This window comes from Streptomyces sp. BK022, assembly GCF_004217355.1.
GTDB classification, from domain to species: domain Bacteria; phylum Actinomycetota; class Actinomycetes; order Streptomycetales; family Streptomycetaceae; genus Streptomyces; species Streptomyces griseoluteus.
Map to the genome: position 1 here is coordinate 789,377 of NZ_SHKU01000001.1, position 111,726 is coordinate 901,102.

At 70.9% G+C, this 111,726-nt stretch carries 110 protein-coding genes and 15 pseudogenes (2 of these 125 only partly in view); 57 read left to right on the forward strand and 68 right to left on the reverse strand.

Annotated elements, in window-relative coordinates:
* From EV284_RS03550 to EV284_RS03565, 4 genes and pseudogenes are all read left to right on the forward strand, one after another.
* Positions 1-567: the 3' portion of a cyanophycinase gene (locus tag EV284_RS03550; RefSeq protein ID WP_130330129.1), read on the forward strand. It extends 759 nt beyond the left edge of the window; 567 of the gene's 1,326 nt are visible here — the last part of the coding sequence; its start codon lies beyond the left edge, outside the window; it ends in the stop codon at positions 565-567.
* A 59-nt stretch (positions 568-626) separates the two neighbouring features.
* Positions 627-1,496, forward strand: a complete 870-nt coding sequence (locus EV284_RS03555) for a MurR/RpiR family transcriptional regulator (protein WP_130330131.1) — start codon at positions 627-629, stop codon at positions 1,494-1,496.
* A gap of 275 nt (positions 1,497-1,771) precedes the next feature.
* Complete coding sequence (locus tag EV284_RS03560) at positions 1,772-2,635, forward strand: SDR family oxidoreductase (protein ID WP_130330133.1); 864 nt, start codon at positions 1,772-1,774, stop codon at positions 2,633-2,635.
* A 49-nt stretch (positions 2,636-2,684) separates the two neighbouring features.
* Positions 2,685-2,843, forward strand: a pseudogene (locus tag EV284_RS03565) (diaminopimelate decarboxylase); the annotation flags it as partial.
* A gap of 23 nt (positions 2,844-2,866) precedes the next feature.
* On the opposite strand, the gene EV284_RS03570 reads toward EV284_RS03565, so the two are convergent.
* Positions 2,867-3,259: a hypothetical protein gene (locus EV284_RS03570; RefSeq protein WP_207228897.1), complete on the reverse strand. Its 393-nt coding sequence runs from the start codon at positions 3,257-3,259 to the stop codon at positions 2,867-2,869.
* 70 nt (positions 3,260-3,329) lie between these two features.
* On the opposite strand from EV284_RS03570, the gene EV284_RS03575 reads away from it, so the two are divergent.
* Entirely contained in the window at positions 3,330-3,953 is a 624-nt protein-coding gene (locus tag EV284_RS03575) for a TetR/AcrR family transcriptional regulator (RefSeq protein WP_130331043.1), read from the forward strand.
* A gap of 232 nt (positions 3,954-4,185) precedes the next feature.
* Here EV284_RS03575 and EV284_RS03580 read toward each other — a convergent pair whose 3' ends face one another.
* Positions 4,186-4,776, reverse strand: a complete 591-nt coding sequence (locus tag EV284_RS03580; RefSeq protein WP_130330135.1) for a TetR/AcrR family transcriptional regulator — start codon at positions 4,774-4,776, stop codon at positions 4,186-4,188.
* Positions 4,777-4,839: 63 nt separating this feature from the next.
* Here EV284_RS03580 and EV284_RS03585 point away from each other — a divergent pair, with 63 nt between their 5' ends.
* Positions 4,840-5,697, forward strand: a complete 858-nt coding sequence (locus tag EV284_RS03585) for an alpha/beta hydrolase (RefSeq protein WP_130331045.1) — start codon at positions 4,840-4,842, stop codon at positions 5,695-5,697.
* Between the two features lie 260 nt (positions 5,698-5,957).
* On the opposite strand, the gene EV284_RS03590 is transcribed toward EV284_RS03585, so the two are convergent.
* Positions 5,958-6,116, reverse strand: coding sequence for a hypothetical protein (locus tag EV284_RS03590; RefSeq protein WP_242625546.1), 159 nt, complete (start codon positions 6,114-6,116; stop codon positions 5,958-5,960).
* Between EV284_RS03590 and EV284_RS03595 the strand changes: the two genes are divergently transcribed.
* The 3 genes from EV284_RS03595 to EV284_RS03605 all read left to right on the forward strand — a co-directional run bounded on the left by EV284_RS03595 (position 6,106) and on the right by EV284_RS03605 (position 9,188).
* Entirely contained in the window at positions 6,106-6,312 is a 207-nt protein-coding gene (locus EV284_RS03595) for a hypothetical protein (RefSeq protein ID WP_130330137.1), read from the forward strand. The two genes, EV284_RS03590 and EV284_RS03595, sit on opposite strands and share 11 nt — an antisense overlap.
* Positions 6,313-6,511: 199 nt before the next feature.
* Positions 6,512-7,480 (forward strand): SGNH/GDSL hydrolase family protein, encoded by a 969-nt coding sequence (locus EV284_RS03600; RefSeq protein WP_130330139.1) that lies wholly within the window; start codon positions 6,512-6,514, stop codon positions 7,478-7,480.
* Between the two features lie 454 nt (positions 7,481-7,934).
* Entirely contained in the window at positions 7,935-9,188 is a 1,254-nt protein-coding gene (locus EV284_RS03605; protein ID WP_242625547.1) for a sporulation protein, read from the forward strand.
* On the opposite strand, the gene EV284_RS03610 is transcribed toward EV284_RS03605, so the two are convergent.
* From EV284_RS03610 to EV284_RS03625, 3 genes and pseudogenes are all read right to left on the reverse strand, one after another.
* Positions 9,169-9,546 (reverse strand): DUF6228 family protein, encoded by a 378-nt coding sequence (locus EV284_RS03610; protein WP_347402176.1) that lies wholly within the window; start codon positions 9,544-9,546, stop codon positions 9,169-9,171. The two genes, EV284_RS03605 and EV284_RS03610, sit on opposite strands and share 20 nt — an antisense overlap.
* Before the next feature lie 583 nt (positions 9,547-10,129).
* Positions 10,130-10,356, reverse strand: a pseudogene (locus tag EV284_RS03620) (transposase); the annotation flags it as partial.
* Positions 10,357-10,418: 62 nt separating this feature from the next.
* Positions 10,419-11,078, reverse strand: a complete 660-nt coding sequence (locus EV284_RS03625; RefSeq protein WP_130330147.1) for an NAD(P)-binding domain-containing protein — start codon at positions 11,076-11,078, stop codon at positions 10,419-10,421.
* A 967-nt stretch (positions 11,079-12,045) separates the two neighbouring features.
* Between EV284_RS03625 and EV284_RS33650 the strand changes: the two are divergent.
* Positions 12,046-12,515: pseudogene (locus EV284_RS33650) on the forward strand (hypothetical protein); the annotation flags it as partial.
* A gap of 34 nt (positions 12,516-12,549) precedes the next feature.
* On the opposite strand, the gene EV284_RS03645 reads toward EV284_RS33650, so the two are convergent.
* Entirely contained in the window at positions 12,550-12,903 is a 354-nt protein-coding gene (locus EV284_RS03645; RefSeq protein WP_207228898.1) for a hypothetical protein, read from the reverse strand.
* 337 nt (positions 12,904-13,240) lie between these two features.
* Between EV284_RS03645 and EV284_RS33080 the strand changes: the two are divergent.
* Positions 13,241-13,431, forward strand: a pseudogene (locus tag EV284_RS33080) (IS5/IS1182 family transposase); the annotation flags it as partial.
* Between the two features lie 20 nt (positions 13,432-13,451).
* On the opposite strand, the gene EV284_RS03655 reads toward EV284_RS33080, so the two are convergent.
* Both EV284_RS03655 and EV284_RS03660 read right to left on the reverse strand, forming a co-directional pair.
* The gene (locus tag EV284_RS03655; RefSeq protein ID WP_347402170.1) at positions 13,452-14,042 is read right to left on the reverse strand and encodes a GNAT family N-acetyltransferase; all 591 of its coding nucleotides are present in this window, start codon (positions 14,040-14,042) and stop codon (positions 13,452-13,454) included.
* 402 nt (positions 14,043-14,444) lie between these two features.
* Positions 14,445-14,729 (reverse strand): annotated as a pseudogene (locus tag EV284_RS03660) (transposase family protein); the annotation flags it as partial.
* Between the two features lie 152 nt (positions 14,730-14,881).
* On the opposite strand from EV284_RS03660, the gene EV284_RS03665 reads away from it, so the two are divergent.
* A complete protein-coding gene (locus tag EV284_RS03665; protein ID WP_130331051.1) occupies positions 14,882-15,757 on the forward strand; it encodes an IS5 family transposase in 876 nt (291 codons plus the stop codon).
* Here EV284_RS03665 and EV284_RS03670 read toward each other — a convergent pair.
* On the reverse strand, positions 15,741-16,439 hold the full coding sequence (locus EV284_RS03670) for an alpha/beta hydrolase (RefSeq protein WP_130330157.1): 699 nt from the start codon (positions 16,437-16,439) through the stop codon (positions 15,741-15,743). The two genes, EV284_RS03665 and EV284_RS03670, sit on opposite strands and share 17 nt — an antisense overlap.
* Before the next feature lie 214 nt (positions 16,440-16,653).
* Here EV284_RS03670 and EV284_RS03675 point away from each other — a divergent pair, with 214 nt between their 5' ends.
* On the forward strand, positions 16,654-17,064 hold the full coding sequence (locus EV284_RS03675; RefSeq protein WP_130330159.1) for a VOC family protein: 411 nt from the start codon (positions 16,654-16,656) through the stop codon (positions 17,062-17,064).
* Between the two features lie 18 nt (positions 17,065-17,082).
* Here the strand turns inward: EV284_RS03675 and EV284_RS03680 are convergent.
* Positions 17,083-17,423 (reverse strand): annotated as a pseudogene (locus EV284_RS03680) (transposase); the annotation flags it as partial.
* Between the two features lie 200 nt (positions 17,424-17,623).
* Here EV284_RS03680 and EV284_RS03685 point away from each other — a divergent pair.
* Positions 17,624-18,109 (forward strand): VOC family protein, encoded by a 486-nt coding sequence (locus EV284_RS03685; RefSeq protein ID WP_130330161.1) that lies wholly within the window; start codon positions 17,624-17,626, stop codon positions 18,107-18,109.
* A 280-nt stretch (positions 18,110-18,389) separates the two neighbouring features.
* Entirely contained in the window at positions 18,390-19,070 is a 681-nt protein-coding gene (locus EV284_RS03690) for an SMI1/KNR4 family protein (RefSeq protein WP_130330163.1), read from the forward strand.
* Between the two features lie 137 nt (positions 19,071-19,207).
* On the opposite strand, the pseudogene EV284_RS03695 reads toward EV284_RS03690, so the two are convergent.
* Positions 19,208-19,372: pseudogene (locus EV284_RS03695) on the reverse strand (pirin family protein); the annotation flags it as partial.
* Positions 19,373-19,467: 95 nt separating this feature from the next.
* Here EV284_RS03695 and EV284_RS33085 point away from each other — a divergent pair.
* Both EV284_RS33085 and EV284_RS33090 read left to right on the forward strand, forming a co-directional pair.
* Positions 19,468-19,740 carry a hypothetical protein gene (locus EV284_RS33085; RefSeq protein ID WP_242625548.1) on the forward strand — a complete coding sequence of 91 codons (273 nt, stop codon included), beginning with the start codon at positions 19,468-19,470 and terminating at the stop codon, positions 19,738-19,740.
* 102 nt (positions 19,741-19,842) lie between these two features.
* Positions 19,843-20,559: a site-specific integrase gene (locus EV284_RS33090; RefSeq protein ID WP_242625549.1), complete on the forward strand. Its 717-nt coding sequence runs from the start codon at positions 19,843-19,845 to the stop codon at positions 20,557-20,559.
* A 114-nt stretch (positions 20,560-20,673) separates the two neighbouring features.
* Here EV284_RS33090 and EV284_RS03705 read toward each other — a convergent pair whose 3' ends face one another.
* Positions 20,674-20,859 carry a helix-turn-helix domain-containing protein gene (locus tag EV284_RS03705; RefSeq protein WP_130330165.1) on the reverse strand — a complete coding sequence of 62 codons (186 nt, stop codon included), beginning with the start codon at positions 20,857-20,859 and terminating at the stop codon, positions 20,674-20,676.
* A gap of 449 nt (positions 20,860-21,308) precedes the next feature.
* Between EV284_RS03705 and EV284_RS03710 the strand changes: the two genes are divergently transcribed.
* Positions 21,309-21,752, forward strand: coding sequence for a hypothetical protein (locus EV284_RS03710; protein WP_130330167.1), 444 nt, complete (start codon positions 21,309-21,311; stop codon positions 21,750-21,752).
* 18 nt (positions 21,753-21,770) lie between these two features.
* On the opposite strand, the gene EV284_RS03715 is transcribed toward EV284_RS03710, so the two are convergent.
* The 5 genes from EV284_RS03715 to EV284_RS33495 form a co-directional block, all read right to left on the reverse strand.
* Positions 21,771-22,283: a suppressor of fused domain protein gene (locus tag EV284_RS03715; RefSeq protein WP_242625550.1), complete on the reverse strand. Its 513-nt coding sequence runs from the start codon at positions 22,281-22,283 to the stop codon at positions 21,771-21,773.
* Positions 22,284-22,502: 219 nt separating this feature from the next.
* Positions 22,503-22,961 (reverse strand): hypothetical protein, encoded by a 459-nt coding sequence (locus EV284_RS03720; RefSeq protein WP_130330169.1) that lies wholly within the window; start codon positions 22,959-22,961, stop codon positions 22,503-22,505.
* 430 nt (positions 22,962-23,391) lie between these two features.
* Positions 23,392-23,787: a hypothetical protein gene (locus EV284_RS03725; RefSeq protein WP_130330171.1), complete on the reverse strand. Its 396-nt coding sequence runs from the start codon at positions 23,785-23,787 to the stop codon at positions 23,392-23,394.
* A 56-nt stretch (positions 23,788-23,843) separates the two neighbouring features.
* Positions 23,844-24,353: a hypothetical protein gene (locus tag EV284_RS03730; RefSeq protein ID WP_130330173.1), complete on the reverse strand. Its 510-nt coding sequence runs from the start codon at positions 24,351-24,353 to the stop codon at positions 23,844-23,846.
* Between the two features lie 409 nt (positions 24,354-24,762).
* Positions 24,763-24,891, reverse strand: coding sequence for a hypothetical protein (locus EV284_RS33495; protein WP_278045805.1), 129 nt, complete (start codon positions 24,889-24,891; stop codon positions 24,763-24,765).
* A gap of 152 nt (positions 24,892-25,043) precedes the next feature.
* Here EV284_RS33495 and EV284_RS33500 point away from each other — a divergent pair, with 152 nt between their 5' ends.
* The 4 genes and pseudogenes from EV284_RS33500 to EV284_RS03745 all read left to right on the forward strand — a co-directional run bounded on the left by EV284_RS33500 (position 25,044) and on the right by EV284_RS03745 (position 27,318).
* Positions 25,044-25,172, forward strand: a complete 129-nt coding sequence (locus tag EV284_RS33500; RefSeq protein WP_278045806.1) for a hypothetical protein — start codon at positions 25,044-25,046, stop codon at positions 25,170-25,172.
* Positions 25,173-25,438: 266 nt separating this feature from the next.
* Positions 25,439-25,747, forward strand: a pseudogene (locus EV284_RS03735) (IS630 family transposase); the annotation flags it as partial.
* Positions 25,748-25,836: 89 nt separating this feature from the next.
* Positions 25,837-26,799 carry a WGR domain-containing protein gene (locus tag EV284_RS03740; protein WP_130330175.1) on the forward strand — a complete coding sequence of 321 codons (963 nt, stop codon included), beginning with the start codon at positions 25,837-25,839 and terminating at the stop codon, positions 26,797-26,799.
* Positions 26,800-26,976: 177 nt separating this feature from the next.
* Positions 26,977-27,318 carry a DUF5713 family protein gene (locus tag EV284_RS03745; protein WP_130330177.1) on the forward strand — a complete coding sequence of 114 codons (342 nt, stop codon included), beginning with the start codon at positions 26,977-26,979 and terminating at the stop codon, positions 27,316-27,318.
* A 26-nt stretch (positions 27,319-27,344) separates the two neighbouring features.
* On the opposite strand, the pseudogene EV284_RS03750 reads toward EV284_RS03745, so the two are convergent.
* A pseudogene (locus EV284_RS03750) lies at positions 27,345-28,217 on the reverse strand (IS5 family transposase).
* Between the two features lie 427 nt (positions 28,218-28,644).
* On the opposite strand from EV284_RS03750, the gene EV284_RS03755 reads away from it, so the two are divergent.
* From EV284_RS03755 to EV284_RS03765, 3 genes are all read left to right on the forward strand, one after another.
* Positions 28,645-28,869, forward strand: a complete 225-nt coding sequence (locus tag EV284_RS03755; protein ID WP_130330179.1) for a hypothetical protein — start codon at positions 28,645-28,647, stop codon at positions 28,867-28,869.
* Positions 28,870-28,993: 124 nt separating this feature from the next.
* The gene (locus tag EV284_RS03760) at positions 28,994-29,407 is read left to right on the forward strand and encodes an SRPBCC family protein (RefSeq protein WP_130330181.1); all 414 of its coding nucleotides are present in this window, start codon (positions 28,994-28,996) and stop codon (positions 29,405-29,407) included.
* Positions 29,408-30,527: 1,120 nt separating this feature from the next.
* Complete coding sequence (locus EV284_RS03765) at positions 30,528-31,367, forward strand: IS5 family transposase (protein ID WP_130330183.1); 840 nt, start codon at positions 30,528-30,530, stop codon at positions 31,365-31,367.
* 647 nt (positions 31,368-32,014) lie between these two features.
* Here EV284_RS03765 and EV284_RS03775 read toward each other — a convergent pair.
* Positions 32,015-32,422, reverse strand: coding sequence for a MerR family transcriptional regulator (locus EV284_RS03775; protein ID WP_130330187.1), 408 nt, complete (start codon positions 32,420-32,422; stop codon positions 32,015-32,017).
* Positions 32,423-32,485: 63 nt separating this feature from the next.
* On the opposite strand from EV284_RS03775, the gene EV284_RS03780 reads away from it, so the two are divergent.
* Entirely contained in the window at positions 32,486-33,295 is an 810-nt protein-coding gene (locus tag EV284_RS03780; protein ID WP_130330189.1) for an alpha/beta hydrolase, read from the forward strand.
* Positions 33,292-34,506, forward strand: coding sequence for an MFS transporter (locus EV284_RS03785; RefSeq protein ID WP_130330191.1), 1,215 nt, complete (start codon positions 33,292-33,294; stop codon positions 34,504-34,506). The genes EV284_RS03780 and EV284_RS03785 overlap by 4 nt, the downstream gene beginning before the upstream one ends.
* A 75-nt stretch (positions 34,507-34,581) precedes the next feature.
* Here the strand turns inward: EV284_RS03785 and EV284_RS03790 are convergent.
* A pseudogene (locus tag EV284_RS03790) lies at positions 34,582-34,791 on the reverse strand (IS5/IS1182 family transposase); the annotation flags it as partial.
* Here EV284_RS03790 and EV284_RS03795 point away from each other — a divergent pair.
* Positions 34,764-35,054, forward strand: a pseudogene (locus EV284_RS03795) (transposase); the annotation flags it as partial. The pseudogenes EV284_RS03790 and EV284_RS03795 sit on opposite strands and share 28 nt — an antisense overlap.
* A gap of 418 nt (positions 35,055-35,472) precedes the next feature.
* Here EV284_RS03795 and EV284_RS03800 read toward each other — a convergent pair.
* A complete protein-coding gene (locus EV284_RS03800) occupies positions 35,473-35,991 on the reverse strand; it encodes a hypothetical protein (protein ID WP_130330193.1) in 519 nt (172 codons plus the stop codon).
* Between the two features lie 49 nt (positions 35,992-36,040).
* Positions 36,041-38,161, reverse strand: a complete 2,121-nt coding sequence (locus EV284_RS03805; protein WP_130330195.1) for a hypothetical protein — start codon at positions 38,159-38,161, stop codon at positions 36,041-36,043.
* 518 nt (positions 38,162-38,679) lie between these two features.
* Here EV284_RS03805 and EV284_RS03810 point away from each other — a divergent pair.
* Together EV284_RS03810 and EV284_RS03815 are read left to right on the forward strand one after the other, a co-directional pair.
* Positions 38,680-38,952, forward strand: a complete 273-nt coding sequence (locus EV284_RS03810) for a hypothetical protein (protein ID WP_130330197.1) — start codon at positions 38,680-38,682, stop codon at positions 38,950-38,952.
* Positions 38,953-39,084: 132 nt separating this feature from the next.
* Entirely contained in the window at positions 39,085-39,852 is a 768-nt protein-coding gene (locus tag EV284_RS03815) for a phage Gp37/Gp68 family protein (protein WP_130330199.1), read from the forward strand.
* Between the two features lie 14 nt (positions 39,853-39,866).
* On the opposite strand, the gene EV284_RS03820 is transcribed toward EV284_RS03815, so the two are convergent.
* Complete coding sequence (locus EV284_RS03820; RefSeq protein ID WP_130330201.1) at positions 39,867-40,982, reverse strand: three-Cys-motif partner protein TcmP; 1,116 nt, start codon at positions 40,980-40,982, stop codon at positions 39,867-39,869.
* Positions 40,983-41,283: 301 nt separating this feature from the next.
* On the opposite strand from EV284_RS03820, the gene EV284_RS03825 reads away from it, so the two are divergent.
* Positions 41,284-42,369, forward strand: coding sequence for a hypothetical protein (locus EV284_RS03825; protein WP_130330203.1), 1,086 nt, complete (start codon positions 41,284-41,286; stop codon positions 42,367-42,369).
* A gap of 114 nt (positions 42,370-42,483) precedes the next feature.
* Here the strand turns inward: EV284_RS03825 and EV284_RS33100 are convergent.
* Positions 42,484-42,582: pseudogene (locus EV284_RS33100) on the reverse strand (response regulator); the annotation flags it as partial.
* Positions 42,583-42,622: 40 nt separating this feature from the next.
* Positions 42,623-45,511 carry a helix-turn-helix domain-containing protein gene (locus EV284_RS03835; protein ID WP_130330205.1) on the reverse strand — a complete coding sequence of 963 codons (2,889 nt, stop codon included), beginning with the start codon at positions 45,509-45,511 and terminating at the stop codon, positions 42,623-42,625.
* A 121-nt stretch (positions 45,512-45,632) separates the two neighbouring features.
* Between EV284_RS03835 and EV284_RS03840 the strand changes: the two genes are divergently transcribed.
* Together EV284_RS03840 and EV284_RS03845 are read left to right on the forward strand one after the other, a co-directional pair.
* Entirely contained in the window at positions 45,633-45,824 is a 192-nt protein-coding gene (locus EV284_RS03840; RefSeq protein WP_130330207.1) for a hypothetical protein, read from the forward strand.
* A gap of 372 nt (positions 45,825-46,196) precedes the next feature.
* On the forward strand, positions 46,197-46,634 hold the full coding sequence (locus tag EV284_RS03845; RefSeq protein ID WP_242625551.1) for a nucleotidyltransferase domain-containing protein: 438 nt from the start codon (positions 46,197-46,199) through the stop codon (positions 46,632-46,634).
* A gap of 882 nt (positions 46,635-47,516) precedes the next feature.
* On the opposite strand, the gene EV284_RS33505 is transcribed toward EV284_RS03845, so the two are convergent.
* The gene (locus EV284_RS33505; protein ID WP_278045811.1) at positions 47,517-47,666 is read right to left on the reverse strand and encodes a DUF6192 family protein; all 150 of its coding nucleotides are present in this window, start codon (positions 47,664-47,666) and stop codon (positions 47,517-47,519) included.
* A 172-nt stretch (positions 47,667-47,838) separates the two neighbouring features.
* On the opposite strand from EV284_RS33505, the pseudogene EV284_RS33655 reads away from it, so the two are divergent.
* A pseudogene (locus EV284_RS33655) lies at positions 47,839-48,009 on the forward strand (transposase); the annotation flags it as partial.
* Here the strand turns inward: EV284_RS33655 and EV284_RS03860 are convergent.
* From EV284_RS03860 to EV284_RS33115, 11 genes are all read right to left on the reverse strand, one after another.
* Entirely contained in the window at positions 47,974-48,765 is a 792-nt protein-coding gene (locus EV284_RS03860; RefSeq protein ID WP_130330211.1) for a class I SAM-dependent methyltransferase, read from the reverse strand. The pseudogene EV284_RS33655 and the gene EV284_RS03860 sit on opposite strands and share 36 nt — an antisense overlap.
* Positions 48,766-49,046: 281 nt before the next feature.
* Positions 49,047-49,322 carry an aldehyde-activating protein gene (locus tag EV284_RS33110; RefSeq protein WP_242625598.1) on the reverse strand — a complete coding sequence of 92 codons (276 nt, stop codon included), beginning with the start codon at positions 49,320-49,322 and terminating at the stop codon, positions 49,047-49,049.
* A 306-nt stretch (positions 49,323-49,628) separates the two neighbouring features.
* A complete protein-coding gene (locus EV284_RS03870) occupies positions 49,629-50,942 on the reverse strand; it encodes a UDP-glucose/GDP-mannose dehydrogenase family protein (protein ID WP_130330215.1) in 1,314 nt (437 codons plus the stop codon).
* A gap of 72 nt (positions 50,943-51,014) precedes the next feature.
* Positions 51,015-51,452: an NUDIX domain-containing protein gene (locus EV284_RS03875; protein WP_130330217.1), complete on the reverse strand. Its 438-nt coding sequence runs from the start codon at positions 51,450-51,452 to the stop codon at positions 51,015-51,017.
* A gap of 338 nt (positions 51,453-51,790) precedes the next feature.
* Positions 51,791-52,894, reverse strand: coding sequence for an NUDIX hydrolase (locus tag EV284_RS03880; RefSeq protein ID WP_130330219.1), 1,104 nt, complete (start codon positions 52,892-52,894; stop codon positions 51,791-51,793).
* Between the two features lie 50 nt (positions 52,895-52,944).
* Entirely contained in the window at positions 52,945-53,721 is a 777-nt protein-coding gene (locus EV284_RS03885; RefSeq protein WP_130330221.1) for a PIG-L family deacetylase, read from the reverse strand.
* Between the two features lie 41 nt (positions 53,722-53,762).
* Positions 53,763-54,647: a glycosyltransferase family 2 protein gene (locus EV284_RS03890; RefSeq protein WP_130330223.1), complete on the reverse strand. Its 885-nt coding sequence runs from the start codon at positions 54,645-54,647 to the stop codon at positions 53,763-53,765.
* 26 nt (positions 54,648-54,673) lie between these two features.
* A complete protein-coding gene (locus tag EV284_RS03895; protein WP_130330225.1) occupies positions 54,674-55,540 on the reverse strand; it encodes a hypothetical protein in 867 nt (288 codons plus the stop codon).
* Positions 55,537-56,076 carry a class I SAM-dependent methyltransferase gene (locus EV284_RS03900; protein ID WP_242625552.1) on the reverse strand — a complete coding sequence of 180 codons (540 nt, stop codon included), beginning with the start codon at positions 56,074-56,076 and terminating at the stop codon, positions 55,537-55,539. The genes EV284_RS03895 and EV284_RS03900 overlap by 4 nt, the downstream gene beginning before the upstream one ends.
* Positions 56,073-57,392, reverse strand: coding sequence for a methyltransferase domain-containing protein (locus EV284_RS03905; RefSeq protein ID WP_242625553.1), 1,320 nt, complete (start codon positions 57,390-57,392; stop codon positions 56,073-56,075). Before EV284_RS03905 ends, EV284_RS03900 begins: the two co-directional genes overlap by 4 nt.
* Positions 57,389-58,222, reverse strand: a complete 834-nt coding sequence (locus EV284_RS33115) for a hypothetical protein (RefSeq protein ID WP_242625554.1) — start codon at positions 58,220-58,222, stop codon at positions 57,389-57,391. The genes EV284_RS03905 and EV284_RS33115 overlap by 4 nt, the downstream gene beginning before the upstream one ends.
* Positions 58,223-58,547: 325 nt before the next feature.
* Between EV284_RS33115 and EV284_RS03920 the strand changes: the two genes are divergently transcribed.
* On the forward strand, positions 58,548-58,877 hold the full coding sequence (locus EV284_RS03920) for a hypothetical protein (protein ID WP_129858186.1): 330 nt from the start codon (positions 58,548-58,550) through the stop codon (positions 58,875-58,877).
* 21 nt (positions 58,878-58,898) lie between these two features.
* Positions 58,899-59,788, forward strand: a pseudogene (locus tag EV284_RS03925) (IS5 family transposase).
* A gap of 49 nt (positions 59,789-59,837) precedes the next feature.
* On the opposite strand, the gene EV284_RS03930 reads toward EV284_RS03925, so the two are convergent.
* On the reverse strand, positions 59,838-60,179 hold the full coding sequence (locus EV284_RS03930; RefSeq protein ID WP_130330227.1) for a SpoIIE family protein phosphatase: 342 nt from the start codon (positions 60,177-60,179) through the stop codon (positions 59,838-59,840).
* Positions 60,180-60,401: 222 nt separating this feature from the next.
* Here EV284_RS03930 and EV284_RS33120 point away from each other — a divergent pair.
* A pseudogene (locus EV284_RS33120) lies at positions 60,402-60,512 on the forward strand (site-specific integrase); the annotation flags it as partial.
* Positions 60,513-61,337: 825 nt separating this feature from the next.
* Here the strand turns inward: EV284_RS33120 and EV284_RS03935 are convergent.
* Positions 61,338-62,303: a pirin family protein gene (locus tag EV284_RS03935; RefSeq protein WP_130330229.1), complete on the reverse strand. Its 966-nt coding sequence runs from the start codon at positions 62,301-62,303 to the stop codon at positions 61,338-61,340.
* A 212-nt stretch (positions 62,304-62,515) separates the two neighbouring features.
* Entirely contained in the window at positions 62,516-63,301 is a 786-nt protein-coding gene (locus EV284_RS03940) for a pyrroline-5-carboxylate reductase (protein ID WP_130330231.1), read from the reverse strand.
* Positions 63,302-63,415: 114 nt separating this feature from the next.
* Between EV284_RS03940 and EV284_RS03945 the strand changes: the two genes are divergently transcribed.
* Genes EV284_RS03945 through EV284_RS03955 form a run of 3 tightly spaced genes read left to right on the forward strand, consistent with a single transcriptional unit; the run spans position 63,416 to position 65,702 of the window.
* Complete coding sequence (locus tag EV284_RS03945) at positions 63,416-64,096, forward strand: ABC transporter permease (RefSeq protein WP_130330233.1); 681 nt, start codon at positions 63,416-63,418, stop codon at positions 64,094-64,096.
* Positions 64,093-64,764 (forward strand): ABC transporter permease, encoded by a 672-nt coding sequence (locus EV284_RS03950; RefSeq protein WP_130330235.1) that lies wholly within the window; start codon positions 64,093-64,095, stop codon positions 64,762-64,764. Before EV284_RS03945 ends, EV284_RS03950 begins: the two co-directional genes overlap by 4 nt.
* A complete protein-coding gene (locus EV284_RS03955; protein WP_130330237.1) occupies positions 64,761-65,702 on the forward strand; it encodes an ABC transporter substrate-binding protein in 942 nt (313 codons plus the stop codon). The genes EV284_RS03950 and EV284_RS03955 overlap by 4 nt, the downstream gene beginning before the upstream one ends.
* 1 nt (position 65,703) lies before the next feature.
* On the opposite strand, the gene EV284_RS03960 is transcribed toward EV284_RS03955, so the two are convergent.
* The 4 genes from EV284_RS03960 to EV284_RS03975 are packed head-to-tail and all read right to left on the reverse strand — an operon-like array spanning position 65,704 to position 69,783.
* The gene (locus EV284_RS03960; RefSeq protein WP_130330239.1) at positions 65,704-66,858 is read right to left on the reverse strand and encodes a betaine/proline/choline family ABC transporter ATP-binding protein; all 1,155 of its coding nucleotides are present in this window, start codon (positions 66,856-66,858) and stop codon (positions 65,704-65,706) included.
* Positions 66,855-67,556 carry an LUD domain-containing protein gene (locus EV284_RS03965; protein WP_130330241.1) on the reverse strand — a complete coding sequence of 234 codons (702 nt, stop codon included), beginning with the start codon at positions 67,554-67,556 and terminating at the stop codon, positions 66,855-66,857. The genes EV284_RS03960 and EV284_RS03965 overlap by 4 nt, the downstream gene beginning before the upstream one ends.
* A complete protein-coding gene (locus tag EV284_RS03970; protein ID WP_130330243.1) occupies positions 67,553-69,031 on the reverse strand; it encodes a LutB/LldF family L-lactate oxidation iron-sulfur protein in 1,479 nt (492 codons plus the stop codon). The genes EV284_RS03965 and EV284_RS03970 overlap by 4 nt, the downstream gene beginning before the upstream one ends.
* Entirely contained in the window at positions 69,028-69,783 is a 756-nt protein-coding gene (locus EV284_RS03975) for a (Fe-S)-binding protein (protein WP_130330245.1), read from the reverse strand. Before EV284_RS03975 ends, EV284_RS03970 begins: the two co-directional genes overlap by 4 nt.
* 65 nt (positions 69,784-69,848) lie before the next feature.
* Between EV284_RS03975 and EV284_RS03980 the strand changes: the two genes are divergently transcribed.
* Positions 69,849-70,667: a pentapeptide repeat-containing protein gene (locus tag EV284_RS03980; RefSeq protein ID WP_130330247.1), complete on the forward strand. Its 819-nt coding sequence runs from the start codon at positions 69,849-69,851 to the stop codon at positions 70,665-70,667.
* Here the strand turns inward: EV284_RS03980 and EV284_RS03985 are convergent.
* Positions 70,629-72,143 carry a cytochrome P450 gene (locus tag EV284_RS03985; protein WP_130330249.1) on the reverse strand — a complete coding sequence of 505 codons (1,515 nt, stop codon included), beginning with the start codon at positions 72,141-72,143 and terminating at the stop codon, positions 70,629-70,631. The two genes, EV284_RS03980 and EV284_RS03985, sit on opposite strands and share 39 nt — an antisense overlap.
* Before the next feature lie 132 nt (positions 72,144-72,275).
* Here EV284_RS03985 and EV284_RS03990 point away from each other — a divergent pair, with 132 nt between their 5' ends.
* Both EV284_RS03990 and EV284_RS03995 read left to right on the forward strand, forming a co-directional pair.
* Positions 72,276-72,881 (forward strand): TetR/AcrR family transcriptional regulator, encoded by a 606-nt coding sequence (locus tag EV284_RS03990; RefSeq protein WP_130330251.1) that lies wholly within the window; start codon positions 72,276-72,278, stop codon positions 72,879-72,881.
* A gap of 106 nt (positions 72,882-72,987) precedes the next feature.
* On the forward strand, positions 72,988-73,710 hold the full coding sequence (locus EV284_RS03995) for a DUF2470 domain-containing protein (RefSeq protein ID WP_130330253.1): 723 nt from the start codon (positions 72,988-72,990) through the stop codon (positions 73,708-73,710).
* Here the strand turns inward: EV284_RS03995 and EV284_RS04000 are convergent.
* The 5 genes from EV284_RS04000 to EV284_RS04020 form a co-directional block, all read right to left on the reverse strand.
* On the reverse strand, positions 73,678-74,877 hold the full coding sequence (locus tag EV284_RS04000; RefSeq protein ID WP_207228899.1) for a lactonase family protein: 1,200 nt from the start codon (positions 74,875-74,877) through the stop codon (positions 73,678-73,680). The two genes, EV284_RS03995 and EV284_RS04000, sit on opposite strands and share 33 nt — an antisense overlap.
* A gap of 84 nt (positions 74,878-74,961) precedes the next feature.
* Complete coding sequence (locus EV284_RS04005; RefSeq protein ID WP_130330255.1) at positions 74,962-75,990, reverse strand: hypothetical protein; 1,029 nt, start codon at positions 75,988-75,990, stop codon at positions 74,962-74,964.
* 47 nt (positions 75,991-76,037) lie between these two features.
* On the reverse strand, positions 76,038-77,297 hold the full coding sequence (locus EV284_RS04010) for an aromatic acid exporter family protein (protein ID WP_207228940.1): 1,260 nt from the start codon (positions 77,295-77,297) through the stop codon (positions 76,038-76,040).
* 96 nt (positions 77,298-77,393) lie between these two features.
* The gene (locus tag EV284_RS04015; protein ID WP_130330256.1) at positions 77,394-77,888 is read right to left on the reverse strand and encodes an FBP domain-containing protein; all 495 of its coding nucleotides are present in this window, start codon (positions 77,886-77,888) and stop codon (positions 77,394-77,396) included.
* Between the two features lie 101 nt (positions 77,889-77,989).
* On the reverse strand, positions 77,990-78,634 hold the full coding sequence (locus EV284_RS04020; protein WP_130330258.1) for a PAS domain S-box protein: 645 nt from the start codon (positions 78,632-78,634) through the stop codon (positions 77,990-77,992).
* Between the two features lie 230 nt (positions 78,635-78,864).
* On the opposite strand from EV284_RS04020, the gene EV284_RS04025 reads away from it, so the two are divergent.
* The gene (locus tag EV284_RS04025; protein WP_130330260.1) at positions 78,865-82,038 is read left to right on the forward strand and encodes a cytochrome P450; all 3,174 of its coding nucleotides are present in this window, start codon (positions 78,865-78,867) and stop codon (positions 82,036-82,038) included.
* 125 nt (positions 82,039-82,163) lie between these two features.
* Positions 82,164-83,453 carry an ROK family transcriptional regulator gene (locus EV284_RS04030; RefSeq protein WP_130330262.1) on the forward strand — a complete coding sequence of 430 codons (1,290 nt, stop codon included), beginning with the start codon at positions 82,164-82,166 and terminating at the stop codon, positions 83,451-83,453.
* Between the two features lie 172 nt (positions 83,454-83,625).
* On the opposite strand, the gene EV284_RS04035 is transcribed toward EV284_RS04030, so the two are convergent.
* Complete coding sequence (locus EV284_RS04035) at positions 83,626-84,654, reverse strand: PHP domain-containing protein (RefSeq protein WP_130330264.1); 1,029 nt, start codon at positions 84,652-84,654, stop codon at positions 83,626-83,628.
* Positions 84,655-84,777: 123 nt separating this feature from the next.
* Between EV284_RS04035 and EV284_RS04040 the strand changes: the two genes are divergently transcribed.
* The gene (locus EV284_RS04040) at positions 84,778-85,047 is read left to right on the forward strand and encodes a hypothetical protein (protein WP_130330266.1); all 270 of its coding nucleotides are present in this window, start codon (positions 84,778-84,780) and stop codon (positions 85,045-85,047) included.
* Here EV284_RS04040 and EV284_RS04045 read toward each other — a convergent pair whose 3' ends face one another.
* From EV284_RS04045 to EV284_RS04055, 3 genes are all read right to left on the reverse strand, one after another.
* Positions 85,048-86,283, reverse strand: a complete 1,236-nt coding sequence (locus EV284_RS04045) for a family 16 glycosylhydrolase (RefSeq protein ID WP_130330268.1) — start codon at positions 86,281-86,283, stop codon at positions 85,048-85,050.
* 117 nt (positions 86,284-86,400) lie between these two features.
* The gene (locus EV284_RS04050; protein ID WP_130330270.1) at positions 86,401-86,994 is read right to left on the reverse strand and encodes a VanZ family protein; all 594 of its coding nucleotides are present in this window, start codon (positions 86,992-86,994) and stop codon (positions 86,401-86,403) included.
* 84 nt (positions 86,995-87,078) lie between these two features.
* Positions 87,079-87,765, reverse strand: a complete 687-nt coding sequence (locus tag EV284_RS04055; RefSeq protein ID WP_242625555.1) for a DUF4230 domain-containing protein — start codon at positions 87,763-87,765, stop codon at positions 87,079-87,081.
* Between the two features lie 191 nt (positions 87,766-87,956).
* Here EV284_RS04055 and EV284_RS04060 point away from each other — a divergent pair, with 191 nt between their 5' ends.
* Positions 87,957-88,910, forward strand: a complete 954-nt coding sequence (locus tag EV284_RS04060; RefSeq protein WP_130330272.1) for a ribose-phosphate pyrophosphokinase — start codon at positions 87,957-87,959, stop codon at positions 88,908-88,910.
* Here the strand turns inward: EV284_RS04060 and EV284_RS04065 are convergent.
* Together EV284_RS04065 and EV284_RS04070 are read right to left on the reverse strand one after the other, a co-directional pair.
* Complete coding sequence (locus EV284_RS04065; RefSeq protein WP_130330274.1) at positions 88,907-89,275, reverse strand: anti-sigma factor antagonist; 369 nt, start codon at positions 89,273-89,275, stop codon at positions 88,907-88,909. The two genes, EV284_RS04060 and EV284_RS04065, sit on opposite strands and share 4 nt — an antisense overlap.
* Positions 89,276-89,458: 183 nt before the next feature.
* A complete protein-coding gene (locus tag EV284_RS04070; RefSeq protein ID WP_207228900.1) occupies positions 89,459-89,776 on the reverse strand; it encodes a DUF4235 domain-containing protein in 318 nt (105 codons plus the stop codon).
* Between the two features lie 201 nt (positions 89,777-89,977).
* Here EV284_RS04070 and EV284_RS04075 point away from each other — a divergent pair, with 201 nt between their 5' ends.
* Positions 89,978-90,913 (forward strand): cation diffusion facilitator family transporter, encoded by a 936-nt coding sequence (locus EV284_RS04075; protein WP_242625599.1) that lies wholly within the window; start codon positions 89,978-89,980, stop codon positions 90,911-90,913.
* Positions 90,914-90,987: 74 nt separating this feature from the next.
* Here EV284_RS04075 and EV284_RS04080 read toward each other — a convergent pair whose 3' ends face one another.
* Positions 90,988-91,437 carry a nitroreductase family deazaflavin-dependent oxidoreductase gene (locus EV284_RS04080; protein WP_130330276.1) on the reverse strand — a complete coding sequence of 150 codons (450 nt, stop codon included), beginning with the start codon at positions 91,435-91,437 and terminating at the stop codon, positions 90,988-90,990.
* A 360-nt stretch (positions 91,438-91,797) separates the two neighbouring features.
* Here EV284_RS04080 and EV284_RS04085 point away from each other — a divergent pair, with 360 nt between their 5' ends.
* From EV284_RS04085 to EV284_RS04095, 3 genes are read left to right on the forward strand one after another with little or no spacing between them, the layout of a single operon-like run.
* Positions 91,798-93,027 (forward strand): cytochrome P450, encoded by a 1,230-nt coding sequence (locus EV284_RS04085; protein WP_130330278.1) that lies wholly within the window; start codon positions 91,798-91,800, stop codon positions 93,025-93,027.
* A 13-nt stretch (positions 93,028-93,040) separates the two neighbouring features.
* Positions 93,041-93,241, forward strand: coding sequence for a ferredoxin (locus EV284_RS04090; protein WP_130330280.1), 201 nt, complete (start codon positions 93,041-93,043; stop codon positions 93,239-93,241).
* A 32-nt stretch (positions 93,242-93,273) separates the two neighbouring features.
* Complete coding sequence (locus tag EV284_RS04095; RefSeq protein WP_130330282.1) at positions 93,274-93,783, forward strand: flavoprotein; 510 nt, start codon at positions 93,274-93,276, stop codon at positions 93,781-93,783.
* Between the two features lie 5 nt (positions 93,784-93,788).
* Here the strand turns inward: EV284_RS04095 and EV284_RS04100 are convergent, their stop codons facing one another.
* Together EV284_RS04100 and EV284_RS04105 are read right to left on the reverse strand one after the other, a co-directional pair.
* Positions 93,789-94,544 (reverse strand): endo alpha-1,4 polygalactosaminidase, encoded by a 756-nt coding sequence (locus tag EV284_RS04100; protein WP_242625600.1) that lies wholly within the window; start codon positions 94,542-94,544, stop codon positions 93,789-93,791.
* A gap of 129 nt (positions 94,545-94,673) precedes the next feature.
* The gene (locus tag EV284_RS04105; RefSeq protein WP_242625556.1) at positions 94,674-96,668 is read right to left on the reverse strand and encodes a glycosyltransferase family 2 protein; all 1,995 of its coding nucleotides are present in this window, start codon (positions 96,666-96,668) and stop codon (positions 94,674-94,676) included.
* Between the two features lie 446 nt (positions 96,669-97,114).
* Between EV284_RS04105 and EV284_RS04110 the strand changes: the two genes are divergently transcribed.
* Entirely contained in the window at positions 97,115-98,926 is a 1,812-nt protein-coding gene (locus tag EV284_RS04110) for a ricin-type beta-trefoil lectin domain protein (RefSeq protein ID WP_242625557.1), read from the forward strand.
* 9 nt (positions 98,927-98,935) lie between these two features.
* On the opposite strand, the gene EV284_RS04115 is transcribed toward EV284_RS04110, so the two are convergent.
* The 4 genes from EV284_RS04115 to EV284_RS04130 form a co-directional block, all read right to left on the reverse strand.
* Positions 98,936-99,427, reverse strand: a complete 492-nt coding sequence (locus EV284_RS04115; protein WP_130330288.1) for a universal stress protein — start codon at positions 99,425-99,427, stop codon at positions 98,936-98,938.
* 30 nt (positions 99,428-99,457) lie between these two features.
* The gene (locus EV284_RS04120) at positions 99,458-100,711 is read right to left on the reverse strand and encodes an arsenic transporter (RefSeq protein ID WP_130330290.1); all 1,254 of its coding nucleotides are present in this window, start codon (positions 100,709-100,711) and stop codon (positions 99,458-99,460) included.
* Between the two features lie 90 nt (positions 100,712-100,801).
* On the reverse strand, positions 100,802-101,506 hold the full coding sequence (locus tag EV284_RS04125; RefSeq protein ID WP_130330292.1) for a DUF4232 domain-containing protein: 705 nt from the start codon (positions 101,504-101,506) through the stop codon (positions 100,802-100,804).
* 188 nt (positions 101,507-101,694) lie between these two features.
* Positions 101,695-103,071, reverse strand: coding sequence for a serine/threonine-protein kinase (locus EV284_RS04130; protein WP_130330294.1), 1,377 nt, complete (start codon positions 103,069-103,071; stop codon positions 101,695-101,697).
* A gap of 47 nt (positions 103,072-103,118) precedes the next feature.
* Here EV284_RS04130 and EV284_RS04135 point away from each other — a divergent pair, with 47 nt between their 5' ends.
* Positions 103,119-103,667 carry an RNA polymerase sigma factor gene (locus EV284_RS04135; RefSeq protein ID WP_130330296.1) on the forward strand — a complete coding sequence of 183 codons (549 nt, stop codon included), beginning with the start codon at positions 103,119-103,121 and terminating at the stop codon, positions 103,665-103,667.
* 28 nt (positions 103,668-103,695) lie between these two features.
* On the opposite strand, the gene EV284_RS04140 is transcribed toward EV284_RS04135, so the two are convergent.
* Complete coding sequence (locus EV284_RS04140; RefSeq protein ID WP_130330298.1) at positions 103,696-105,312, reverse strand: multicopper oxidase family protein; 1,617 nt, start codon at positions 105,310-105,312, stop codon at positions 103,696-103,698.
* 161 nt (positions 105,313-105,473) lie between these two features.
* Between EV284_RS04140 and EV284_RS04145 the strand changes: the two genes are divergently transcribed.
* The 4 genes from EV284_RS04145 (at position 105,474) to EV284_RS04160 (ending at position 108,412) form a co-directional block, all read left to right on the forward strand.
* Positions 105,474-105,716: a hypothetical protein gene (locus EV284_RS04145; RefSeq protein WP_130330300.1), complete on the forward strand. Its 243-nt coding sequence runs from the start codon at positions 105,474-105,476 to the stop codon at positions 105,714-105,716.
* A gap of 7 nt (positions 105,717-105,723) precedes the next feature.
* A complete protein-coding gene (locus tag EV284_RS04150; RefSeq protein WP_130330302.1) occupies positions 105,724-106,101 on the forward strand; it encodes a toxin Doc in 378 nt (125 codons plus the stop codon).
* A 375-nt stretch (positions 106,102-106,476) separates the two neighbouring features.
* Positions 106,477-108,027, forward strand: coding sequence for an RICIN domain-containing protein (locus tag EV284_RS04155; RefSeq protein ID WP_130330304.1), 1,551 nt, complete (start codon positions 106,477-106,479; stop codon positions 108,025-108,027).
* Between the two features lie 28 nt (positions 108,028-108,055).
* Positions 108,056-108,412 (forward strand): NIPSNAP family protein, encoded by a 357-nt coding sequence (locus EV284_RS04160; protein WP_130330306.1) that lies wholly within the window; start codon positions 108,056-108,058, stop codon positions 108,410-108,412.
* Here the strand turns inward: EV284_RS04160 and EV284_RS04165 are convergent.
* The 3 genes from EV284_RS04165 to EV284_RS04175 all read right to left on the reverse strand — a co-directional run.
* Complete coding sequence (locus tag EV284_RS04165; protein WP_130330308.1) at positions 108,409-109,575, reverse strand: lactate 2-monooxygenase; 1,167 nt, start codon at positions 109,573-109,575, stop codon at positions 108,409-108,411. The genes EV284_RS04160 and EV284_RS04165 overlap by 4 nt on opposite strands.
* A gap of 85 nt (positions 109,576-109,660) precedes the next feature.
* Entirely contained in the window at positions 109,661-110,821 is a 1,161-nt protein-coding gene (locus EV284_RS04170) for a tetratricopeptide repeat protein (RefSeq protein ID WP_165425453.1), read from the reverse strand.
* A gap of 34 nt (positions 110,822-110,855) precedes the next feature.
* A protein-coding gene (locus EV284_RS04175; RefSeq protein WP_242625558.1) for a CHAT domain-containing protein crosses the window boundary here: on the reverse strand, positions 110,856-111,726 show its final stretch. 2,435 nt of this gene lie beyond the right edge of the window; 871 of the gene's 3,306 nt are visible here — the last part of the coding sequence; the start codon falls outside the window, past its right edge — the gene reads right to left on this strand; its stop codon occupies positions 110,856-110,858.

The following is a 111,726-nucleotide window of genomic DNA, read 5'->3' on the forward strand; positions in this document are numbered from 1 at the left end:
ACCACGGGCCGCGAGGGACGTGCGCTGCGCCTGGCCGCCGACACGGGCCACGACCTCGTCTACGCCCTCGACGAGGACACGGCCCTCGTCGTCGACCGTCCGGGCAGCGGACACGAGCGGGTGGGTGTCATCGGCAGCCAGGGCGTCAGCGTCCTGAACCTCTCCGCCGCCCGAGCGGGAGAAGGGCCGGCGGGCTGGCACCTGCACAACGCCCGCTACAGCTATCTGACATCAGGAGACAGCTACGACCCCGCTACAGGCACCGTGGCCAGTCCGGGCAAGGACCGGCTGGTCCCGGACTCGCACGGAGCGGTGCCGCTCAACACGGACGTCTTCCACTCCGCCGCCAACGCCGCGGGCAGGCCGTACAGCCTGCGCACCACGGCCCGCGCACTGGCTGCCTCCACGCGTCGCACCGCCACCGCGACCACCTTCGAGAGCGGCCCCCGGTTCACCGTCACCCTGACCGAACCCCGTGGTTTCCGCCCGCTCAGCGCGGACGGCACCACGCCGCAGACGCTGCTGGACCTGCGCCTGGACATCGACTCCGACGCCGGCACCGGCTGACCCGGCGAGGCGCACGACGCTAGTCTCGACGCACCGCTCACCCCGCAAAGGAACGTTCCATGGCCAAGGGCACCCTCGCCGACCAGATCCGCCACCAGCTGGGGGAACTCAGCCCCGCGGAGCGCCGGGTCGGCAGGGTGCTCCTCGCCGACTACCCCGCCGCCGGTTTCGAGACGGTGGCCGTCGTGGCCGAACGGGCCCGCGTCAGCGCCCCGACGGTGCTGCGGTTCGTGGGCCGCTTCGGATTCCGGGGCTTTCCCGACTTCCAGTCCGGCCTGCGCGCGGAGCTCGAGGAGCGCAGCGCCTCTCCGCTGTCCCTGTACGAGTCGTCGGGCCGGGCCGCGAGCGAGCAGGAACGTGAGGAGAGCCTGCTGGATCAGGGCCGTCGGGTCTTCACGGCGGCACTCGCGCAGACCTACGACGAACTGCCGCCGCACGACCTGGAGCGCGCCGTCGAACTGCTCGGCGACCCGAAACGACGGATCACGCTCACCGGCGGCCGCTTCACCGCCCACCTCGCCCAGTACCTGGCACTTCACCTGATGCAGCTGCGCGACGGTGTCTCGGTGCTGTCCGAGCGCGCCGTCGAGCGGACCGCGGCCATGACGAGCTGGGGACGCCGTGACGTCCTGGTCGTCTTCGACTACCGGCGCTACGAGCCGGACAAGGCGGCGCTCGCCCAGCTGCTCCACGAACGGGGCGGCCGGGTCGTCCTCTTCACCGACCCCTGGCTGTCGCCCGTCGCCGCCCACTCCGAGGTGGTGCTGGCCGCCCAGGTGTCCGCCCCCTCCCCGTACGACAGCCTGGTGCCGACCATGGCTGTGATCGAGACGGTAGTGGCGGGCCTGGTGCAGACCCTCGGCGAGGAGGCCCACGCCCGCCTGAAGGAAGGCGAACGGCTGGCGCGGGCCACGGGTCTGCTCGCCTAGGCCGGGTCTTGTGATCGGAAGACGCTGAGCTGCTCGCGGCAGCCTCGGCCGGAGGGGGGCCCACCCTCAGCGCGCGTCGAGTGCCCGGACGCGCCCCCTGGTTCACGCCTCGTGCGCTCCTGCGGACGGATACGCGAGCTGCCACCATCAACGCGGGCGGACGGCAACCGCCTTCGGCCGCGTGCACGGAGTGAGCCCTGCGCGAGTGGGTGGGGGAGCGACCGGCACGTGGGCTGATGCGAGGGCCTCCGTGGGGGCTGTCACAAGGGGGACGTATGACGCGAAGATGGCTGGTCACGGGGTGCTCCACGGGACTGGGACGGGCTGTGGTGGAGGCCGCCGCGCGTGCGGGGGACCTGGTGGTCGCGACGGCCCGCCGGCCCGCCGTGCTGGAGGAACTGGCGTCCCGGTTCCCGGACCGGGTGACGACCCTCGCCCTCGACGTGTGCGATCCCGCGCGGTGCGAGGCTGCCGTGGAGCACGCGGTCGACCGCTTCGGCGGGGTGGACGTGCTGGTGAACAACGCGGGAGCGGGCCTGTTCGGGGCCGTGGAGGAGGTGACGGACGACGAGCTGCGGGCACAGCTGGAGATCCTCACGGTGGCTCCGTGGCGACTCGCCCGGCTGGTGCTCCCGCTGATGCGCGCGCAGGGCTCGGGCCACATCGTCAACGTCTCCTCGCTCGCCGGACGCACGGGGTTCCCGGGGCTGTCCGCGTACGTGGCGGGCAAGTACGCCCTGGAGGGCATGAGCCAGGTGCTCGCGGCGGAGGCCGCACCGTTCGGCATCCGGGTGAGCGCGGTCGAGCCCGGCGGCTTCGCCACCCGTTACGGTGCCGCCCTGACCGAGGCCGTGACGCGTATCCCGGCGTACGAGGGCATCACGCGGGACATGCGCTCGGGCCTGCGGGACATGGAGGACAACCCCGCGCTGGGCCGGCCCGAGGATTTCGCCGCTCTGCTGCTGCGCCTGGTGGCAGCGGACTCCGCACCCGTGCGGGTGCCGGTCGGGGCCGACGCGTTCGCTTTCCTGGAACTGGTCGAGGAGGCCGCCCGCAAGGAACTGGAGACCGCCCGGACCCTCGTGACGGGCGCCCCCGAGCCGCCGGTGACGGCCGCCGTGCCGGGGCCGGTGAGGTAAGGGCCTCCGCGGTGTAGGTCCCGGCCTGGGCTCACCATGGTGTGCGCCGTACCGCCCCCGCCTGGTCGGCCGGCTCGGCACCGCCCGCACGGCACGGGCCACCGTGGTCGGCCGGCACTGCGAAGCGGGCGACGTCCTGGCGGCGGACGCGGCACTCCCCGCCGACATCCGCCCCGGCGACCTGCTCGCCGTGCCGGTCGCCGGCGCCTAGCACCTCTCCATGGCATCCGACTACAACATGGTGGGCCGCCCGGCGACCAGCAGCCCGGCGAACACGAGGGGGGCGGCTGTCTGGTACCCCATCCAGACCTCACCCCCAGCACCGCTGCCCTGCCACGCCATCAGGAGGCCGACCACGGCTGCCAGTACCCAGCCGATGTCGTAGGCCACCATGAGCTGCGTGTAAGTGCGCATCGACCGGCGGCGCGAGTATCCGAGTTCGACGCCGCCGCCGATCAGCAGGGCCAGCCCCGAGACGACCATCAGCCAGGGTGCCGTGCCGAGCAACCGACCCAGCGGGGCAGCGCCGGCGATGCAGACCACGGCGAGCAACACCTTGAAGGCGCCATCGGCGAGGGCACCTATCGTCCGGCGGTTCACCCGCGACGCCGCAACCTGGGCCATGAGCATCCTCCTTGAAGACTCGTCATGACTTTTCTCGTAACGAGATTACGGCAATAATCAAGCTATGAGAATGACGAGAGCGGAGAGCAAGGAACGCAACCGGCGGGCCTTGCTGGACGCCGCGTTCCAGGTCGTTTCCCGGGACGGGCACCGTGCCAGGCTCGACGAGATCGCCGATCGCGCCGGTCTGACCACGGGCGCCGTCTACTCACTGTTCGGGAGCAAGAACGGCCTGGTGGTCGCCCTCGTGGCCGACTACCTGCGGCCGCACTACGAGGAGGTCGAGCGCGCGGTCCCCGCTGGACTGGATCTGCTTGAAGCGGTGGACGCCTTTGCGCGGTACTACCGGCGTAGCTGTGACGGTCCCGACGCGCTGTCTCGCCTGTCGCTCCAGATCACCCTGCTGGACATGGCCCTCCACGACCCAGAGCTGGGGTCCCGGCTCGCCACGTCCATCCGGTCGCAGGAGAACCATCTGATCGCGCTGTTCACAGGAAGGGTCCACGACGGAGGGCTTGTGACGTCGCGTCAGGCAGAGCGTCTGACCACCGCTCTCAGGGCGCTGCTCGTCGGCCTCGGCCAGGGCGTCCCCCTCGGCCTGGCCCCTGGTGCCGACGAGGAGTACTTCGCCGCCACCGCTCGCGCCCTGGTGTCCGGCCTGTCCCTCATCGATCACGACGCGCACCCTTCGTGACGGCGCCGCGGAAGAACTGGTGGCCACGACGAGTGCGATCCGACGTGCCGCGGCTTCAGGGGCCTGTGATCGTGCTGGGCGGGCGTCCGGCTGAGGGACCGTCCGGGCCCGGCGCAGGTGCCCTCGGTCTGGAGTGAGGACAAGCGTCTCGGCGCACGGCTCCGGCCTGACACCGGGACCCGCCAATGTCCGAACGAGGTCGCACGCCCCTCCATGCCCTCCATGCTCGGACTCAGTCGTCGCCGGCCCGGTCGATGGCTGTGCGCAACAACTCGGCCATCGATCTTCCCGCCACCCGCAGCGGTGCCGGGTCGCGGGCGGCCCGGCTGAGCATGAAAGCCCCCTCCAGCATCATGACCGTCGAGTACGCGAGGGACCGTGCCGTCTCCGGTTCAGTCACCCAGTGCCCGAACCACCCCGTCGCCGCGCCGACCCACTCCTCGAAGACCTCCGCCGTCGCGATCCGCAACACCTCATTGCTGCTCGCGACCTCCAGGGCCACCGTCCCGATCGGGCACGCGTCGGCGTAGTCGGCCGCCGCAAGGTCGTCCGCGGCCGCTTCGAATGCGTGCACGAGGGACTCCGCCGGGTCCGGCACGCTGCCCAGCAGATCCAGGACCAGTCGTCCGTACGCTGGTCCGGACGTTCGGATCATGTGCTCGGCCAGTTGCTGCTTCCCGCCGGGGAAGAAGTGGTAGATCGACCCGAACGGTGCGTCCGCCTCCGCCGCGATGCGCTTCAGGCCGGTGGCCGCGTAACCGTGCCGACGGAACAGTGTCGCGGCGGCGCCCTGGATCCTGGCTCGCGTGTCCGGCTTTCCCATTGCCTTCCACCCCCTTCCTCCGACAAGATTACAGTAGAACGATCTATCAAGTCGGGGGTGGAAGTGTCGAGGATCGTGCTGTCGTCCGGACCGATCGACTACCAGGACACCGGCGGTGAGGGGCCGGTGCTGGTGTTCGGCCACGGTCTGCCGATGAACGAGACCCAGTGGCGCAAGGTGGTCCCGTTGCTGGACGGATACCGCTGCGTCCTGCCCACGCTGCCTCTGGGCGGTCACCGTCAGCCGATGAACCCGGATGCCGACCTGTCTCAGCGCGGTGTCGCCCGGCTCCTGGGCGAGTTCATCGAGAGACTCGGTCTGGACCAGGTGACGCTCGTCCTCAACGACTGGGGCGGGGGCCAGTTCCTGGTGTCGGAAGGGCGGGACCAGCGGATCGCGCGCCTGGTGCTGGTGGCATGCGAGGCCTTCGACAACTTTCCTCCGGGGCCGGCCAAGGCATTGGCACAGGTGAGCAGGGTTCCCGGCGGCGTCTGGCTCCTGACGCGGCTCATGCGCGTTCCCGCTTTCCGCCACCACCGGGGCGGATACGGCGGGATGAGCCTGCGGGGGGTTCCCGACGAGATCCTGGACGACTGGTTCGCTCCCGCCACCCGCAGCGGAGCCATCCGCAGGGACTTCGCCAAATTCGCCACCGGGGCACCTGGGCGCAAGACCTTGCTCGCCTGGAGCGAGCGACTGCGGGCCTTCGACCGCCCGGTACTGGTCGTCTGGGCGACCGAGGACCGGCTGATGCCGCGTGAGCACGGCCCCCGGCTGGCCGAGCTGTACCCGCAGGGCCGGCTGGTCGAGATCGCCGACTCCTCCACCCTCATCCCCGAGGACCAGCCGGAACGGCTCGCCGGCGTGCTCACCGACTTCCTGATCCAGACCGGAGCGGATCCGGTCCGGCACGTCCGGTGAGTGCGGGGGCGGCGGGCGGAACCGACTCTGCCCACGTGGAGCAGGGAGGCAAGTCCCCGGACCTCGTTCGCGGGCGCCCCCCACGACATGGCCGGCGCTCAGGAGGAGTACTTCGGCCCGGTGGCCACGGTGATCCCGTTCGGCATGGACGAGCGCACGGGAGCACGTGGAGAGCCACCCGCACCCGAAGGCCGTGTCCACGAACCTGCCGCAGGTCGTGGTTGCCGTCCCGGACCTCCTGGCGCGACACGGGTACAGGGTCAGTTCTGCGCGGCGGCCAGGTGCCGGGTGAAGAAGGGGACGGCTTCGGCGACGGCCTGGTCGACGTATTTGAGGACGTCGTAGAAGTCCATGTGGGTGCCGCCCTCGACGACGCGGAGGGTCCTCTTCGGCGGCCCCGTGCTCCACTTGGCCACCACGGCCTGGTTCTACCGCGCCAGCGCCCAGGGAGCCTGGACCCCACGCCTCTTCGCCTCCGGCGCCCTGATCGTCGTAGGGTTCGCGGCCGTCTGGTTGCCCCCGCTGGCATATCTCGGCCTGGTCGACGCCATTCTCGTCGTGACGGCGGCCGTACTGGCCCGCGCACAGCAGGAGTTGGGGGGTGCCGGGAACTGAGCCGAGACCGCTCCGGGAACTCCAGTCGATGAGTTTCCGGGGTGCTGGCCGAAGTAGTTGTGGGCGTAGAACCGCTGGTGGGAGCAGGTGAGCATCGGCAGCAGCGCCCCAAAAGAATACTTAGCGTGCCGAAACCGGTCTAATCAGTCACTCTGCGTATACGGTCAAGGCGGACTCGTCCCCCCACCTTGGAGATGTCGTGGCACGCTTCCGTAACCGTCTCGCTCTGCTCGGCTCTGCCGCGGCCCTCACCGCCGGAGCCGTTCTGCCCTCGCAGCTCGTCGGCGCCCCGCACGCCTCCGCTGCGGATGAGCGCCAGTGGGTCGCCTTGGGTGACTCCTACACCGCCGGAGTCATCCGGGCCGCCGGCCATACCTTCGAAATCCCGCGCGACGGCTGCGAGCGCACCGACCGGTCCTACCCCCAGGTCATCGACCGCGACCTCGGCGGCCTCTTCGAGCTGACCAACGTCAGCTGCGGCGCCGCCACCATCGACAACGTCACCTCCACGCCCCAGGCGCCGATCGGCCGTCACCTGCCGCCCTTCTCCGAGGACCCCGACTACCCCTTCCCCGCCGTACCCCCGCAGTCCGTAGCCGTGGGCCCCGACACCGACGTCATCACCGTCGGCGCGGGCGGAAACACCCTCGGCTTCGCCGACCTCCTCACCAAGTGCCAACAGCTGGGCGGTGAAAGCGGCGACGAGGGCACACCGTGCAAGGACGCCCTTGCCGCCGGCATCCCGGCCCGGCTGAAGAAGGTGCGCCAGGACTACGATCAGATGCTCACCGTGCTCCACGAGCGCGCCTCCAAGGCGAAGATCCTGGCCGTCGGCTACCCCACGATCGTCCCCAGTGACGTCTCCAAGTGCGGCTACGGCGACCTGACGAAGTTCGGCACGATCACCCCGGGCGACCTGACCTGGCTGCGCGAAGACGTCCTGGAGCCCCTCAACAAGGCCATCGGCGACTCGACCGGCACCCAGGATGTCGCCGACTTCGTCGACCTCTACGCCTCGTCCCGGAACCACAGCGTCTGCGATGACGCCAAGTGGGTCGAAGGCATCGTCACCCTCCCCGACCAGCTGTCCTTCGTGCACCCCAACGCTCTCGGCCACCGCAACGCCGCCGACCACGTGGAAGAAGCGATGCTGAACGCCATCAGCTGAGCCGGTGCCGACCGCTCCCCTCGGGGTGATCCCGCAGGACTGGCGACCGGCTGTCATCGCTGCCGCCGGGCCGGACCGGGCAGGGGGGCGGTGCTCGGGGCTTCCGGCGGCGTCGGCCCATGCGTGACGAGGTGCCGACGCCGCCGGCCTCGGGGCACCCGTGTACGAGCTGCTGCGTGACCTCGATGGGCTCGTCATCCATTACGCAGCGAGCTGGTCCCCGGCGAGGTAGTAGGCCGGCGTCAGCTCGTCGACGAGGGTCTCGGGTGCGGGCGTGAGCAGAGTGGGGCTCATGGAGTCTCCTGTGCCGGCTGGCCGGTGGGACGGCACTGGGAGACGCCCGCAGTCCTGGGACTGTGCAGGCTCACAAGGGGGCTCACAACTCGCAAACCGCTGCCTGTGTACGTGCGTTGGGCCTACTCTGCTGCTCCCGGCGTCGGGCAGTCTGAACCCGGTGCCCTCCCTCATCGCCCGTGCGCTGGCCGAACGTCTCGGTCGGCCGCTCGATGCCGCCGAGATCGGCATGAGCACCGTGCGAGAGAACGCCGAGGATCTGCGGTTGGATTTCGCGCGAGACACCGCCGGAGCCGTGCGTAATGCCGTCACTTTCTGGAGCACTGTGGAACACCTGGGCCGTCGCCGCTTCCTCAGCCGCGCCTTCGCCGTCGGCGCCTACGGTGCCCCAGTCACCCGTTGGCTCGGGGTGCCCGTCGACTCCGGCGCAGCGCACCACGGCACCCAGCGCGTCGGACGGGAGGATCTGGCCGAGCTATGGCAGGCCGCACAGGAGGCGCAGCGCCGGGACTCCAAATACGGCGGCGGCAACTGGCGATCCTGCTCGGTCACCCGATGCCTCGCACGCCGGGCCACCCCTCTCCTGCACGGCTCCTACAGCGACGAGATCGGACGTGGCCTGTTCTCCGTGACCGCTGAACTCGCCCGAGTCGCGGGCTGGAGCGCCGTCGACACCGGCCACCACGACATCGCCCAGCGGCACTTCATACAAGCGCTGCGCATGGCCAAGGCAGGCGGCGCCGTGGACATCGGCTGCCATGTCATGGCCAACATGGCTCTGCAAACCCTGCTGCGTGGCTACCCGGACGAGGCCGTCGACATGGTTCAGGGTGCCTACGACCGGTCGCGTGGACGCGCGGGGCACCGGGTCCTGGGATTCGCCAAGCTGGTCGAGGCCCGCGCGCAGGCCAAGGCAGGCGAGGCCAGGGCTGCGGCCGCCGCGCTCGGCGCCTCTGAACGCTGCCTTGAGCAGGCGGAGACAGACACCGAGGAGCCGGCCTGGATTCGGTACTTCACGCACGCCCGGCTCTCCGCCGACGCCGTCGAAGTCCACCGGGATCTTCGGAATCCCGGTGCGGCCTGGCGCTGGAACACCCAGGCGGCCGCCATGTCTCCCGCCGACTTCGCACGCTCCGTCGGCCTGCGCCTGACCGTCCTCGCCACCACCCACCTCCAGGAGGGCAACCTCGACCAGGGCCTCGTCCTCGGGAACCGGGCCATCGACACCCTCGGCCGCGTGGCCTCCGCGCGTGCTCTGGACTACGTCGCCGATGTCACGGCCGCCCTCGCTCCCTGGAACCGGGAGCGTGCCGTCGCCGACCTCCTCCATCGCGCACGCACTGAACTCACGCTAGCGAGTCAGGACTTAGAGGTTGTCTCACGTGGTGGTGCAGCTACTCGACCGCACTCGTGAGAAATGTGTGGAACTCAGCGGCGAGGGTTCGCATGTCCTCGCCGGCCGCATGAACGGTGGTGGTCTCGAAGTGCCACTCCTCGGACGGAGGCCGGTCGTGGATGCCCCACGTCAGGTGGACATAACCGCCCGAGCGGTGTTCCGCCGACATCGTCAGGTCGCGTTCCAGGGAGCGCCAGGTGCGCGCTCCTTCCCAGCCGCGGAAGTCCTCGGCCAGTGAGGAGAGGAAGGCGTCGAGGCCATCACCCTCCCACGTCCGCACCAGGGTCTCGACGCTCACCCATTGCCCGCGAGCTCTCACGAGGAAGTCGAGTGTGGGGTCGTCCCCGAAGGGTCTTGCCGGCTCGGAGAAGAGCAGGTGGACCGGTCGTGGGCCGGAGTCTCCTACACGTACCGCGGGGCTACCTTCGATCATTCGAGCAGATTAGAAGTCGCGGGACTCGACGACCAGTTCTTATCGCCACGCAGCCCCGGGCACGGGCCCAGGCGCCGTCTGGGGCATGATCGTCCGCTGGGCTGTGGCTGTGGTTCTTGCGCGAGAACTGGTCCCCGATGGGCTGTGGCAGACAGTCGCCCCGCTGATACCGCCCTTCAGGCCCAGACAGCAGGGCGGCGGGACGATGCCGGTGGCGGACCGGAATGTGGTCACGGCGGTGGTGTACGTGTTGACCAGTGGTTGCGCACGGCGGTACCTGCCGCCGACGTTCGACACCTCGCCAGCCACCGCGCACCGCCGGCTCGCCGCGTGAACCAAGGCCGGCCTGCGGCGTCGGCTGCACCGAGCGGCCCAGGGCGGCCACTTCCTCGCCTTCCGGGGACTAGCCGCAGCTCTCACCTGCTACAAGAAACGCGCAAAACTCACCACGTGGGACACCCTCTAAAGCCCCGATTTCGTCGAGGACCACCCGGCGCAGCCTGGCCCACACCTGGCCGCCGCTCTAACGGGGGAGCGGCGATTGGCGTTGGGCCAGGCTGGTCCGAACACCGGAGGCAACTGCCGCCAGATGCAACCCGAGGTGGCTGCGAAGATGATCGCCGCCAGACATGCACGTTCTCCAACTCGTCGGCGGCCGCCGCCCTGCGGGCGTAAGACCTCCGTCGGCGGGACCACCCGCCGGAACGGCGACCACCACTCGTCTGGCACCAGCCGCTCGACCAGCTGCGTCATGTGCGGTTCAACGAGAGATCGCACCATCAGAAGCGACGTCTCAGGCGGGTGGAGGCGCTCCCTCAGGCCCGGAAGTCCGCCGGGCGTTCCGGGGACGCCTCGGCCAGGGCCTTGCGGACCGCCTCCACACCTGCCTGCAGGCCGTAGACCGGGGTGCCCGGCTGCTGGCGCCAGGAGTCGGTGATGCCGCCGGCGTCGACCGTGTCGAAGCCCAGTTCCTCGATCAGGGCCCGGACGGTCCGCTTGGCCGCCTCGTCGTCGCCGGCGACCGGGAGGGCGAGGCGGTCAGGGTCGCCCGCCGGGCGGGGGCGGTCCAGGATGTCCTGGGCGTAGGTGCCGTTGAACGCCTTGATCACCGGGTGGCCGAGGTGCCGCTCGGTCCAGCGGCTCTCGGTGAGACCCTCGTCCTCGATGGCCGCGATCCGGCCGTCCCGCTGCGGGTAGTAGTTGCCGGTGTCGATCACCGCGGCGCCCTCGGCCGCGCCGTCCAGCAGGCCGTCGGGCAGTAGCGGGACCGCCTTCAGCGGGACGGTGACGACCACGACCTGGGCGCCCTTGGCCGCGTCCTCGGCCTGGACCGGGGTCGCGCCGGTCTCCTCGGCCAGTTCGCGGAGCGTCTCGGGGCCGCGGGAGTTGGCGACGGCGACGTCGTGCCCGAGGGCGGTGAGCCGCCGGGTGAGGTTGCCGCCGATGTTCCCCGCGCCGATGATGCCGATCTTCATGGCTGACCCTCCGGATGTTCATGCGTGTGCATGCGTCTGTCACCGAGGTAAACCTCACCGGGCCGGGCCCTATTCCAGCTGCTGCGCCGAGCGGGTGACGGCGCACAGTCCGGGCCCGTACTGTGCGCCGGCCGGGAGGGGGGAGCAACGGCCGGGTGCCGACGCGGCCCTCACCCCCGTTCGCGCGGCAGCTCCGGCACCGATCGGGTCCCGCACCATGTCTCGCACATTCGCCGGGGGCCCTATCTTGATCGGGTTCCTATAGCGGCGGATCTTGCCGGTGCATGGTCAACGGGGCGCTCGGCGGATTCAGCCAGCCGGCGTCACGACCACGGGACAGTAGACCCTCGCCCGCGTTCTGCCCTCAGCGAGCAAGCCTGACGGTCACCGGCACGTTCGGGCACTCCTCCAGTACGTCGCCTAGCGCCGCCCGCTCAGCGCCGTCCAGCCACGTGCTTGGGTCCTGGTCCGCCTTGGAGCGCTTGCCCGTAGCTGACACCGCGATGAGGGCGCGGCCGTCTTCGAGATCGTTCGCGTACGCCGGTATCGCCGAGGGTGTGTTCGGCGGCCGAGGCGGTGTGGATGACGCGCTGCCTTCACGGCAACGACGGATGCGAGCATGACCGGCCTGGCCCGCACCGTCATTGGTGATGTCGAAGCAGCCGCCCGGTATAGCTCTGGTCTAGTCCGTGTGTTCCTCGCGACGCCACCGGTTCCAGAGCGGTCGCCGCGCCGGCTCCCTCCAGAAGGTCGGGATCACTGACGTGATCAACCTCGACTTCGAGCGTTAGCAGCCGCACCCGCACAGCTCGCGATCCCCCGACAGTCAGCAGGCCGGGGCTCGCTCGCGTATCCGCGGGGCGGGCGGACGCTCGTGCGCGAGAGCCGTGCCCAACGACGGCTGCCTCCACCGGTCACCATGCGAAGCGAATCTCTGTGGTCCGTTGCCCAGTTGAGGCATGTCGGGGTGGGTGATGATGTGCCGACGGGTCTGGATCTGAGCAACTACGAGCTCCGCTGGCCCGCGACGCTGTTCGCGTCCGAGGGAGAGCGTGTCCTGCGGTCCTGGAACCGGTGGTGGGAGGAGCAGGCGGTCCGGCTGTTGACGGAGGCATTGGTCGGCACCATGGCCGCCGCCGACTTCGAGGACCTGTCCAACCATCCCGCCACCTCAGACGACCCGTGAGCCAGCACGACCTCCGGCTGGGGAAACGCGGCGGGACAGACAAGCGTGACTGGCTGACAGAACTCGTCAGCCGCGCTGCCGAACTGCGCCGCGCAGCCGAGCCGCGACCCTACTGGCCACAGCGGCAAGGGCGCGGCCTCTCGCGCGACGGCAGCACCGTGCGGGACACCCGACGCGACTTCGAGCGGGTCATCAGCGACTCCACCGACAACGGCCACCTGGTGGAGGTCTTCGACGAGCTGTGCGTCGACGCGTGCCGGTGTCCGAGCACGGACTGCCGTGGTCTCAGGAGAAGATGACGGAGCGCACAAGCAGGCGGTCGGAGGCGCCGGTGCCGGACGGCAGGACGTAGTAGGTATCGCCTTCGCAGTCGGCGTCGAGGAAGACGGTGGCCGTCGCGTTCGTGTGGTTCTTCGGGGCCCGGGAGGCGGAGTCGGGGTCGGCCGCCGGGGGTGTGAGGTTGATGCACTGGCCGCTGGCGGGGTTGTTCAGGAAGCCGACGGCCTCGTACCCGTCCACGGTGGTGTAGGAGTAGCGGAACTGGCCTCCAGCGGCGTTGGCCGAGCCGGGCACGGCTACGAGCAGAACCGCTGCGCTGACGGCAGCGCCGGCAGCCAGGGTGAGAGAGCGAAGGGACATGGGGAGGGTCCTTTCCCGGTCGTTCGTCTGGTCGCCGCCAAAGATGCCCCGGCCCTCCGGGAACTGAACACGACCTCCCTCGATCGAGGGCTGTCGAATCGATTCCTCTCGGGCAGACGGCCCATCCGCCCCATACGGTGCCGTCACCTCACCGGCCGTCAGGCGTGCCCATTCCCAGCCCGATTTACCCCGATGGAGGGAACGGCTTCGCTGGCACAACATGGTGACGGCGGCCCGCTCGTGATCATCTCCGCGTCGACGGAGCAAGCCGCTCGCCCACGACTCCATCGTCCTCCGGGCCGGTGGGCGGGACCAACGCGTGTGGGGGCGGTTCAGTCGGGGACAGGATCGGCATCCGGACTGGAAGGAGCAGCACAACGCCTCACCGTCCGGGCCCAGGTTGGGCACGCCTTGGCCCGGATGAAGAATCGGAAGATCCTGCGGGACTGCCGCCTGAAGGGTGACGGTGTCTATTGGGCCACCAACTGCGTCGCCCACATGCACAACCTCACCCTCAGCCGAGCCTGATCGACTTCACGAGACAAGCTTTAGAGGCGGTAGGTGACAAAGTCGGTTACAGGGCGAAAACCCAGGCGCTGGTAGATCGCGTTGCTGGTGGCGTTGGCGAGGTCCGTGAAGAGGAGAACATCGGCCGCGCCGCCGACGAGGGCGGCCTGTGCCGCCGCGGCAGTGACCGCGCTCCCGTATCCGCGCCCACGAAGGTGGATCGGCGTGTAGACGGGTGCTATCCGGACTTGGCCGGCGACGAGGCGCGAGGAACCAACCATGGCGACGGGCTCGCCTCCGTCGTTCTCCCATAGGGTGACCCCGCCGTAGGCGAGGCGTCCGTCCGCCCAGACGCCGAAATCGCGCCGGTCGGGCTCGCCGATCGCAGTGGCGTACTCCTGGGCCCAGCGCACGAGGAGATCTCGGTCCCCCCGATCAGCGACCCGCGCCCGGCCTGCGGGCATCGGAGCGGGGGCAGTAAGAGTGCCTAGGTTGTAGAGACGTTCGCGGCGGTGCTCCACGACGGTGTCTCCGGTGCGCTGTCGCCAGGCGGTCACGAGCGCCTCGACGCTCTTACGATCACCGGAAAAGCCGTGCGGGTTCTCTCCTTCGTCCGCCAGGCGGGCAGCCAAAGCCGCGGCTCCGGACTCGGACAACGGTGAGACGACCAACCCGTGTTGCTGCGTGTGTACAAACGCAGCCAGCGTCTGACCGTCTTGAGCGAGCGTGCCGAAGAGCGGTGCTCCGGGCCCAGGCGGCACCGGTCCTGCTTGACGAAGCGCTTCAGTCACTGTCAGTAGCACCGTGTGCACTGTCGGACGTGAACGGAGGAATGTCTCTACGCGGCCGAGGAAAGCGTCCAGATCTCGGCTGAAGTGCCAGGGTTCGAAAGTTGCCACAACCCATCATGGCGCGTTGGGTAAACCACCACCACAGCCCGATCGTTGAGGCGCCCCCAAGTTCTCACACGACCGGCCGGATCACATTGGTCATGCCCGAGCATGACACATCGACAAGATCCTGTTACGAGCTGTAAGGACCTGGAGGCTCGCGGAGTAGCGGTAGTTCTTCGACGAGGCGGACACGCTCCGGTCGCGCGTAGGCGTCACCGTGCCGTCCGCGATGAGGACTTGCTGCCGTCCGGGCTTGCGCTTACCCGGCGCGAGGGCCAGCAGCGGGCCGTGTCGGCTGATGACCCGGCCGACAGCCGCCGGCGAGATCCCGAACAGCAGGGCAAGCTGGCGCATAGTGAGGTCGGTGCGGCAGTACACCGCCACCAGCAGTACCCGGTCCGCCAGCGTCAGCGCCCACGGACGGCCCGGCCGGTCCGGGGCCAGGGCCTTACCACCCTCACGGTGGCGAACACCTCTAGGCCGTGTATCGAAGAGGCTGGTCAGGACCATTGAGTCCTCGGCAACCAGGACTAGGCCGTGTATCGAAAATGGATCTTGCGCGCTGAATGATCCTGGTCATGGGGCGGGGAGATCTCACGGACGAGCAGTGGGCGTTGTTGGAGCCGTTGTTGCCGAAGCTGGCCAAGGCAGGGCGACCGCCCGCCTGGCCTCGGCGGCAGCTGATCGACGGCATACGGTTCCGGATTCGGACCGGTGTTCCGTGGCGTGACGTGCCGGTCGAGTACGGGCCGTGGGGCCGGGTCTACGACCTGTTCCGTCGGTGGCAGCGGGCGGGCACCTGGCACCACATCCTGACTCGGCTCCAGTCACTGGCCGATTCGAGGGGTGCGATCACGGGGGACCTCAGTATCGACTCCACGGTTTGCCGCGCCCACCAGCATGCGGCCGGGGCTCGCAAGCAGGGCGACCTGCAGAAGGAACCGCCGGGTGGCGTGTTCACCGAGCCTCGTGATCACGGGCTGGGACGCTCGCGCGGTGGGTTCACCACCAAGCTGCACCTGGCCGTCGAGCAGGGCCAGAAGCCCATGTCCATCGTCGTGACGGCAGGGCAGCGTGGGGACTCGCCGCAGTTCGAACTCGTACTGGCAAAGGTCCGCCTGCCTCGGCTGGGTCCGGGCCGGCCCCGGGTCCGGCCTGAACGTGTGCGGGCGGACAAGGCGTACGCCTCCCGCAAGAACCGCGCCTACCTGCGCCGGCGCGGGATCCGCTGCACCATCCCCGACAAGGCCGATCAGGCACGCAACCGTCAGAAGCTCGGCTCCCGGGGTGGCCGGCCACCGCGCTTCGCCCCGGTCGACTACCGCGAGCGTCACGCGGTCGAGTGCGGAATCAACCGCCTCAAGAGGCACCGTGCCGTCGCCACCAGGTACGACAAGCTCGCGGTCCGATACGAGGCGACGGTCCTGGTCGCAGTGATCAACGAGTGGTTGTGACGTCCTGGTTTCGCCGGGGCGCGCTGCGGGTGGGGAGGTCTTCTAGCAGGAGTTCCACGATGAGGTCAGGCCGCCCCACGAACGGGGAGTGGCCTGTCTGCCATTCGCGTACGTCGGTGCAGCGCGCGGCCATGGTCCGTTGGAGGCTGGGGTCGATGGCCCGGTCCTGTGCGCAGATGACGTAGGTGGAGGGAGTCGTCTTCCAGCTGTGGCGCTGGGGGACTCCTCGTCCGCAGCCCGGGGCTTGAGTACGCAGCAGGTCAACCGCCCGCGCGGCGAGGGGGTCAGGGCAGTCGCCGTAGAGGGTGTCGATGGCCAGGCCGGGGTGCAGGGTGGTCGAGCCGTCCAGCTCAGCGACGATGGCGTCCTTGAGCTGTTGGGACGCGCCGCCCAGACTGGCCGCGCTCTCGCCGGCATCGAGCACGAACGCTGCCAGGTAGACCAGGTGTGCCGCTCCGCGGACCCCTGTGATCACCGACCCTCCGTAGGAGTGGCCGAGGACGACCGGGGGCTCGGGTAACGCGTCGATGACGGCTTGGACGGCGGCGGTGTCAGCAGCCAAAGAGCCGCGGTGGAGCTCGGGCACAGCAACCTCGATTCCGTTTGTCCGCAATCCTTCCGCCACCACCGCAAAGTGCTCGGGACGGTGGTACAGGCCGTGAACAAGCACCGCAGCAGCCAACTCGTCCGTCTCCTCAGATCGACCCAGACCGGCCAGACCGGTGAGCCTAGCCCCGAACCACGGCCGCACCCTCACCTTGATCCACTTTCGATACACGGCCTAGGACCAGCGCCCGATGGCACGCAGTCACTCAATCTCTAAGCTCACTGCTGTCCAAGCCCACGGACACAGCCACTGGTTCATGCCGGGCCTGCCCCTGTCGCGAGGTAGAACGATGTCGGCCGACGCCGCTGCTCACATCCGCATAGCCCGACCCTCACACGACCTCCGAGCGGCTGAACGCTTCTGGGTTTCAGGTCTCGGCCTCGACGTCCTGTATCGGCATGCGGCGGACGGCACCCCGGGCCGGAGCTCGCTCCTGATGGTCGGCTGGCCCGGGGCCGGCTGGCATCTGGAACTCGTTCACGATCCTGCTGCTCCTTTCGAACCGCGGCCAACCGTGGAAGACCTGCTGGTCATCTACCTCGGCGAACCGGTGCCCGACTCTCTCGTGGAGCAGCTCGAGCGGCACGGCGGGAAGCGAGTGCCCGCCCATAATCCGTACTGGGACACCTGGGGCATGACTTTTCAAGACCCCGACGGCTATCTGCTGGTGCTCTCCACTCGCGACTGGTCCAACTCGTAGACCTCACAAACATGCATGTCAAAGCCACTCCTTGATGGCAGCGACCAGCACGATCGCCTCGAAGCGGACCGCGCGCTTGTCGTATCGCGTGGCGACGGCTCGGTGCCTCTTGAGCCGGCTGATCCCGCACTCGACCGCATGGCGCTCGCGGTAGTCGGCCGGTCGAAGCGCAGCGGCCGCCCGCCGGGGGAGCCGAGCTTTCGGCGGTTGCGTGCCTGGTCAGCCTTCTCCGGGATGGTGCAGCGGATCCCGCGGCGGCGCAGATGGGCGCGGTTCCTGCGGGCGGCGTACGCCTTGTCGGCCCGTACGCGGTCGGGACGGACCCGCGGCCGGCCCGCCCCGATGCGGGGCACACGGATGTGGCTCAACGCTTCTGTTGGCGGATGAGCACTTGAGTTGGCGAGCTGTGTCTTCCGATTGGCAGGGCGGGGCCGGCAGGTGCTGTGCAGGTACGACTCGCAGGGCCACGTCGACGCTTGACCCCAACCAAACTCGAGCTTCTAGGTTCCTTCCAGGACCGCAGGAACCGACCAGCGGTGCCTTTGCAAGGAGGTTCCCCGTGACCGAGCGCACAGACCACGTCGAGATCCCCGACCGCTACCGCTATGCCGTGATCCCGCACATCATGGTCGACGACGCCGCTGCGGCGATCGATTTCTACCAGCGGGCGTTCGGCGCCCGTGAGGACTTCAGGATCGACGCTCCGGGCGGCGGGATTCTGCACGCCGAGATCACCATCGGACGGTCGGCCCTGATGCTGGGCGACGCCAGCCTGGACGAGGCGGAGGCCGCCTCCTTCGCCGCGCCTGCCTCACTCGGCGGAGGCACGTCCGTCACGCTGCATGTCTTCGTGCCGGACGTCGACAGCCTGGCGAAGCGCGCGGAAGCCGCCGGCGCTGAGATCCTCCAGCCACCGAAAGACATGTTCTACGGCGACCGCACCGTCATCCTCAAGGACCCTTCAGGCCACATGTGGGTGTTTCTGACCCACGTGGAAGACATCTCGCAGGAAGAGCTTCAGCGCCGCCTGGCCACCGCCGGGTGACCGGACCCCGTGCGCCTGGTGAGCCTTACCGGACACCGCGCGCCGTACCCCACGGAACCAGCCGACTGAACCGCTCGGCCATGCCCGGGCTGCTCGCCACCGGCAATGGCCGGCCCGCGTCCGTACCCGGACCGCCCGCATCAGCGAGAGCGTGATCTTGCTGGTGGGCGTGACCGAGTGCGCTGGTTGGCCACCGAGGGCCTCAGCTGGCCGATGCGCGTGCGACCGCAGCAGTGGGCCCCGTGACCCAGGTGTCAGTGGCTGCACGTACCGTCTGCGCATGACTGATCAATGGTGGGTGGGCGTGCGTCAGCGGGTCGAGGCGGCCGGTGCAGGGCCGTCCAGCAGCACGGTGTTCGGGGCGTTGGGGCACAGGTGGATCGTGGAGGACCCGCTGACCCAGGGCGAGCTTGACGAACTCGAGGCTCAGACGGGCGTGCGGCTGCCAGAGGAGTACCGGGCCTTCCTGCTACACGTCGGCGCGGGTGGCGCCGGCCCCGCGTACGGCCTGTTCCCGGTTCGGCGCGTGCAAGGCCGCTGGCGTTGGGAAGGCGACGGCGCGGACCTGGCCGACCTGTCGAGGCTTGCCGAGCCGTTTCCCGACCAGGGCCCGGACCCGAAGCTGCTCGACGACCTCCTTGCCCAACGCCCCGAGGAAGAGGACTTCGACGACATCGAGGACTTCGACGACGCCATCGAGGCGTGGGACGAGCGGTGGGAGGTCATCATGTTCGCCCCGGAGCGCACTGCCGGCGCCGTCGTGCTCTCCCACCTGGGCTGCGCGCAGAGAGAGTGGCTGATCATCAGCGGCAGCCACCGTGGCACGATCTGGTCCGACTGCCGGGTGGACGACGTCGACCTCGCCCCGCTACTCGACGACGACGGCACGCCGGTGACGTTCGCCCGCTGGTACACCGACTGGCTGGAGAAAGCCGAGCGCACAGCAATGTCGGCACCGTAGGTCCGTCGGCCTGTGCTGTGGAGCGTTGCGGTTGGTCAAACGGGCCAAGTAGAGCCCTCAGTACGACTGGGCCGTCGTCGACCTCACCGAGGCAGCCCCGGGCCGCCACCAGTGGTGGAGCTTAGAGAAGTGCCGGTTCAGCGCACCCGCCCTCGTGGTTTCAGTGGCACGGGCGGGAGTTGGGGAGCGGGCAGCGGCTGCCCGTCATACCCCTTCACCTCCCCGAATCGCGAACCCGTCATCCAGTCCTCCCGGGCCCGACGGATGTCGTCCTGCGTACGCCCCACGAAGTTCCACCACATACCACGCGATCTGCGCTTTATCCCAGGTCAGAGGTATCGCGGACCCTCAGGCGTCAGCAAAAGGTCAGCATCGGACGCCGAGGAGTCAGCACCACATGGCAGCACGGAAACTCGCCCGCGGCATAGGCACCTTCTTCAAGGACTGCGAGCATCCTGAGGTTCGTTGGTCGAGGTGCCCGCACGAGTACAAGATCAGGTACCGGAGCGCAGCGGGCATGCAGACCGAGGAGGCTGGGTTCGCAACCCAGGACAGGGCGATCACTCGTTTGACGGAGATCTACAACGAGAAGAAGGCGACCCTTCGGTCCCAGTCGAAAGCCGAGCGCATCCAGAAGTACGGGACGATGCGCTTCGAGGAGTGCGCCTAGGAGTGGAAGGCCGGCCAGCGGCACCTGGCGGTCGCCTCGGTGCGACAAAACCTCGATTCGCTCCTGGAGCACCACCTCAACCCGCCGCTCGGAAGCCGACGGATGAACTCCTTCGACCACAAGGTGGTGGATCACTTCATCCGCACCATGGAGCGCTTGAAGACGGGGCTCGCGACACAGGCCAACGCCTTCGACAAACTCCGCGCGACCCTCCTGGACGCCCATCGGTTGGGGATCTACGCCGACAACCCCCTGCTGGGGGTGAAGCCACCGCAATACGACCCTGCTCGGGCCGTCATCCCGTCCCTTGAGCAACTCCGTGGGATCCGCGCGGCGGGGGACGACGCGTTCAGGCTGATGGTTGACCTGATGAGTGGCTGCGGGTTGCGTAACGGGGAGGCGGCGGCGGTGAACCTCAACAACCTTGTGGCTGACGATGTCTATCGGGTCAGTGAGCAGGTGATCTTGTCGACCAAGAGCTATGGGCCGCTGAAGCATCGGAAGGCGGGGGAGTACCGCGACGTGCCCCTACCCGCTCGGATCAGGGAGACGATCCAGTGGTACGCCGAGAAGCACGGCACCTTCGACGGCTACCTACTGCGTCAACCCACTGACCCCACCAAGCCGTATCCGCACTGGGCTATGGACAACCAGTGGAAGCGAATACGTGCGTCGGGTCAAGTGGACATCCCCGAAAGGATGGTGCTGTACGGTAACCGTCATTTTTTCGCGTCGAACTGCCTGAGCAACGGCATCCCGATCACCGACGTCGCCGAATGGATGGGCCACAAGAGTTTCGACATCACGTTCAAGGTTTAGCGGCACCTCATGCCGGGATCGATCGGAAAGGCGGCCCAAATTCTCGACATGGCGCTTGCGGCTTAGTGCTCCGGTGGGCCTGGCTGGACATAGCCAGGCCCACAAGAGCTGAATTCAAGAACGTTTCTGCTGCTCAGTCCAAGCCTGAACCTCCTTGATCCTGAACTGCAGTTTGGCGCTGTTACCTGTACCGAACTTGTAAGGCGTGAGCCCGAGTTTCGGCGCATCCCGGTAGACCCACGTGATTGACATGTTCAGGTACTCGGCGGTCTGTTGGGCTGTCATGAACTGTGCGGACATGCGGAGGCCTTCCAGATGTGGCTAAGACGAAGTCTCTAGTCTTGGGAAGGCGTGGGCTTTGGAGAGACGGCGATCAAGTGGTAAGGACACCTTTTGTTCCCGGGTGCGTGGAAGAGGACAAGCGTCGGTACTAGCGCAAGATGGCCGTGGACGCCCGCACCGGAGACACGTAGGACGACGGCTTCGATCTGTCGGACCAGCTACTCGCCCTGGCGCCGACATTGACGCCTGGCACACCGAGAGGCCGGCCACCCGCCGTCCGTCGCAGTCATTCCTCCGGTGGTGCATGAGGACCGGCCGGATGCCCCGCCTCACGCTGCCGCCCGCCGTCATGACCCAGGACACGGAACCGCTGCACCAGCACCGCCGGCTCGCGATACTCCGCCGCGTCCTCAATGAAGACTCCTTACCCCTCCGGGCCAGGGTCGCTGCAGCGCTCGTTCTCCTCTATGCGCAACCCGTCAGCCGCATCGGCCGCCTCACAATCAACGACGTCCCTCACAATCAACGACGTCACTGACGACCAGACCACCGTCACCGTCCAGTTAGTAGACCCACCGTCCCCGCTGCCGGGGCCCGTCGCCGAGCTGATGCGGGCATACATCCTGTCCCGCCAGCATCTGCCCTACGCCAGCAGCAGAAGCTCCCACTGGCTCTTCCCCGGCCGCCAACCCGGACAGCCGATGAACCCGGTCAGCCTCCAAACCCATCTGCGTGAGATCGGCGTCCCGCCACAGCGCGGCAGAGCCTCCGCGATCCGTCAGCTCGTCCTGCAGGCCCCGGCCCCCGTCATCGCGAAGGCACTCGGCTATCACGACAAGACCGCCACCCGGCTGATCACCGAAGCTGGCGGAACCTGGAGCCGATACGCACCTGGCGGCCGCAATCGGTGACCGCCGGCGGATGGAAACTCAGGCAACAGACGCCCTGAAAGGATCGGTGGGGATGATCTCTGCCTCGTCGAAGAGCTGCTCCAACGCCTCGTGCCCGTGACGCCTGCGGAACTCGATCTCGGCTGTCGTTACGGGCAGGGTCCACAGGATGCGGGCGTGGCCCCCGGGAACGGGGCAGTGTTCAAGGTCTGGTCCGTGGAGATAGGGCAGGCTGATCAGCAGGTGATCGCAGGTTGACCCCGGTACCCACGGTTCCCCGATCGGCATGCTGTGGTCCAGGTCGAGCTGATGTCCTCCGCAGTGGTAGTAGGCGATCATCGCCATGAGTTCGATGAACCGCTGGTCGCGGACGTGGGCGGTCATGACGAACTCAAGGCCGTTGCCGTGACCGTCCTTCTCCATCGCGGCCCAGCACCCGGCGGTCACATAGGCCCAGCTGTCGCTGCGGGGACCGGGCCCCACAACGAGAACTCGCAGCTCGGGCACCACCTCTCGCCGTTCCGGCCCGAGGTCGTAGTCGACGACCTCCACGGAGTGCCCTTCGAAGAACGCCCGGACATGTGACTCAACGGCCTCCGCGGCCAGCACCCTCGCATCACTCACCACGCGATCATCCCACCGCGATCGGCAGCCCCTGGCGGCTCACTCAGCGTCATGGGGCTGACAACGTCAGCTACTGTCGGTGTACTCCAGAAAGTGCTCAGGCAGGTACGGAGGAACGTGCCCAGTGAACAGCACGAACAGGGTTGCTCAGGCAGCATCGAAGCCGTTGCTCGCGAGGGCCTGTAGGTAGGGGTTCTGTCGTGTCACAGGTTGCCTCGAGAAGATCAGGGCGAGAGCGTCCCGCAGGGACTGCTCCACCAGGCTGTCGAACTCACGTGCCAGGCAGTGCCCTTCTGCGGGGCGGAAGTGCCAGCCCTCCCGGGTGGCGTATCGAGTGCGCAATCCAATCAGTTCTTTGTCCCGCGTGAAGTGCCATTCGTCCTGTCGGTCGGAGAGTTCGAACACTGCGCGCCTGTCTTCACGGAGCGTGACCCTTGCGGCTTGAAGCATCAGGACAAAGTCCAGAACACAGACAGAGGTCGCGGCGTCCGAGAAGTCGCCATTGCCGATCCTCAGGCTGACGTCGACCTTGAAGTTGTCCCAAATGAAGGCAGCCTGGGTGAGCTCCTCAACCACCGTGGGCTCGCGGAAGGCGTCGAGTGGCACCCACCCAGGGCCCCATGACCCGTCCCTGGGGGCGGGAACGAAACTGAGTGAAGGCGTTGTAGGTGTGCTCACCGCTCCAGGATGCCGGACGGGGTGGCGACCGCTGGAGGTCAGGCCACGATGGTGTCGCGTTCGATGGCGAGCGGTCGGGTTCGCCGGACACTACGAAGCGCGACGGCGATGTGGGTCTTGCCTACCCCAGGCGGGCCCTCCACCGCGCGGCGGGCGTACCGGCGGCCGGTGACCTTGACCGAGCAGCAGTCGCACCTTGAGCGCGAGACCATGGACCGTTGGGCAGATGACGGCGGTCGTTGCCCTGCGGCCGAGCACGTCGAACCCCCCTTGGTGCAGCCCGCATTGTCGTGACGTCGGGGCGCGGTTGGTCATCCCACGGCGGTGCTGCCGTTCACCGTGGGCACCTCGGCGGGCGTCATGTCGGCGCGAAGCCGGACGACACCACGGTATGCCGCCACACCCCGCCGGCCTGAGCGGTGTCCACCGACATCTCGGCCACCTGCTCTGGCTCAACGAGCCGGACATCCAGTGGGGCGCGTGAGCGCCAAGAGGTCGTGAACGTCACGCCCTCCCAAGCATGGCCGGGCCGGGCCGGGGCGAGCTGGGCACCGCTACGGCGGACCTGGTCAGGGTGCAGAGGTGTGCTGCGCGCCACCGCGCGCAGCACACCCTCCTCGTCATAGCGGCCCAGGACCAGAGTCTGCGGGCGCTCCACCATGCCGGTGACCGCGCCGACGACGGTCTCGGTGGTATCCCTGCGGCACTGGTGAAGGGTCGGTATATGTGCAGCGTGCGCAATTCCCCGCGACATCGGCGCGTGAACATGCCCCAACTGAAGGAAGGGGGGACGCCGCGGTCCTGGTTCGACTACGGCTGGCCGGTGGACCGTTTAACAAGAGCGAGACGGGTCCAACGTTGAAGCTCCTGTTCGTGGCTGCCAGTGCCCGTCTGCTGGGTGACCGCCGCAGTGTCCTCGGGTGCCGGATCGCCATTGCGGGAGAGGAGCTTCAGTGGCCACGCCGGAATGGTGGTCTGCTGGCCGTCGAAGGGATGCCAGTCCCAGGGGCCGTCGAACCGCCAGGCGCGCCCGTCATGGTCAACGACTTCGTCGCCTGCCTCCAGGAAGGCGTAGGGGCGGAACAGCAACTCGATGCGGATGGGTTCAGCGCCGACCGGGTCGAGGGCATATCCCTGGTCCTCGAGCTCGGGATCATGGGCTTCGCCCTGCCGCAGGATTTCGAGGTAGCAGGCGGGGCGGGGCAGCATGCCAGTCACCAGGGGTGGATCGAAGTGGTAGACGGCCGCGACGTGCACCACGGTCGGCGCGATTCCCACCAGACAGGTGTTGCCGGCGTTCAGGTCTGTTTCCGCCGGCACGGTACGGAAGTACGTGCGGTCCCAGTCGAAGGCCTCCGGTGTGGGTAGCGCGGTCTCGCCGTTCCAGCGGAAGCTGTGCGCCTCCGGGTCGACGTCGTTCTACGGCCACCGTACGGACACGTAGGAGCGAGAGACCGAAGCGACCGTGGTCTCGGTGAGTGGGCATTCCAGCGACAGCACATCGCCGGCCCGGAACCGGACACCACCCCCGTCCGGGCGATACCGCCCCGCCGGCTCTTCTTCCCAGTCACCCATCACGTCCTCCTCGTCAAGGAGCGATCATCACAGACAGGGACGTTCCGCCTCCCCCCCGGGGGGGGGGCATTCGCTGACGGCTGCACGGGCGGAGTTCCCGCCCCTGAACAAGGGGTGGGCACCAACGCCCTGCTCGGTCCGGTGAAGGCGTGATCTAAGGACTGGTGAGGTAGTGGGACCAGCTTTCGCTGACCATCTGTGCCCAGCGGTTGGCGGTGTGGGGCTGGATACCGAGCGGGTCAGCCATCACGATCGGTGGGATGTCGGCGATGGCTTCGATCATGGGGGTGTTGCGGGCTGCTCGGGCCGGAAGACCGTGGCGCCGGAGTGTGTCGGCAAGGGCCAGAGCGTTGCGGGGAAGGCCGAGGCTCTGTCCCGGAAGGAGGTAGGAGACTTCGTCGGGCAGTGGCGTCGGTGCGCCGAGGTGCCGCTGAGGTGGTCGGTCTGTTCCTCGACGAGGCGGCCCAAGGTGGGCGGAAGGAACACTGGATGGCGGTTGATGGTGAGTTAGGCGGCCTCAGCGTTGCGGCCGTAGCGGTCGGCAGTGAGTTCGACGATGCGTGAGCGGGAAAGCGCGTAGAGGCGGATCAGGGCGCCGATGATTCGGATGTTCAGGGGGAGGGTTGCATCGGTCAGGCACCGTCGTAGTTATTCATGGTGGGTGTCCTCCGATTGGAAGGTGGCCGGGTACTGGCTGGGTGGGTAGTGGATGTCCAGCCCGGTGACCAGGCGGCGTGATCGTGCCCAGCGGATGAACGAGACGATGGTCCTCGCCTTGCTGGGGTGAGCGGCCGTCCACAGGTCGAGGTCTGTCTGGCTGCTTGAGGCTGCTGAGCTCCAGCGAGACGATCCGGCGCTGGGCGAGGAAGAACCGGGTCGAGCTGTGCTTCACCCCGACCTACGCGTCTTGGGCCAACCCGATCGAGGCCCATTGCGGGCCGCTGCGGCAGTTCACGATCGCCAACTCGAACCACCCCAACCATGCCGTCCAGACCCGAGCGCTTCACGCGTACTTGCGCTGGCGCAACCAAAATACGCGCCATCCCGACGTCCTCGCCGCCCAGCGGCGCGAGCGCGCCCGCATCCGCAGTGAGAAAGGCATCCGCTGGGGCGGACGGATACGCATCCCGGCGTCCTGACCACCGGAGAAGCAAGGTCTCAGGCGAGCGATAGGGTCCCCCGCGTGCGGTCCCGGCGCGGGCCCACCGCAGGCGACATGGGAGTTCCGATGACCACATGGCGGCGGTTCGAACGCCAAGACGTCACGCTCGAATTCTGGGAGATCCGCCAGGAGGGGATCCGCTGCTTCCTTCGCTGGGGCTCCGACCGCACCTCGGGCAAGGGGAGCACGACAATCCTCGACGACGAGGAACAGGCGCGACGCCACGCAGCACGCAAGATCAACGAGCGTCTCCGCAAGGGCTTCACCGAGGTGGCACCACCCTCTGATCCGGCGGAAGCCGAGGCCGGGACACCGGTGCTGGACGTCATCACCAGGGCGGTCGGCCCCTACGCGCCGGTCCCCGAGTTCAGGCCGGTCGAGGGCTTCGACCAGGTCTACTGCTGCGCGCGCACGCCCGATCACCCGATGGGCTTCTTCGAGTACTACGTGCTGCGCGAGCAGGGACACACCGCGGTCCGTTTCGCAGTGCGAGCCGGCAGCCACCAGAACGCTGCGGTTGCCGAGTTCCTGGACTTTCTCTGCTCCCGGCGTGACCTCGCCTTCGACGGCCGGTCCCACCACAAGGTGCCGTTGCCGCGTGCGGTCGGGTCCTTCGATTACGCGCTGTTCTGTTCGCCGGCACTGGGCCGGGCCTGTGCTGCGTATCCGGCGGCGGCAGCGCGGGTGGCGACAGCCGTCCCCGTGTTCAACTGCGAGATCGGGGACGAGGACCCTGAGGTGCTGGTCGACGCCCGCATCCACGGTCATGCCTCGCTGCCCTACAGTGACTGGCGACGAGCGCCATTTCCCGCCGTTGACCTGCGCTTCGACATCCAGCCGTCGTTCTACCGACCGTCACCGAAGTTCAAGGTCTTCCGTCCGGACGACGTCCAGAAGCTCATGGACGCACTACCGACGGCATCGCCGCAGAGCTGGCTGGAGGTGCGGTCCTTCCGGGGCGAGACCCTGCGCCTGCAGCCCGACACGACCATGTCCTTCGCTGACGTGCTTTCCGTTCTGACCAACTGAATCGACCTGGCTGTTTTTTCCGCGGAGGGCCAGAGCCGGTGAACCTTCTCGGTCACAGCATTAGGGCCTGTTGTGAAAGTGCTGGCCACGAGCGGTCTGGCGTACATGGGCAGCGTCGTTGTCAGTGGTGCCGTGCATGATTGGCGCGTCAGTTCTTCTACCGGGTGGGGAAGCGCCATGCCAATCACGAACCAGCAGGTAGCAGGGCACGTGTTCCTGCGGCAGATGTATGCGGACTCGTACTTCCCCGATCACCTCGTCGACCGCGGCAGGGCGATCCTGTTGCGGCTGTGCGAGCGGATTGAGGCTGAGCAGCCGTCGAATCTGGGGGCTCTGTATGCGCTCACCCAGGCCGCAATCGAGGAGTTCAACAGTCTGGAAGCGGAGTTCGAGGCAGCCGGGAGTGAGATCGAGACGGTTGCGCGCGAGGTGATCGCTGAGAACTTCTGGTCTGTCGCGTCGGCATACGGGTTCACGGACGCGGATGTAGAGGAGCTGATCGCCACCCGGGACTGGTGAGCGACGACCGGGAGGTCGCCTGCCGGTCAGAGCCATTCGTTGAAGGCTGCGATCAGCACGGTCGCCTCATAGCGGACGGAGAGCTTGTCGTATCTCGTGGCGACCGCGCGGTGGCGCTTGAGGCGGTTGATGCCGCATTCCACCGCGTGGCGCTCCTTGTAATCGACTTTGTCGAACTTCGGCGGACGGCCTCCGCGAGAGCCGAGCTTCTTACGGTTGCGGACCTGGTCAGCCTTCTCCGGGATGGTAGAGCCTATGCCGCGTCTGCGCAGGTAGGCGCGGTTTCCGCGGGAGCCGTAGGCATTATCGGCGCGGACCTTGTCCGGCCGTGTTCGCGGCCGGCCTCGACCGACGCGGGGCACCCGGATGCCCTCCAGGACCGGCTGGAACTGCGGACTGTCGTGCCGCTGGCCAGCGGTGACAAGCAGCGAAAGAGGCTTTTTCCCCTGCTCACCCGTCAGGTGCAGCTTGGTAGTCAGCCCGCCGCGCGAGCGTCCCAGGCCGTGATCGTCGGGTTCGGCGTCGACGCCGCCGGGAGGCTCCTTCTGCAGTGCCCCTTTCTACGCGCCCCGGCGGCGTGCTGATGGGCCCGTGATCGTGGAGTCCACGCTGACGTCCCACGTGATCAGGCCCTCCGCGTCGGCCTCGGCCTGCAGCCCTTCGAAGATCCGCTTCCAGGTGCCGTCGCGCTGCCAGCGCCGGAATAGGTCGTAGGCCCGGTCTCACGGCCCATACCGCTCCGGCACGTCGCGCCACGGGGCACCGGTCCTGGTCCGCCACCGTATGCGGTCTATCAACTGCCGCCGGGTCCACAGCGGTGTACGGCCCGGCTTTTTACCCCGCGGCAGCAACGGCTCAAGCCGAGCCCACTGGTCGTTCGTCAGATCTCCACGCCCCACGGCAGGTGATCATTCACAACCAAGATCCACTTTCGCAACAGGCCCTAGCGCAAGATGGCCGTGGACGCCCGCACCGGAGACACGTATGACGACGGCTTCGATCTGTCGGACCAGCTACTCGCCCTGGCGCACGGCTACGCCGCCTTGGACCATGTGATCCCGTTCTATAAGAGCTTCCGGCAGTGGGGTTGCACAGCCCTTGGGCGCAGCGCCGACAGTCATTCGGGCCCGGCCACGGCAGCGATCTGGCCAGGAGCGCCACCTCGACGTCGAGACGGTCCTCGGCCAACGGACGGCCGAGCAGTTCCTCGGCTTTGCGGAGCGGGAGCGGCCGGGGAGCGCAGCGACCCGGCTCGCTTCTTCGGGCGCAGCCCGAAGGGAACCCGCGCGGCCCCGGCCGTCCCCTTCGAGGGGAAGCCGGGGACCATTGTCGTGCGTCAGCGCCGCCGTGGTGCACCAGGTGGACCGGCCCATGCACCGCACCCGGCGTTCGGTGCCAACCGTCCGCCAGCTGCTGCGGCACCGCTGGGAGACGGCGCGCATGCTGACGGAGTTCCCGGGGCTGGCCGCGACCATGGACCTGCTCCTGCGGCGGGTCGCCCGGCCGTGGCGGACCGCTCCGCTGCCGCGGTACCCGGCCTTCCGCCGCTGAGACCGGGGCGGCCGGGCCTGCCGCACCGCCGAGGCTGGTGACGGGCGGGCACTGCGCGCTTTTCGGGCGCCGCGGAAGGGGCACGCGGGCGGAACACAGCTCCCGCACGGAGGGAAGTACCACGATGGCCGAGTACGAACGTTCCCGCACGATGCACGCGCGGCCCGAGCAGGTCTTCGACCAGGCCGCCGACGTCGGCCAGCTCGACACCTGGATCCCCGACGACGTGCACGTCGAGGCGGCGGACCTCCCTGCCGTGACCGTGCACGAGGACCGCTCCGGCCAGGACATGCCCGCGCTGCTGCGCTCGGAGCGGGACCAGATGCGGCTGGAGTGGGGCACCCGGGAGCAGGGCACCTACGCCGGCTGGCTCCAGGTGTCCGGCATCGACAGCGGGCCCGGCGAGGTGATCGTGCATCTGTCCTTCTTCGACGAGGCGCACGACCCGGGCGAGCAGGCGGTCGGCGAGGCGCTGGACGGCAGCCTGCGGCGGCTGGAGGAGCGGGTGCGGGCCCGGTCCGGGGACGCGGCGGGCTGACCGCCCCGCCGGGGGCCGGGCCGGAGCGGACGGCCCGCGTACAAGGCCCTCGGCCACGCGCTGCACGACGGACCGCGGGTGACGGTCGCCGCCACCGATCCCGCCCCGAGGAGAAGCCCGCCGCACCGGGCTCCGCTCAGCCCGAGGGATGGGAGCCGGCCGATACGACGGTCACGGCCGGCGACACGGCCGACTTCCGGATGACCGGTGATCGGTCGCCGGTCGCCGGTGAGGCGGTCTCGGGCGGCGGTCCGGCGAACACCGGCTCCGGTGCGGTGCTGCCGGTCGCCACAGCGGGAGCCGTGCTCATGGGCACCGGGCCGGGCGTGGGCGTACGACGTCGGACCGGCCCGGGGCGCCGGCGGCCCCGGCCGGTGGTCAGTTCGAGCCGGAGCCGAGCGTCCGGGTCGTATAGGCGCACTCCATGTAGAGGACTGTCGAACTACCGGAATCCGGTCCTCTGGGTGTGCGCATTGCGCCCACCCGGCACGGCGGTGAGGGGATGCACGAGGCACGGCGCGGAGCGTCGTTCCTCGAGCAGGACCGTCCCCGCTCGGCGGGCGGGTCGGCTCGGCCGGACGCCCCGCCGACGGGACTCCCTCACTCCGGCAGTCCGTGACTCCGGGAGTTCGGCACTGCGTCAGCCGGTCGGAGCGGGGCCGGGTCCGAGGGGGCGCCGTATGCCGGGCGCGGTCGGCGGGCGGTCGACGACGGGCAAGATGCCTATCGAGTCGGGTTGCTGCTGTGTGCCGATCATGTTCCTCAACCCCCGAGGCCGGGCTAGGACACTGAGGTGGCCCTCGAGACCTAGCTCAGACACCGGCCCCGTCAGGCTTCCACACTGCCGGCGGAGCCCCGCGGCCTGTCCGCTCTCGCAGACTCGCCACCTGCAACAGCGTCTAAAAGAGTGTTTTGTCCTGTCAGGGGGATTTGGTGCCGTTATGGGTGGCAGAGCGGGTTGGGACGGCTGAGGCTAGGGTCGCTATCCGTGATGTGAGAGACGGCTGACTCGATTGCTGGAGACGTTTCCGCCCGTTCGCTCCTGTCTGATCCCAAGGCGCCCCCAGTCACCCCTGTTTGCGCCCTGTGGCTGCGTGTCTGCTGACGGGACTATCGAAACGTGTCCCGACAGCGGCCGTACCCGAGTGACCTGTCCGATGCCCGATGGGAACTGCTTGAGCCTATTCTGTCGACCTGGCGGGCCGAGCGGAGAGGGAAGGGCCTGGACATCGGGCGGCCACCCGAGCACGACCTGCGTCGGATCATGGACGCGGTCTTGTATGTGGACCGCACCGGGATCCCCTGGCGCTACCTTCCCCACGACTTCGCGCCGTGGGAAACCGTCTACGGATACTTCGCCGCCTGGCAGAAGGACGGCGTGTTCGACCAGCTCAACGGCCTGCTTCGCCGACTAGTTCGGGAGGCCGCGGGCCGGGACGCCGAACCGAGCGCGTGCGTGCTGGACGCCCAGAGTGTCAAGACCTCTGCCAACGTCCCGACCGCCGGGCAAGGCATCGACGCGGGCAAGAAGATCGCCGGACGCAAGCGCCATATCGGCGTCGACACCCTCGGCCTCCTCCTCGCGGTCTGGGTCACCGCGGCCAGCGTCTCCGACAACGCCGGCGGCATCCACCTGCTCTCCCACATCGCCAAGGACCACCCCACGATCACCAGAGCGTGGGCCGACACCGGCTATCGGATCAAGGCCATCGAACACGGCGCCATCCTCGGCATCGACGTCGAGGTCACCCCCCGCGACCCGGGCCAGAAAGGCTTCAAGGTCATCCCACGGCGCTGGGTCGTCGAGCGGACCTTCGGCTGGCTCATGAACCACCGCCGCCTCGCCCGCGACTACCAAACCCACCCACACCGCTCCGAAGCAATGATCCGCATCGCGATGATCGACCTGATGAGCCGCAGGCTCACACGAGAATCGACTCCGAACTTGAAGGACTCATAGCCGCCGGGCCACGCTGACCCGCGCGTCCTCGCCCCTCATTTCCTGCGGCCAGCGGTCATCAATGACACCCGCCGCCTCCCGGCAGGCGCTACAGGCGTTCTCCCGCTCCGGCAGCCACCAGTGATCCGAAGGCGACATACCGGCTATCTGGATTCCGCACAACGTCCTGTCGAAGACGCCGAAGGCGTGGGAGACATCGGCGGGAAGGCCGTCCGCGACGGCCCTCTCCCAGCGCATCCCCGCGGGCAAGTACGGCGGCCGCGAGACTTCGAACCACTCGCCACCCACATGCGTGACGGCGTGGCACCAGGAACAGGACCAGACCTCCTCTTGCGGCACAGCCGGCTGCACCGGCCATCGCCACATCGCCCTTCCACACACATCGCACTCCACGAGCGGATCCTCACACGCTTCCGTGCGTGGCCCCAACCCGCTGACACCGCGCGACTTACCAAACACCCCCGACGGGACAAAACGCCCTTTTAGAGGCCGCGCAGATAGGCGCGGTTGCAGACCCTGGTAGCAATGCAGGCGCTGGTCCTGGTGATCACGGAGTTGCTACGCTCTGTGATGATCGGAGACACCTGAGCCTGTAAAAGGCGTACCAGTGGTTCACGTCCCTGGGTAGGCCGGCTATTCCGAGCGGATCAAGCGGCTGCTGGGGAGGGTGTGACACCCCCGGTTGGCTGTTCGCTTGCGAGGCCTGACGGAGCTGCGTTGAGTACCGTGTCCAGAATGGCCCGTGATGCCTGAAGTGCCTCGATCTCCTGTGTAATCCGCCGCCGTTCGCCTTGGAGCTGGCGGACAAGGTTCGGACACATGGGGACCAGGTGGTCGATGTCGTCGGCAACACAGGGCAGGACTCGAGCGATCACGGTGGTGGAGAGGCCGGCCGTCAGGAGGCTGCGGATACGTCGCACTGTCTCCACGTCTGCGTCGCTGTACTCCCGGTATCCGCTGGGAAGTCGGGTCGGGGCGAGCAGCCCCTGCTGTTCGTAGTAGCGCAGGAGTCGTTCGTGCACTCCAGTCCGCTGGACCATCTCCTTCATACGCATGGGATGCTGCCTCTCCCCGGCGACTTGACTCTGACACCAGTGTCGGAGTTTAGCGTCGTATCCATGAGTGCTGAACAGGCCGTTCTCGAACGGAATCTTGATGTGTATGTGCAGGGCAGCGGCGCTGCCCTGCTGCTGGCGCATGGTGCCGGCGGAGGTATCGAAGGCAACTTCGGGCTGGTGCTCGACGATCTGGCGCGGGACCACACGCTGATCGGTCCGCACTACCCAGGAGCGGGCGGCACACCGGTCGCAACTGAACCGCTCGATCCCGACGAGCTGGCAGACGCCCTTGTCGCCTCCGCTGTGGCACGCGGGCACGAGGCGTTCGCCATCCTTGGAGAGTCCCTGGGGACCGCCATCGCAGTGCGCGCCGCGACCCGCCATCCCGAACGGGTGACAGGACTGGTGCTCACGGCAGGGTTTCCCGTGGCCGATCCAGCCCTCGCACACGCCTCCCAACTGATCGCCCTTCTCGGCAAGGCGGGCGAGTGGGAGGAGGTGGCCCGGCTGGCTTTCCTGGCGTGCCTGTCCGAGAGCCAGTTGAACGGGCTGTCGCCGACCGACGTGGAGGAGGCGGTGGCGCAGGTGGAGGCGTCGATGCCTCCCGGCATGCTCGACCACTTCGACCTTGTCTCCCGCGTGGACGTCCGCGGCGACCTCACCGGCGTGACGGCCCCCACCCTCGTGTTCGCGCCGACGGGAGACCGTCTGGTGCTCCCGGAGAGTTCCCGCCGCCTTGCTGCGGGAATCCAGACCGCCACGCTGATCGAACTGCCCGGAGCAGGGCACATCCTCGACGCGGACAACCGGGCGCTCTGGCTCGGCCACGTACGCCGTTTCCTCGCGTCTCTTGGCCCCATTTCCGCATGACCACTATGGACGCGCAGGGCCAGGCCGTTGCGCCGCGTGGTCCCATGGGAAAGCACCGCGGCGGCCTGGCCGTCCTTGCCCTAGCCACCTTCATCGTGGTCACCACAGAGATGCTCCCTGTCGGTTTGCTGTCCACAATCAGCACGAGTCTGGAGGTGTCCGTGTCTCAGACGGGGACGCTGCTCGCGGCCTATGCCTTCACGGTGGCAATGACTGCGACCGCGTTGACTTCCTGGACCGCGAGCTGGCAGAGGAAGCATCTTCTTCTTGCGATCGTGGGGATCTTCGCCGCAGGTGCGGTCCTCTCCGGTGCGGCGACGAATTTTGCGCTGCTGGCTGTCGCACGGCTCATCTGCGGTGCCGCGCACGGCGTGTTCTGGTCCATCGTGGCCGGTTACGCCGCAGCTCTCGCCCCTCCGGAACGACCGGGCCGAGCAACGGCGGTCGTCTTCGCCGGAAACTCCGGAGCACTGGTCCTCGGCGTCCCACTGACCGCTGTGTTGGGCGACGCCGTGGGCTGGCGAGCAGCCTTCTGGTTGGTGGCCTTCGCCGCGCTGCTGATGCTGACAGTAGCCATGATGGTGCTTCCTCCGGTTCCAGGAAATCCACTAGGAGCCGACCGAGGCCCTCGTGCACTGCGCCTGCCTGGTCTCCTTCCGCTGGTGATGACCACGATGGTGCTCGTGCTTGGCCACTTCACTCTGTACAGCTATGTCACCCCACTGCTCCACAGCATGCGGATACCGGACGGCGCCGGAGTGAGCGCGCTCCTGGCGACGTACGGCGTAACAGGGCTCGGCGGCACGTGGCTTGCGGGTCTCTGGGTGGACCGCGCGCCGTCCGCCGCCATATTCGGAACCACTGGAGCGATGACGCTGGCGATCGGCCTGTTGGCATTCGGAGCTTCGCTGACGCCCGTCGCCGTTGTGGCTGTCGCCGTCTGGGGGATGGCCTTCGCAGCCGCACCGGTGTGCTTGCAGGCGACAGTTCTGCGCATCGCCGGCACGGCTCACGACACAGCCTCTTCCTGGTACGTCGCCGCCTTCAATCTGGGAATCGGTGGAGGTGCCCTGGCTGGTGGCGCTGCGCTTGCCATCGCCGGAGTTCGAGCGCTCGGCTGGGTGGCGCTCGCAGCGGTCTCCCTAGCCGCGGCGATAGCGTGGCGCTCAAGCAGACACTGGTGCATGCAGGACCGGAACGGTGCGCCCTGACGTCGGGGACATAAGTTGCGCAGATTGGGGTGCTCATGGGCGGCGGTCCGGGCGTTCGTCCCAGCGGTGGGTGGTCTATGCCCGCCGGATCAGGCTGCGGACGGTGATGATGGTGTCGGCCAGGTCGAAGAAGGCGTCGATGACGGTGGTGCGCCGCTCGTAACAGCGGGCGAGGCGGTGGAAGGCGTTCTGCCAGGCGTGGGTCCGTTCGACATGCCACCTCTGGCTTGCCTGGATCGGTACCTTCTCACCCTGCCCGGCGTGGACCGCGCCGACGACGGCCCGCCAAGCTCCATGGCGACGAGGGGTACGACTGTGACTACCTGCGGCGATGGCTGCGCTCGCGAAACATCATTCCGCGCATCGCGCGCAAGGGCATTGAGTCATCCCAGCGGCTGGACCGGCATCGTTGGACGGTGGAGCGGACGGTGGCCTGGCTGGCAGGATGCCGTCGTCTGCACCGGCGCTACGAGCGGAAGGCCGAACACTTCCTCGCCTTCGCTGGTATCGCCGCCATCCTCATCTGCTATCGGCGGCTCACCAGATGAGGGATCTCACCGGGTACCAGGCTGATGGTGGGCGAGGAGGATTCCCCCAAGGGGGCTCTCGGCCGAGGTGAGCGTTCTGTGTTCGTCGACGGTGAAGCCTGCCTCGTGGAGCCAGCCGATCATCTGGCTGTGCTCGCGATGATGGACATGGACCTTCATCGGGTGGCCGCCATAGCCCTCTCTTTACCTTCGACTCGCCCCCGACATGAAAGCTGGGGAGCAGTAGTCCGCCTGGCTGCAGCACTCGATGTAAGTGCTGGAAGACCGTGCCGATCTCCGTGTCAGGGATGTGGATCAGCGAGTACCAAGCCACCGGGCCGGCCATCGAGCCATCGCCCAGGTCGAGGTCCGTCATGGAGCCGGCATACATGTGGAGCGGAACCCGCCGCCGGTGTTTTGGAGGCAGGTTCCGCTTCGTCTATTCCCTTTTGAGTGGTGGTCCGATGCGGAGCTGGCTAACGCAATACAAGTCCTGCTGGTACTTGACGTTGCCCTGCCGGTAGAAGTAGCGGCATCCGGTCAAGGCGCGCGTGATCTCGCCTGTCACGCGTACCCGCGCGGCCCAATAGATGTCGCCGGAGGCATGGGCTTCGACCTGGGACGGTTTACCGGAGTGGTCGGGCATCGCGGTGAGGTCCGCTATGCCTGGTGATCCACCGACCGGGGTGGTTCCCAGGGGGTGGCCTTCGGTCTCCTCGTGGCTGAAGGCCCGGTACTCCGTGATCTGCAAACCGGGTGGGACATGGGTGATCTCGCCCTTGAGGAGTGTGAGTGGCCGATCGGACGTATTCTCGGCCCGGGGCAGCGCCACCCAGTATTCGTGGCCGATCTGCAGGTGAGGGCTTTCTACATCGCCGCCGATCGTGTCGTACTCCAGTGCTGTGCCAGCTGTGTAGCCGTGCGGAGCGCCCGCGGGCCAGAGCTGCCACGTGGCCACAGCGGCCAGTGTGGCCGCTGAGAGGAGGGCCGTGACGAGTGCCCGGCTTCTACTTGGAGTAGAAAACTCCGGCCTTGCCGCTGCTGACGCTGCCATTCTTGCCCCAGATCCAGTGCTTGCCGCTCTTGTTCCCGGCAGTGATCCTCTGCCGGTGGTTAGTGTCGTAGCCGGTCTTCCCGCCCAAGGAGACGCCGTAGACGCTGACGGCAGCCGCGAATTTCACGCTCTTGCCCTTTGCGAGGGAGAAAGTCTGCCCGGAGCCCACGTAGTTGCGGTTGGCTTTCGGGGACTTGTTGAAGTTCGCGGAACCATCCTTGCCAGAGACGTCCTTGCCCAGCTTTCCGAGCGCACCACCGCTGGGAGCCTTGTACCGCTTGGGCTCGATCTTGTACCAGGTAGAGCGCACGTTGCCGCCGCACATGTACTGGCTCTTGGTCTTCACGTACTCGATCGGGATCTTGTACTGCTTGGCGTAGTGCGAGCCCTTGTTTGCGTACCCGACGGAAATGTTGACGCTCTGGGACAGCTCCTTGGACGCGCCGATGGACCAGTTGCCGGTGGATTTCACCGCCGTCTCTACGCTGGTGCTCATGGACGATTCGTACTCGAACCCGGCCTTAGAATCCCACCCGGCGTGAGCCTCGCCGACGACGGTGTATCTGATCTCTGATCCGACGGGGTAACGGACCGTTTCGCAGTTCCCGGATGCGCCGGATCCTGGCGGCGGGCTGTAGGGCTGCACCACTTCGGCACTGACGTCTTGGCCGTCGACGATGTAGGGGTTGTAGTTGGCAGACAGGATGTTGGTGTCGCTCTGCCACCGCGGGTCCTCACCGTCCAGCACGGCCGGATTCGCCTCGGCCTTGGCCGCGTATGTCTGCGGTTCCGTGGAACTCACGAAGGAGTCCTTGGGGCCGCCCTCAGCGTCTCCGGTGTTGGGGGTGAGCTTCACGCTGTGGCCGTTGTCCGGGCCGGCGATACTGGCATCCACAGCCGCCTGATCGGTCATCGCGCTGAGGGGGTCGACGCCGAGCATCTTCACCCCGCCGCTGGTGGTGCCCGCAGTAACAGCGTCGAGGTTCAGGATGCCGCCGTTCGCGTCCTTCGCCTGTTGAACGGCGTCCGGGAGCGTGTCGGGAAGGGTGAAGGACCAAGAACCGTCGGCCTGGGTCGTGGCGTCGCCGACGACGGTCTCCTTGGTGGGGTCGGTGGCGTCGATGTCTACGTCGCTGGCAAGAAGCCTGACGACGAGACCTGGCGCTGGCTGGCCGTTGCCGAGCGTGAACTTGCCGGTCACGGTGCGGGACGCGGGCGCAACAGGATCAGCGGCGGGCTCGCCCGTCAGTGCGTCGCCGGTGTCGTCCGGGGGAGTGCCGAAGAACGGAGCCTTCTCGGGGTCCGGGTCGGTCAGGCAGGGCCCCGCATCGGCCATGATGTCGCCGACGATGCCGGAGCGGATGTCGTCGTCGGCGCTCGCCCACGGGCTGGTGGTGAACGCGCGAATCTGCCCCGTGGTGTCGGGATCACTTGTGACGGACTGAGTGCTGATCGCACCCCAACCGGGCGACCATGCCTGAGTTGCGTCCACCCCCGTGGCATAAGTGCCGACCCCGTACACCATTGAGATCTTGGTGTCGGTCCCGTTTGCGTTTTTCACCGGTTGCCACAGGGCGCCCTTGATCGTCCCGTTGGTCAGCCACATCACTCGCGAGTTGATCATCCACGCGTCGTCTGCCTGCGCTATGTCATCGACATACGGGCCCAGCACGCTCGGTGAGGCGAGCGGTGTCAGGGTGCCATTGCCCGTAGCGGGGTTGGACTGCTTGTAGACGTCCATGGATCCGTCGGACCTGACCACGAAGATCCACTCGCCGTTGGTCATGATCCGCTTGGCCGACGACAGGTTGATGGCGTATGTCTTGACTGGTGTCAGCAGGGACCCGCCCGTAGCGGTGTTGTCCTTGTAGGACTTCAGCTGCCCGCTCGCCGTCGCCTCGTAGATGACGCCGTTGCCGCCGCCGGTGAACACCTTGCTGGTCCCAGGCAGGTTTGCCGTGTACAGGGTGTCGAGCAGGTCGGTATCCGCGCTCTTAGGCCCCCACTCCATGTACTTGTGGAGCACACGGGTGCTGGAGCTGCTGGTGGCCGGCTCCAGCACGTAGGTGGGCACGGAGAAAGTCGTGCAGGTGGCGTCATCAGCGTAGGCCGCGTGGCCTGCGGTCAGCCCCTGCGGAAGCACGGAAAGCCCTGCGCTTACCACAACAGTGCTGAGTACTCGGACGGCTACAGCGGTGCCGCGTCGTCGTGCGGTCGATGACATTGGTTCCCCCCAATGTGCTGGCGAGCACCGGTCGGCGCCCGCGATGCCGCACATCGAATCATGGTCAAACCCGCAGGCCACCATCACAAGCGGAATATGGACTTCCGTTAGATCATCCTTTGTGTCCCCGTTTGGGGGTCGCGCGTCCGATATACGGACACCTTCCGTTGAGTGGAATCTGAGCCTTCAGGACAATAGCTTTGCTATTAATTGACTCTTCCGTGAATGAATCATTGTGATGTCTGTCGAACCTTCGGGTGGATCACCGTCGCCCAGACCCTCGCCTCCGGCGCGGGACCGGGTTCAAGGCCACCGACACCCGCTCCGGCCGCTGGCTGTCCCTCACTCGCGGCGTCGACCCCCAGCGCGTGAGCGCAACTGACAACTCCGGCCGCACGGTCGCCTACGTGACCTCGGGCGCGATCGCCTCCGGCACGGCGAAGATGACCGTCACCGACGTGACCGGCGGCAGCACCGTCTACGCCTACGACACCTCGGGACGCATCAACCAGGTCACCAGACGGCGCGGCGTCGAGCTCGCTGGGAGCGCGCCGGACAGACAGCGGGGCCGGTGGCGCGGGCGCTGGCGGCGTGAGCAACGGAAATGTCGCCGCCACGGCATTCAAACGGAGGTTCGATGATGAAAGCGTGGAAACGGTCGGATACCGGCGTTCGTGTGCCGCGACTCCGGCCGGGACGGCATCGTTGGGCAGCGCGCAGAAGGAAGCCGTCCATTGCGGGGACGCCATGGACGTGAGGGTAGGAGGGGACCCGTGAGCGACCGCAGCTCCATCGAGTGGACCGAGGCGACCTGGAACCCGACGACGGGCTGCGACCGGGTGTCGACCGGCTGCGACCACTGCTACGCCCTCACGCTGGCAAAGCGGCTGAAGGCGATGGGGTCGGCGAAGTACCAGAACGACGGGGACCCGCGCACCTCGGGGCCGGGGTTCGGGCTGACGCTGCACCCGGAGGCGCTCTCTGTACCGTACGGGTGGAGGAGTCCGCGGACGGTGTTCGTGAACTCCATGAGCGACCTGTTCCACGCGCGGGTGCCACTGGACTACGTGCGGCGGGTCTTCGATGTGATCGCGGACACGCCGCAGCACACATACCAGGTGCTGACCAAGCGGGCGCGGCGGCTGTGGCTGGTCGCCAGCCGCCTCGAGTGGCCAGCCAACCTGTGGATGGGTGTGTCGGTGGAGACCGCCAGAGAGCTGCCGCGCGTGGATGCCCTGCGACGCGTTCCGGCGGCCGTCCGGTTCTTGTCGTGTGAACCACTGCTCGGCCCGCTCACGGATCTGGACCTGACCGGCATTGACTGGGCGATCGTGGGCGGCGAGTCCGGGCCAGGTGCCCGGCCGATGCGTGCGGAGTGGGCCGCCGACATCGTCGAGCGGTGCCGGCGCTCTGGGACCGCGCCGTTCGTCAAGCAACTCGGCTCCTGCTGGGACAAGACGCACCACAAGGACATCACCCAGTTCCCCACCGCCCTGCGGGTGCGCGAATACCCGAAGATCAGAGATATCACTCCGGTTTGACCGGCGGAACTGGATCAGGCCGTGCGGGGAAGGCTGACCCAGCTTTTGCTGCTCAGCTTGCCCGGCGACTGGACTGCGACGGAGCCGTCCTGCCGCATCTGCCGCACAACTTTCAGCGCGTGGGTTGGCATCCAGCGGGCGGTCTCGGTCAGCAGCCACTGCCCGACGGTCTCCACCGTCGCCCTGCCGAGCGCGAGACGCTGGGTGACCAGCTCGATCAGCTCCGGGTCGCAGGCGTCGGAGACCTGGAAGATGTCGAGCTGCCCGTCCGGCGTGGCCCCGCGGGTACGGGGATCCTGGAAGCTCTCCCCGTCACGGTCGTCGACCTTCCACATCGCTTCCTTCATGGCCTTCAGCCCTGCGTCACTGCCGGTGCCGAAAACCAGGTACAGAGGCTGGCCAGTGCGGGGCACGAGCCGGAACTGCAGCTGGTAGCTGAACCCGGCCCGCCGCAGCGCGCTGCGGTAGGTGCCCAGCCACGCCCGCCACCGCTCATCGGGCCGGGCCTCGTCCGCAGCCGGCACCCAGTGCTCCCGGCCGCCGAACACCTCGTCGAGGATGTCCGCGTTCAGCTCCTCGCGGCGGCTGAACCAGTTGGGGCCAAACGTGGTGATGATCTCGCTGGAGCGGTTGCGGGCTATCCGCCGGGTCACCTCCAGCGGCACGTTCACGCTGCCCCAGCTGTCGAAGATGCCGAGGATCGGATGACCCCAGGCGCCCAGTTCCGTCAGCACCGGCAGGCTGTCCCGGCCCGCGTCACCGCGCCGGACTTCTACCCGCACCGGCAGGTCGGCCAGCTTCCCGAAGCGGTCCGTCAGTTCGGCCAGGAGATGTTCGTGGCGGGCCCGGTCCTTCTCGATGAAGATCAGGTGCACTCGGCGCGGGCTGAGGTTCATCCGGTCCACGGCGGTGTGGTGCAGGAGCCGGTCCAGGATGAACACCGGCGAGCCCGGCTCGCCGCCTTCGTAGCGTCCCGGGCCGGCGAACGCGTCCAGCAGCGTCACCCGCGGCCTGCTGTAGTTCGTGCGCTGGGAGGTCTGCAGGAGAATCGGCCACCAGGCGTCCAAGTACCGCTGGTATAGGCGGTGCTTGGCTGCCGTAGCAGGCTCCAACGGCCACAGAACACCCATGCTGGCCCCCTCGGACAACAGAATGTGGCACCGATTGTCCGCTGAGTACCCGTCAGGCGCCAGAGCGCATGTGGCCGGGATGCCGGGGTGGGGCCGTAACCTCGGTGTCCCGGTGGGCGGCTTCGGGTAGCACCTCTCGGAGCTATCGAGGAGGGGAAGAAAGTGGGCAAGGCGAGTCGCGGCAAGAAGCAGCGAAGCCGGGACAGCTCGACGACATGGAGCGCAACCGGGGCAGCACGCGCCGCACACCGAACACGAGCCGATAGCTTGCGGCTTCTGCAGCAACGTATGGGTACGCACCATGATGGCGTCGAACACGGTCAACCGGATGGCGGAGCTGCGCACCGTACTTCATCACAGCAACGCGCCTGAGGACCACCACGAGAACTTAGCGTTCGCGATGATGCTCGGAAAGCAGGGGCGAAGGCCGCCATGGCCGTCAAGCCCCGCCGAGGCGGCGCAGTGGCAGCTCCAGCAGATCTTGAAGCTGCTTGATGGCGCTGATGTCCTCATCATCTCGCCAGCCGCCCACGCGGCCGTCATGGCGGCGGCCGCCACCCTGGAACCCGCCGACGTCGGCACGCTCGATAAAGACCGGGACATTCCCATTCGGGCAGGCCTGCTGGTGCTGCCGGAACCCGTGGTCGTGGAGAACCGAGGTGGCTCCGTTTCCGACATCCGTGCCTTCGGTTGGCAGCTTGTTACTCAGCATCAGGTCCTGCCGAACGCCCAGTACCCCGGGGTCCAGCTCACCTGTTTCATGGATCGCGACGGCCCTGTACAGCCGCAGTCCTGGCGCCTCGCCGTCGCCCAGGCCCGCGCCTCCGGATCACCGCTGCCTCCACTCGTCCCAGACGGCATCTACGGACTTCGAGCCGACACTGCACTCACCGCTGAGAGCAACGAACAGCACGCCGAGATCTCCGAGGAGCACCGCAGGCTGAACACCGTCCTGAACCAGGTCGCCGAACACAGAGCTCTGCCGGCGGAGGAAGGGCAGTGGGACGGCGGCCGGATCAAAGACACCGACGACGACTTCGCCGCCCGGTACGCGTTTGCCTTCTGGCGGCTCGCCGCCCAAGGCGTCACCGTGCTCGGCGCCCCGCGCCAGGCCGCCGAGAGCGGACCACCACACCAGGCCCGGGCTCAGTCAGCGGACCCGGACGTCCGCGTCATCCGCCTCGCCAATCAGGTGCCCGCGCAGCGTTCGGCGGCGGATGACGGCGCGAGCCGGATCTACCACCACCGGTGGACCGTCCGGATGCATAAAGTCCGCCAGTGGTACCCCAGCGCCCAGGAACACCGGGTGATCTGGCGCGGCCCCTACATCAAAGGCCCGGCTGACGCACCTTTCATGGTGGGCGAGAAGGCATACACCGTGACCTGACACCAGTCACGGCTCGACGCTCACAGGCCGGGGCAAACCCGCCACCTCAGACGTGTGATCCGGGCCAGCGGCGTACTGCGTAGGGGACCAGCCAGCCCTGCACCTACTCAAGTTTTACTGGCTGTATCGCTCCAAGTAGACAGACGTGAACACCGCGACCTTGGCGCGCAGGGCCCAGAGATCGAAGGGCTTGCTGATGTAGTCGACGGTGCCGGTCAGCACCGGGCTAACGAACCGCGGAGTGACAGCACGCCTATGGCGTTGAAGCGGGGGATGTTGCGAGGGGGCTGTGCGGGATATCCATCGTCGGTTGCCAGGGTGCCGTCCGAGTGCCGTCCGGATCCATACCGTGTGGCCATCGCATGCGGAGCATCGATGCCCAAACCTTGTGTTCGTATTCGACAGAGGCTCCGCCGTGGTCGGCAACTTCCCGGGCCAGGATCGTCGCGTTCTCCCGGTCCCCGGCAGACTCCCGCATCTCAGCCAGTTGGCGCAGGACGTCGGTGTCGCCGTGGTCGGCGGCCTGCCGGGCCAGGGTTTCCGCGCTTGCCCGGTCCCCGGCAGACTCCCGCATCATCGCCAGCCGACACAGGGCGATGGTGTCACCGCGGTCGGCGGCCTGCTGGCTCAGGGCTTCGGCACCATCACGGTCCCCGGTTTCCTCCCGCAAAACTGCCAACTGGCGCAAAGCATCGGTGTCGCCGTGGTCGGCGGCCTGCCGGGCCAGGGTTTCCGCGCTTGCCCGGTCCCCGGCAGACTCCCGCATCATCGCCAGCCGACACAGGGCGATGGCGTCACCGTAGACGGCGGTCTTCCGAGCCAGGGCTTCGGCACCGTCCCGGTCCCCGGCGAGTTCGCGTGTCACCGCCAGTTGGTGCAGGGCATCGGTGTCGCCGAGGTCGGCGGCTTGACGAATCAGGGCTTCGGCACCGTCCCGGTCCCCGGCTTCCTCCCGCATCTCAGCCAGTTGCCGCAGGGCGCCGGTGTCGCCGAGGTCGGCGGCTTGACGAATCAGGGCTTCGGCACCGTCCCGGTCCCCGGCGAGTTCGCGTGTCACCGCCAGTCGGCGCAGGGCATCGGTGTCGCCGAGGTCGGCGGCCTGCTGAATCAGAGCCTCGGCACCGTCCCGGTCCCCGGCCTCCTCCCGCATCTCAGCCAGTTGGCGCAGGGCGTCTGGGTCGCCGAGGCCAGCGGCCTCTTGGGCCAGGGCTTCGGCACCGTCCCGGTCCCCGGCCTCCTCCCGCATCTCAGCCAGTTGCCGCAGGGCGCCGGTGTCGCCGAGGTCGGCGGCTTGACGAATCAGGGCTTCGGCACCGTCCCGGTCCCCGGCTTCCTCCCGCATCTCAGCCAGTTGCCGCAGGGCGCCGGTGTCGCCGAGGTCGGCGGCTTGACGAATCAGGGCTTCGGCACCGCCCCGGTCCCGGGCGAGTTCGCGTGTCACCGCCAGTTGGTGCAGGGCGTCTGTGTCGCCGAGGCCAGCGGCCTCTTGGGCCAGGGCTTCGGCACTATCCCGGTCCCCGGCTTTCTCCCGCATCTCAGCCAGTTGGCGCAGGGCGTCGGTGTTGCCATGGCCAGCGGCCTGTCGCGCTAAGACTTCGGCGCCGTCCGGGTCCCCAGCCTCCGCACGCAACACCGCTAGTAAGGCCAGCGCCACAGGGCTTCCGTGGGTGGCGGCACGGTGGCGCAAGTGATGAGCCCACTGCAGCCGAAGACGTCTCTCGGCTTCATCCGCGATGCGGTTCAGGTCATCGGGGTGAGCGAGATGCGTAAGGGCGGCATACCAGAAAGATGCAGGTGGGCACAGGTGACGGCGACTGGCGCGGCCGTGTTGCTCGAGGTAGTCGGCGAGCCGGAACTGAGGTCCTCTCCCTGCCTCTGCACCCGTGGTGGCGGCACAGGCAGGGGCGGGTGGACGTCGCAGGGGGCGGGGGGAGGTTTGTCGTAAGGGAGCTTGTTTGCCGTGGACAGGCTTGGCGAGTTCGGCGTATGCCTGTTCTGGCCAACCGTCGGTGAGCTGGTCGTAGTCGCTCTGGCTGAGGTAGTCAGTGGCGGCATCAGTGAGGAAGGCCTGGGGGAGGTGCAAGCCGACGCCGAGGCGGCGCGCGTCCATCGCGGCCTGCAGCACTGCCTTGGCGGCTGGGCCGGCATGCTGGTAGCGGTTGAGAAGCTCGGGAGCACCGGCCAGGTCCTGGGTGATCCGCCCGTCGGCGTGTGCACGGGTGAGGGCGTCGGCCAGCAGCCAGTCGCCATCCTCGGCGAGAACCTTGGCCGCGGCCAGGGCCGGGGCGTCAAAAGCATCGGGTACTGCCAAAAGGTGGCCAGCGAGTAACTCTCTTACTCGACTGTGCAGATCCGGCTCGGCCGGTATGGGCAGAGCCGTGTACTGGGTGGCGTACTCGGGCCAGAGCGTGCCCAGCACCAGCACGGGCCCGCGCTCCCGGCTGACCAGTAGACGGTGCACGGCTGCCGCGATCTGCTCACCTACTGCCCGGTCGCCGAGGTAATGCTGGGCCTCGTTCAACCACACCACCGTCCGGGGCCCGACGCGGTGCAGCTGCTCCAACGCGGCCTGCGCCCTGGTCGGGTCGAAGGGATGCCACAGCCGCCACCCCTGATCCGCAAGGGGTTGGACGGCCTCCCAGCACGCCCGTGTCTTGCCCGTCGAGGAGGCGCCCACCAGCACCATGATCCGACTGCGGCCGGCCATGGTGTCGTCGACTGCTTTGTCCAGCACCCGGTCATGCTCGCGGCGCACATAGGCGGGCCAAGCCCGCTCTGCAGACATGTCGGAGCCCGCGGCCGTCGGGCCGGGTCCGGCCCGGTGGACCTCCAGGTCGTGCGGCGCCCACTCTCCAATGGGGCGGCCCGGCCCCTCTGTCGTACGTGGGCCCGCTTGTTGCACCGCGGTGCGCTGCAACGCAAGCATTTCTGCCTCAGGCAGCTGCAGTGCGCGTGACAGCGCCGCCACCGTCTCCGCGGACGGCACCGGCTTCTGAGGAGAGAGCGCCTCCGAGACGGTGGTCCGTCCCAGACCCGCCCGCCGGGCCAGCTGGGTCTGGTTCAACCGGGCCCGGGCCAGCCCGTCGGCCAGTCTCCCGCGCAGTTTGGTGAGTTGCGGGCTGTGGCCGTTCTGCTCGTCCATGTACCTTCCCCGAGGCCCCGATGTGTTCGCCGGTGTTCATTCTCATCCCGGCGAACCCCGGCGAACACCGGTTCCATGACCTTCGACCACGTCAACGTCCCACCACTTACCGGGAGTCCTCGTGGCCGTCGTCCTTCTGACCACCGCGCTCGTGATCGTCGTCGCACTGCTGGCCGCCGCCGGGACGGGCAAACTCGCCCGCATGGAGGGCGCCACGTACGCCACCGCACTCACCCGGGCCGCCGCCGCCTTCGCAGCGGTCCTCACTCTCGCCGCGACCGTGACCGCGGCCTTCGCAGCAATGTTCGCCTGAATCACCAGACGGATGCTGTCCTACTCGTACGGAGCAGGTACGGCTCCGCTACCTGGAACAGACCGGAGCGGGGGGTAGAACGTCACCAGGGTGCGGGGGGGTTCCGAGCCCCAGGTGGTGCATCCCGGAGTCAACGTCGCCTTCTCCGTCTGTCGACGGTCACGCAATTCCCCACCGCTGTGGTCACGTAATTCCCCAGGTCGTGGGACGTTGCATTGCATGATGTGGAGCGAGTGCGTCGGCTTGGGCCTGCGCCATCGTGGCTCTGCCGGCGCCGGTGGTAGCTGTCGCGGCGCCGGCCTGAGAAGCTTTCCGATGTCGGTGCTGGCTATTCGGTGAGGGACATTCGAGGTGCATCGCGACGATCAGTCAGTGAACCTTTCGACCCCGCTGTCGCTGGAGCGGGTCGCTGAGATCAACGAGGTCATCGACCGGATCACACGCTGGGCGAGGGGCCGCGAAGACATCGTCGGCCTGCTCTTGGTGGGATCGTGCGCCCGCAACGCTGCGCGACCGGACTCCGACATCGACGTCGTCCTGCTCACCACGGACGAGTCCCGATATCTCCATGAGGATGCCTGGTCCGTGGAACTCGGCCTGGGCGAACTGATCCACACCCAGCCGTGGGGACCGATCACAGAACGACGCTATTCTACGGCCTCCGGCCTGGAGGTCGAGCTGGGTATCGGCTCTCCGACCTGGGCAAGGATAGATCCCGTCGATCATGGGACGCATCGTGTCGTCACCGACGGTGCCCGGGTGTTGCACGACCCGACAGGCATCCTCGCCGACCTTCTCGCGGCCTGCTAACTGACCGGCGGCTTGTCGGTGGGGCCCTTGGGCCGCTTGGGATTCGTCCGCGATCCGGCGGGCACACTGATCGGCATGACCAGCGGCGGCAACCCGTACTACTACGTCACCGACAACCAGGGCGACCCATCCGTCCTGGTCGACAACTCCGGTGCCAAGCAGGGCCGCTAGGACTACAGTCCCACCGGCAGCGCACGCTCCGGAAACTCGGCCTCCCTCGACCAGCCCTTCGACTACACCGGCGCCTACCTGGACTCCAGCGGGCTGTACAAAAGGGCGCACGCTACAACGACCCCACCCTCGGCCGCTTCACCCAGCCTGACCCCTCGGGCCAGGAGCAGAACGCCTACCTGTACTCGAGCGGCGATCCGATCAACCGGATCGATCCGACTGGGCTCTGGAGTTGGAAGAGCTTCGCTCTCTCAGGTGTCGTCGGGGCCGTCGCAGGCGCGGCGGGGGGTTGCGTGACGGGCGCCGTCACCGCAGGCATCGTTGGGTCGGCCGCCGGTCCCGCCGGAACAACCGTCGGTGTCGTGGGCGGCTGCGGCATTGGAGCAATCGTGGGCGGTTACGGCGGCCTGACCTCGGGATTGGTCACTTACAGCCTGAACCAAGCACTCTTGCAGGAAGGGGGACCACCATCGTAACGATCGTAGTTGTAGGTGTCCTTGTCGGAGCGGTTGCTGGCGTCGTAGCGGTGCTAGTCGTGAATCGTTCGAGAAGGAGGCGCTAGACACACCCACTGCCAGCAGAGCTGGCCCGGATGGTGCATTCCGGACCAGCCCTGCTGGCGTCCGCCTGCTTAGACCAGTCCATGAACCGGGTGTTGTGCTCCATGCGTCGCAGCTGGTCCAGTTGCGGGGCGGCTTCCTCCTGCGCGTACTAAACCTGCTGGCGGAACTGGTCGAACTGTGCCTCGTTCACTGCGTGCCTGGCCGTGTCGTCGGCCATCGCCTTCGAGGCGATCGCCGGGCGGCGCAGGAAGTCCGCGGTCCACCAGCTCGCGGATGAGCGCGAGGCTGGGCACCACATGGCTGACCCCAATGCGAGATCCTCGTCGAGCGCGCCGTCGGGCGCTCAGGAAATGGGGCCGCCCTCGTTGAGCCTGCTCGACAGTTAATGAAGACACGGGACGCCTTCATCGATCTCCTTCGGAGCAACGACGGCATGTTTTGGCCTTGACGGTGATCTGGCCGTCGGGTGTGACCGGATCGAGGCCCAGTTCACGGCCCTGCGCTACTTCACCCTCGCCGGCACCGATCACGCCAGTCACAAGGAGCAGGGCAGCATGACCCACCGCTACGTCATCTGGCGGAACAAGCACGTCCAGGACGAGCGCCTACGCGCGGTCGTGAGCAGGGTGAACGTCGCCTGACGTCGTAAGAGCCGCATCCCGACGGAACAACGCGGTCCACAGGTAGGTCACGCCGAACAGTGCTGACTCAGGGGGCTCCTCCCGCATGCGGCGCAGTTCCACCTCCCCCAGGTCGGAGAAGATCCAGCGCAGCGATTCGGGGGTGTAGGCGAGGCCGCCCTGCAGCTCGCGTTCGCGGTAGAGGTCAGCGTCCGTGAGTTCCGACCCTGTTCCCCCTTCGCCGGCGGCGAAGCTGGTGAGCGCGAGATGGCCGCCAGGGGCGAGGACCCGGTCGAGGAGGGCCAGGTAGCTGACCCGGCGGTGCGGCGCCAGATGGTGGAAGCAGCCCGAGTCGACGACCAGGTCGTATGGGCCGCTCAACTCGGCCGCGGGGAGCGCGAAAGCGTCACCGCACAGGAAACGGACGTCGACTCCGGCCTCGTGGGCCCGGTCCTCACCCCAGGCGACGGCCACCGGGGAGAGGTCGACGGCGTCCACCTCGAAGCCGCGCGAGGCGAGGTACAGGGCGTTGCGGCCAGGTCCGCATCCCAGGTCCAGGGCCCGGCCGGGAGCGATTAGGCCCTGGTCGAGGTAGGCAGCCAGGTTCTCGTCCGGCTTTGACACGAAGAACGGGACCGGCCTTGACCGGTCGGCATAGAAGCGGTCCCAGAAGCCCTTACCGTCGCCCGTCGCCAAGCGGCTGGCCTCGGACTCAGATGCGAAGAGCCCGTCCAAGAGCGCGAGAACGTCCTCGACGGTGCGCACGGTCCGGTCCATTCGGCCCCCCTTTCGACCGATGCCGATCATAGAAGCGAGGATGGCAAAAGACCAGGTCAGGCAGTATATGGCGGCGGCCGGAACAGGCTGCCGCAGGCCTCGGAGGCCGCTGGTGAGCAACCCATTCCAGACCCCGACTCCGCGTCTGCCCAGCCAGTCGTCAAGGGCCGGAACGGGGCCACCCTCGGCTACTGCGGGGAGACTATTTCGACGAGTTTTCCAGCGGTGCTACGGGACGAACGTTGCCTGACCTCACCCTCGCGTCCCTGGACTGCCGCGGTTCAGCCAGTCGCGCTGGGCTTCTGTGCCGCCGAGGACAGCCAGCGCACGGCGTTGTCGTGGAAGGACGCGTGGATCGGGACGAGGTCTTCACTGCTGGTGTCGTCGAGGGCCGTGACGTTGATGCCGATCTCCGGGATGTCGCTGTCGATCGCCGCGACGCGGCTGCCGCAGGTCGGGCAGAAGCCGCGCTTCGCCTCACCGGGGAAGGTCTCGTACCAGGTCGGCTCGCCACCCTCGCCGATCCAGGTGATCGTCTTGAAGCCCACCCACCACATCACGGGGGTGCCGCCGAGTTTCTGGCAATGATCACATTCACAGGTGTGGGGGAAGACTGCCGGGCCCTGGGCGGTGAAGCGGACGCGACCGCAGAGGCAACCGCCGGTGCGATCTTCGGCTGGTTCGGATCGCTGGGCGTCGGCGGTGGGGGTTGCGTTCATCAGGTGATCTCCCAGGCGCGATAGGCAAGTTGAGCGCATCAGTGTGCGATCGCTCCCGTGGTCGTCAGGCCGCTGTGCTCGGGCTGACCCCGGCCGCGTGCGCCGATTGCGGAGGCGTCACGGGCCGGGCGACGAAACCGCGGCTCAGAGGCGGCCGAGGGTTCGAGTGATCCAGCCGGCTTCGCGCCACTGGGCGGTGTTGAGGGTGCCGCGGGCGTCGATGACCTTGGGCCTGGTGGTGCGGGTGGCGAGCCGCTTGGGGTCGAGGGTCGAGTACTGGTGCCACTCGGTGAGGTGCAGGAGGAGGTCAGCGTCGTCGACGGCGGCGATGGGGTCTTCGACGTAGTCGAGTTCGGGGTGGAGCTTGCGGGCGTTGTCGAGGGCCTTGGGGTCGGTGACGGTGGCGCCGAGGTTGTGGAGGGTCTGGGCGACGGCGAGGGCGGGCGAGTCGCGGATGTCGTCGGTCTCGGGCTTGAAGGCGGCTCCCCAGACGGTGATCCGCTTGCCGCGCAGGTCGCCCCCGAGTTCCTCGTGAGCGAGGTCGATGACGCGCTGGCGGCGGCGGGCGTTGACGGAGGCGGCTTCGCGGAGGATGCCGACGGCCTGGCTGGCGTCGAGTTCGTCGGCGCGGTTGATGAACCCGGCGAGGTCCTTGGGCAGGCAGCCGCCGCCGAAGCCGAGGCCGGGCCGCATGCCGTGGCGGCCGATGCGGTGGTCGTGGCCGAGGATGTCGGCGAGCTCTGCGACGTTGGCGCCGGAGGCTTCGCAGACCTCGGCCATCGCGTTGATGAAGGAGATCTTGGTGCCGAGGTAGGAGTTCGCGGCGCCCTTGGCGAGCTCGGCGGTGGCCCAGTCCGTGATGATTGTGGGCGTCCCCGACTCGATGATCTTCTCGAACGCCTGCCGCAGCAGGGCCTCGGCCCAGGAATGGGTGGTGTTGAAGCCGAGGACGAGCCGGTCGGGGCGGAGGGTGTCGTCGACCGCGAAGGACTCGCGGAGGAACTCGGGGTTCCAGGCGACCTCGACGAGGTCCCCGGCGGGGGCGTGCTCGCGCAGGATCTCGTCAACGCGGGGTGCGGTGCCGACGGGGACGGTGGACTTGACCGCGACGACGGCCGGGGTGGTCAGGCCGGGGGCCAGGCGGCGGACGGCGTCGAAGAGGTGGGTGAGGTCGTAGGCGTCGCTGCCGGTCTGCGGCGGGGTGCCCACCCCGATGAAGTGCAGGTCGGCGAAGTCGGCGGCCTCGCCGTAGGAGGCGGTGAAGCGGAGCCGGCCCGAGGCGGTGTGCTTGGCGAGGAGGCCGTCGAGGTCGCGTTCGAAGAACGTGGCCTTCCCGCTGTTGAGGGTGTGGACCTTGTCGATGTCGGAGTCCATGCCCAGGACCTCGTGGCCGAGTTCGGCCATGCAGGCGGCGTGGGTGGCGCCGAGGTAGCCGCATCCGATGACGGTCATCTTCATGAGCGGGGTGTCCCTTCGGGTGGGGCCGCCGTCGATGGCCCCACCCTTGCCCCGCCCGGAAGGGCGGGGTGATCAGGAGGGCCTGGCGGCCAGATAGCGGTGGATCCCGTCCCGGATGAACGGCGGGATCGTGAGGATGTCGATGTGCTCAGGGGCGAAGAACTGGAGCTTGACGCCCTCGGAGAGCGGGAGGCGGGTCTCGTCGCCGTCCCAGGTGGCGGCGAAGCAGGTGATGATCTGCCCGGAGCCGTGCTCGTCGCGGGTCTCAAACAGCTCGGTCAGCGATTCGGCGGTGAGGCCGGCTTCTTCGTCGAGTTCGCGGACGATCGCGGCAGCCGGCGCCTCGCCGGGGTCGCAGCCGCCTCCCAGCAGGCTCCAGTGGCCGGGCCAGGCGATGGCGGGGCGGTCATCGCGGAGGTGGAGGAGGAGTTCGCCGCGGCGGTTGGCGATGATCGCAACGGCTCCGCGGGCGGCGGCCGGCCCATTGGTGGCGGTGGTCTCAAAGTGCATCCCCTCACCGCCGTAAGGGTGTTGGGGATCATGCGGCAGCCCTCACCGGCTGGTCCGAAAACCAGGCGGCTGCCGTGAGGGCCTGCCTCCGGTGCGGTCGAAGCGGCCGCCGGGCTGCAAACCCCCCTCGAGGAGGGGGCGGAACGCGGCCGGGGCTGGGATGCCGGTGACCTGGTAGGAAGTCCGGCCGCACTGGCAGTGCCCCGTGCGAACCGGTGCGGTGGCATCTGACGCGGCTCGTGTGGACGGCAGGGGCACAGCGGGCACGGGCCGGGTGCCGAGAGCGGGTGACGTGTCGCTCATGCGAGTCCTCGTTTCGGGGGATGGGCTGGGGCGGGCTACAAGGTGGTGAGGTCGGTGGCGTCCGGCAGTTCGGTGAGGGGCTGCCGCGCGGCACGGGGGAGCCCGAGCCGCGCGCGGGCGCGGTGGACGGCGGTGAGCTGGTCGGCGGCCGGGAGTCCCCAGTCGAAGAGCTCCAGAGCCTGCTCCGGTGTGGCCAGGACCCGCAGGTGGGTGCGTCCGGTGGCCGGGTCGACGGGAAGCGGGCCGAGACGGGTGAGGGGCGCGGCGTAGCGGAGGCGTGCGGACGGCTTGTCGGGATCAGTCAGGTGACCGAGGAACAGCGGTTCGCCGAACTCGGCCGCAGCCACCTCGAGCGCCTCCCGGCGCAGTGTGACGAGCGGGTCGCCGCGGTCGAGGAGTTCGGGAGTGCCGCCGGGCAGGCAGGCTGCGCCGGTGTCCGGCTCCAGGAGCACCAGGGCGCGGCCGTCGGGTCCCAGGAGCCAGCCCCACGCCTGGACCACCGAGAGCTGCTCCGGGGCGGTGCCGGCGTGGAAGGGCAGGTGGTGTTGGGCGCGGGCGGTGCGCAGGGCGCCGGCCCGGTCCAGGACGGTGGGGGAGATCGGGAGGCCGTTCTCCAGCAGCGCGGGGCCGGCGGAGTTGATGCGGGCGCGCAGGGCGGACAGGGCCCGGCGGGCGTCGCCGGGGGACATCAGGTCCGGTAGCCGGGCGGGTTCGACGAACTCGATGGAGTCGATCTCGCGGTCGGGCAGCTGGATGGCGGCGATCTGCTCTGCGTTCCACGTGCCGCCGTCGTAGACGTGCAGGATCTCGCCGGGGAAGCGCATGCCGGCGGGCGCCTTGAGGCTGTCGGCGCTGACCCAGTCCACGGCGAGCCCGCGGTCGACGGTCGTGGTGACGCCGAGTTCCTCGCACAGCTCGCGGGCGGCGCCGCTGGCAGGTGACTCGTTCGCGTCGACGCAGCCGCCGGGCAGGAGGCAGGTCGGGCGGTAGTCGACGTGCTGGATCAGGACCCGGCCGCGCTCGTCGGTGATCAGCACACAGGTTCCGGCCCACAAGGCGGCCGAGGCGCGAAAGGCCCCGTACTCCTCATCGGTCATCGACGTGCCGGGCGGTGCGTCGGGGGAGGGCGTGGTGGTCATCTCGTCTCCGATCGGGCGGGCGGGAGCGCGCGTGGGGGGTGGGGAGCCGGTCAGGCGACGAGTCTGTGCGGGTCACCTGGCGCGGGGCCGGGGGTGAGCCGGGTGAAGGACTCGGTGCTGATGATCTCGTCGCGCTCCGGTTCGGGGAGGCGGGCCAGGAGGCCGGGCAGCGGCCGCTCGCGCGCGACCTCACCGCGGTGGGCGAGGATCGCCCGCATCTTCACCGCGGCCCACGGGGAGACGTCGACGGTCGTGGTCACGTACGCGTCCGGCACCGCGAAGAGGGCTTTCCCGACGCTCTGCAGGAGCGGGCCTACCCGGCCCACCCCGGATTCCGGGTGCGTGGCCGCGTAGAGCGCGGCGGGCTGCCAGGGTTTCCCGGCGTCGGGAAACAGGTGCGGCAGGGCGGCGGCCTCGACGGCGAGAAGGGTGATCTGGTGGGCACGCCGGTGATCCGGGTGCCCCGTGAGCTGGCCCAGGGCGTCGTGGCCGACGACGATGTCGGGCCGGAACTCGCGGATGTGTGCCACCAGGCGGCCGACGGCCTCGTCGACAGGTGCGTCGACGAGGCGGACGGCTCCGTCGGGGGCGGAGGCGGGGTTGCGGGCATCGGCGTAGCCGAGCAGCCGCGGGCCCCCGGCGCCCAGGACGGCAAGGGCGTCGGCGAGTTCGGAGGCGCGGTGGGTCGTCGGCGTCCAGGTCGCAGTGACGACGCAGGTGCGGGCGCCCGCGGCGTGGTGCTGCGCGAACACACCGCCGGCCAGCAGGCTCTCATCGTCGGGGTGGGCGAACACCCCCATCAACGAGGGCAACGACGGCTGGTTCATGGCGAAGGAACTCCTCGACGTGGCGGACCGGGGGAAAGGGGTCAGATGATCGGCGGCCGCCCGGCGGCGGAGAGCCGGTGGACGGTGCGCCAGCTCATCGGACGCCGGCGCTGCGTGCGTCGGGTCGTCCAGCCTTCGCGCATGCCGCGAAGCGTCTGGCCCAGTCCGCCGCCGCGCACGGCCCGGGCCAGGGTGATCGTGGACCAGGCGCTCAGGTAGAAGGGGAGGAGCGGGGCGGGGAGGTTGCGGTAGGCGATCCAGATCCGGTTGCGGGCGGCGAGCCGGTGGTACAGCGCGTGACGGGCGGGCTGGGTGAGGGGGTGGTGCATGCGGATCGACGCCGCGTACCAGCCGCTCCAGCCCGCCTCATACAGCCGCCAGGCCAGGTCGAACCCCTCGTGATACAGGAAGAGTCGATCTTCCCAACCGCCTACCGCCTCGAAGGCGCCGCGCCGGACCAGGACGACACCTTCGGTCATCGAGGCGACCTTCCCCGGCCGTCCCGGGTCCGAGGCGCGCAGCCGGGGGACCCAACGGCGCGGCGTGGTCGAATCGTCCGGGCCGGTCAGCCGGGGCTGCACCCAGGCGGCTTCCGGATGCCGCTCGGCCTCGGCGACAAGCCGGGCAAGTACGTCGGGGCGAGGGAAGCTGGCGTCGTTGTCGAGGAAGAACAGCCACTCGGCCGGACCGCCCGCCTCGCGCAGCTTGTTGGCGCCGGCGTTGCGACCTCCGGGGATGCCGACGTTCTCAGGCAAGCACACGGTGAGCGCACCGGCCGGTACGACCTCGGGCCTGCAGCCGTTGCCGACCACCACCACCCGCGCGTCGATGCCGCTCTGTGCAAGGAGCGTGGCCTGCGCGGTTGCTTCCTCGGCAGGACGATCGTTCATCGTCAGAACGACGATGTCGACACGTGGGCGGGACATGGCTTGCTCCAGGCTGTCGGGGCCGGTCAGGACGTGGGGACGGGGGTGTTGGTGAGGTGCTCGGCCTGGCGGGCGACGAGCGGGGCGAGGCGACGGTGGACACCCCGGGAGCACGCCTGGAGGAGCTGCCCGAGGGCGATGAGCTCCCCCGTCCGGCCGGCGTCCGTGTCCAGGACGTGGCCGAACTCGCACCGGATCCGGGCGGCGGTCGCCGGCGCGGCCAGCGAGTAGGCGTGCAGGAGCCCAAGGTCGTAGCCCACGGGCAGCCGGCCCCAGTTCTCCCAGTCCAACAGGACCAGGGGCGCACATGTCAGGTTCGCCCAGTGCAGATCGGCATGCCCGGTCGTCGTCTCATGGATCCGGACGGGGGCGATGCCGAGGAAGCGGCGGAAGTTCCGGTCGACCCAGTTCTGTCGCACCGACTCCCGGTGTGTGGGCACCGTTGCGAGCGTGCCGAGCGCGGACTTCAGCTCCGCCCACCACGAGTCGGGCAGCGCGATGTCCTGCTCGAGCGCGGGAGTACCGCTGGTCACCGGGCGCACGGTCACGAATTCGGTGAGCTCCGCCCGGTAGGCGATGCCCGGTGTGGTCCAGTCGACAACGCCGCGGAGGCGTGGCCGCGGTACCGACCGGGGCACGCACGTGTCTGCGGTCGCCGTCCCTTCCCACAGCCGTCCGCCCGCCTTGCCGGCCTCGGCGGAGACGACGCGCAGCCAGCAGTCCCCGGCGCGTCGCCCCAAGGTGCGGCCCTGCCACCCCCACACCTCCGGCCCCGACGCATCCACCTCGAACTGCTTCGCGGCGGTCGCGTGCGCGCGACGCATCCGGTCCCGCTCGTCACGATCCACCGGAGCGACGAACACCGCCTCCCGCCCGGCCCGTTCCACCGTCATTCCCCCTCCGCAACGACGTCGGCCACAGGACGCTCAACGGGCCTGGGCAGCACCACGTCACGCCCTGGCCACCGGAACACCATGCGGCAGTGAGGCGCGGCGACCCGGTCGGCCATGGCCAGGACCTCCGGGCGGGCCATCCAGTGGAAGGACCGGCAGCAGCTGATCAGGGTGGGCGCCCGGCCGGGCGCGGCGGGGGCGAAGGTGTGGGCGGCGCCGGTGAAGACCTCGACCGTGCACGCTCCGCGGATCGGTTCGAGTACCGCGCGGGCCGCCTCCAGCATCGACGCGTTCACGTCGACCAGGTCGATGTGGGTCATGCGGCGCAGGACGGGACGCAGCGCGCGGGGCACCTGGCCGGTGCCGGTCCCCAGGTCCAGCAGGACGGGGGCGGGCACACCGTGCTGGGTGGCGGCCAACAAGTGGACCTCGGCGCCCGGTAGGCCGGGACGGTAGCGGGCGTAGCCGGCGGCCTCGGGCCCGAACAGGGCACCGTCCGAAACCGTCGCGTAGGCCGGTCGGTTGGGGCGGGTCATCGTGCATCTCCAGTCTCGCCAGGGGAAAGCTGCCAGGTCAGGGTGCCGTTCGGGCTGGTGGCCCGCTGGCCGCCGTCGGCGTCGAAGTGGAGCCGGAAGACGTCGGGTACACCGGCCGCCCGCCACCGGCCGGCGACATCCTGGATCTCCGCCCAGATGTCCCGGGGCCCCGACATCGTCACCTCCCACCGGCGGTGGCTGACGGCCCGCACGCGCATCCATGACCGGCACGCGGGCGCGCCGATCGTCAGGTCCTCGGCGCCGAAGTGCCGTACCAGGCCCGGATACAGGTGGTCCAGGGCGAGCCACAGGCCGCGCGCCGTGTCGGGAGGCGGCGCGAGCATGCTGCGCTGCGTCCACCCGTCGGCCGTGGTGATCTCCGCGCGGAAGGCGGCGGACAGGAACAGCCGGTCGAAGCCGGCACCTCCCCGGTGACCGAACTCGACCGCCCGCAGCCGCCCCTCCACGTTCCCGTCCGTCCGTCGTTCGATCACGGCCAAGCCCGGCCACGACGGCGACGACGTCCCCAGCGTCATCAGCGCGCGCCCGCCCGGAGCCAGCTGATCCACCAGGGCCTGCGGCACGCGGGGGACGGCGAAGGAGACGAAGATCCGGTCGTACGGGCCCGTGTCCGGCCAGCCTGTGGTGCCGTCCCCGGTCACCGTGGCCGGCCGGTAGCCGAGGGCGGACAGCCGCGCGCGGGCGGCCGCGGTGACGTGCGGGTCGATGTCGAGGGTGACGACGCCTTCGTCGCCGCACACGAAACAGGCCGCCGCCGCGGTCACCCCGGCGCCCGTCCCCACGTCCAGCGCCCGCTGCCCGGGCCGCAGGTCCAACTGCTGCAGCAGGCCGGCGGTCAGACCCATCGTGCTCGACATAGCGGTCATCACGCCCCCGCGGCGTGGCCCGGGATGGCGGCCGAGGATCGGCTCGCCGTCGTGCTGGATCGCGACGCTGTCCCCGCTGTGCAGGCGCTCCAGCAGCTCCTTCCGGTCGGCCGGGCGGGAGAAGTCGAGCAGATCCCAGCGCGGCGGGGTCTCGTCGGGGGCGCTGCGCCGTACGTACGCCTGAGGCATCAGGAGTTGGCGCGGCAGCGCGAGCAGGGCCTCGCGTACCGGACCTGGGCCGAGCGCTCCGCTCTCCTCGAGCCGGGCGACCATTGCCGCCCGAGCCGCCACGACCTCGGAGGTGTCGCCGTCGGGCTGCGCCGGAAGGAGGGGCGCGGCGGGGGCAGTGGGATCGCTCAGCACGGTGCGCTCCAGGGGATCGGGTGGAAGAGCGGCGGGGATCACCGCCGAGTTCGGTACCTCGTTCACGGCGCATCGCCTCCGAGGACGCGGTCGTGCCGCATACCGTCCGTGGGCGCTGGAGAGGCTGCGCCGGGAGGGGGCATCCGGGCTGCGGGCGGCTTCGGTAGAGCGGCGGGAGCGGTTCCGGCGTCTGCCGCAGGGCGCGGATCGGGGAGCGGGCGAGGACGACGAGCGGCAGGACGGTTCCGGCGGTCAGGGCGGGCCGGACACTGATCCACGTGCCCAAGGCGCCGGCCGAGGTATGCCTCGACGGTGTGACGGATCGCGGTGGGAGCGGGTGGCATGGGGGTTCTCTCGCCTTCGCGGTCGTGGGGGAGGGGCGGACAGGCTAGGGGAAGGCCGTGGGGGCGGGCGTAGTACCGCGCGGAGACCGCCCGCTCCACCTGGGGCTCCAGCCGGCCGGACATGGCCGTCGACCATGCCGCCAGGACGGCGCCGGCCACCGCCACGACGGCGAGTGCCACCAGGGACGGCAGCGCGTCGCGGAGCTTGTTTACGGTCGGACCGCTGGCGAACAGCTGGGCGAGGACGCCGTTGACCGCCACCAGCCCCCACCCGGCCGTGACGCCCTGCCCGAGCTCGGCTGTGACGACCCCCATCAGCGCGCGCCGGTCCGCCGTCCAGCCGGTGCGCAGCACCATGCCCACCATGTGCGGCAGCGCCGCAGCCATGTGCCCGAACTTCAGTCGGGTCAGCGGGCCTTCATGCCGCGCGTAGGACTGGTCGTAGCGCAGCCGACCACCATAGAGCTCCCGCTCGGCGTCCGAGATGCTGTCCGCGGTGGCGGTCTTCGGGCTGCTCGTGCTCTTGTCGCTGCCTGGTTCGACTGTCGGCAAGGTGTTTCCCCTTCGTGGACGTGGTGGTGGCGGCGCAGTGCTCAACGACGCCGCATGATTTCGAGCACCTGTTCCTTTCGGACGGCTTGTGCGCCCTGCAATTCAGCGGTTTCCGACCGTGCCCGTTGAACCGACCCTTGCCGCGCAAGGGCACCCGGTGCGTGGGAGTTGGCCGAAACGACGGTCAAGTGCTGTCGCGATCGGTTGCCGGTCGGAGATCGTCGCTGGGGCGCCCCCCTGGCTGCTGGAAGCGGTGCGCAGCCCCTAGAGCCTGTCTGACAAATGATCTCTGCGAAGCTGTGAGGCAGAGATCATTGGAGGGTCGATGGGCATCGAGCTTGAACTGCACTCCGGGAGGCCTCGCAAGGGTCCGTCTCGGACGACGTTGCTTCGTGGGTCCTACGCACACGGCGACGCGCTGGCGCGTGCGCTGAGTGCGCTCGACCGCCACGGGCCCGGCAAATTGGGCTGGGTTGACCCGTACGGGGACACCATGTTCAACGAGCAGGAGGCCGAAGTCGCTCGTCAGGAGGTTGCTGTCCTGGTGCGCAACTGCTCAGACGAGGGGCAGCGGGCGGCCCTCCTCGACCTGGGTGTGCTCCTGGAAGCGTGTGCGGCAACGCCGGGCAGCTACCTGTGGTTCATGGGCGACTGAGGTCGGTCGATAATTGATCTTGTGACGGGTCGAGGTGAGCTGACGGATGCGGCGTGGGAGCGGATAGAACCGCTGTTGCCGCAGGTGGACGGGCGTGGCCGTCCGTGGCGTGACCACCGCCAGGTGGTCAACGGGGTTCTATGGCGACTGCGGACCGGGGCCCCGTGGCGTGACCTCCCCGACCGGTAAGGGCCGTGGCAGACCGTCTACGAGCGGTTCGCCCGCTGGGAGTGCGATGGGACCTGGGCGAAGCTGCTGGAGCATGTCCAGGTCCGCGACGACGCGGTGGGCCGAGTGGAATGGAGCGTCTCGATCGACTCCACCATCAACCGGGCCCACCAGCACGCCGCCGGCGCCCGCAAAAAGGGGTCACGTACGGGGACGAACCGGAAGCTCCGGGCCACGCGCAGGCGCGCCAGGCCCTCGGCTGCTCCCGGGGAGGGCTGACCACCAAAGTCCACCTCGCCGTCGACGGCCGGGGCCTTCCTCTGTCGATCGTGCTCACGCCCGGCAACGTCAACGACGCCACCGCCTTCGGCCAGGTCCTCGCCGGGATCCGCGTCCCGCGCGCCGCAGGAGGCCGCCCGCGCACCACACCCGAACGCGTGCTGGGCGACAAGGCGTACTCCAGCAGGGCGATCCGCCACCTACTGCGGCGTCGGAGCATCGTCGCCACAATCCCCGAGCGCCGCGACCAGGCGGCCAACCGCCGACGGCGCGGGACCCTCGGCGGCCGGCCACCCGCATTCGACAAGGCCATCTACCGCGACCGCAACGTAGTCGAACGATGCTTCGCCCGCCTCAAGCAGTTCCGCTCGATCGCGACCAGGTTCGACAAACTCGCCGACCGCTACCGAGCCGGAGTCGTCCTGGCATGCCTGATCCTCTGGCTCCGCGAACCCGCTCGGTGATCATTTGTCAGACAGGCTCTAGAGCACAGCGTCATGACGGCGTGGCCGGTCATTCGCGGACGGAGGCGGGCTCGTCCCTTCGGCGCAGCAGCACCACGACGGTGGCGTTGTCGCGGTAGCCCTCCTCGTCCGCGGTGGCGGCCGCGACCAGCGCATCGGCCATTGCCTGCGGGTCGTCGGCGTGCGTCGCGCACAGTTCTCGCCAGGTCGCCTGATCCACCTGGTCGGAGACGCCGTCCGAGCACAGCAGCACCAGAGTGACGTCGTCGGGGAGCTGGGCTTCGCGGCACGTCGCCGCGGACGCCTGGGCGAGCCCGAGCCTCGCCCAGGCGTCGTGGTGCTCGACGATCGGCGCCGGGACGTCCCCGTGCACGCGGAGGAATTCGCCCATGGTCTGGTCGGTACTGAAGAGGGTGAGTTCGTGGCCGTTCCAGCCGTAGGCCCGGCAGTCACCTTCCCCGTCAAGTTCTTCTGTTCAGATCGGAGGGGGGTTCCTTCCGCGACGCGCGGCTGGCAGGCGGCGACGAGTGGGTGAGGGCTGTTCTGGTCGTGGGTGACGAGAACGAGGAGATGTACTTGTCGAAGGCGGGTAGGACTCCGCCGGCCATCAGGAGCCAAGTCCAGGCACACGAAGGTGGAGAACGTCCGCCGGTACTTCGAGCAGTCCCCGGAGGCGAGCGCCGAAATCACCAGCCTGCTCGTGCCTGGTGACAGGCAGCGCTGAAGGCACTGGACGGTTCAGCCCGGGCCCGGGGCGGAGGTCAGCCCTCGCTCACCTCGATCAAGCTTTTGGAGATCCATGCGTTCTCCGACATCGATAACCAGGAAGCCCTGACTGTGCTGAGCGCATTGCGCAGCGAGATACTCCGACCAAAGCAGCTTCTCTCCGCTGCTGACCTGCCTGGTCGGTCACCCATGGGCCGCCCCGGGCCCGGCTGGGCGTCGGGCCGAGCAGCTCGAGCGCGGGTCACGCGGGCAGCAGGGCGCCGATGACCTGGCGGCGGGACTATCCCCGCGTACGCGGCGATAGTCCCACCAATGCACCCTGGAGTTCGCCTGCGGCTGCCAGGACCTCCACCGTGGATGCAACCCTGCTGCGCCGTCGCACTCCGCCGATCTATCGGTGTTTGAGATACGGGCGGCGCGGTTTCGTGGGCTCGACTTCTGGCATGCGGCGATGGGCAAGCTTGTGGGGATCCCACAAGCGGGGTCTCAGGTCAGCATCGTCCCGAAGAGGGCCGGGTTTCGTGTGTGCTGAGCGAGGGGTACTTCGTCGACGATGTGGGGCGCAAGTTCGAGAACGGCGTGGTGAGAGCAGTGCGGTCAGCACTGGCAGAGCCCCACGTGGCAATCTGACTAGCCGTCAGCAAAGTCGGCACCGGGTCAGCATCAGTCCGAGCAAGGTCGGTCAAGCGTGGCGAAACTTGCACGTCGTGCGTGGGTCGCATGATCGGCCATAGAAGTGTTTGCATCTGCGATGCAATGGTAGTCGGGTGGGATGGTTTCCCGTTGTTCATCCTTGTGTGATCGAGCTTAGAGAAGTGCCGGTTCAGCGCACCCGCCCTCGTGGTTTCAGTGGCACGGGCGGGAGTTGGGGAGCGGGCAGCGGCTGCCCGTCGTACCCCTTCACCTCCCCGAATCGCGAACCCGTCATCCAGTCCTCCCGGGCCCGACGGATGTCGTCCTGCGTCCGCCCCACGAAGTTCCACCACATGATCAGCTCCTCCGCGAACGGCTCTCCGCCCAGGAGCATGACCGAGGCGTCGGAGTCCGCGTGGAGGGGGAGGGACGTGCGGCCGCAGCCGAGGTAGAGCATGGAGCCCGGGGTGACGGGGACGCCGTCCACGTGGACCGAACCCGACATCGAGAGCACGCCGTACTCGAAGTCGGGGTCGAGGGGGAGGTGGGTCCGGGTGCCCTCGGTGAGGGTCAGGTCGGCGCCGACCAGAGGGGTGTACGTGGTGCCGGGGGACGTCGTGCCGTCCAGGGTGCCCAGGATCACCGTGGCCGTCAGGCCGGGGGCCGTCACCGTCGGCAGCTCCGCGTGGTACTCGAAGTGCGGGTCGGTGTGGCGGTGTTCGTCCGGGAGGGCCACCCACAACTGGGCTCCGTGCAGGTAGCGCGCGTGGGGCTTCGGGCTCTCCTCGGAGTGGCTGATCGCCCGGCCCGCCGTCATCAGGCCCAGTTCGCGCGGCCGGATCGTCTGGAGACTGCCGGTGGAGTCCCGGTGCAGCACCTCTCCGTCGTGCAACCAGCTCACCGTCTGCAGGCCGATGTGCGGGTGCGGGGGCACCTGCATGCCGGGCTCGTCCGCGATGTCGTCCGGGCCGTAGTGGTCCACGAACGCCCACGCCCCGATCATGCGCCGCCCCAGGTTCGGCAGCAGCCGGCGGACCTCGGTGGACTCCCCGAGCTTCACCGTGCGAGGGCTCAGCAGCTCACGGACCGGCTCGGCGACGACAAAGCCACGGCCACCGCATGCGCGCGGCTCCGGCGCGAGGTCAAGGTTGCTCATACGGCCAACCTAGCGCTCCGCTCACCCGGCGGCGGGACCGAGTCCTCACTCCACTCGTTCCGGGGCCGCGTCGGGGGCGGAGTCCTTCACCTCGCCGCCACCTGGGCCCTGCCCCCCCGTGGCTCCCCGACCACCGGAGTCGAACGCCTCACCCGCACGGCTCTCTGCCGCAGGCCGCCCCGTCCGCCCCCCTCGTCCCGCCGACTCCTCCCTCACCCCGCCAACTCCCGCGCCCGCTCCGCCGTAGCCTCCAGTGCCGCGCGCAGCGATTCCCCCACCCGGTGCTGCCGCAGCGTGGCGATGCCCTCGGCGGTCGTGCCGTTCGGGGTGCTGGCCTGTCGGTACAGGGATTCCGGGGTCGCGCCCGGTTCCGACAGGACGGCCGCCGTACCCCGCAGCACCTGGCTCGTCAGCAGCAGGGCGTCGGCGGGGGCGAAGCCCGCCCCGCGGGCGAAGTCCGTGAAGGACTGGGCGAGGTACGCCACCAGGGCCGGGCCGCTGCCCGCCACCGCGGTCGCCGCGTCGAGAAGGGACTCGTCCCGGACCACGAGGACCTCGCCGATCACCGACAGCGCGCCCCTGGCCCGGTCCACCCCGCCGGCGGTGACCTGGTCGCCGGGGCAGAGGACCGTCATGCTCTGGCCCACCCCAGCGGCGAGGTTCGGCATCGCGCGGAGGACCCTGTCCGTGCCCAGCGCGGAGGCTAGGGTCTCCAGGCGTACGCCCGCCATGATCGAGACGACTGTCGTCTGCGCGCACGCGCCCGGCGGCAGGCTCTCCGCGAAGGAGTCGAACGCCTGGGGCGGGATGGCGAGCACGAGGAGGTCGTCCGGGCGGGGGTCGTACGCGGCGGCCACCTCCGCGCGGCCGGCCAGGGAGGCCCGGCGTTCCGCCGAGGGTTCCACGACGACCACCTCGGCCTGCGGCACCCCGTCCACCAGGCCCCCTGCGATGACCGACCCCATGTGGCCGGCGCCGACGACGACGATGCGTTCCACAGCCGCCACACTCCTCGCTTCGGATGCCAGAAGTGATACCAAAAGGGGTGTTCCGGCCCCCGTACGGGCGACCACAACGCGCCGACCCGCTGCCCCGGCCGGTGCAATGGACGGGTGACCGCCGCCCCCGACGACTGCCTCGCGCGCAACGAGTGGATCTGCGGCGACTACCTGAGCAGCCGCCGTCAGATCCTCCTCGACGCCGTCGGGCAGCACCTGGAGCTGACCGCGCTGTCCGTGCTGATCGGGCTCGCGGTCGCGCTGCCGCTCGCCGTGCTCGCCCGCCGCTGGGGATGGGCCGCGGGGCCGGTGCTCGCCGTCACCACCGTGCTCTACACCATCCCCTCCCTGGCGATGTTCTCCCTGCTGCTCCCGGTGTACGGGCTGTCCGCCACCCTCGTCGTCGCCGGACTGGTGCTGTACTCGCTCACGCTGCTCGTACGGAACATCCTCGCCGGACTGCGCGCCGTCCCCGAGGAGACCCGGCAGGCCGCGCGCGGGCTCGGCTTCGGTCCCGTACGGCTGCTGCTCACCGTGGAGCTGCCGCTGGCGCTGCCCGCCGCGATGGCCGGGCTGCGCATCGCCACCGTCTCGGCGGTCTCCCTCGTCACCATCGGCGCGATCGTCGGCTTCGGCGGGCTCGGCAATCTGATCTACGCGGGCATGAACACCTACTTCAAGGCGCAGGTCCTCACCGCGTCCGTGCTGTGCGTGCTCATCGCCGTCGCCGCCGACCTGCTCCTGCTGGGCGTGCAGTGGCTGCTCACCCCGTGGGCGAGGAAGGGCCGTACATGAACGTGCTCGGCTCCACCTGGGACTGGCTCGCCGACCCCGCCCACTGGTCCGGCGACGACGGCGTCTGGCACCGCCTGCTGCAACACCTGCTGCTCACCGTCGTGTGCCTGATCGTCAGCTGCCTGATCGCGCTGCCCGTCGCGCTGGTCCTCGGGCACCTCGGCAAGGGCGGCGCGCTGGCCGTCAACATCTCCAACGTCGGCCGGGCGGTGCCCACCTTCGCCGTGCTGGTGCTGCTCCTGCTGACCCCGGTGGGGAAGTGGGGGGAGGGGCCCACCGTCGTCGCCCTGGTGCTCTTCGCCGTGCCACCCCTGCTCACCAACGCCTACGTCGGCATGCGCGAGGTCGACCGGGGCGTGGTGCAGGCCGCACGCGGCATGGGGATGACCGGGCGGCAGACACTGGTCCGGGTCGAGGTGCCGCTCGCACTGCCGATGATCCTCACCGGGGTACGGATCGCCGCCGTCCAGCTCGTCGCCACCGCCACCATCGCCGCTCTCGCGGGCGGCGGCGGCCTCGGCCGGATCATCACCGCGGGGTTCAACCTGGCCAGCACCCCGCAGGTCGTCGCGGGCGCCATCCTCGTCGCCGTGTTCGCCCTGCTCGTCGAGGGCGTGTTCGAGGTCGTGGAGCGGCTCGGTCCCGCCTGGGCGAGGGGCGGCCGGTGAGAGTCCGCGCGGCGCTCGCCGCCGCCACTCTCCTCGCCCTGGCCGGCTGCTCCTCAGGGCCCTCGCTGGAGAACCGGGACGCCGTCACCGCGCCGCCCGGCGACAGCCACCACCTGGTCATCGGCTCGGCGGGCTTCACCGAGAGCGACCTGCTCGCCCAGCTCTACGCCCAGCTCCTCGGCCAGGCCGGATACCAGACCTCGCTGATCACCGTCGCCAACCGGGAGCTGTACGAACCCGCCCTGGAGTCCGGGCAGATCGACGTCGCCCCCGAGTACGCCGCCACCTTCGCCGACTGGCTCAACGCCAAGGAGCACGGCGCCGACGCGCCCCCGGCCGGCTCACCCGACCTCGCCGAGACCATGAGGAACCTGCGCGCCCTGGCCACCCCGCGCGGACTCACCGTCCTCCCGCCGGGCCGGGCCGTCGACCAGAACGCCTTCGCGGTCAGCGCCTCCTACGCCCGCCGCCACCACCTCAAGACCCTCAGCGACCTCGGGGCCTCCGGACTCAAGGTGCGCCTCGCGGCGGGCGACGAGTGCGTGAAGCGCCCGTACTGCGCGCCCGGCCTGAGGAAGGTGTATGGGATCGACATCACCGCCGTCGATCCCAAGGGTGTCGGCACCACCCCGGCCAAGCAGGCCGTGCAGTCCGGGCGCGACCAGATGGTGCTGACCACCACCACCGACGCCACCCTCGGCTCCTTCGGCCTCGTCCTGCTCGCCGACGACAAGCACCTCCAGAACGCCGACTACGTCGTCCCCGTCGTCAACCGGGCCCGAGCCGGCAGCGAGCGCGTCGCCAAGGCGCTCGGCAAGCTCAACGACGTCCTCACCACGAAGGACCTCGCCGACATGAACCAGCAGGTCGACAGCTGGCGCCGACTGCCCGCCGACGTGGCCCGCGCGTACCTGAAGGACAAGGGCCTCCTCAGCTGACCTACGCGTCCGACACCGAGTCGAACGGCACCTGACCCCGCGCCACCCCCAGCACGTCCGCGTCCACCGACCGCCGCAGCGCCTCGTGCAGCTTGGCCGGGGTCAGCACACCCAGGAGACGGGAGCCGTCCAGTACCGCGACCCACCCGGCGTCGTACTGGAGCATCACGCCGAACGCCTGCTTCAGCGGGGCGCCCACCGGGACCCAGGCCGTCATCCGGTGGGCCAGCTCGCCGACCGTGCCGCCCGCCGCCAGCTCCTCCAGGCCGACCCAGCCGTGCAGGTCGCCGTCCGCGTCCAGGACGACCGCCCAGCGCGCGCCCTCCTCGCGCAGCCGCCGGGCGGCGGAACCGGCGGGCTCGTCCGGGCGGGCCACCGGGGGCTGTTCCAGGTCGTCCGGCTCGATCGCGGTCACCGACAGCCGCTTCAGACCCCGGTCGGCGCCGACGAACCCGGCGACGTACGGGGTCGCGGGGGCGCCCAGGACCGCGCCGGGGGTGTCGAACTGCTCGATGCGGCCCTCGCCGTACACCGCGATCCGGTCGCCGAGCCGGACCGCCTCCTCGATGTCGTGCGTGACCAGCAGCACCGTCTTGCGCACCGCCTGCTGCATGCGCAGGAACTCGTCCTGCAACTGCTCGCGCACCACCGGGTCGACCGCGCCGAACGGCTCGTCCATCAGTAGCACCGGCGGATCGGCCGCGAGCGCCCGTGCCACCCCGACCCGCTGCCGCTGACCGCCGGAGAGCTGATCCGGGTAGCGCGCGCCGAACGTCTTGGGGTCCAGGCCCACCAGGTCCAGCAGCTCGGCGGCGCGCGCCCGTGCCTTGGCCCGCTTCCAGCCGAGCAGGGACGGCACGGTCGCGGTGTTGTCCAGCACCGTGCGGTGCGGGAAGAGGCCGACCTGCTGGATGACGTACCCGATGCGGCGGCGGAGCCGGACCGGGTCGATCCGCGCGATGTCCTCGCCGTCCACGACGATCCGGCCCGCGGTGGGCTCGATCAGCCGGTTCACCATCATCATGGTGGTCGTCTTGCCGCAGCCCGAGGGGCCGACCAGGGTGACGAGTTCGCCCTCGGACACCTCGAAGGAGAGGTCGTCCACGGCCGTCGTACCGTCCGGGTAGCGCTTGCTGACCTGCTCGAACCGGATCATTCCCCCACGCTAGCCGGGGTCCCGTCCCCCCGCCCGGTCCCGCCGACCGAAGGGATGACCCCGGCGAGCACGACCTCCAGCGTGCGCGGACCGTGCACCCCCTCCACCCGGTCCAGCTCGATGTCACTGGTGGCCGAGGGGCCCGAGATCCAGGTCAACGGCCTGGTGGGGGAGAGGCGTTCGAGGGCCTGCGGAACGGACGCCACGACCTGCTCGGGGACACGGACCACGCAGATGTGGTGGTCCGGCACGAGGGTGATCCGGCGGCGCCCCTGGCCCGGCCCGCCGTCGAGCACGAGGGTGCCGGTCTCGGCGACGGCCACCGCGCAGCCGGTCACGACGCTGTCCACGGCGTCCAGCTCGTACGGGGTGCTTTCCGCGCGGTCGGGGACGGGCACCGGGCCGGCGTTCGCCAGCCACGCCGGCGGGAGCCCCTCCGGCACGAGCACGGACTCGGCCCCCCGCGCCGCCAGCAGCCGGGCGATCAGCTCGGGCAGGTCCGCCTCCGCGCACCGGTGCACCACGGCCCGGTAGTCGGCCAGGTTCTCCGCCAGCAGTTCCACCCTCTCCCCGGCGGTGCGCTCGCCGTGCTCGCGCAGGTAGTCGCGGGGGACCGCCCGGTCGTACGGCGTGTCGTCCTCGGGTACGTCGGCCAGCGCGCGCCGGATTCGGCCGAGGACGCGTTCCCGGTCGCTCACTTCGTCTCCTCCTTGCCGCCCCGGGTGCGTGCCCACCAGTCCCGGAAGGGCTCGGCCGGCACCTCCGGCAGGTCGCGGGTCCGGGTCCACGCCGCGCCGGGCCCCGGCAGGGTGCGCGGGCGCAGACGGCGGGCGCGGGAGGCGAGGCGCTGGCCGGTGCGCAGCGCGTCCGGGTGGGTGAAGGTCCAGCGGGCCGCCCGCATGGCCGCCCGTTCCGCCGCGTGGCCCCTGGCCGGCCTCAGCACGACCCGGTTGCCCTCGCGCACCGCCGGACCGCCCTCCACGACCCGCTCGCGCAGCCGGACCAGCACCTCGGGGATGTCGATGGCGACCGGGCACACCTCGTAGCAGGCCCCGCACAGCGAGGACGCGTACGGCAGCGAGGCGTCGATCTCGCTTGCCGTGCCGCGCAGTTGAGGGCTGAGGATGGCCCCGATGGGGCCGGGATAGACCGAGCCGTAGGCATGGCCGCCCGCGCGCTCGTACACCGGGCACACGTTCAGGCAGGCCGAGCAGCGGATGCAGCGCAGCGCCTGGCGGCCGACCTCGTCGGCGAGGGTGTCGGTGCGCCCGTTGTCCACCAGCACCAGATGGAAGACGCGCGGTCCGTCGCCGTCCGTGGTACCGGTCCACATGCTGGTGTACGGGTTCATGCGCTCGGCGGTGGAGGAGCGGGGCAGGGTCTGGAGGAAGACCTCCAGGTCGCGCCAGGTGGGGACGACCTTCTCGATGCCGGCCACCGAGATCAGGGTCTCCGGCAGGGTGAGGCACATCCGCCCGTTGCCCTCGGACTCCACCACCACCATCGTGCCGGTCTCCGCGACCATGAAGTTGGCCCCCGAGATGCCCACCTTGGCCCGCAGGAACTTCTCCCGCAGATGCAGCCGCGCCGCCTCCGCCAGCTCGGCCGGACTGTCGGACAGCCCCTCGGGCGCCGGGCGGCCCCAACCGGCCATCTCGGTACGGAAGATGTCGCGGATCTCGGCCCGGTTGCGATGGATGGCCGGGACCAGGATGTGCGAGGGGCGGTCCTCACCCAACTGCACGATCAGCTCGGCGAGATCGGTCTCGTAGGCCCGGATGCCGGCCGCCTCCAGCGCCTCGTTGAGCCCGATCTCCTGCGTGGCCATCGACTTGACCTTCACGACCTCGAACTCGCCCGTCTCCCGCACGAGCCGGGTGACGATCCGGTTGGCCTCCGCCGCGTCCGCCGCCCAGTGGACCGTGCCGCCGGCGGCGGTGACCGACTCCTCCAACTGCTCCAGATAGCGGTCGAGACGGCGGAGCGTGTGCTCCTTGATCCGGCTGCCCGCCTCGCGCAGCTCCGCCCAGTCGGACACCTCCGCCACGGCCGCCGCGCGCTTGGCGCGGATGGTGTGGGTGGCGTGCCGCAGATTGCCGCGCAAGGTGCCGTCGGCCAGCGCTTCCCGTGCCGCCTCGGGGAAGGCGGGCATTCCCACGAAGGTCTCGTTCACCGGGCCGGCGCCTCCTCCGTGCTCGCCAGGATCTCCGCGATGTGCACCGGCCGCACCGGAGAGCCCGCCCGGCTCATCGTGCCACCCAGGTGCATCAGGCACGAGTTGTCGGCCGCGCACAGCACCTCCGCGCCGGTCGACTCGGCGTTGCGCATCTTGTCCGCCCCCATCGCCGCCGACACCCCGGCGTTCTTGACCGCGAAGGTGCCGCCGAACCCGCAGCACTCGTCGGCGCCGGGCAGTTCGACCAGCTCAAGCCCCCGCACCGCCTCCAGCAGCCGGCGCGGCCGGTCGCCGAGCCCCAGGGCGCGCAGACCGTGACAGGTGGGGTGGTAGGTGACCTTGTGCGGATAGAAGGCGCCGACGTCGGTGACGCCGAGCACGTCCACCAGGAACTCCGTCAGCTCGTACGTCTTCGGCACCACCGGCGCCAGCACGTCGGCCAGTGCCTCCCCGCGCCCCTCGGCCCGGGCCCGCTCACCCAGCCTCGGGTACAGCTCCCGGACCATCGCCGCGCACGAACCCGACGGCGTGACGATCGCGTCGTAGGCCCCGAAGACCTCCGCGAAGTGCCGGGCCAGCGGTTCCGTCTCGTGCCGGTAGCCGGTGTTGTAGTGGGCCTGCCCGCAGCAGGTCTGCGCCAGGGGGAAGTCGACGTCGACCCCGAGGCGGTCCAGGAGTCCCACCACGGCGCGGCCGGTGTCCGGGTAGAGCGTGTCGTTGACACAGGTCAGGAACAGGGCGACACGCATCGCGGCTCCTCGGGTCTCGAAGATCGGACAAGGGCAGCCTAGCCAGAGCCCGTACCCTTGCCGCGATGCCTGATCACATACCCCTCCTCGGCGCCGACTGCGCCAACTGCTTCGGCCTCTGCTGCGTGGCCCTGCCCTTCGCGCGCTCCGCCGACTTCGCCCACGACAAGCCCGCCGGCAAGCCCTGCGCCAACCTGCGCGAGGACCACGCCTGCGGCATCCACACCGAGCTGCGCGCCAAGGGCTACGCCGGGTGCACGGTGTACGACTGCTTCGGCGCCGGCCAGCGCGTCTCCCAGGTCACCTTCGGCGGCCGGGACTGGCGCACGGGCGAGGGGGAGCGTGCCCGGCTGATGTTCGAGGTGTTTCCGGTGGTCCGGCGCCTGCACGAGCTGCTCTGGTACCTCACCGAGGCGCTCCGTCTCGACGCCGCCCGGCCTCTCCACCCGGAGCTGCGCCGCGCGCTTCAGGAGACCGAGCGGCTCGCCGCCCAGGAGCCCGGGGAACTGGCCGCGCTGGACCCGGCCGCCCAGTGGCAGCAGGTGGCGGAACTCCTGCTCCGGGCTTCGGAGCTGGCCCGTAAAGGCCGGAAGAAGGGCCGGGACCGGCGGGGCGCGGACCTGGCGGGCGCGAAACTCAAGGGTGCCGATCTGCGCGGGGTCAGCCTGCGCGGCGCCTGCCTGATCGCGGCCGACCTGACCGGTGCCGACCTGCGGCACGCCGATCTCATCGGCGCCGATCTTCGGGGCGCCGATCTGACGGACGCCGACCTCACCGGCGCCCTCTTCCTCACCCAGCCGCAGGTCAACGCCGCCCGCGGGGGACCCGGTACCCGGCTGCCGGGCTCACTCGTCCGTCCCGTGCACTGGGCAGCGCCCCGCTGAACCGGCGTCCGGCTCGGGAGCGCCGGCCGGGGCGGCGGCGGGGGCCTTCCGGCGTTCCAGGCCCAGGCGAAGGCCGTCCGGCATCAGCGTCAGGCGCTCGGTGACCCTCAGGCGGTAGCCGGGGTCCGGGATCAGCTCGTAGCGGCGCAGCAGCAGGCCGAGCACCAACGTGGCCTCGTGCAGCGCGAACTGGCGGCCCACGCAGGCCCGCGCGCCCGTGCCGAAGGGCTTGAAGGTGTGCGGCGGCCGGGCCCGTACCGCCTTGGCGTCGAAGCGGTCCGGGTCGAACCGCTCGGCGTCATCGCCCCACACCTCGGGGTCGCGGTGCAGCATCGGCGTGAGGACCAGCGCCCAGCCGCCCCGGCGCATGGGGTGCTCCCCGGCCAGCACGGTGTCCTCGGTGGCCTCGCGGGCGAACGCGGGCGCGGTCGGCCACAGCCGCAGCGACTCGTCCAGCACCCGGCGCAGATAGCGCAGCCGGGCCACCTGGTCGTAGCCCGGCTCGGGGGTGTCGCCCCAGACGCGGTCCACCTCGGCGCGGGCGCGGGCGGCGACCTCGGGGTGCTCGGCCAGGTAGTACAGCGCGAACGAGAGGGCGCCGGAGGTGGTCTCGTGACCCGCGACCAGGAACGTGATCACCTGCTTGCGGACGTTCTCCGCCGACAGCCGCTCGCCGGTCTCGGGGTGGGCCGTCTCCAGCATGCGGTCCAGCAGGTCGCCCTCCCCGCGCCCCGAGGCGCGGCGGGCGGCCACCAGGGCGTCGACCGTGTCGTCCAGGTAGGCGATGTCGGCGGCGTTGCGCCGGGCGGCCCTCCGCTGGAGCGCCGGGGGCACCGGCAGGCTGTTGAGCCGCTGGGCGTAGGCCAGGGTGCCGACCATGGCGGTGACGAAGGGGTGCGGCCGGTCACGCTCGAAGGAGCCGAAGTCGTGCCCGAAGCCGGTGCGCGCGATGGTCTCCAGCGTCAGCCGGGTCATGTCGCCCGGTACGTCCACCGTGCGTCCGGCGGCCAGTTCGCCGTCCCAGTGGCCGGTCAGCCGGCCCGCGACCGACAGCATCATCGCGTGGTACCCGGCCATCGCCTCCCGGCTGAAGCCGGGCGCGAGCACGTCGTGCGCCAGCTGCCAGTTGGGCTCGTGGTTGTAGGCGGTGAACAGCCCGTCCCCGGCGACCGGGCGCAGGTTGGCCACCCCGAGACCCACGTGCTTGGCGAACCGGCTCTCGTCCGCCATGTCCGCGGCCAGCTTCGCACCCCACAGGAACACGAACTCCCGGTTCAGCACCCGGCGCCGGAAGATCGGGCCCAGTTCGCTCGCGAGCCGCATCGAGTCCTGGAGGGGGGTGCGCCGGTCGACGCCCAGCACGTCACCGAGCAGCGGCAGCCGGCGCGGCGGATGGGGGATGCGGTCAAGCTCCGGCCAGCCCTGCTCGGCACCGCGGAACCCCTTGGGCAGTCCCGCCCCCGTCGTCTCGGCCATGACGCGATCTCCCTTGATCCGGTGGCCTGTTGCCCGCCCGCCACGCGCGTGTTGAACGTGAGTTCAATAGCGCTGGCAGTCTGGTCCGCCCACTGAACCCACGTCAAGCAACGTGTCCACTAGGGTGACGGCATGGCCGCCAACCAGGGGGAACGCGCCCGGCGCCGACTGAGCACCGAGGAGCGCCGCGAGCAACTCCTCTCGGTCGGGGCGCGCCTGTTCTCCGAGAGCCCGTACGACGACGTGTGGATCGAGCGGGTGGCCGAGATCGCCGGGGTCTCGCGGGGTCTGCTGTACCACTACTTCCCGACGAAGCGGGACTTCTTCGCCGCCGTGGTGGAGCGGGAGAGCGAGCGCATGCTCCGGATGACCGCGGCCGTGCCCGGCGTGCCGGTCCGCGAACAGCTCGGCGCCGGGCTGGACGCCTACCTCGGGTACGTCGAGGCGCACGCCCACGGCTTCCGCGCCTTCCACCGTGCCGACGCGGCCGGCGACCAGGCCGTACGCCGGGTCTACCGGCGGGCGTTGGCCGCGCAGGAGCGGCAGATCCTCGCCGCGCTGGCCGCCGACCCCGAGTTCGGGCCCGCCTTCGAGGGCTCCCCGCAGGCCCGGTTGGCGGTGCGCGGCTGGCTCGCCTTCACCACCGCCGTCTGCCTGGAGTGGCTGCGCGAGGGTGAACCCGGCCGGGATCAGGTGCGCGAGCTGTGCGCGCGGGCGCTGCTCGGCGCCATCGCCTGACGGCGCGTCCGGATACCTCCATCCGTGTCACTCGGCCGGGTGGTGCGGTTGGCGTACGCCCGGATCTTCGATAGGTTAGGCAAGGCTTACCTAAGGAGGACTCGGGATGGGTGACACGCAGGACTGGGCGGCAGGACCCGGAGCGGCGGAGCGGGCGCGGTCGGTCCTCGCCGCCGCGTGGTCGTGCGCGGTGACCGCGGACGGCGCCCGCGAGGAGTACGTCGGCGCGCACACCGTGACCGGGGACGGCCGGGTGCTGCTCGACGTGCCCGAGGACAGCGCCCTGTCCGCCGCCGCGCTGTGCGCCCCGCGCGGCGAGCCCACCGCGGTGCTGGAGTTCGCCGACGTGGCACCCGTACCGGTGCGCCGGCGCATCCGGGCCCGGCTGTGGCTTTCCGGCCGGCTCTCCGGGCGGGGTGGCCGGCTGCTGTTCCAGCCCACCCGCGTAGTGCTGCGGCGGCCTTCCGGGGCCGTCCTCATCGACCCGGCGGAGTACGCGGACGCCCGGCCCGACCCGCTGGCCGTCGCCGAGGCGCACTTGCTCACCCACCTGGCCGACTCCCACCCGGATGCCGTGGAGCGGCTCACCCGGCTGGTCCCGCCGCAGAGCCTGCACGCCGTGACCCGCGTGACCCCCCTGGCGCTGGACCGGCACGGGCTCACCCTGCGCATCGAGCGCGCCCGCGCGCACGGCGACGTCCGGCTGACGTTCCACACGCCCGCCGACGACGTCGGGCAGCTCACCGAGCGTATGCACGCGCTGCTCACCCAGGCCGGCGCCGGCTGCCCGCGCTCCCTACAGCGGCACCGCGCAGACGGCGACCGGTGACGGGAACGGCTCACCCGCCCGACCGAGCGCTCCGGTACCGGTGTCGACCCGGAACACGCTCACCGTGCCGGAGCGCTGGTTCGCCGTGAAGAGCAGCCGCCCGTCCGGCGAGAGCGCCAGCTGGCGGGGGAAGTCCCCGTCCACCGGCACCGTGTCCAGCAGCCGCAGCCGGGCCCCGTCCTCCTCGACGGCGTACCGGGCGACGCTGTCGTGCCCCCGGTTGGCGAGGAACGCGAAGTCGCCGCCGGGCGTCACCACGAACTGCGCCGGGTAGTTGGTGGCGTCCCCGGCCGAACCCGAGGACTGCGGCTCACCCACGGTCAGCCGCCCGGTCGCCGGGTCGTAGGCGCAGACGGCCACCGTGTCGTCCACCTCGTTGGCGAGGTAGGCGTACCGCCCGTTCGGATGGAACGTCAGATGGCGCGGGCCGGCGCCCGGCCGGGTGCGGGCACGGGACACCTCGGTCAGGGTGCCGTGCCCGGTGTCGAGCCGGTAGGTGTAGACGGTGTCGGTGCCCAGGTCGACGGAGAGCACATGGCCGCCGTCCGGGCTCGTGATGAACTGGTGCGCGTGCGGGCCCTGTTGACCCGGACCCGGCGCCGGGCTGGAGTGCGTGACCAGGGCGGTGCGCTCACCGAGCGCGCCCGAGGCGTCGACGGGGTGCACGGCGACACTGCCCGAGCCGTAGTTCGCGCTCAGCAGCCAGCGCCCGCTCGGGTGCACCGACAGATGACAGGGCCCCGATCCGCCCGTGCTCCGGCTGCCCAGCACCTGTCCGTCCGCCCGCCGTACGGCGGTCACCGCGCCGTCCTCGCGCTCGTCGACCGCGTACAGCGTGTGCCCGTCCGGGTGGACGGTGACGTACGAGGGGTCCGCGATCCCGGCCAGCGGCTCCGCGTCGGTGACCGCGCCCGAGACCGGGTCGTACCGGGCCACGGAGACGCCCTTGCCGCCGCCTTCGACGGAGGTGTAGGTGCCCAGGTACAGCGGGCGGGGCCCCGGTGCGGCCTTCCGGCCGCGGGGCGCCGGGGCGGGGTCCGGGGCGGGGTCGTCCGGGGGCGGCGCGGCGGGCGCGGGCACCGTCACGACGGCGGCCGTCCCCGCCACGGCGCCCACGAAGCGCCGCCTGCTCCAGCCGTCCCGCTGCGCCCGTACCGCGTTGTCCATGCCGCCCCTTGAGCTTTCACCCGTCACCGTGGTCCCGGCCACCCTGTCGCGGACCGGCCGCCGAAGGCAAGGCGGGGCGCGCGGTCACCACTCCCCGTCGGCCACCGGCCCGCCCGGCGCGTCCTTCAGCGGGACCACCTGCCCCGGTGCCGGCTGCTGCCAGGGGTCCAGGTCGGCGCCCAGCCAGTCGCCCACCGGCCGCACCGGCCGCAGGGGGCCGGCGGGGGAGAGGTCGCCGGCCTCGTCGTTGTAGTACTCGAACCACGGCAGGCCCGCCCTGGTGTACGCGGCCCGGTCCACGGGCGAGGGCGGGGGCTCCTCGCCGGTGATACGGCGCCACTCGGGCGGGGTGACCAGGTGCACGAAGACCCGGCCGGCCGGGGTGTCGGACCAGTCGGACGCGGGACGTTCGTCCCGGAAGACCTCCTGGCGCATCGTGCCGCCCACGCCGAGGCCCATCGCCGCCGCCCGCCGGGGAGCGGCGCCCGCCGGCGGGGGGCCGCCGGGGGCCGGGGCGGCGAAGGCGGGCGGAGCGCCGTACCCCCCGGCGAGCGGCGCGGACCGGGCGCGCTCGGCCTCCCGCCACCGCGCCAGCGCCTCCGGGCGCAGCCCGAACACCTGCAACTGCACCCCGCCCCAGGTCTCCTCGCCGGTCACCTGACCCTCCACGGTCGCGCCGAGCCCGAGGGGCACGGCGACGAACTGGCGGACGGTGCCCCTGCCGGAGTTGATGCCGTCCAGCCAGGGCTGCCGGGGGAGCGTGAGGTAGTTCTGCGGGTCCCGCGCCAGCGCGCCCCGCCAGGGCTTGCCGGAGACCGCGCACACCTTGCCGACGCCGACCTGGAGGGCGGCCGGCTCTGTCGTCCCGGCGAAGCCGATCCACATCGCCTCGCGCAGGTACATCGGCAGCAGCACCCCGCCGCGCGCCCGCCACGCCTCCGGCACCCGGTCGGCGTGGTCCGCGACCCGGCGCAGCGGGAACTCGCCCAGCCCCGGCGGCAGCGGATGCGTACCCCGCTCGGGGAGCCGCAGGGTGCGTACGAACCGCACCACCACCCCGTCACCCAGCCGCAGCGTGTTCCCCTCGATCCGCACCCCGGCCCGCTCGGCCATCGGCCCGCCCCCTTCAGGCTCCGGCACCGGTCGCGCCCGGTGTCCCGTCACCGAGAACGCCCGCCGACCCCCGCACGGTTCCGCCAGAGGTCCTCCTGTACGCCGAGGCGCTGGCGCAGGCGGTTCACGCGGGGCATCTTCGCGCGCTGCTGGCGGGAGACGCGGTCCAGCTCCTCCAGCAGACGGCGGCTGCGGTGCTCGGTGTCCAGCTCGTCGATGATCCGGCTGACCTCGGTGAGGACGGCCCCGAGCAACTGCCAGTCCTCGTGGTCCTCCGCGACATGCGCGAGGAGCTGCTCCGCGAGCCGGTCGCGGGTGGCGGCGGCCGTGTGCAGCTCGGCGGTGAGCCGGGACTCGGCCGACTCGGCGTTGGCGCTCAGGTCGGTGGTCACCAGGACCGCGAAGCTCACCACGGCGTCCGCGATCTCGGACAGCACCTGTTCCACGGTCTGCCCGATCGGCGGCGGGAACAGCTCCTTGGCCCCGCGTGCCTTGGCCAGGTCGGTGAAGGAGCGGGCCATCACCCGCAGGACGACCGTGCAGATCTCCAGGGTGTCCAGGCCGGTGCGCAGTACCACCCGGTGGAGCAGTCCCTCCTTGACGCGCGGGTTGAGCCTGAGGCTCTCCTCGGCCTGCCGCAGGGCCGCGTCCACCTGGATGATGTCGTGGTCCAGCCGGCGCGCCTCGTGCAGCCGTTCGGCCGCCCGCTGCCAGGGGATGGCGCCCGCCGCCTCCTCACCCATCCGGATCATGAGCTGACGCAGCCGGCGGGCCAGCCACTCGATGGACCGCCCGGCCGCGTCCACCCACACCGGGGGCGGCAGCAGCAGATTGCAGGCCATGCCGATGATGGCGCCGATCAGGGTCTCCACGATCCGCGCCCACGCGGTGAAGCCGACCGTGGTGACGCCGAGCACGAGCATGGCGCTGATCGCCACCTCGTTCACGTACTCGTCCACGCGCACCAGATGACCCACGCTCAGCGCGGCCACCAGCAGCAGGGCCAGGCTCCACCAGGTCAGGCCGACCAGGAGGCTGAAGACGATGGCGACCAGCACGCCCGTGACCACGGCGTTCACGCGGCGGATGCCGTTGGTGAGGGTGGCGAAGAAGGTGACCTGGACGACCAGCAGGGCCGTCAGGGGCGCGGTCAGGGGCGCCGGTTCCGGGCTGAGCCGCAGCGCGATCACATAGGCGACCGTGGCCGCGGCGGCCGACCGCAGTGTCTGGACGACCACCGGCTCGCGGCGGCGCGCGACCAGGCGCCGCAGCGCGTCGGCCCACCTGCGTCGCGCTTGCGCGTCCATCCACTTCCGTACGTCTGGCATCCTTTGGCGTCTTCCCTTTCCGTAACCGCGCCGAACGGGGCCGTTCGAGCACCGTGTACGCGAAAGGGGCGGCCCTCAGGCGTACAGGCGATCGACGAAGGCATGGAGGTTGCCGCCCGCCCGGGCGATCTGCTCCTCCGTCGTGAGGCTCTCCTCGAACCTGCTCCCCGACTCCGGCACCTTCTTCCCCCGGACGTAGAGGGAACACGCCAGGTTGGCGCACATGTACACGCCGACGGAGTTGCCCTCGCGGCCGGCCGCCCCCGTCTTGCGGGCGGTCATCAGCGAGACCCCGCCGCCGCGATGGGTCGTCAGGCACACCGAGCACATGCTGCGGTGCTGGAAGCCGCGCCGGACCGTCGGGCAGCGCAGCGCGATGCCGACCGGAGAGGTGCCGCGTTCGAGGACCAGATAGCTGCGGTCGGGCGCGCCCGGATCGCGCCAGCCCAGGAAGTCCAGGTCGTCCCAGGGGCGTTCGGCCAGGTCGCGGGGGACGGTCAGCCGCTTGGCGTCGCCCTTGGAGCAGTTGACGAAGGAGGCGCGGATTTCCTGCTCGGTGAGGGGTCGCATCGGAGAAGTCCTTCTGTTGTAGCCATGAGCCTAGGGGCTCTAGGTTTACGAGGGTATAGAGCACCGCCGTACCGGGCCAAGCGGTTTTCCGCGCGCCGCTCCTAACCCGCCCCGGCACCCCGTACCCGAGGCGGCCACACGCCGGGCGCGAGCACGCCGAGGGCGTAGGCGCGGGCGACCAGTTCGGTGCGGTTGGCCGCGTGCCAGCGGGCGGACAGGCGGCGCAGGTGATACGCGACACCGTCCCGGCTCAACCCCAGCTCACGGGCGGCCCGGCCGGTGGTGGCGCCCTGGGCCAGCAGCGCCAGCACCGCGCCCTCGACCGGGGTGACGGAGGCGGGCTCGGCGGTGGGCTCCGGCTCGCTTTGTCCGAGCACCCGGAGCATCACCAGCAGTGCCGGGGTCTCGTCCGTGGAGTCGCTCACCGGGTCGGCGGTCAGCTCGCCGTACCGCTCCGTGCCGCCGGGCGCGGTCCAGCTCACCGACACCTGGTAGCGGGAGCGGTGCCGCAGCCGCAGCGCCTGGGCGATCCGCTCGACCTGGCCGGCCTCCTCGGGGCGGAACAGCTCCAGCACGTCACGGCCGCGGAGCCGACCCGGTGACGTACCGCACTCGGCGGCCATCGCAGGGTTCGCCATCAGCACCTTGCCGTACACGTCGCAGACCGCGACCGGCACCGCGACCCGGTCGAAGAGCATCAGGGCCCGGTTGCGCCACACCACGGCATCCGCCAGCCCCCACTCCACGCCAGCCTCCCAAGGTGCCGAACCGTCCCCGCCATCCAAGACGAAAACCCAGGTCAGCGGCAACTCAGGCGGCATCCCGGAGCCGGTGCGCAAGGGTCCGGGCCGACTTTCCACTGCACGTTCGTGTAGTGGCCCGGCACGGGCGCGCCCCGCCTCTGGAGCACGCTGGAAGACGCCAGCCCCCACGCGAAACGCCAGTCCCCGCCCCGCGAAAGGCAGTTGCCGACGCCATGCCCCCCACCGCCCCGCACCCCGAGCCCCCCGCACTCACCGGCGTGCCGGTCGTCGACATCTCCGCCACCGGGCCGACCCGCACCCCCATCCAGCAGGTCATGGAGCTGATGCGGACCCACGGGCCGGTGCTGGTGCGCCGCCTGCACGGGCGTGACGCCCTCTTCGTCGCCGACGCCGATCTGATCGCCGACCTCGCCGACGAGGACCGGTTCGCCAAGCACATCGGGCCCGCGCTGGAGAACGTGCGCGCCTTCGCCGCCGACGGCCTGTTCACCGCGTACAACGACGAGCCGAACTGGGCCAAGGCGCACGACATCCTGATGCCCGCCTTCGCGCTCGGCTCCATGCGCGCCTACCACCCGGTGATGCTGAAGGTGGCCCGGCGGCTGATCGAGGCATGGGACCGCTCCGCCCGCGCCGGGCAGCCGGTCGACGTGCCCGGCGACATGACCCGGATGACGCTCGACACCATCGGCCTCGCCGGGTTCGACTACGACTTCGGCTCCTTCGAGCGCGCCGAGCCACACCCCTTCGTGGAGTCGATGGTGCGCTGCCTGGAGTGGAGCATGACCCGCCTGGCCCGCGTGCCGGGCGGCGACCACACCGCGGCCGACGCCGCCTTCCGCGAGGACGCCGACTACCTCGCCGGGGTGGTGGACGAGGTCATCGCCGCCCGCACCGGCACCGACCAGAGCGAGGCCGCCGACCTGCTCGGGCTGATGCTCACCGCCCAGCACCCCGCCGACGGCACCACCCTGGACACCGCGAACATCCGCAACCAGGTCATCACCTTCCTCATCGCAGGCCACGAGACCACCTCCGGCGCGATGTCCTTCGCCCTGTACTACCTGGCCAAGCACCCCGCCGTGCTCCGCCTGGTCCAGCGTGAGGCCGACGCCCTGTGGGGCGACACCGCCGACCCCGAGCCGTCCTACGACGACATCGGCAGGCTCACCTACACCCGGCAGGTGCTCAACGAGGCGCTCCGGCTGTGGCCGACCGCCGCCGCCTTCAGCCGGGAGGCCCGCGAGGACACCCTGCTCGGCGGGCGGGTGCCGCTGCGCGCCGGGCAGGCGGTCAGCGTGCTGGTGCCGATGCTGCACCGCCAGCCCGTCTGGGGCGACAACCCCGAGCTGTTCGACCCCGACCGCTTCACCGCCGAGGCCGAGGCGGCCCGCCCGGTGCACGCCTTCAAGCCCTTCGGCACCGGTGAACGAGCCTGCATCGGACGGCAGTTCGCGCTGCATGAGGCGACCATGCTGCTCGCCATGCTGGTCCACCGCTACCGGCTGCACGACCACGCCGACTACGCGCTGGACATCAAGGAGACCCTCACCCTCAAGCCCGAGGGCTTCACGCTCACCCTGACCCCGCGCACCGACGCCGACCGCGTCCACTCCCCGCTGCCCGGCGCCGCCGCCGCGGCCGTCGTCGAGGACACCGACGCCCGGGCGCTCCCCGCCCGCGTCCGCCCCGGCACCACCGCGCTGTTCCTGCACGGCAGCAACTACGGCACCTGCCGCGAGTTCGCCGGACAGCTCGCGGACGAGGCAGCCGCGCTCGGCTGCGCCACCGAGGTCGCCCCGCTGGACGCGTACGCCGACGGGCTGCCCACCGACCGGCCCGTCGTCATCACCGCCGCCTCCTACAACGGCCGCCCCACCGACGACGCGATCGCCTTCGCCGCCTGGCTGGAGGGCGAGCACGACCTCACCGGCGTCACCTACACCGTGCTCGGCGTCGGCGACCGCAACTGGGCCGCCACCTACCAGCACATGCCCACCCGCGTCGACGCCCGCCTCGCCGAGCTGGGCGCCACCCGGCTCACCCCGCGCGCGGCCGCCGACGCCTCCGGCGACCTCACCGGCGCCGTCCGCGACTACACCGCCGCGCTGCGCACCGCCCTGCTCACCGAGTACGGCGACCCCGACGCCACCGCCCCGGCGGACGACCCCGAGAACGCCTACGAGGTCCGCGCCCTGACCGGCGGCCCGCTGGACGCCCTCGCGGAGCGGCACGAGCTGGTCCCGATGACCGTCACCGAGGCGTACGACCTCACCGCGCCCGGCCACCCGCGCGTCAAGCGGTTCCTGCGCGTCGCCCTGCCCGACGGCGTCACCTACCGCACCGCCGACCACCTCACCGTGCTGCCGGTCAACGCCCCCGGGACCGTGGAGAGGGCCCTCAGCGCGCTCGGTGCCGACCCCGACACGGTGCTGGACATCCGCGCCACCCGCCCGCGCCGCGACGGCCTGGCCGTGGACCGCCCGCTCACCGTGCGCGAACTCCTGACCCGGCACGTCGAGTTGCAGGAGCGGCCCACCGCGCGCCAGCGCGAACTCCTCGCCGCCGCCAACCCCTGCCCGCCCGAGCGCGCCGCCCTCGCCGCCCTCACCGGCGACGACCCGCGCACCCTCCTCGAACTGCTGGAGGACCACCCCGCCCTGCGCGAGGCCCTCGACTGGCCCCGCCTGCTCGACCTGCTCACCCCGCTGCGCCCGCGCCACTACTCCATCTCCTCCTCCCCGGCCGCCGGCCCGCGCCACGCCGACCTCATGGTCTCCGTGCTCGACGCGCCCGCCCGCTCCGGCAACGGCCGCTACCGGGGCACCGGTTCGGGACACCTGGCGGGCGTGCGGCCCGGCGACACGGTGTACGCCCGCGTCCAGCCCTGCCGGGAGGCGTTCCGCACCGACACCTCCACCCCCGTCGTGCTGATCGCGGCCGGCACCGGCCTCGCCCCGTTCCGCGGGGTGGTCATGGACCGGGTCGCGGCCCGTGCCCAGGACGCCGAACTCCCGCCCGCACTGCTGTACTTCGGCTGCGACGCCCCCGACGCCGACTATCTGCACGCGGCCGAACTGGGCGCCGCCGAGAGCGCCGGAGCCGTCTCGCTGCGCCCCGCCTTCAGCGCGGCCCCCGTCGACGGCGCGCAGTTCGTCCAGCACCGGATCGCCGCCGAGGCCGACGAGGTCTGGGAACTGCTCGGTGCCGGGGCGCGGGTGTACGTCTGCGGCGACGGCGCCCGCATGGCGCCCGGCGTCCGCGAGGCCTTCCGCACCCTGTACCGGACGCGCACCCCGGGCGCGGACGAGGCGGCGGCCACGCGCTGGCTGGACGAGCTGGTCGGCGCCGGCCGCTACGTGGAGGACGTGTACGCGGCCGGCTGAGCCGCCCCCGGTCCCACCCGTACGCCCTGGAAATCTCACAGCATGAAATAAGGGGGCCCGTGAAGTCGTGCCCGACCTGCCGCGAGGGGTATGTTGCAGGTCGGGCACGGGTCGGAAGGGGCCACATGGCGGGGCGGAACGGGCGCACGGTACGCGATCTGAGGCGGGGCAACCGCACGGCCGTGCTGCACAGGCTGTACTTCGACGGCCCCCTCAGCCGCTTCGAGCTCGGGCCGGCTACCGGACTCAGCTCCGGCTCGGTCAGCAATGTCGTCGCCGACCTGATCGCGGACGGACTCGTGGAGGAGGCCGGCAGCGTCGACTCCGACGGCGGCCGGCCCCGCACCCTGCTCCGGGTCGCCCCGCACAGCGGCCAGATGATCGGCGTGGACGTCGGCGAGACCCGCGTCCGCGTCGAGCTGTTCGACCTCGCCCTCACCGAACTCGCCCGCGCCGAGCGCCCGTTGACCCGTCCCGGCTATGACGTGGAGGACATCACCGGCCATGTCCGGGACGGTGTCGCCGAGGTGCTGGCCGCCGAGGGCGCGCGACCGGAGCGGCTGCTCGGCGTCGGGGTGGGCGTGCCCGGCATCGTGGAGCACACCGCCGACCGGGGCGCCGTGGTGCACGGCCAGACCATCGGCTGGGACGCCGTGCCGCTGGAGCGGCTGCTCCGGGCGACCTCCGGGCTTCCGGAGAGCGTGCCGTACTTTATCGACAACGGAGCCAAGACCCTCGGCCAGGCGGAGATGTGGTTCGGCGCCGGGCGCGGCGCCCGCAACGCCCTGGTGGTGCTCTTCGGCTCCGGCGTCGGCGCCTGCCTGGTCACCCCGGAGGTGGAGAACGGCCGCGCGGTGGAGTGGGGGCATCTGACGGTACGGGTGCGCGGGCGCCGCTGCCGCTGCGGGGCGCCGGGCTGCCTGGAGGCGTACGCGGGCGCCGAGTCGCTGCTGGCCCGGTGGCGCGAGGAGGGCGGACGCCCGCCCGAGGGCACCGACGAGGAGACCGCGCTCACCGCGATGCTCGCCGCCGCCTATCCGGCCGGGGACGCGGAGCCCGACCCGGTCGCGCTCGCGGTGCTGGAGGAGACCGCCGAGTACCTGGGCGCGGGTCTCTCCGACCTGATCAATCTCTTCCAGCCGGAGCGCATCCTCATCGGCGGCTGGGCCGGGCTCCAGCTCGGCACCCGCTTCCTGCCCGCCGTACGCCGGCACGCGGCCACCTACGCGCTCAGGCACCCGGCGGACCGGGTCACCATCGACCTGGGGCGGCTCGGTCCTGACGCCGTCACCGTGGGCGCGGCCATCCTGCCGCTGGCCGACTTCTTCAGCCGGGGCGGCCGCCGCGCCGAACCGGTGCCCGAGGACCGTCCCCCCGCCTGGCGGGCCGCGCTGGACGAGCGCGCCCCGCGCTGAGCCCGGACGCGAAGATGCCCCGGCCGTGACGGGGGAATCACGACCGGGGCGGTCCATCAGCGGACGGGGTCCAGGTCAGGGCGGGCCCGCGTCCACGTGTGGTTCAACGGACAACGAAGCGGTGCTGTTCCCGCCCGGCCGGGTGATCCGGGTCACGCGAGGGAACCGCTGGTCAGGACGCCGGTACCCGCCCCTCGCGGGTCCAGTCCAGCAGCTCGTCCGCCGTCCAGGTGTTCACCACCCGCCCGGCGGGCACCCCGCACTCCTCGGCGCGGGCGCAGCCGAGGATCTGCCAGTCCAGCTGGCCCGGCGCGTGCGCGTCGGTGTCGACCGAGAACAGCGTCCCGGCGTCCACCGCCTCGCGCAGCAGACGTCTGGGCGGGTCCAGCCGCTCCGGACGGCTGTTGATCTCCACGGCGGTGCCCGACTCGGCGCACGCGGCGAACACCTCGCCCGCGTCGAAGGCCGACTCGGGCCGCCCCCGCCCGGTGAGCAGCCGGCCGGTGCAGTGGCCCAGCACGTCGGCGTGCGGATCGGAGACGGCGGCCACCATCCGGCGGGTCATCGCGGCCGCGTCCATCTTCAGCTTGGAGTGCACCGACACCACCACGACGTCCAGCCGGTCCAGCAGCTCCGGCTCCTGGTCCAGCGAGCCGTCGTCCAGGATGTCGCACTCGATGCCGGTGAGCAGCCGGAACGGCGCCCAGCGCTCGTTCAGCGTCTCGACGAGGTCGAGCTGCTCCCGCAGCCGCTCGGGGGACAGGCCGCGGGCCACGGTGAGGCGGGGGGAGTGGTCGGTGAGCGCGGTCCACTCGTGGCCCAGCCCGGCCGCCGCCCAGCCCATCTCCTCGACGGAGCTGCCGCCGTCCGACCAGTCCGAGTGGGTGTGGCAGTCGCCGCGCAGCAGCGCCCGCAGCTCCTCGCCGCCGTCCGCCGTCAGCGGGCCCCCGGCGTCCTCCTCCAATGAGCGCAGATAGGCGGGCGTCTCCCCGGCCACCGCCTCCTCGACCACCTTCGCGGTCTTCGGGCCGATCCCCTTCAGGGTCTGGAGCGTCCCCGTGGAGACCCGCCGGGCGATCTCGTCCTCGGGGAGGTCCTTCAGTACGCGCGCGGCCGTGCGGAACGCCCGCACCCGGTAGGTGGGCGCGAGCGAGCGCTCCAGCAGGAAGGCGATCCGGTCCAGCGCCGCGACGGGTTCCATGGCCACCTCCCGGCTCCGCACGGACCTCCAGGGTTGCCCACCCGGGCGGTCTCCGCACGGTGGCGGCCCGGACGGCCCGTGCGGACGAGCCTTCCCCGCGCCTCGCGTTCTAGGCTCGGATACATGACCGAACAATCAGCTCCGTACATGTCCAATCCGCGCGTCCGGGTGCTCGGGGTATGTGAGGGCAAGCCGGGTTCGCCGCCGTTCCGGGTCATGGAGATCGACGGCGAGGTGATCGGCGAGGTCACGTCCATCACGGGGGTGCTGGAGGCCGCCGCCGCCCGCGGCATTGTCATCCACGACCTGGACGACCCGGACGTGGTCCGCTGGGTCGGCGGCGACAAGTTCACCTGGCGGGTGCGCGGCGGCACCCGCCGGGGCAAGGGGTAACTAGCCGACCGTCCACTTCTGGGCGGCTGTGCCGTTGCAGGTCCAGAGCTGGAGCCGGGTGCCGTTGGCCGAGTTGGCGCCCGTCACGTCCAGGCACTTGTCGGCCTGCGGGTTGACGATGTCGTTGGCCGAGGACACCACCCACTTCTGGTTGGGGCTACCGCCGCAGTCCCACAGTTGCAGGGGCGTACCGTCCGCCGTGCCGTTGTCCTTCAGGTCCAGGCACTTGCCGAGCGCGCGGATCGTGCCGTCCGAGCCGACCGTCCACTGCTGGGCCGCCGAGCCGTTGCAGTCGTAGAGCTGTACGGGGGTGCCGTTGGCGGAGTTCGCCGCGGCCACGTCCACGCACTTGCCGGCCAGGCCCCGGATGGCCTTGCCGCCCGTCGAGCCGCCGCTGGTGGTCACCGACACCGAGTCCACGACGAGCTGCGCCGGGAACTGGGTCGAGCCGTCCGGGTCGCCGGGCCAGTAGCCGCCGACCGCGAGGTTCAGGATCAGGAAGAACGGCTTGTTGAACACCCAGGTCCTGCCGCCCAGGTCGGCCGGGGTGCGCCGCTGGTAGACGTTGCCGTCCACCGTCCAGGTGATGGAGTCCGGCGCCCAGTCGACGGCGTAGGTGTGGAAGGCGTCCGCGAACGCCTGCCCGTTCGGCAGCGAGTAGCCCGCGCCGATGCCGCCCGAGCCCGAGTAGCCGGGGCCGTGGATGGTGCCGTGCACGGTGGAGGGCTCGAAGCCGACGTTCTCCATCACGTCGATCTCGCCCGAGTCCGGCCAGTTCACCGGCGTGCCCAGCATCCAGAACGCGGGCCACATGCCCTGCCCGCGCGGGATCTTCATCCGGGCCTCGACGTGCCCGTACTGGGCGTTGAACTTGCCCGAGGTGTTGAGCCGGGCCGAGGTGTACTGGCAACTGCCGTACCAGCACTGGTAGTTCGCCGGGTTCTCGCGCTTGGCGGTGATGACCAGGTGGCCCTGGCCGTCCAGCGCCGCGTTCTTGGTGCCCGAGGTGTAGTACTGCCGCTCGTGGTTGTTGACGTTGTCTCCGGTCTCCAGCGTCCACTTGGAGCCGTCGACGGCGGAGCCCGCCGGGCCGTCGAAGGAGTCCGAGAACGTCGCAGCCGCGACGGCCGGGGCGGCGGCCGTGTCGGCCCTCGCGGGTCCGACGGCCGCCGCGCCGACCAGCGCGGCGGAGAGAGCGGCAAGGAGGCATCTGCGGAGCAGGCGTGGGGATGCCATGACTCTCCGTTTCACATGGGGGGAGTGACGCCTCTTGTTGTAGAGATCCGGACCGGGGCCGTCAATAGCTTGGTACAGACCAGTGAGCGGCCGACCGGACAAACCGGTGGAGGACGCTCAGTCCTGCGCGACCTTGGGCCGCCGCGCGTGCACCGCCCGCCCCAGCCGGCGCCCCAGCAGCAGCCAGCCCAGCAGCGCGCCGGTGGTGTTGAGGATGACGTCGTCGATGTCGAAGGCCCGCCCGGTGATCAGCGCGCCCTGGGTCAGCTCCACCATCAGCATCACCAGCGCGGTCAGGAACAGGACCTGGAGGATGCCCCGCGCCCGGGGGGCCAGCACCGGCACCAGCACGCCGAACGGCACACCCAGCAGGACGTTGCCGCCGATCTGCTTGAGGGTGTCGCGCACCGTCCCGTAGTCGAAGTAGGCCTTGAGGGAGTTGCCCGGCCGCATGTTGCTGTGCGTCAGTGCCTCCGAGGCGGGCGACGGCTCGAGCGTGATCCGGGCCAGCGCGATGGCGAAGGCCACCATGAAGACGAACGCCAGCAGCATGATCGGCAGCCGGATCGGCAGCGGCAGCGGCTTGCGCTCGGCCACCACCGGCTCCGTCACCGCCGGCTCCGGCTCGGCGACCGGTTCGGTCTTCTCAACACGCCCCCGCCGCAGAGGGGTGCGCAGTACGGTCGGCAGGCGTAGGGCGGTACGGGCCATGCGGTGGTCCTCCAGTCGTGAACATCCCCGTGAGAAGCAGCTAATGCCCGGGAAGCGGCCGGTGATGCCGGACCGGGCAGGGCGTCAGGGGCCGTACGAGACGCGTACGTCCGTGAAGCCGAGGGAGCGCAGCAGGCCCTGGAGCATGCCGGTGGTGTTGGACTCGGCGCGCGCGGTCAGCTCGCTGTCCCGGGCCGCCTCGCCGATGTGCTTGACGGCCAGCTTCTGCACCGCCTGCTCGCCGTTGGGGTTGTCCGAGAACAGGTCGCCCAGCCGGTCCAGCAGGCCGCGCTGCTTGGAGACGGCGTAGGAGCGGTCCGGGTCCAGCGCGGGCCTGCCGAGCTGAGCGTGCGGCAGCTTCAGTACGGCGGAGGTGCGGTCGTCGTTGACCGTCACGTCCTTCTCGCCGACCTTGCCGAGGTCCACATAGGAGTCCACGGTGCCCGCGCCGACGTACAGGGTGCGGGTGCCGCGCAGCGCGTCGGGCAGGTACTTGGCGTTCTTCTCCAGGTCCACGACGACCTGGAAGTTGCCCGAGGCCGCCTGGTAGCGGCTCATGTCCTGGATGGACTGGAGCAGCGCCGGGCCCGAGCGGTCGCGGGACTCGGTGCCGAACAGGTCCTTGATGCCGGGCAGCACGGCCAGTCGTATCCCGGCGAACAGCAGCACCAGTACCAGGGCGATGGCCGCCAGCACCTTGACCCAGAGCGGTGTCCGCCGGGGCCGCTGCTGGACCGGAGTCGTCCTCGCGGCCGTAGTCGTCTTGTCCACGGTTCTCCCTTCCCCCTCCTCGGATGCCCACCAAGTAAGCGAACAGGCAAGCGAGTTGACCATCCCCCACCACTGACGTACGTACCCCTGCCGCTCCCGTACGAGACGCGCCACGCCTGCCGTCCGGGTAGGGGGAGGGGCGGCCGGTAGCATGGCCGCCCAGCCCGTACCGATCATGCGAGGAGCGGATCGTGCGAGACATCGCCGTCTTCAGCGGCAGCGCCCACCCCCGGCTGGCCGAGGAGGTGTGCGCGCACCTGGGCGTCACGCTCAGCCCGGCGCGGGTCAGCAGGTTCGCCAACGACTGCCTGGAGGTCCAGCTCCTGGCCAACTGCCGGGAACGGGACGTGTTCCTGATCCAGCCCCTGGTGCGGCCGGTGCAGGAGCACCTGGTGGAGCTGCTGATGATGTGCGACGCGGCCCGCGGCGCCTCGGCGGCCCGGATCACCGTCGTCATGCCGCACTACTCCTACGCCCGCTCGGACAAGAAGGACACGCCCCGCATCTCGCTGGGCGGCCGTCTGGTGGCGGACCTGCTGGTGGCGGCGGGCGCCGGCCGGGTGCTCACCATGACCCTGCACGCCCCGCAGGTGCACGGCTTCTTCTCGGTGCCGGTCGACCACCTGCACGCGCTGCGCGAACTCGCCGCGCACTTCCGGCAGTACGACCTCTCGCGCACCACGGTCGTCTCCCCGGACCTCGGCAACGCCAAGGAGGCCGCCGCCTTCGCCCGGCTGCTCGGCGCCCGGGTCGCGGCCGGCGCCAAGCAGCGCTTCGCGGACGACCGGGTCAGCATCAGCTCGGTGATCGGCGACATCGCAGGCCGGGACGTGATCGTGCTGGACGACGAGATCGCCAAGGGCAGCACGGTGCTCGAACTCCTGGACCGGCTGCGGGAGCTGGGCCCGCGCTCGATCCGGGTCGCCTGCACCCACGGCCTGTTCGCCGGGGGAGCGCTGAAGCGGCTGGGGGAGCAGCCGGACGTGCTGGAGATCGTCTGCACCAACACCGTGCCGGTCCCGGAGGACGAGCGCACCGACAAGCTCCGGGTACTGTCCATCGCCCCGGCACTGGCGGAGGCGGTGCGGCGCATCCACGACGGGGAATCGGTGAGCGCGCTGTTCGAACAGCCGACGGAGGCCTAGAGGGCGTCCGAGGCCCGCAGTGCGGACTGGAGCGTCGGGTGCGGGGGCAGCACCCGGTTCAGGCCCGTGACCGCGAGGACGCGCAGGGTCAGTGGGTGCGCGCAGACCAGCTGGAGGTGGCCGCCGCGTTCCAGGACGCGGTGCCGGGCCCGGCTCACCAGGCGCAGCCCCGAGCAGTCGAAGAACTCCACGGGGCGCAGGTCGAGCACCACCCGGACGCCCTCGCGGCCGGTGAGCCGGTCCAGCAGGGGTGAGATCTCCGCCGCCGAGGCGATGTCGATCTCACCCCGTAACTCCAGCACGGTGTGCCCGTGCTCCTCCCGCACCCGCAGATGCCGGCTGAGCGGGATGGATTCCTCCCGCACGACGGCACCACCTCCCACCCGTCCCACCCGCGCCCGCGACGGACCGCGCCACGTGGCGACCAGCTCGCCAGGAGGAATTTGAGCATGTTCGCTTGACACATGTCTTCGGGTTTGACGGAGTCGGTTCGAATCTGTGCGTTCGTGATCGGGTCGTGGCCTCGCCCCCGTCGCCGGCCGGGTGGTTCAGCGTCTGCCCGGAGCCGCGTTCGGGTGCGGCCAGGTGCCCGTGGACCGGGCGACCGCCTTGGCGCGGGTGCGGTCCACCACGCTGCGCGCCACCGCGAAGATCGCGCCCTGCACCGCGGCCGCCAGCAGGATCTCGCCCCAGCCGCGGTCCGGGTCCAGCGGGTCGGGTGCCTCCTCCTCGTGCCGGATCACCATCCATGCCTTGCGGAAGGCCAGCCCGGCCAGCGCACCGCCCGCCCAGCTCAGCGCGAAGCCCACCGGTCTGTGCAGGAGGGGCGCCTTGATCTTGCTCATGTTCGTGCTCTTCTTCGCCATGTGACACTCCTTCCTCACCGGGTCCGCGTCCTCCCCGGACAGCCTCCGACCTCCCCCGTCCGGGCCCGTGTGATCCTCCCCGCCGGGGGCAGTCGCCGACAGGTGAGCGCTACTTCGGAAAAGCAGCCGGACACGACGACCGGCCACAGCGACGGCCAGGAGGCCGACAAGTCCGACGGACACACCCGCGTCACCGTCCTCGTGGCACTCGCCGCGAACCTGGTGATCGCGGTGGCCAAGGCCGTCGGCGGGATCTTCGCGGGCTCGCCCGCCCTGCTGTCGGAGGCCGCGCACTCCGTGGCCGACAGCCTGAACGAGGTGTTCCTGCTGGCCGCGCTGAGCCGCAGCCGCCGGCCGCCGGACGCCCGCCACCCCTTCGGCTACGGCAAGGAACGGTTCTTCTGGTCCCTGCTCGCGGCCGTCGGCATCTTCGTGATGGGCGGCTGCTTCTCCTTCTTCCAGGGCTTCGAGGCGATCAGGAGCGGCGGTGAGGAGAAGCTCAGCGGCTACATAGCGGGCCTCGTCGTGCTCGGCGTCGCCTTCGTCGCCGAGGGGGTCTCCCTGATCCGGGCGGTACGCCAGGCGCACCGGCAGGGCGAGGGCGTCGGTGACGTCCAGGACCCCGCGCTGCGTACGGTGCTCGCCGAGGACGGCACCGCGGTGCTCGGCGTGACCTTCGCCGCCATCGGCATGGTGCTGCACATGCTCACCGGGCAGGCCCTCTGGGAAGGCTGCGCGTCGATCCTGATCGGCGCCCTGCTGGTCTACGTCGCCTACCGGCTCGGCCGCGACGCCCGCGACCAGCTCATCGGCGAGGCGGCCGACCCCGAGCTGACCGGTCGGATACGGGAACTGCTGCGCGCCCAGCCCGAGATCGACAGCGTGGAGGCGCTGTTCACCATGAAGACCGGCGTCGACTCCGCCCTCGTGGCCGCACGCGTCGACCTCGCGCCGGGAATGGACAGCGAGGAGGTCGAGGAGGTCGCCGTCCGCATCAAGCGGTCCGTCGCCGAGATGTTCCCCGACGCCGGGCAGATCTTCCTCGACGTCACCGACCGCGACCACACCGGCCGCGACCACACCGAGCGCACCGCACGGGAGAGCCCCGCCGCGACGGGGGAGCGCGGCGGGGCCTGACCTTCGCGTGCCCTCCGGGGGACGGTTCACGCCCGCCGTACGCGGAAGGGCGTGAACCGTCCCCCGGCGGCCGTTCAGCTCGCGTCGGCGGGCTCCAGGACGAAGACCGGGATCTCCCGGTCGGTCTTCTCCTGGTACTCGGCATAGGGCGGGAAGGCCGCGACGGCCCGCTCCCACCACCGCGCCTTCTCGTCGCCCGTCACCTCGCGGGCGCGCATCTCCCGCTTCTGCGGGCCGTCCTGGAGTTCGACCGCCGGGTCGGCCTTGACGTTGAAGTACCAGACCGGGTGCTTCGGCGCGCCGCCCACGGAGGCGACCACCGCGTACTTCCCGTCGTGCTCCACCCGCATCAGGGGGGTCTTGCGGAGCTTGCCGCTGCGGTTGCCGCGCGTGGTCAGGATGATCACCGGCAGCCCGGTGTCGAGCAGCGTGTTCCCCTTCGTCCCGCCGGAGCTCTCGTACAGCTCGACCTGATCGCGTACCCACTGCTCCGGGCTCGGCTCGTACTCGCCCTCAAGAGGCATCGCTTCTCCCCTTCGTCATGTTTCGTCCTGCCGACGGCTTCACGCCTGCGGTCCACCGCAACACCGGGGGCCGCCGGAATCATCCGTACCGCGCATCCTCTGGGCCACGCGGGTGAATAGCCGGATCTCTCGGTCGGTCTCCGGCCGGGGGTGGCCGAAAAGGGGCGCAGGCGACGACACTGGGAGGACCGATGTGCGTCGGACGACCGGATTCCGCTGCCCGGACACCTCCGGCGGCCGCGCTTCTTCGGCCAGATCCGACGGGCCGCCGATCTGGCCGAACTTGCCGTCGCCCCATAGGTGCCCCGGGCATCTAATGAAGATCGGTTCGAGGTACTTCTTCGTCTGCGAGGTCCATCCATGACGGAACTGACGGACACCACCGGCCCGGCGAAGGCGGCCGATCCCGTCGCCTTCCCGCAGGACCGCACCTGTCCCTACCACCCGCCCACCGGGTACGGCCCGCTGCGCGAGGGCCGGCCCGTGTCCCGCGTCACCCTGTACGACGGCCGCGAGGTCTGGGCCGTCAGCGGGCACTCCGCGGCCCGCGCGCTGCTCGCCGACCCCCGGCTCTCCAGCGACCGGCGCCGCCCCGAGTTCCCCGTCCCCACCGCCCGGTTCGCGGGCGTACGGGACCGCCGGGTCGCCCTGCTGGGCCTGGACGACCCCGAGCACCAGATCCAGCGGCGGATGATGATCCCGTCGTTCACGGTCAAACGCGCCACGGCCCTGCGGCCCGCCATCCAGAAGATCGTCGACGACCTGCTGGACGCGATGATCGCGCGAGGGCCGGGCGCCGAGCTGGTGTCGGCCTTCGCGCTGCCCGTGCCGTCCATGGTCATCTGCGACCTGCTCGGGGTGCCGTACGCCGACCACGAGTTCTTCGAGGAGCAGTCCCGCAAGCTGCTGCGCGGGCCGACGGCCGACGACAGCCAGAACGCCCGCAAGGAGCTGGAGACCTACCTCGGCGGCCTCATCGACGCCAAGGCCGGCCACCCCGAGCCGGGCGAGGGGGTACTGGACGACCTGGTCCACAAACAGCTCAGCGAGGGCGCGCTGGACCGGGCCGAGGTCGTCTCGCTCGCCGTCATCCTGCTGGTCGCCGGGCACGAGACCACCGCCAACATGATCTCGCTGGGCACCTACACCCTGCTCCAGCACCCCGACCGGCTGGCCGAGCTGCGCGCCGACCCCGCGCTGCTGCCCACGGCCGTCGAGGAGCTGATGCGCATGCTGTCCATCGCCGACGGCCTGCTCCGGGTGGCCGTCGACGACATCGAGATCGAGGGGGTCACCATCCGGGCCGGGGAGGGCGTGATGTTCTCCACCTCGGTGATCAACCGCGACGACTCCGTGTACCCCGAGCCCGACGCCCTCGACTTCGGCCGCTCCGCCCGCCATCACGTCGCCTTCGGCTTCGGCATCCACCAGTGCCTCGGCCAGAACCTGGCGCGTGCGGAGCTGGAGATCGCCCTGGGCACCCTCTTCGCCCGGCTGCCCGGACTGCGCCTCGCGGTTCCGGCCGAGGAGATCCCCTTCAAGCCCGGCGACACGATCCAGGGGATGCTGGAACTCCCCGTGACCTGGTAAGAGGCTTCTCGCCATGCACACCGACATCATGATCGACAAGGACCTCTGCATCGGCGCGGGCCAGTGCACACTGGCCGCCCCGAGCGTCTTCACCCAGGACGACGACGGCTACAGCACGCTGCTGCCCGGCGCCGAGGACGGGGCGGGCAGCCCGATGCTCCGGGAGGCCGCCCGCGCCTGCCCGGTCGGGGCGATCACCGTCACCGAGAGCTGACCGCCGCTCAGGTGGACTTATAGGGTTTCCCGGTGACCGAACTCGCCGGGAAACCCTTTCTCTACGTCGTCGTCTGCGCGGCCGGGGTCGCCTCCGGCGTCGGCACGCTGATCACCGAGGCCCAGGAGCGGGGCTGGGAGGTGGGCGTGATCGCCACGCCGGCCGCGATGAACGGCTTCTTCGACGCGTCCGGCACCGAGTCCCGCACCGGGCGTCCCGTGCGCTCCGCCTGGCGCTCCCCGGCCGACCCCCGCCCCTTCCCGCCACCGGACGCGGTCGTGGTGGCCCCGGCGACCTTCAACACCGTCAACAAGTGGGCCGCGGGCATCGCGGACACCCTGGCCGTCGGCACCCTGTGCGAGGCGCTGGGGCTGGGCGTGCCGATCGCCGTCCTGCCCAGCGTGGGCGAGGCGCTGGCCGCCCACCCCGCCTACCGGGAGAGCCTGACCCGGCTGCGCGGGCTCGGTGTCCGCTTCGGCGAGGGACGGGTACCGGGCGGCTTCGCCTGGACACGCGGGCTGGAGCTGCTGGAGCTGCCCTGAAGGCATCAGCCCGTGCGGCGTACGTACCCCGCCTCGCCCGGTGTGGAGACGTCCAGGTCGCGGCGGACGATGCTGAGCCGCGAGCCCCAGCCGGCCAGCGCCTTGCGCAGGCCGCTGTCGGTGTACTCGATGTCCAGCACCCGGTCGTCGAAGGCACGGGCGTAGGTCGCGCACTCGTCGTACTGGCCGCACTCCTCGGCCACCGCGAAGTCCAGTCCGGCGCTTTCGCGCTTCCCCGCCAGCTCCGGGGTGTTCTTCTGGCCGACGGCCAGGTGGCGGGCGTGTGCGTGCCGGGTGAGCAGGCGCATGAAGGCGGTCGCGTCGGAGGGGGTGAGCAGGTGGCTGGAGCGGGTGTAGCTGTCGTAGTTGTCGGGCTCGACCGCGTCGTAGCCCTTCTCGGCGCAGCCGTCGGTCCAGCGGTTCACCCGGTCGGCGATACGTCTCCGCTTGGCCGGGGTGCCGATGTCGAGCAGGGGCTCGTCCCAGTCCTCGTCGATGACGGCCTTGCCCGCGCGGTCACGGAGCAGCAGGTCGGCCGGCCAGTCGGCGCGCTCCTGCGGCTGGACCTGGAAGGCGTTGACGTAGCAGACGTTGTACAGCCCCCCGGCGGGGGAGTCGGCGCGGTCGCGGGTGACGATCCGGACACCGGCGGGCGGGGGGTAGGCGCCGCCGATCTGGTAGTCGAACCCGGTGTGCCGGGGCGGCAGCCGGAGTGCCGGCGGGGGCTCGCCCCCGCAGGCGACGAGCGAGAGGAGGAGCAGGAGGGCCCCGGCGAAAAGGGGCGCGGGGCGGTTCGTCCTGAGCGGCACGGGGATGATCCAACCCACCCCGCTCCGGGCCCGTCAACTCCCCGGCGGCCGGCGCGGACCGAGGCGCCGGCCGCCCGCCCGCTACTTCCGCACCTTCCGCACCACCGCGCGCAGCTTCTGCCGGACCGCCTTCGGCACGTCCACCCGCCGGATCTCCAGCACCAGCGTCGTCTCCGACGCCTGCCTCACGGGGCCGGCGGAGAGGGGGCGGGCGCGGTGGAACCACCGGGCGCGGCCGACGCCGGCGAGGTAGGGGACGGCGGCGACGGGGGAGGAGCCGGACAGGGCGAGGGCCACCGTCCAGCGGCCCGGGCGCAGGCCCCTGAGCGGCAGCGCCGCCGTGAACCGCCCCTCGGAGCGGCTCAGCGACGCCGGGGCCTCGCGGTGGCCGCCCACGCCGTTCTCCGCACGCAGCCGCAGGCTCAGGACGTCCCGCGCGCCCTCGCCGGCCATCTTGCCGGTCACCACCAGGGTGCCCTTGCGCGATCTGTGCCACGACAGCCCGGTCACCGTGCAGGGAGTGTCGTCACGCGGTATCTCCTGGCCGACGTCGATGGAGAGGTTCCCCCATTTCGTCACGTACGGCGTGACGGTCGTGGGGCTGCCCGCGCCCATGGTCACGATCGTCTGCGGCGGTGTCCGCTCGGACCGGGGGTACTTCAGCCGGACCGTACGGCTGACCCCCTGCGCCCGTACGTCGAGGAAGAGATTCCAGCGCCCCCGGTCCAGTGGGGCGCCGGCCGCCACCGTGGCCACGGCGACGTCGGCGACGAAGCCCGCGTTCGCGTACCGCTCGTCGTCCGCTGCCCCGGCGGCGGCATGCACCGAGACGGGGACGCGGAACTCCTGGCCCGCGTCGTCGTAGCGCCGCAGCACCAGCTCGGTGGCCGGGTCCAGAGACGCGACGTTCTCGATGTAGGCGTGGCCGGTCAGCCGCAGCACCCCGTCCTCCTGCCAGCACGCCGAGTCGAGCCGGTGGCGCACCGGCAGGCGGCCGGTGACGTCGAAGGCGCTGTCCGGCACCCCCACCGCCGCGTCACGGAACAGCGGGTGCTGCCAGTAGACCCGGCCCCCGTCGACCACATGACCTCGTCGGGCGTCCTCCTCGGCGTTGCGGATGACCGTCATCACCTCCTCGTACCGGTCGGCTCGCAGCAGGTGCAGCAGCATCCGGTCCCGGGGTTCGAGCGTCGCGATGACGGGGTCGGTGACCCAGTTCTCCACCCAGTCGCGGATCTCCGGGTAGAAGCGCTCGCGGATGTCCTCCTCGCTCTCCCGGAGCAGCAGCCACCACAGCGGCCCGCACAGTTCCCACTCGACGTGCCTGCGCATGATCTGGTCGCGGCGCGGCCCCGGTTCCAGGTAACGGGCCACCGTCTCGAAGCACAGCCGGGTGCCCGCCATCCGGTGGCTCAGGTTCTGCGCGGTCAGGGTGAGGTTGTTCCCGTTCGCCCGGTCGCGCTGGTAGTAGCAGTCGTAGTCCGCCACGACGGAGATGCCGTCCGCGTTGAGGTACGCGGCGGCGGTGAAGGGCTTGTCCTCGGTGTTGCGGTACGGGGGGAAACGCAGGTTCAGCCGTTCCAGCAGCGAGCGGCGGAAGAGCTTCCAGCAGCCGAGGGTCCGGTAGGCGGCCGACGAGAAGATGTCCGTGCGGGGCTGGGTGTTCTTGAAGACGGCGGTGGGCACCGCCCGGCCGCCCACCGACACCATTTTGCCCAGCACGACGTCGGTGCCGTTCTCGTCGGCCATCGCCACCATGCGGCGCAGCGCGTCGGGGCCCAGATAGTCGTCGGAGTCGAGGAAGAAGACGTAGTCACCGCGGGCGACGTCCAGAGCGACGTTGCGCGGGACGGCCGCGGTGCCCGAGTTCTCCTGGTGGATGACGCGCAGTGAGGGGCACGACGCGGCCAGGCGGTCGAGCTCCTTGCCGGTTCCGTCGGTCGATCCGTCGTTCACCGCGATGATCTCGAGCTGGTCCAGGCCGATGGTCTGCCGCATCGCCGAGGTGATGCACTCGGTGAGCTCCGGCATGGCGTTGTAAGCGGGGACGATCACGCTGACACGGGGATGATGCATTGCGTTCCTCGGGCAACTCGGCGGCGGCGGCATGTACGCGCACCCGGAAAGCGGCGTCGACGAGTACCCGGTTCCCTGGGCAGGGTTCCGGGTGCGGCCGCTTCGAGGTGACATATGCGAAAAATTCGCTGTGTACGTGTAGTTGGACACCAGTGATCGCCAAAAGGTTGCACACAAGATCAAAGTGGAACTGGGGGGTCCGCATGACGGGGTGGAGCAGGCCCGCCCGGAGGGGTTGATGCGAAAACTGAATCCCGGTCAAATATTGCGCGGTGTGCCGGTCTCCGACGGGAGATCTCTTGTCCCCTCTGCCGCCCTGTGCGAAAGTGTGCGTCGCTGTGATGGGTGTGATTTCCCTTCACCCAAAGGGAGTTGAGGTCACCTCGTCCACCGTCCTGCCGATCGGTACGGACCTGATTCCCATGTGCATTGCGGAGGAACAGCGCGTGAAGGGCGAAGGGCCGTCGCATTCCCCGGATTCCGCCGGGCCGTTCGGGATCTCCGACGGCGAACTCAGCGCGGAACTCCAGAAGTGGACGGGATCGGCGTCCGCCCTCCACCCCGTGGGGGAACTGCTCGACCGGCACTGGGCCGCCGCCTTCACCTACGCCCGGCTGTGCACCGACGGGCCCCGCGCGGCCGGGATGCTCACCACGGCCGCGTTCACCCGGCTGTTCGGCGAGTCGCTGCGCCAGGCCGGCCCGTCCGCCGCCTGGCGGCCCCAACTCCTGGTCACCGTGCGGCGCATCGCCGCCGAGTGGGACACCGACGGCCGCCAGGGACTCCTGCATCCCGCGCTGCGTCCCGACCCGGCGAGCGGGGAGCGCGTCGCCGGCCGGCTGCTCCCGCCGCCGGGGCGGCGGCTGCTGGCCCGCGCCTTCCAGCGGCTGCCCCAGCCCTCCCGCGCGGTGCTCTGGCACACCGAGGTCGAGGGCGAACCCCTCGCCGTGCCCGCCGCACTGCTCGGGCTGGACGAGGAGAGCACGGCCGTCGAGCTCGCCCGCGCCCGCGACCGGTTGCGCGAGGAGTGCCTGCAGACCCACCGCGAACTCGCCACCGACGCCGAGTGCGGACGCTACCTGCGGATGCTGGACGTCACCTTCCGGCGCGGCGGCGGCCTCGCCATGGACCCGGACCTGCGCGGCCACCTGGACGGCTGCGGCCACTGCGCCCGTACGGCCGACCAGCTCGCCCGCTTCCACGACGGGCTCCCCCTCGCGCTCGCCGAGGCCGTGCTCGGCTGGGGTGCCGCCGCCTACCTCGCCGCCCGCGCCGACGACAGCGCCGCACCGCCCGCACCGGCGCCGCCCCTGCCCGCCGGCGGCGAGGAGTTCGTACCCCCGCCGGCACCCGCCGAGGCGGACCGGGCTCCCGTCGGCCGCACCGCCCACCGCGCGGCCCGCCGGGTCCGGCGCCGCAATGTCGCCCTCGCCGTCGCCACCGTCGGCGCGCTTCTCGCGCTGCCCCTGGTGCTGTGGTCGGTGCTCGGCTCCGACGACGGTCCCACCACCGCGCACGACGCCACCCCGTCCCCGGCGCGGTCCACCTCCCCGCACGCGCCGCAGCCGTCCTGGGCGGGCGCGGACGGCAACCGGCCGACCGTCCGGGGCCGGCTGCACAACGCGGCCTCCGGGCGCTGCGTCGGCATCGTCGGGAAGAAGGCCGTCGAGGGCGCCGAGACCGAGGTCGTCACCTGCTCCTCGGCACCCGGCCAGCGCTGGCGGTACGAGGCGGACGGCCGGCTGCGCAGCGACACGGCGCCCGACCTCTGCCTGGACTCCCGACTCGGCTACTCGGTCCGGCTCGCCCCCTGCTCGGCCACCGGCACCGACGGCCGCTTCATCCGCTACGACTTCACCCTCCAGGGCGTCCTCGTCCCCCGCTGGAACCAGAACCTCGCCCTCACCCCGGCCGCCACCGACGGCTCCGGCGCGCTGGTGCTGAAGAACCGCGCCGAGACCGCCGTCCAGCGCTGGGTCGTCGACACCGCCCGCAACGACCCGCAGATGGAGGTCGTGGGCTGGGACAAGGGCGGCCCGACGGCCTCCGTCCGCCGCACTCCGGCGAAGCCGGCCCCCACCGCGGGCTCCGCCGGCCCGACGCCGAGCCCGACACCCACGGCCACGCCGTCCGCCAGTCCCACGCCCAGCGCGACGGACGACGGCACCTGCTTCCCGTACCGGGACCGCTGCGGCTGGGGCGGCGGGGGAGACGGGCGCCGGTACGGGGGCGGCGGCTACGGGGGCCGGCACCGCTGAACCGTCACCTCAGCGCTGGTGCGGCGGGGGTGGGATCGTGGCCAGGCCGGGGGCCTGTCCGGGCCAGACCAGCAGGACCGGGCACGGCGCGTGGTCGACGACGAAGCGCGCGGCCGGGCCCAGGCTGTGCGGGCCGAGGCGGGAGCGGTCGCCGTCGCGGGCGAGGACCAGGAGGCCCGCGCCCTCGGCCGCCGCGACCACCTCGCGCTCCGGGCGGCCCGAGCGCTCCTCGCGTACACAGGGGCGGCCCAGACGTTCGGCGGCCGCGTCCAGCAGCTCCGCCGCCGAGCCGTCGCCGAGGGCCTCGACGCGGTCGCCCGGATCGGTCTCCCAGGTCCGCCCGCGGCCCATCAGCCCCGCGAAGGCGCCGTGCGCCACCTCGGGCACCTCGGGCCCCGACACATGCAGCAGCACCACCTCGCGGGCGTGCGGGGCGTGCACGCGCACGGCGTCCACACAGGCGGGCCAGGTGCCCTCGACGAGCCAGACGACCGCACGCATCCCATGTCCTCCTCGGTCCACGTCACCCCGTCAGAAGAGCTGCAGCGTCCCCCACAGTGCCACCACCGACACCGCCAGCGCCGAGGGTACGGCGATCAGACCCAGCCGGGTGAACTCCCCGAGGTCCACGCCCTCGTCGTGCTGGTGCACGATCCGCCGCCACAGCAGGGTGGCCAGCGAACCCGCGTAGGTGAGGTTCGGGCCGATGTTCACGCCCAGCAGCACCGCCAGCACCGCGCCCGCCCCGCCCGGCGCGGCCAGCGGCAGCAGCACCAGCACGGCGGGCAGGTTGTTGATCAGGTTGGCCAGCACGGCGGCCAGCGCGGCGATCCCCAGCAGCGTGAGCAGCCCGCTCCCGGACGGCAGCAGATGCCCGAGCGCGTCCGAGAGGCCGTTGTCCACGACCGCCCGCACCACCACACCCAGCGCCAGCACGAACGCCAGGAACGGCGGCGCGGCCGCCCGCACCACGGACAGCGGGGTCGCCTGCCGCCGTACCACCGCCCGCCCGGCCATGACCAGCGCGCCCGCCGCCGCCGCCCACGCCGGGTCGACGCCGAACGCCGACGCCACCACGAATCCGGCCAGCGTGCAGCCGACGGTCACCAGCGCGAACACCGGCAGCGGCGGCTCTTCGCCGGTGTCCGGGGCGGCCGGCGCCGCCGCCGACAGATCGCGGCGGAAGAAGCGCCGGAACACCACGTACTCCACCCCGATCGCGGCCAGCCAGGGGAGTGCCATCAGCGCGGCGAACCGGGTGAAGGACAGCCCGCTCGCCGTGAAGGCCAGCAGGTTCGTCAGATTGGACACCGGCAGCAGCAGTGACGCCGTGTTCGACAGGTGGGTGCACGCGTAGACGTGCGGCTTGGGACGGACGCCGGACCGGGCGGCCGTGGCGAACACCACCGGGGTGAGCAGCACGATCGTCGCGTCCAGACTGAGGACGGCCGTGATCACCGAAGCCAGCGCGAACACCGCCGTCAGCAGCCGTACCGGCCGCCCCCGCGACCAGCGGGCCATCCACGCCCCGCAGGCCCGGAACAGGCCCTCCACGTCGCAGAAGTGGGCCAGGACGAGCACCGCGGCCAGGAATCCGACCACCGGTCCCAGCCGGGCCACCTCGTCGCGGGCGTGGTCCAGCGAGATGGCACCGGTGAGGACGGCGATCCCGGCGGCGGGCACCGCGAGCACCGCCTCCGACCGGCCGAAGGGCCGTACCACCGCCCAGGCGAGCACGGCGACGAGCAGGACGGCCGACAGGGCCTCGGCGAGCGGGGTGTTCAGGGGGATCCTCCGGATCGGTGGTGATGTGCCCGCTCATGAAAACAGACCCCGGTGTGCCGGCCCGACCCCGACCCGGCGCACCGGTGACGGTCAGGCGCCCGAACCGGGGGCGAAGACGGTCAGGCGGACCGACGAGGAGTTCCCGGAGACCGGCACCGGACCGCCCGTCCAGGTCGCCTTCAGCGGCTCCCGCTCATCGGGCGGGGTGATCACCAGCGAGGCCGGCTTCTCCGACTTCGCGCCGCTGACCTGCGGGTTGGAGAAGGTCAGCCCGGCCCAGGCGCTCTGGCCGGGGCGGAGGGTGACCGTCACCGGGGAGCCCGGGGTGCGCTCGGGGTCGCGGCCGAGCTGGGCGCCGGAGGCGTTCACGAAGGCCGCGCCCGGATACCCGCGCAGGGTGCAGGTGCGGGACGACTTGTTGGTGAGGACGAGGGGGAAGTTCTCCTGACCGGCGCCCGGATCGTTGCGGCCCACGGCGGCCCGCAGCTCCGAGGTGTGGCAGCGGGTGCTCCTTGCGCTGTCGGGCCCGACGGTCTTCGTCGCCGTGTCCGGCGCCGAGCTGGGGGTCGTGGTGCCGCCGCTCTGGGTCACCGGCGAGGGGGTGCCGGCCGCGTCGGGCGAGCCGGTGGACTCGGCCGGCGCCGACGTCTCGGTCGCGGGGGCCGCCGAGCCGGACACCGTCTTCGCCGGGGTCGCGCCCACGTCACCGTTGCCGCAGGCGGTCAGGAGGCCCAGTACGGCGGCGGAGCCCACGAGCAGGGTCCCGCGCCGCCTGGCCGGGGATGAGTTCGCCATGTCGCACAAGCCTCCCTGTAATCCACGGCCCGCGAGGTCCGCGTGCCGTCGGCGCCGGATGCGCCGTCACAGCTTCCGATGCGCCGTCCGGCGGAAAAGTTCGGGACGAGGAGGAAAAAACTTCCGCGCCCGAAGAAGTCTCCGCTCACCGGGCCCTCTTCGCCACGCCGTGCGAGGGTTCCCCCCGATCAGGTGACCCGGAGCGAGCGGAGTATGCCGTCGGTGGCGTCCGGGTCGCCGTGCTGGCGCACCTGCACGTAGACCTGCGGGCCGTGCGCGCCGTCCGGGGGGCGCAGCGCGGACTCCGTGACCGAGCCCCCGCCCGCGCAGCCGCTCCACACCCGGACCGTGCCCCGCCAGCCCGGCCCGGTGAACGCGTGCCGGTCCGCGCCCCGGCAGCCGGAGTGCGTCAGGGCGTCCACCCTGCCGGTGAGATCCCCCGCGCCCACCCCGACGAAGACCCCGTTCACCGGCTCGCCGAGGTCCGGCCAGCGGGACAGGTCGTCGGCCACCACCAGCCCGGGCTCCCTGCCGCCCGACAGCCCGAGGACGCGCGGGTCCCACCCGGAGCCGCGCAGCTCCCGGTCCCAGCCCGCGGGCACCTCGACGGCTATCCGGCCGGAGGCGTCCCGCACCCGCGCCGCGTCGGAGCCCCCGGCGGGCCGGTGCAGGACCAGCGCCGCCACGCTCCCGGCCGCCACGAGGGCGAGCGCGGCCGCCACGGCGAGGACCGCGCGCCCGCCCCGTACCGCGCCGGACCACCCGGGCCGGCCAGGGGCCGCCGCCAGCCGGTCCAGCTCGTCGGCGAACGCCCGCGCGGAGGGCCAGCGCCGCTCGCGGTCCGGCTCCAGCGCCCGCAGCACCGCCTGATCCACCCGGGGGTCCAGGCCCGGCCGCAGACGGCTCGGCGGCACCGCTCTGCCGGGCGGTCCCGGCACGGTCCCGGTGAGCAGTTCGTAGCCCACCGCGCCCAGGCTGTAGACGTCGGCGCGCTCGTCGATGCCCGCGCCCGGCTCCGCCTGCTCCGGGGGCTGGTAGCCCGCCGACCCCGCGGCGAGGGTCAGTGCCGACGCCTGCGCCAGGCTCTTGGCCAGCCCCAGATCGGCCAGCAGCAGCCGGCGCCCGCCGTCCGGGGCGGTGCGCAGCAGCAGGTTGGCCGGCTTGATGTCCCGGTGCACGATCCCCGCCTCGTGCAGCGCGGCGGCGCCCCGCGCGGCCAGCGCCGTCAGCTCCAGCGCCTCGGACACCGGCGGCGGACCGCCGGCGCACAGGTCGGTGAGGGTGCCTCCGTCGGCGTACTCCATGACGAAGTACGGCCTGCCGTCGTCCAGTTCACCGATGTCCCAGACCTGCACCACCCGGCTGGACCCGGCCCGGCGCAGCAGCCGCGCCTCGGAGAGGAAGCGCTCGCGCACATCGAGGCGGTGGGACCAGTTGTCGGCGAGCACCTTGACCGCCACCAGGGCGTCCAGTTCGTCGTCGTGGGCGAGCCACACCGTGGCGAACGCCCCGCTGCCCAGGCGCTGTCGAAGGCGGTACCGGCCGATCCGCTCCGGGGAGTGCATACGACTATCATGCCTGGCCCGAGATCGTCTCCGAGAGGAGAGCCGACGTGCCGGACGCCGCGACGGCCGAGGAACTGGCCCGCCTGGCGGCCGCGGGCGACCGGGCGGCCCTGGACCGGCTGCTGGCCGGGCTGCGGCCGGAGGTGGTGCGCCGCTGCGGGCGCTTCCTGCCCTGCCGGGAGGACGCCGAGGAGGCCGCCCAGGACGTGCTGCTCCAGGTGGCCCGGCACATCGGCGGCTTCGAGGGCCGCAGCCGCTTCAGCACCTGGCTCCACACGGTCGTCGCCAACTGCTGCCGGCAGAAGTACCGCGAGCTGAAGCGGCGGGCCGCCGAACAGCCCGCCCCGGCCGAGGCGCCGGAGCCCGCCGACCCGCGCACCACCAGCGTCATCGCGGGCTCCCGGATCGACCTGCTGGAGGCGCTGGACCGGCTGGAGCGCGAGCACCCGCACCTGGTCGCCCCGCTGGTCTACCGCGACCTGTGCCAACTGGACTACGCCGAGGCCGCCGAGCGCGCGGGCATCCCGCTGGGCACCCTGAAGTCCCGGCTGCACGAGGCCCGCAGGCTGGTACGGCCCTGGCTGCGCGACCTCTGACCCGCCACCGGGGCGGGTCCGGGGACACTCACTTCTTGTAGCCGAGCACCGTCATCATGCCGCTCTCCGAGTGGTACTGGTTGTGGCAGTGCAGCATCCACAGACCGGGGTTGTCGGCGTCGAAGTCGATGACCAGCTTGCGGTGGGGCAGCACCACGGCGGTGTCCTTGCGGGCGCCCACCGCGTCGATGCCGGTCAGGGCGAAGGTGTGGCCGTGCAGATGCAGCGGGTGCCACATGTCGGTGGCGTTGATCAGGGTCATCCGCACCCGCTCCCCGGCCCGCACCGCGTGCCGTTCCCGCACGTCGTACTGCTTGTGGTCGAAGCCCCAGTCGTACTTCGCCATGGTGCCGGTGACCTTGATGCGCATCTCGCGGTCCGGCTCGCGGTGGTCCAGGGCGACGGAGTCGGCGGGCACCAGACGGCGCGCCGGCACCACCTCGCGGTCCAGCTCCGGCAGCTTCACATCCGCAGGAGGAACGGTTCTGCCGTTGTCCGTACGGAGCACCGCGAGCGCCTGCCCGCTCTTGCCCTCGGCGAGCGCCACCAGCGGGAACACCCCGTCCTTGGCCGTGACCAGCACGTCGTACCGCTCCGCCATGCCGACCAGCAGCGCGTCCGTCTCCCGGTGCTGGACGGGGTAGCCGTCGGTGTGCGTCACCGTCAGCTTGTGGCCGCCGAGCGCCACCCGGAAGGCGGTGTCCGAACCCGCGTTGATGATGCGCAGCCGCACCCGCTCGCCGGGACGGCACCTGAACGAGGTCGGCGCGCCCGGCCGGCGCCCGTTGATCAGGTAGATCGGGTACGAGACATTGCCGCCGACCCCGTCCAGGATGCGGCTCCTGGTCCCGTGCAGCATGCGGTTGGGGCCGGTGCTCTTCGGCGGTTTGGGCATGGCCGACATCGGGTGCTCGTGCGGGTGGGCGGTCGGGCGCTCGGGGCCCATCATCGCCATGCCGCCGCCCGGCTTGAGCTGCTGCAGCACCTTCTCCGGGGTGGAGCCGTCGACGCCGTCCACCCAGTCGTCGAGGACGACCACCCACTCCTTGTCGTACTTCAGCGGCTCCCTGGGGTCGTCCACCACGAGCGGGGCGTACAGGCCCCGGTCCGGCTGCATGCCGACGTGACTGTGCAGCAGGTAGGTGCCGGGGTCGGCGACGGTGAAGCGGTAGTTGAAGTCCATCCCGGCCGGGATGGAGTCCTGGGTGAGGCCCGGCGCGCCGTCCATGTCGCAGCGCAGCCGGACCCCGTGCGAGTGGAGCGTGGTGGTCTCCGGCAGCCGGTTGGCGAGCGTGATGCTCAGCACGTCACCGGCGGTCGCCCGCACCAGCGGTCCGGGCAGCGCGTCCTGGTAGGCCCAGGTGCGCACCGACCGGCCGCCCAGGTCCAGCGTGGTCTCACCGGCCGTGAGCGTGAACATGCGCACCCGGCCCGACCCGCGCCGCCGCTCGGCGGCCCGGACCTCCGGGCCCGACGGTTCGACGTAACCCGCGGGCCCCGGCGGGACGAAGTTCCCCGCCGCCATCATCGTGCCGTGCGGTCCCGGCCGGGGCCGGGGGCCCGAGTCGGAGCAGGCGGCCAGGAGTCCCGCGCCCGCGGCAGCGAGCGGGACGCGGAGGAGAGTACGCCGCGAAGGTGTATGCATGAAGGAAATAAGACACTTTTTGTGCTCATATGTGATGGATCTGAGGGCGGCGCGTCTGCTGGTGTCGGCCCCGCGACGTGCCCCGAGCGCCGGGTACCGGGGGTGCCTGCGGCTGATCTGGCTCGATTTACGGGTGAGTACCCTCGCGGTACCGTGAGGGCATGCCAGCTCTCAACGTGGAGTTCAGCGAGCGCGAACTAGCGGACCTGCGGCAGATCGCCAAGGAACGCGGTACGTCGATGAAGGCCCTGGTCCGGGAGGCCGCCGCGGCGGACATCGCCCGGCACCGGGCGCTGAAGGAGGGCGCGGAGACCTTCCGGGCCTTCTTCACCGCGCACGCCGAGGAGTTCGCCACCGCCTTCCCCGACGACGAGGCCGTGCCGGCCAGGGGCGAGGCCGCCTGACCCGGCGATGGCCCCCGTCATCCACATCGACGTCCCCTGGCTGCTCCAGCGTCACGAGGACGTCCTGCCCGAACAGCCCTCGGTGGACGACTTCTCCGCCCTGGTCGCCGCCGTCGCCCGGCACCGCGTCGACCCGCCCCGGCTCGGCGTCGACTCCGACCCCGCCTGGCGGGCCGCGGCCCTGCTGCACACCCTGGCCGTGCTGCGGCCGCTGCCCGCGGCCAACGCCCGCTTCGCCTGCGCCACCGCCGTCGCCTACCTGCACATCAGCGGCGCCGGCATCGACCCGCCGTACGGCGCCCTAGCCGACCTCGTCCGCGACCTGACCGCCGGCCGCGCCGACGTGTACGGCGCGGCCGACCGGCTGAGGTCCTGGCGGATCTGACGCCGCCCCGGCGGACGGGGGAAGCCGAAGGGCGATCGGCCGGAGGGGGTCCTCCGCGAGGGCCGGGCACAGTCCACCCTTCTCCCGCCCGGCGGGAGAAGGGTGTGCGTGGTGTCTCCGTGTGCGCGAGTTTCACACGGGGCGCACAGAACCCGACTTCCCTGCAAACCCGGTGATGTGGGACGCGCTCCTTGTTGCGTGTGGAGAAGTTGTGCGAGGGTTGACACTCCCGCGCGGGGGGTGAAGTCCGGACCCGATTCGGCAGTCGGGCCACCTGGCCGGGGGACGCCGGGGCGAAGCCGCGGGTCCCGTTCACTCCGTGCGCACCCCGGAGGACCGCTCCCACGCTCCGCACGCGCCAAAGGAAACCGCTCAGTGACCACCCCTCAGCCTCCCCTTCCCCCCTACCTGCCCGGCACGGCGGCGGGGGAGTCCGACGAGTCCACGGCCGCGCCGCTGCGCGCCGGCTCGGACACGGAGGCGTCCCGGTCCGCCGCCCTGCTGATGGCCCGGCACTGGCAGCCCGCCGCCGACTACGCCGTGATCTGCCTCGCCGGACCGGGACCGCTGGCCCACATGGTCACCGCCGCCGTCTTCCACCAGGCCCTGGGCCGGCTCGCTCTCGGCGAGCCCGCGGAGGCGCTGCGTCCCCGGCTGCTGGTGGCGGTGCGGGACACCGTCCTCGACTGGGCGGCGACCGACCGCCTCACCGCCGTCCTGCCCGGCCTCGCCAAGCCCGCCGGGGGACGCGGGATGCGTGCCGCGAACTCCCTCACCCCGGAGAACCGCACCCTCGCCGAGCGCGCCTTCCACCAGCTGCCCCGGCTGGAACAGACGCTCCTGTGGCACACCGAGGTCGAGGCCGAGCCCGTGACCGTGCCGGCCGCCCTGCTCGGCGTGGACCCGGTGGGCGCCGCCGCCGCGCTCGAACAGAGCCGGGAGAAGCTGCGCGCGGGTGTGCTGCGCGCACACCGCGAGCTGGCGCCCACCGGGGAGTGCCGCCACTACAACCGGCTGCTCGATGTGCCGACGCGCCGGGGCGGGGGCGTACTGCCCGATGTCCGGCAGCACTTGGACGCCTGCGCCTACTGCCGGCACGCCGCCGAACAGCTCGGCCAGATCCACGGCGGGGCGGGGCTGCTGCTCGCGGAGGCGGTCCTCGGCTGGGGCGCCCGCCGCTACCTCGACTCCCGGCCCGGCCGGGGCCAGGCCGCCACCGCCCGGAGCGAGACCCCACGTTCCGGCGGGCGCCGGCGGACCGGCAAGCGGGGCGCGGGGCGGCGCGGTGGCGGATGGTCGCTGCGGACCGGGGCGGGGGTCGTCTCGGCCGGACTGCTGGCGACCGGGCTGGCCTTCGCCGTCTGGCCGGAGGCCGAGGGCGGCCGCACCCCCGTGGCCTCCGCCGGGGCCGCGCCCGCCGCCGATCCCCGTACGGCCCAGCCGTCGGCGACCGCCTCGGCCACCCCGCCCCTGGCGGGCCGGCCGATCCGGCTGCGCAACGCGGGCGCCGCGCTGTGCCTGGGCATCAAGGGCGAGCCGGAGCGTGGCGGGCTGGTGACGCTGGCCCTGTGCTCGGACGCCGTCACCCAGCAGTGGACGTACGACGCGGACGGCCTCCTGCACAGCCAGGCCGACCCCGAGCTGTGCCTCGACTCCCACGCCGACGCCGCCGTGGTCATCCTCGGCACCTGCGACGACGCGGGCACCGAGCGCGGGAAGGACGTGCGGTACGACCTCACGGTACGGGGCGAGCTGCTGCCCCTCTGGGACGAGACCCTCGCGCTGGCCGCGTCGGACGCGCGTCCCGGCGCCGACATCGTGGTCTCCCTCCGCGACCGCTCGCCCGCCCAGCACTGGCTGACCGACACCCCCTCGGCCACCCCCGGCACGCTGTCGGCGGCGGAGGCCTCCGAGACCCCTGCCTGACCGACGCGCCGGCCCCTAGCCTTGGTCCGTGATCACATGTGTCGTGCGGTACACCATCGACCCTTCGAAGACCGCGGCCTTCGAGCGGTTCGGCCGGCGTTGGATGGAGCTGGTGCGGGCCCACGGCGGCGTGCACCACGGTTACTTCCTGCCGGCCGAGGGCGCGAGTGACGAGGCTCTGGCCCTGTTCACGTTCCCCAGCCTGGCCGCCTACGAGGAGTACCGTCAACTCTTCGGCCGGGACCCCGAGTTCATCGAGGCGGACCGCATCCGCGACGAGAGCGGATGCGTGCTGCGCCACGAGCGCACCTTCATGCGCCCCATGCTCCCCGGCGACCTGGCCCCGCCAGGACAGCCGGGGAGCGGTCCAGCGGACACCCCCTAGGGCTCCTCCGTCAGGACGGACGGGTTCAGGGTGGCGGGAGAAGCGTGGCCGGAGAGGGCGAGGGTCAGGTCGAGTTCCGCGAGGATGCTGCGGACGACGTGCTCGACGCCCGCCTGGCCGTCCAGCCCGAGCCCGTACGCGTACGGACGGCCGAGCAGGACCGCGCGGGCGCCCAGGGCGAGCGCCTTGGCGATGTCGTCACCGGTGCGGATGCCGCTGTCGAAGAGCACGTCCAGCCGGTCGCCGACCGCGCCCACGACGCCCGGCAGGGCGTCCGCGGCGGCGACGGAACCGGCGACCTGACGCCCGCCGTGGTTGGAGACCACCACCCCGTCCATCCCGGCGTCGGCGGCCGCGCGGGCGTCGTCCGGGTGCAGGATGCCCTTGAGGACGATCGGGCCGTCCCAGTGCTCCCGCAGGAACGCCAGGTCCGGCCAGGTGTGCCCGGCGTCCCCGAAGAGGCCGAGGAAGCGGAGGACGGCCGCGTCCGGGTCCTCCTCCACCGGCTTGGCGAGCCCCGCCCGGAAGGCGGGGTCGGTGAAGTAGTTGGCGGTGCCGACGCCGTGCAGGAACGGCAGGTACGCCCGGTCCAGATCGCGCGGGCGCCAGGACAGCAGGGGGGTGTCCAGCGTGACCACCAGCACCGAGAACCCGGCCGCGCGTGCCCGGCCCAGGAAGCTCCGGGTCACCTCCCGGTCGCTGCCCCAGTAGAGCTGGAACCACCGCTCGGCGTCCCCCATCGCCTCCGCGACCGTCTCCATGGGCGTGCTCGACGCGGACGACAGGATGAAGGGCACCCCCTGCGCGGCGGCGGCCCGTGCGGCCCCGCACTCCGCGTCCGGGTGCATGATCGACAGCACGCCGACGGGCGCGAGGGCCAGCGGCGCGGGCAGCCTACGCCCCAACACGCTTACGGAAAGGTCGCGTTCCTCGACGTCCCGCAGCATGCGCGGCACGATCCTGCGGCGCTCCAGGGCGGTGCGGTTGGCCCGCTCGGTGCTCCCGTTCCCCGCGCTCCCCGCGACGTACCCGACCGGGCCCGGCCCGAGCCGGTGCTCCGCCAGCTCCTCCAGCCGGGTCAGATCGGTGGGCAGCCGGGGGACTGTCCCGTTCATTCCGTTCAGGTAGATCTCGTACTGAAAGTCGGCCCACCGAGCACCCACGCCGCCGCTCCCTCTTCCTGGGGTGTCATGCTCGGCTCAGTGTGCCTCAGGTGCCCCGAACCGTGGGTGGCCGGGAAGGGGACGCTCAGGCCGAGTTGTCCCGCAGCCAGGCAAGCCGTTCCGCTGTCGTGCGGGTGAGGGGGTGCTGGGGGCCGAACGCGCGGGTGTAGTCCGTGTGGCAACGGGTGAGGAGGGTGGTGGCCTCCGCGTGGTCGCCGTTGTCGATCAGGACGTTGGCCAGGTTGTCGCGGGCGTGGAGGGTGTCGGGGTGGGACTCGCCCTTGTGGCGCGTGGTGACGGCGAGGACTTCGCGGAGGGTGTGGGCCGCCTCGGCGTAGCGCTCGCGGGCGTGGAGGACGGCGGCGAGGTTGTTGCGGGTGGTGAGGGTGTCGGAGTGGTCCGGCCCCTTGGCGCGCTGCTGTGCGGAGAGGACCGCGCGCAGCACCCCCTCCGCCTCGTCCAGGCGGCCCAGCCGGCACAGGGCGGCGCCCAGGTTGGCGCGGGCGGCCAGGCCGGTGCCGTCGTCCTGGAGGCCCCGGCGCTCCAACCGGGCGATGAGGGAACGCAGTTCGCGTTCCGCCTCCGCCCAGTGGCCGGCCTTGACCAGGGCCGCCGCGTGGCTGCCGGTGGCGGACAGGACCGCCGGGTCGTCCGGGCCGAGCAGGCGCTTGCGGCGCTCCAGTACGTCCCGGCGCAGGGCGGCCGCCTCCGCCTCGCGGCGCAGGTCCTCCAGCACCGAGGCCAGGGAGGAGGCGCTGTCCAGCGTGTGCGGGTGGTCCGGGCCGAGGAGTTCGGCCCGGCTGGTCCACACGCTGCGCCACACCTCCTCCGACTTGCCCAACTCGCCTGTCACGTGCATCAGTCCGGCCAGGTCGGCGGCGGTCGTCAGGGTGTCCTCGTGGACGTAGCCGATGGTGAGGGACTGGATGCGCACCAGGTCCCACAGCCGCTCACGCGCCTCCTCCTGGCGGCCCTTCATGTGGGTGAGCGCACGGGCGTAGTCACGGAACGCCAGGAGGGTGTCCGGGTGTTCGGGGCCGAGCCGCTGATGGGCCGCGTTGGCCCGCATGCCGTAGAACTCGTGCGGGGGCAGGCCGACACGTGAGATCTCCTGCTCGCTGCCGTCGTCGCCGAGCAGCGTGACGACCAGGTCGGCGGCCGGGGGCAGTTCCGGTTCGGGCGGGGGCGTCGGCCGGGCGTCCCGTCCCGCGTCGTCCTTGCGCTTACCGCGCCGTCCAAGGGCCATCTCCCGGCCCCTCCTCTCGTCCGGCTCCGGTGCCTCACGCCCCGGAGTGCACATGGGCGGCCCACAGGCTGGGGCTGCCGGGGAAGGCCGTCCGGCACTCCCGGACGGCGTGGTGCAGCGCGAGGGCCGCCCGCTCGGCATCCAACTTCACTGATCCGGCGTGGGGTTCGGCGCGCAGCCCGCGGTACAGGCTCCGGGTCACGCGTACCGCCACCGCGTCGTGCACCGGCCAGAGGGTGCCGATCGCGTGCGGGTATCCGGCGATCTGGAAGGCCGAGGTGATGTGGATCGCCTCGTCCGCCAGCCGCTCCGAGCCCCGCGCCGTCTCGCAGGCCGACAGCACGGCCAGCCGGGCGTCCGGCAGCTCCAGGCGCGAGATGTGACGTACCGTCAGCGGATGCTCCTGGTGGTCGTGCACCAGCAGCCGCGCCCGGGACGGGTCGTCGGGCTCGCTCACCCCGTGGCAGGCGAAGTGCACGTACGGATGCGTGGGCAGCGCCGCCAGCACCCCGGCGAACGTGGCACGCGCGCCCGCCACCACCTCGGTCGGCAGCAGCGCGCTCAGCTCCCGCACCTCCCGGCGCACCCCGCCGAGCCTGCGGGTTCCGGGGGCGTCCGGGACGACCACCGCGAGCAGACGCCCGGCCGGCGGAGGGCCCGCCGCGCGGGCACGGGCGTAGGCCAGGGCGCGGACGGTCGGTGTGTAGGAGGAGACCGCCAGGTCCAGCACCGTACGCGTGGGGTCGCCGTGGTGACCGGCCGCGTGCAGCGGCAGCGCGGCGAGCGGCCCGCCCGGCGACCACCACACCCTCGGCCAGGCGCCGTCGGGGGGCGGAGCGGACAGCCCCAGCGCGTCCAGGACCGGCCCGGTGACGTGGTCCCACGTCCAGGCGAGCACCGCCGCG

Coding starts and splice junctions, on each gene's coding strand:
- EV284_RS04025 (WP_130330260.1), top strand. CDS start 78,865: ATGCCCCCCACCGCCCCGCACCCCGAGCCCCCCGCACTCACCGGCGTG.
- EV284_RS33110 (WP_242625598.1), bottom strand. CDS start 49,322: ATGTGGTGGGTGGGCTTCAAGACGATCACCTGGATCGGCGAGGGTGGC.
- EV284_RS03760 (WP_130330181.1), top strand. CDS start 28,994: ATGGCCGAGTACGAACGTTCCCGCACGATGCACGCGCGGCCCGAGCAG.
- EV284_RS03645 (WP_207228898.1), bottom strand. CDS start 12,903: ATGTCCCTTCGCTCTCTCACCCTGGCTGCCGGCGCTGCCGTCAGCGCA.
- EV284_RS03690 (WP_130330163.1), top strand. CDS start 18,390: ATGACTGATCAATGGTGGGTGGGCGTGCGTCAGCGGGTCGAGGCGGCC.
- EV284_RS33090 (WP_242625549.1), top strand. CDS start 19,843: ATGAACTCCTTCGACCACAAGGTGGTGGATCACTTCATCCGCACCATG.
- EV284_RS04045 (WP_130330268.1), bottom strand. CDS start 86,283: ATGGCATCCCCACGCCTGCTCCGCAGATGCCTCCTTGCCGCTCTCTCC.
- EV284_RS03870 (WP_130330215.1), bottom strand. CDS start 50,942: ATGAAGATGACCGTCATCGGATGCGGCTACCTCGGCGCCACCCACGCC.
- EV284_RS03785 (WP_130330191.1), top strand. CDS start 33,292: ATGACCACTATGGACGCGCAGGGCCAGGCCGTTGCGCCGCGTGGTCCC.
- EV284_RS03570 (WP_207228897.1), bottom strand. CDS start 3,259: ATGGCCCAGGTTGCGGCGTCGCGGGTGAACCGCCGGACGATAGGTGCC.
- EV284_RS04010 (WP_207228940.1), bottom strand. CDS start 77,297: ATGGACGCGCAAGCGCGACGCAGGTGGGCCGACGCGCTGCGGCGCCTG.
- EV284_RS04070 (WP_207228900.1), bottom strand. CDS start 89,776: ATGGCGAAGAAGAGCACGAACATGAGCAAGATCAAGGCGCCCCTCCTG.
- EV284_RS03740 (WP_130330175.1), top strand. CDS start 25,837: ATGACCACATGGCGGCGGTTCGAACGCCAAGACGTCACGCTCGAATTC.
- EV284_RS03920 (WP_129858186.1), top strand. CDS start 58,548: ATGGGCATCGAGCTTGAACTGCACTCCGGGAGGCCTCGCAAGGGTCCG.
- EV284_RS03705 (WP_130330165.1), bottom strand. CDS start 20,859: ATGTCCGCACAGTTCATGACAGCCCAACAGACCGCCGAGTACCTGAAC.
- EV284_RS03895 (WP_130330225.1), bottom strand. CDS start 55,540: ATGACGGTGGAACGGGCCGGGCGGGAGGCGGTGTTCGTCGCTCCGGTG.
- EV284_RS03775 (WP_130330187.1), bottom strand. CDS start 32,422: ATGCGTATGAAGGAGATGGTCCAGCGGACTGGAGTGCACGAACGACTC.
- EV284_RS04085 (WP_130330278.1), top strand. CDS start 91,798: ATGACGGAACTGACGGACACCACCGGCCCGGCGAAGGCGGCCGATCCC.
- EV284_RS03995 (WP_130330253.1), top strand. CDS start 72,988: ATGGGTGACACGCAGGACTGGGCGGCAGGACCCGGAGCGGCGGAGCGG.
- EV284_RS03745 (WP_130330177.1), top strand. CDS start 26,977: ATGCCAATCACGAACCAGCAGGTAGCAGGGCACGTGTTCCTGCGGCAG.
- EV284_RS03725 (WP_130330171.1), bottom strand. CDS start 23,787: ATGTCGCGGGGAATTGCGCACGCTGCACATATACCGACCCTTCACCAG.
- EV284_RS33495 (WP_278045805.1), bottom strand. CDS start 24,891: ATGATCGAAGCCATCGCCGACATCCCACCGATCGTGATGGCTGACCCG.
- EV284_RS04015 (WP_130330256.1), bottom strand. CDS start 77,888: ATGCGACCCCTCACCGAGCAGGAAATCCGCGCCTCCTTCGTCAACTGC.
- EV284_RS04130 (WP_130330294.1), bottom strand. CDS start 103,071: ATGCACTCCCCGGAGCGGATCGGCCGGTACCGCCTTCGACAGCGCCTG.
- EV284_RS03950 (WP_130330235.1), top strand. CDS start 64,093: ATGAACGTGCTCGGCTCCACCTGGGACTGGCTCGCCGACCCCGCCCAC.
- EV284_RS04115 (WP_130330288.1), bottom strand. CDS start 99,427: ATGCGTGCGGTCGTCTGGCTCGTCGAGGGCACCTGGCCCGCCTGTGTG.
- EV284_RS03990 (WP_130330251.1), top strand. CDS start 72,276: ATGGCCGCCAACCAGGGGGAACGCGCCCGGCGCCGACTGAGCACCGAG.
- EV284_RS03880 (WP_130330219.1), bottom strand. CDS start 52,894: ATGACCACCACGCCCTCCCCCGACGCACCGCCCGGCACGTCGATGACC.
- EV284_RS04140 (WP_130330298.1), bottom strand. CDS start 105,312: ATGCATACACCTTCGCGGCGTACTCTCCTCCGCGTCCCGCTCGCTGCC.
- EV284_RS03930 (WP_130330227.1), bottom strand. CDS start 60,179: ATGGGCGAATTCCTCCGCGTGCACGGGGACGTCCCGGCGCCGATCGTC.
- EV284_RS03710 (WP_130330167.1), top strand. CDS start 21,309: ATGCGCAACCCGTCAGCCGCATCGGCCGCCTCACAATCAACGACGTCC.
- EV284_RS03935 (WP_130330229.1), bottom strand. CDS start 62,303: ATGAGCAACCTTGACCTCGCGCCGGAGCCGCGCGCATGCGGTGGCCGT.
- EV284_RS04040 (WP_130330266.1), top strand. CDS start 84,778: ATGACCGAACAATCAGCTCCGTACATGTCCAATCCGCGCGTCCGGGTG.
- EV284_RS04125 (WP_130330292.1), bottom strand. CDS start 101,506: ATGGCGAACTCATCCCCGGCCAGGCGGCGCGGGACCCTGCTCGTGGGC.
- EV284_RS04035 (WP_130330264.1), bottom strand. CDS start 84,654: ATGGAACCCGTCGCGGCGCTGGACCGGATCGCCTTCCTGCTGGAGCGC.
- EV284_RS03780 (WP_130330189.1), top strand. CDS start 32,486: ATGAGTGCTGAACAGGCCGTTCTCGAACGGAATCTTGATGTGTATGTG.
- EV284_RS04105 (WP_242625556.1), bottom strand. CDS start 96,668: ATGCATCATCCCCGTGTCAGCGTGATCGTCCCCGCTTACAACGCCATG.
- EV284_RS03560 (WP_130330133.1), top strand. CDS start 1,772: ATGACGCGAAGATGGCTGGTCACGGGGTGCTCCACGGGACTGGGACGG.
- EV284_RS03575 (WP_130331043.1), top strand. CDS start 3,330: ATGACGAGAGCGGAGAGCAAGGAACGCAACCGGCGGGCCTTGCTGGAC.
- EV284_RS03555 (WP_130330131.1), top strand. CDS start 627: ATGGCCAAGGGCACCCTCGCCGACCAGATCCGCCACCAGCTGGGGGAA.
- EV284_RS04030 (WP_130330262.1), top strand. CDS start 82,164: ATGGCGGGGCGGAACGGGCGCACGGTACGCGATCTGAGGCGGGGCAAC.
- EV284_RS03960 (WP_130330239.1), bottom strand. CDS start 66,858: ATGATCCGGTTCGAGCAGGTCAGCAAGCGCTACCCGGACGGTACGACG.
- EV284_RS04050 (WP_130330270.1), bottom strand. CDS start 86,994: ATGGCCCGTACCGCCCTACGCCTGCCGACCGTACTGCGCACCCCTCTG.
- EV284_RS03885 (WP_130330221.1), bottom strand. CDS start 53,721: ATGAACCAGCCGTCGTTGCCCTCGTTGATGGGGGTGTTCGCCCACCCC.
- EV284_RS03820 (WP_130330201.1), bottom strand. CDS start 40,982: ATGGGTGTTCTGTGGCCGTTGGAGCCTGCTACGGCAGCCAAGCACCGC.
- EV284_RS03975 (WP_130330245.1), bottom strand. CDS start 69,783: ATGCGTGTCGCCCTGTTCCTGACCTGTGTCAACGACACGCTCTACCCG.
- EV284_RS03875 (WP_130330217.1), bottom strand. CDS start 51,452: ATGCACTTTGAGACCACCGCCACCAATGGGCCGGCCGCCGCCCGCGGA.
- EV284_RS04150 (WP_130330302.1), top strand. CDS start 105,724: ATGGCCCCCGTCATCCACATCGACGTCCCCTGGCTGCTCCAGCGTCAC.
- EV284_RS33085 (WP_242625548.1), top strand. CDS start 19,468: ATGGCAGCACGGAAACTCGCCCGCGGCATAGGCACCTTCTTCAAGGAC.
- EV284_RS04090 (WP_130330280.1), top strand. CDS start 93,041: ATGCACACCGACATCATGATCGACAAGGACCTCTGCATCGGCGCGGGC.
- EV284_RS03825 (WP_130330203.1), top strand. CDS start 41,284: ATGATGGCGTCGAACACGGTCAACCGGATGGCGGAGCTGCGCACCGTA.
- EV284_RS03675 (WP_130330159.1), top strand. CDS start 16,654: ATGTCGGCCGACGCCGCTGCTCACATCCGCATAGCCCGACCCTCACAC.
- EV284_RS04145 (WP_130330300.1), top strand. CDS start 105,474: ATGCCAGCTCTCAACGTGGAGTTCAGCGAGCGCGAACTAGCGGACCTG.
- EV284_RS04080 (WP_130330276.1), bottom strand. CDS start 91,437: ATGCCTCTTGAGGGCGAGTACGAGCCGAGCCCGGAGCAGTGGGTACGC.
- EV284_RS03580 (WP_130330135.1), bottom strand. CDS start 4,776: ATGGGAAAGCCGGACACGCGAGCCAGGATCCAGGGCGCCGCCGCGACA.
- EV284_RS03980 (WP_130330247.1), top strand. CDS start 69,849: ATGCCTGATCACATACCCCTCCTCGGCGCCGACTGCGCCAACTGCTTC.
- EV284_RS03835 (WP_130330205.1), bottom strand. CDS start 45,511: ATGGACGAGCAGAACGGCCACAGCCCGCAACTCACCAAACTGCGCGGG.
- EV284_RS04005 (WP_130330255.1), bottom strand. CDS start 75,990: ATGGCCGAGCGGGCCGGGGTGCGGATCGAGGGGAACACGCTGCGGCTG.
- EV284_RS04170 (WP_165425453.1), bottom strand. CDS start 110,821: ATGGCCCTTGGACGGCGCGGTAAGCGCAAGGACGACGCGGGACGGGAC.
- EV284_RS33505 (WP_278045811.1), bottom strand. CDS start 47,666: ATGTGGTGCCCAGCCTCGCGCTCATCCGCGAGCTGGTGGACCGCGGAC.
- EV284_RS03985 (WP_130330249.1), bottom strand. CDS start 72,143: ATGGCCGAGACGACGGGGGCGGGACTGCCCAAGGGGTTCCGCGGTGCC.
- EV284_RS03625 (WP_130330147.1), bottom strand. CDS start 11,078: ATGAAGATCGGCATCATCGGCGCGGGGAACATCGGCGGCAACCTCACC.
- EV284_RS03890 (WP_130330223.1), bottom strand. CDS start 54,647: ATGTCCCGCCCACGTGTCGACATCGTCGTTCTGACGATGAACGATCGT.
- EV284_RS03860 (WP_130330211.1), bottom strand. CDS start 48,765: ATGGACCGGACCGTGCGCACCGTCGAGGACGTTCTCGCGCTCTTGGAC.
- EV284_RS03900 (WP_242625552.1), bottom strand. CDS start 56,076: ATGACCCGCCCCAACCGACCGGCCTACGCGACGGTTTCGGACGGTGCC.
- EV284_RS03665 (WP_130331051.1), top strand. CDS start 14,882: ATGGGGCGGGGAGATCTCACGGACGAGCAGTGGGCGTTGTTGGAGCCG.
- EV284_RS04000 (WP_207228899.1), bottom strand. CDS start 74,877: ATGGACAACGCGGTACGGGCGCAGCGGGACGGCTGGAGCAGGCGGCGC.